At 36.9% G+C, this 115,343-nt stretch carries 120 protein-coding genes, 1 tRNA gene, 6 pseudogenes and 1 riboswitch (2 of these 128 cut by a window edge); of the genes and pseudogenes, 52 read left to right on the plus strand and 75 right to left on the minus strand.

Going from position 1 to position 115,343, the window contains the following annotated elements; all coding sequences use genetic code 11:
- The 10 genes from LDL57_RS11760 to LDL57_RS11805 form a co-directional block, all read right to left on the minus strand.
- A protein-coding gene (locus LDL57_RS11760; protein WP_225505734.1) for a phage major capsid protein crosses the window boundary here: on the minus strand, window positions 1-970 show its 5' end (the start). 983 nt of this gene lie to the left of the window's left edge; 970 of the gene's 1,953 nt are visible here — the first part of the coding sequence; it begins with the start codon at window positions 968-970; the stop codon falls past the left edge of the window.
- 56 nt (window positions 971-1,026) lie between these two features.
- On the minus strand, window positions 1,027-2,691 hold the full coding sequence (locus LDL57_RS11765; protein ID WP_225507522.1) for a terminase large subunit: 1,665 nt from the start codon (window positions 2,689-2,691) through the stop codon (window positions 1,027-1,029).
- Window positions 2,691-3,116: a terminase small subunit gene (locus LDL57_RS11770; RefSeq protein ID WP_225505736.1), complete on the minus strand. Its 426-nt coding sequence runs from the start codon at window positions 3,114-3,116 to the stop codon at window positions 2,691-2,693. Before LDL57_RS11770 ends, LDL57_RS11765 begins: the two co-directional genes overlap by 1 nt.
- Before the next feature lie 125 nt (window positions 3,117-3,241).
- Window positions 3,242-3,541, minus strand: coding sequence for an HNH endonuclease (locus tag LDL57_RS11775; protein ID WP_225505738.1), 300 nt, complete (start codon window positions 3,539-3,541; stop codon window positions 3,242-3,244).
- 10 nt (window positions 3,542-3,551) lie between these two features.
- Entirely contained in the window at window positions 3,552-4,007 is a 456-nt protein-coding gene (locus tag LDL57_RS11780) for a hypothetical protein (protein ID WP_225505740.1), read from the minus strand.
- Between the two features lie 17 nt (window positions 4,008-4,024).
- Window positions 4,025-4,228: a hypothetical protein gene (locus LDL57_RS11785; RefSeq protein WP_225505742.1), complete on the minus strand. Its 204-nt coding sequence runs from the start codon at window positions 4,226-4,228 to the stop codon at window positions 4,025-4,027.
- Window positions 4,225-4,788: a Rha family transcriptional regulator gene (locus LDL57_RS11790; protein ID WP_225505744.1), complete on the minus strand. Its 564-nt coding sequence runs from the start codon at window positions 4,786-4,788 to the stop codon at window positions 4,225-4,227. The genes LDL57_RS11785 and LDL57_RS11790 overlap by 4 nt, the downstream gene beginning before the upstream one ends.
- 397 nt (window positions 4,789-5,185) lie before the next feature.
- Window positions 5,186-5,635, minus strand: coding sequence for a lysis protein (locus LDL57_RS11795; RefSeq protein WP_225505746.1), 450 nt, complete (start codon window positions 5,633-5,635; stop codon window positions 5,186-5,188).
- Window positions 5,605-6,105, minus strand: coding sequence for a lysozyme (locus LDL57_RS11800; protein WP_225505748.1), 501 nt, complete (start codon window positions 6,103-6,105; stop codon window positions 5,605-5,607). Before LDL57_RS11800 ends, LDL57_RS11795 begins: the two co-directional genes overlap by 31 nt.
- Complete coding sequence (locus LDL57_RS11805) at window positions 6,065-6,283, minus strand: phage holin family protein (RefSeq protein WP_225505750.1); 219 nt, start codon at window positions 6,281-6,283, stop codon at window positions 6,065-6,067. Before LDL57_RS11805 ends, LDL57_RS11800 begins: the two co-directional genes overlap by 41 nt.
- Window positions 6,284-6,448: 165 nt before the next feature.
- Here LDL57_RS11805 and LDL57_RS11810 point away from each other — a divergent pair, with 165 nt between their 5' ends.
- Window positions 6,449-6,676, plus strand: coding sequence for a hypothetical protein (locus LDL57_RS11810; protein WP_225505752.1), 228 nt, complete (start codon window positions 6,449-6,451; stop codon window positions 6,674-6,676).
- On the opposite strand, the gene LDL57_RS11815 is transcribed toward LDL57_RS11810, so the two are convergent.
- The 4 genes from LDL57_RS11815 to LDL57_RS11830 all read right to left on the minus strand — a co-directional run bounded on the left by LDL57_RS11815 (window position 6,657) and on the right by LDL57_RS11830 (window position 8,746).
- Complete coding sequence (locus tag LDL57_RS11815; protein ID WP_225505754.1) at window positions 6,657-6,857, minus strand: hypothetical protein; 201 nt, start codon at window positions 6,855-6,857, stop codon at window positions 6,657-6,659. The two genes, LDL57_RS11810 and LDL57_RS11815, sit on opposite strands and share 20 nt — an antisense overlap.
- A gap of 520 nt (window positions 6,858-7,377) precedes the next feature.
- Complete coding sequence (locus LDL57_RS11820) at window positions 7,378-7,755, minus strand: antiterminator Q family protein (RefSeq protein ID WP_225505756.1); 378 nt, start codon at window positions 7,753-7,755, stop codon at window positions 7,378-7,380.
- Window positions 7,756-7,828: 73 nt separating this feature from the next.
- Window positions 7,829-8,302, minus strand: coding sequence for a hypothetical protein (locus LDL57_RS11825; protein WP_225505758.1), 474 nt, complete (start codon window positions 8,300-8,302; stop codon window positions 7,829-7,831).
- The gene (locus LDL57_RS11830; RefSeq protein ID WP_225507524.1) at window positions 8,303-8,746 is read right to left on the minus strand and encodes a recombination protein NinB; all 444 of its coding nucleotides are present in this window, start codon (window positions 8,744-8,746) and stop codon (window positions 8,303-8,305) included.
- On the opposite strand from LDL57_RS11830, the gene LDL57_RS11835 reads away from it, so the two are divergent.
- On the plus strand, window positions 8,674-8,958 hold the full coding sequence (locus LDL57_RS11835; RefSeq protein ID WP_225505767.1) for a hypothetical protein: 285 nt from the start codon (window positions 8,674-8,676) through the stop codon (window positions 8,956-8,958). The genes LDL57_RS11830 and LDL57_RS11835 overlap by 73 nt on opposite strands.
- A gap of 22 nt (window positions 8,959-8,980) precedes the next feature.
- Here the strand turns inward: LDL57_RS11835 and LDL57_RS11840 are convergent, their stop codons facing one another.
- The 7 genes from LDL57_RS11840 to LDL57_RS11870 form a co-directional block, all read right to left on the minus strand.
- Complete coding sequence (locus LDL57_RS11840; protein WP_225505427.1) at window positions 8,981-9,193, minus strand: DUF551 domain-containing protein; 213 nt, start codon at window positions 9,191-9,193, stop codon at window positions 8,981-8,983.
- Window positions 9,177-9,422, minus strand: a complete 246-nt coding sequence (locus tag LDL57_RS11845; RefSeq protein WP_225505769.1) for a DUF1187 family protein — start codon at window positions 9,420-9,422, stop codon at window positions 9,177-9,179. The genes LDL57_RS11840 and LDL57_RS11845 overlap by 17 nt, the downstream gene beginning before the upstream one ends.
- A gap of 39 nt (window positions 9,423-9,461) precedes the next feature.
- Window positions 9,462-11,351, minus strand: coding sequence for a bifunctional DNA primase/helicase (locus LDL57_RS11850; RefSeq protein WP_370520673.1), 1,890 nt, complete (start codon window positions 11,349-11,351; stop codon window positions 9,462-9,464).
- 114 nt (window positions 11,352-11,465) lie between these two features.
- On the minus strand, window positions 11,466-12,212 hold the full coding sequence (locus tag LDL57_RS11855) for a helix-turn-helix domain-containing protein (RefSeq protein ID WP_225505771.1): 747 nt from the start codon (window positions 12,210-12,212) through the stop codon (window positions 11,466-11,468).
- A complete protein-coding gene (locus LDL57_RS11860) occupies window positions 12,205-12,378 on the minus strand; it encodes a hypothetical protein (protein WP_225505773.1) in 174 nt (57 codons plus the stop codon). The genes LDL57_RS11855 and LDL57_RS11860 overlap by 8 nt, the downstream gene beginning before the upstream one ends.
- A 72-nt stretch (window positions 12,379-12,450) precedes the next feature.
- Window positions 12,451-12,789 (minus strand): CII family transcriptional regulator, encoded by a 339-nt coding sequence (locus tag LDL57_RS11865; RefSeq protein WP_225505775.1) that lies wholly within the window; start codon window positions 12,787-12,789, stop codon window positions 12,451-12,453.
- Between the two features lie 110 nt (window positions 12,790-12,899).
- Window positions 12,900-13,100 (minus strand): Cro/CI family transcriptional regulator, encoded by a 201-nt coding sequence (locus LDL57_RS11870; protein WP_225505778.1) that lies wholly within the window; start codon window positions 13,098-13,100, stop codon window positions 12,900-12,902.
- A 97-nt stretch (window positions 13,101-13,197) separates the two neighbouring features.
- On the opposite strand from LDL57_RS11870, the gene LDL57_RS11875 reads away from it, so the two are divergent.
- From LDL57_RS11875 to LDL57_RS11895, 5 genes are all read left to right on the plus strand, one after another.
- On the plus strand, window positions 13,198-13,677 hold the full coding sequence (locus LDL57_RS11875; protein ID WP_225505779.1) for a helix-turn-helix domain-containing protein: 480 nt from the start codon (window positions 13,198-13,200) through the stop codon (window positions 13,675-13,677).
- 78 nt (window positions 13,678-13,755) lie between these two features.
- Window positions 13,756-14,595: a RexA family antiphage protein gene (locus tag LDL57_RS11880; RefSeq protein WP_225505781.1), complete on the plus strand. Its 840-nt coding sequence runs from the start codon at window positions 13,756-13,758 to the stop codon at window positions 14,593-14,595.
- Between the two features lie 33 nt (window positions 14,596-14,628).
- Entirely contained in the window at window positions 14,629-15,069 is a 441-nt protein-coding gene (locus tag LDL57_RS11885) for a biopolymer transporter ExbB (protein ID WP_225505783.1), read from the plus strand.
- Between the two features lie 560 nt (window positions 15,070-15,629).
- Window positions 15,630-15,944, plus strand: coding sequence for a hypothetical protein (locus LDL57_RS11890; protein ID WP_225505791.1), 315 nt, complete (start codon window positions 15,630-15,632; stop codon window positions 15,942-15,944).
- A 34-nt stretch (window positions 15,945-15,978) separates the two neighbouring features.
- Entirely contained in the window at window positions 15,979-16,233 is a 255-nt protein-coding gene (locus tag LDL57_RS11895) for a hypothetical protein (RefSeq protein WP_225505793.1), read from the plus strand.
- 133 nt (window positions 16,234-16,366) lie between these two features.
- Here the strand turns inward: LDL57_RS11895 and LDL57_RS11900 are convergent, their stop codons facing one another.
- Window positions 16,367-16,570 carry a Cro/CI family transcriptional regulator gene (locus tag LDL57_RS11900; protein ID WP_225505795.1) on the minus strand — a complete coding sequence of 68 codons (204 nt, stop codon included), beginning with the start codon at window positions 16,568-16,570 and terminating at the stop codon, window positions 16,367-16,369.
- A gap of 101 nt (window positions 16,571-16,671) precedes the next feature.
- On the opposite strand from LDL57_RS11900, the pseudogene LDL57_RS11905 reads away from it, so the two are divergent.
- From LDL57_RS11905 to LDL57_RS11940, 9 genes and pseudogenes are all read left to right on the plus strand, one after another.
- A pseudogene (locus tag LDL57_RS11905) lies at window positions 16,672-16,947 on the plus strand (helix-turn-helix domain-containing protein); the annotation flags it as partial.
- A gap of 60 nt (window positions 16,948-17,007) precedes the next feature.
- Complete coding sequence (locus LDL57_RS18360) at window positions 17,008-17,130, plus strand: hypothetical protein (RefSeq protein ID WP_510516330.1); 123 nt, start codon at window positions 17,008-17,010, stop codon at window positions 17,128-17,130.
- 433 nt (window positions 17,131-17,563) lie between these two features.
- Window positions 17,564-17,905, plus strand: coding sequence for a hypothetical protein (locus LDL57_RS11910; protein WP_225505797.1), 342 nt, complete (start codon window positions 17,564-17,566; stop codon window positions 17,903-17,905).
- Window positions 17,906-17,915: 10 nt separating this feature from the next.
- Window positions 17,916-18,440: a beta clamp domain-containing protein gene (locus LDL57_RS11915; protein WP_225505799.1), complete on the plus strand. Its 525-nt coding sequence runs from the start codon at window positions 17,916-17,918 to the stop codon at window positions 18,438-18,440.
- A 50-nt stretch (window positions 18,441-18,490) separates the two neighbouring features.
- Window positions 18,491-18,778: a hypothetical protein gene (locus tag LDL57_RS11920; RefSeq protein ID WP_225505446.1), complete on the plus strand. Its 288-nt coding sequence runs from the start codon at window positions 18,491-18,493 to the stop codon at window positions 18,776-18,778.
- Window positions 18,779-18,886: 108 nt separating this feature from the next.
- Window positions 18,887-19,495, plus strand: a complete 609-nt coding sequence (locus tag LDL57_RS11925; RefSeq protein ID WP_225505801.1) for a DUF262 domain-containing protein — start codon at window positions 18,887-18,889, stop codon at window positions 19,493-19,495.
- Window positions 19,496-19,962: 467 nt separating this feature from the next.
- Window positions 19,963-20,511: an HNH endonuclease family protein gene (locus LDL57_RS11930; protein WP_225505802.1), complete on the plus strand. Its 549-nt coding sequence runs from the start codon at window positions 19,963-19,965 to the stop codon at window positions 20,509-20,511.
- Window positions 20,512-20,842: 331 nt separating this feature from the next.
- Window positions 20,843-21,289 (plus strand): pentapeptide repeat-containing protein, encoded by a 447-nt coding sequence (locus LDL57_RS11935; RefSeq protein WP_225505448.1) that lies wholly within the window; start codon window positions 20,843-20,845, stop codon window positions 21,287-21,289.
- Between the two features lie 15 nt (window positions 21,290-21,304).
- A complete protein-coding gene (locus tag LDL57_RS11940) occupies window positions 21,305-21,562 on the plus strand; it encodes a hypothetical protein (RefSeq protein ID WP_225505804.1) in 258 nt (85 codons plus the stop codon).
- Here LDL57_RS11940 and LDL57_RS11945 read toward each other — a convergent pair.
- Together LDL57_RS11945 and LDL57_RS11950 are read right to left on the minus strand one after the other, a co-directional pair.
- Window positions 21,541-21,615: transfer RNA gene (locus tag LDL57_RS11945), tRNA-OTHER, on the minus strand. The genes LDL57_RS11940 and LDL57_RS11945 overlap by 22 nt on opposite strands.
- A 6-nt stretch (window positions 21,616-21,621) precedes the next feature.
- Window positions 21,622-21,954, minus strand: coding sequence for a CCDC90 family protein (locus LDL57_RS11950; RefSeq protein ID WP_180558297.1), 333 nt, complete (start codon window positions 21,952-21,954; stop codon window positions 21,622-21,624).
- A gap of 314 nt (window positions 21,955-22,268) precedes the next feature.
- Between LDL57_RS11950 and LDL57_RS17980 the strand changes: the two genes are divergently transcribed.
- From LDL57_RS17980 to LDL57_RS12000, 11 genes are all read left to right on the plus strand, one after another.
- A complete protein-coding gene (locus tag LDL57_RS17980; protein WP_310740125.1) occupies window positions 22,269-22,802 on the plus strand; it encodes a Rha family transcriptional regulator in 534 nt (177 codons plus the stop codon).
- Between the two features lie 97 nt (window positions 22,803-22,899).
- A complete protein-coding gene (locus LDL57_RS11960; protein ID WP_202881793.1) occupies window positions 22,900-23,724 on the plus strand; it encodes an antA/AntB antirepressor family protein in 825 nt (274 codons plus the stop codon).
- A 44-nt stretch (window positions 23,725-23,768) separates the two neighbouring features.
- Window positions 23,769-23,903: a hypothetical protein gene (locus LDL57_RS17820; protein ID WP_255498959.1), complete on the plus strand. Its 135-nt coding sequence runs from the start codon at window positions 23,769-23,771 to the stop codon at window positions 23,901-23,903.
- Window positions 23,904-23,912: 9 nt separating this feature from the next.
- On the plus strand, window positions 23,913-24,062 hold the full coding sequence (locus tag LDL57_RS11965; protein ID WP_180558291.1) for a hypothetical protein: 150 nt from the start codon (window positions 23,913-23,915) through the stop codon (window positions 24,060-24,062).
- The gene (locus LDL57_RS11970; RefSeq protein ID WP_225505806.1) at window positions 24,059-24,358 is read left to right on the plus strand and encodes a hypothetical protein; all 300 of its coding nucleotides are present in this window, start codon (window positions 24,059-24,061) and stop codon (window positions 24,356-24,358) included. Before LDL57_RS11965 ends, LDL57_RS11970 begins: the two co-directional genes overlap by 4 nt.
- Before the next feature lie 2 nt (window positions 24,359-24,360).
- Window positions 24,361-25,041 carry a DEAD/DEAH box helicase family protein gene (locus tag LDL57_RS11975; protein WP_225505808.1) on the plus strand — a complete coding sequence of 227 codons (681 nt, stop codon included), beginning with the start codon at window positions 24,361-24,363 and terminating at the stop codon, window positions 25,039-25,041.
- Entirely contained in the window at window positions 25,038-25,598 is a 561-nt protein-coding gene (locus LDL57_RS11980) for a DUF669 domain-containing protein (RefSeq protein WP_225505810.1), read from the plus strand. The genes LDL57_RS11975 and LDL57_RS11980 overlap by 4 nt, the downstream gene beginning before the upstream one ends.
- A 137-nt stretch (window positions 25,599-25,735) precedes the next feature.
- On the plus strand, window positions 25,736-26,059 hold the full coding sequence (locus LDL57_RS11985) for a hypothetical protein (RefSeq protein ID WP_225505812.1): 324 nt from the start codon (window positions 25,736-25,738) through the stop codon (window positions 26,057-26,059).
- Between the two features lie 88 nt (window positions 26,060-26,147).
- A complete protein-coding gene (locus LDL57_RS11990) occupies window positions 26,148-26,870 on the plus strand; it encodes an antA/AntB antirepressor family protein (RefSeq protein ID WP_225505820.1) in 723 nt (240 codons plus the stop codon).
- 164 nt (window positions 26,871-27,034) lie between these two features.
- On the plus strand, window positions 27,035-27,277 hold the full coding sequence (locus LDL57_RS11995; RefSeq protein WP_225505456.1) for an excisionase: 243 nt from the start codon (window positions 27,035-27,037) through the stop codon (window positions 27,275-27,277).
- Window positions 27,234-28,277, plus strand: a complete 1,044-nt coding sequence (locus LDL57_RS12000; RefSeq protein WP_225505822.1) for a tyrosine-type recombinase/integrase — start codon at window positions 27,234-27,236, stop codon at window positions 28,275-28,277. Before LDL57_RS11995 ends, LDL57_RS12000 begins: the two co-directional genes overlap by 44 nt.
- A gap of 80 nt (window positions 28,278-28,357) precedes the next feature.
- Here LDL57_RS12000 and LDL57_RS12005 read toward each other — a convergent pair.
- The 6 genes and pseudogenes from LDL57_RS12005 to nadC form a co-directional block, all read right to left on the minus strand.
- Window positions 28,358-29,332 (minus strand): annotated as a pseudogene (locus tag LDL57_RS12005) (aconitate B); the annotation flags it as partial.
- A 450-nt stretch (window positions 29,333-29,782) separates the two neighbouring features.
- Window positions 29,783-31,207 (minus strand): dihydrolipoyl dehydrogenase, encoded by a 1,425-nt coding sequence (gene lpdA / locus LDL57_RS12010; RefSeq protein WP_180558840.1) that lies wholly within the window; start codon window positions 31,205-31,207, stop codon window positions 29,783-29,785.
- A 203-nt stretch (window positions 31,208-31,410) separates the two neighbouring features.
- Window positions 31,411-33,036 carry a pyruvate dehydrogenase complex dihydrolipoyllysine-residue acetyltransferase gene (gene aceF, locus LDL57_RS12015; protein ID WP_180558746.1) on the minus strand — a complete coding sequence of 542 codons (1,626 nt, stop codon included), beginning with the start codon at window positions 33,034-33,036 and terminating at the stop codon, window positions 31,411-31,413.
- Window positions 33,037-33,048: 12 nt separating this feature from the next.
- A complete protein-coding gene (gene aceE / locus LDL57_RS12020; protein ID WP_180558745.1) occupies window positions 33,049-35,712 on the minus strand; it encodes a pyruvate dehydrogenase (acetyl-transferring), homodimeric type in 2,664 nt (887 codons plus the stop codon).
- A 161-nt stretch (window positions 35,713-35,873) separates the two neighbouring features.
- Entirely contained in the window at window positions 35,874-36,647 is a 774-nt protein-coding gene (pdhR, locus tag LDL57_RS12025) for a pyruvate dehydrogenase complex transcriptional repressor PdhR (RefSeq protein ID WP_225505824.1), read from the minus strand.
- A gap of 551 nt (window positions 36,648-37,198) precedes the next feature.
- A pseudogene (gene nadC / locus LDL57_RS12030) lies at window positions 37,199-38,119 on the minus strand (carboxylating nicotinate-nucleotide diphosphorylase).
- Between the two features lie 491 nt (window positions 38,120-38,610).
- Here nadC and ppdD point away from each other — a divergent pair.
- The 7 genes from ppdD (at window position 38,611) to yacG (ending at window position 43,389) form a co-directional block, all read left to right on the plus strand.
- Window positions 38,611-39,036: a prepilin peptidase-dependent pilin gene (gene ppdD / locus LDL57_RS12035; RefSeq protein WP_225505826.1), complete on the plus strand. Its 426-nt coding sequence runs from the start codon at window positions 38,611-38,613 to the stop codon at window positions 39,034-39,036.
- Window positions 39,037-39,051: 15 nt separating this feature from the next.
- Window positions 39,052-40,491: an ATPase, T2SS/T4P/T4SS family gene (locus LDL57_RS12040; RefSeq protein ID WP_225505828.1), complete on the plus strand. Its 1,440-nt coding sequence runs from the start codon at window positions 39,052-39,054 to the stop codon at window positions 40,489-40,491.
- The gene (locus LDL57_RS12045) at window positions 40,488-41,186 is read left to right on the plus strand and encodes a type II secretion system F family protein (protein WP_180558743.1); all 699 of its coding nucleotides are present in this window, start codon (window positions 40,488-40,490) and stop codon (window positions 41,184-41,186) included. The genes LDL57_RS12040 and LDL57_RS12045 overlap by 4 nt, the downstream gene beginning before the upstream one ends.
- A 49-nt stretch (window positions 41,187-41,235) precedes the next feature.
- On the plus strand, window positions 41,236-41,679 hold the full coding sequence (locus tag LDL57_RS12050; RefSeq protein WP_180558742.1) for a type II secretion system F family protein: 444 nt from the start codon (window positions 41,236-41,238) through the stop codon (window positions 41,677-41,679).
- A 120-nt stretch (window positions 41,680-41,799) separates the two neighbouring features.
- The gene (gene coaE / locus LDL57_RS12055; RefSeq protein WP_180558741.1) at window positions 41,800-42,423 is read left to right on the plus strand and encodes a dephospho-CoA kinase; all 624 of its coding nucleotides are present in this window, start codon (window positions 41,800-41,802) and stop codon (window positions 42,421-42,423) included.
- On the plus strand, window positions 42,416-43,168 hold the full coding sequence (gene zapD / locus LDL57_RS12060) for a cell division protein ZapD (RefSeq protein ID WP_180558740.1): 753 nt from the start codon (window positions 42,416-42,418) through the stop codon (window positions 43,166-43,168). Before coaE ends, zapD begins: the two co-directional genes overlap by 8 nt.
- A gap of 8 nt (window positions 43,169-43,176) precedes the next feature.
- A complete protein-coding gene (yacG, locus tag LDL57_RS12065) occupies window positions 43,177-43,389 on the plus strand; it encodes a DNA gyrase inhibitor YacG (protein WP_180558739.1) in 213 nt (70 codons plus the stop codon).
- A 106-nt stretch (window positions 43,390-43,495) separates the two neighbouring features.
- On the opposite strand, the gene mutT is transcribed toward yacG, so the two are convergent.
- From mutT to secM, 3 genes are all read right to left on the minus strand, one after another.
- Window positions 43,496-43,897 (minus strand): 8-oxo-dGTP diphosphatase MutT, encoded by a 402-nt coding sequence (mutT, locus tag LDL57_RS12070; RefSeq protein ID WP_180558738.1) that lies wholly within the window; start codon window positions 43,895-43,897, stop codon window positions 43,496-43,498.
- An 87-nt stretch (window positions 43,898-43,984) separates the two neighbouring features.
- Complete coding sequence (gene secA, locus LDL57_RS12075) at window positions 43,985-46,696, minus strand: preprotein translocase subunit SecA (protein WP_180558737.1); 2,712 nt, start codon at window positions 46,694-46,696, stop codon at window positions 43,985-43,987.
- A gap of 133 nt (window positions 46,697-46,829) precedes the next feature.
- Entirely contained in the window at window positions 46,830-47,333 is a 504-nt protein-coding gene (gene secM / locus LDL57_RS12080) for a secA translation cis-regulator SecM (protein ID WP_180558736.1), read from the minus strand.
- A gap of 35 nt (window positions 47,334-47,368) precedes the next feature.
- On the opposite strand from secM, the gene LDL57_RS12085 reads away from it, so the two are divergent.
- Window positions 47,369-47,887: a DUF721 domain-containing protein gene (locus tag LDL57_RS12085; RefSeq protein ID WP_180558735.1), complete on the plus strand. Its 519-nt coding sequence runs from the start codon at window positions 47,369-47,371 to the stop codon at window positions 47,885-47,887.
- Window positions 47,888-47,980: 93 nt separating this feature from the next.
- Here the strand turns inward: LDL57_RS12085 and lpxC are convergent, their stop codons facing one another.
- From lpxC to leuO, 19 genes are all read right to left on the minus strand, one after another.
- The gene (gene lpxC / locus LDL57_RS12090) at window positions 47,981-48,898 is read right to left on the minus strand and encodes a UDP-3-O-acyl-N-acetylglucosamine deacetylase (RefSeq protein ID WP_180558734.1); all 918 of its coding nucleotides are present in this window, start codon (window positions 48,896-48,898) and stop codon (window positions 47,981-47,983) included.
- A gap of 96 nt (window positions 48,899-48,994) precedes the next feature.
- Window positions 48,995-50,161, minus strand: a complete 1,167-nt coding sequence (gene ftsZ, locus LDL57_RS12095; protein WP_180558733.1) for a cell division protein FtsZ — start codon at window positions 50,159-50,161, stop codon at window positions 48,995-48,997.
- A gap of 54 nt (window positions 50,162-50,215) precedes the next feature.
- Window positions 50,216-51,472, minus strand: coding sequence for a cell division protein FtsA (ftsA, locus tag LDL57_RS12100; RefSeq protein ID WP_180558732.1), 1,257 nt, complete (start codon window positions 51,470-51,472; stop codon window positions 50,216-50,218).
- Between the two features lie 49 nt (window positions 51,473-51,521).
- Window positions 51,522-52,319: a cell division protein FtsQ gene (gene ftsQ, locus LDL57_RS12105; protein ID WP_180558731.1), complete on the minus strand. Its 798-nt coding sequence runs from the start codon at window positions 52,317-52,319 to the stop codon at window positions 51,522-51,524.
- Window position 52,320: 1 nt separating this feature from the next.
- On the minus strand, window positions 52,321-53,241 hold the full coding sequence (locus tag LDL57_RS12110) for a D-alanine--D-alanine ligase (RefSeq protein ID WP_180558730.1): 921 nt from the start codon (window positions 53,239-53,241) through the stop codon (window positions 52,321-52,323).
- Window positions 53,234-54,712 (minus strand): UDP-N-acetylmuramate--L-alanine ligase, encoded by a 1,479-nt coding sequence (gene murC / locus LDL57_RS12115; protein ID WP_180558729.1) that lies wholly within the window; start codon window positions 54,710-54,712, stop codon window positions 53,234-53,236. The genes LDL57_RS12110 and murC overlap by 8 nt, the downstream gene beginning before the upstream one ends.
- A 59-nt stretch (window positions 54,713-54,771) precedes the next feature.
- Window positions 54,772-55,839, minus strand: a complete 1,068-nt coding sequence (murG, locus tag LDL57_RS12120) for an undecaprenyldiphospho-muramoylpentapeptide beta-N-acetylglucosaminyltransferase (protein WP_180558728.1) — start codon at window positions 55,837-55,839, stop codon at window positions 54,772-54,774.
- Window positions 55,836-57,029 (minus strand): cell division protein FtsW, encoded by a 1,194-nt coding sequence (ftsW, locus tag LDL57_RS12125; RefSeq protein ID WP_225505830.1) that lies wholly within the window; start codon window positions 57,027-57,029, stop codon window positions 55,836-55,838. The genes murG and ftsW overlap by 4 nt, the downstream gene beginning before the upstream one ends.
- Window positions 57,026-58,336 carry a UDP-N-acetylmuramoyl-L-alanine--D-glutamate ligase gene (gene murD / locus LDL57_RS12130; RefSeq protein WP_180558726.1) on the minus strand — a complete coding sequence of 437 codons (1,311 nt, stop codon included), beginning with the start codon at window positions 58,334-58,336 and terminating at the stop codon, window positions 57,026-57,028. The genes ftsW and murD overlap by 4 nt, the downstream gene beginning before the upstream one ends.
- 4 nt (window positions 58,337-58,340) lie before the next feature.
- A complete protein-coding gene (mraY, locus tag LDL57_RS12135; protein ID WP_180558725.1) occupies window positions 58,341-59,423 on the minus strand; it encodes a phospho-N-acetylmuramoyl-pentapeptide-transferase in 1,083 nt (360 codons plus the stop codon).
- Window positions 59,417-60,799 (minus strand): UDP-N-acetylmuramoyl-tripeptide--D-alanyl-D-alanine ligase, encoded by a 1,383-nt coding sequence (murF, locus tag LDL57_RS12140; protein ID WP_180558724.1) that lies wholly within the window; start codon window positions 60,797-60,799, stop codon window positions 59,417-59,419. The genes mraY and murF overlap by 7 nt, the downstream gene beginning before the upstream one ends.
- A complete protein-coding gene (murE, locus tag LDL57_RS12145) occupies window positions 60,796-62,283 on the minus strand; it encodes a UDP-N-acetylmuramoyl-L-alanyl-D-glutamate--2,6-diaminopimelate ligase (protein ID WP_180558723.1) in 1,488 nt (495 codons plus the stop codon). Before murE ends, murF begins: the two co-directional genes overlap by 4 nt.
- A complete protein-coding gene (gene ftsI, locus LDL57_RS12150; RefSeq protein WP_180558722.1) occupies window positions 62,270-64,039 on the minus strand; it encodes a peptidoglycan DD-transpeptidase PBP3 in 1,770 nt (589 codons plus the stop codon). Before ftsI ends, murE begins: the two co-directional genes overlap by 14 nt.
- A gap of 22 nt (window positions 64,040-64,061) precedes the next feature.
- A complete protein-coding gene (gene ftsL / locus LDL57_RS12155; protein ID WP_180558721.1) occupies window positions 64,062-64,379 on the minus strand; it encodes a cell division protein FtsL in 318 nt (105 codons plus the stop codon).
- Entirely contained in the window at window positions 64,379-65,335 is a 957-nt protein-coding gene (gene rsmH / locus LDL57_RS12160) for a 16S rRNA (cytosine(1402)-N(4))-methyltransferase RsmH (protein WP_180558838.1), read from the minus strand. Before rsmH ends, ftsL begins: the two co-directional genes overlap by 1 nt.
- A 1-nt stretch (window position 65,336) precedes the next feature.
- Window positions 65,337-65,795: a division/cell wall cluster transcriptional repressor MraZ gene (gene mraZ / locus LDL57_RS12165; RefSeq protein WP_180558720.1), complete on the minus strand. Its 459-nt coding sequence runs from the start codon at window positions 65,793-65,795 to the stop codon at window positions 65,337-65,339.
- Window positions 65,796-66,444: 649 nt separating this feature from the next.
- Complete coding sequence (gene cra / locus LDL57_RS12170) at window positions 66,445-67,452, minus strand: catabolite repressor/activator (RefSeq protein WP_180558719.1); 1,008 nt, start codon at window positions 67,450-67,452, stop codon at window positions 66,445-66,447.
- 132 nt (window positions 67,453-67,584) lie between these two features.
- Window positions 67,585-69,396: an AMP-dependent synthetase/ligase gene (locus LDL57_RS12175; RefSeq protein WP_180558837.1), complete on the minus strand. Its 1,812-nt coding sequence runs from the start codon at window positions 69,394-69,396 to the stop codon at window positions 67,585-67,587.
- 351 nt (window positions 69,397-69,747) lie between these two features.
- On the minus strand, window positions 69,748-70,689 hold the full coding sequence (leuO, locus tag LDL57_RS12180) for a transcriptional regulator LeuO (RefSeq protein WP_180558718.1): 942 nt from the start codon (window positions 70,687-70,689) through the stop codon (window positions 69,748-69,750).
- 923 nt (window positions 70,690-71,612) lie between these two features.
- Between leuO and leuA the strand changes: the two genes are divergently transcribed.
- The 5 genes from leuA (at window position 71,613) to mutH (ending at window position 77,704) form a co-directional block, all read left to right on the plus strand.
- Window positions 71,613-73,169, plus strand: coding sequence for a 2-isopropylmalate synthase (gene leuA / locus LDL57_RS12185; RefSeq protein WP_180558717.1), 1,557 nt, complete (start codon window positions 71,613-71,615; stop codon window positions 73,167-73,169).
- Window position 73,170: 1 nt separating this feature from the next.
- Window positions 73,171-74,262, plus strand: coding sequence for a 3-isopropylmalate dehydrogenase (leuB, locus tag LDL57_RS12190; protein ID WP_180558716.1), 1,092 nt, complete (start codon window positions 73,171-73,173; stop codon window positions 74,260-74,262).
- Between the two features lie 3 nt (window positions 74,263-74,265).
- On the plus strand, window positions 74,266-75,681 hold the full coding sequence (gene leuC / locus LDL57_RS12195; RefSeq protein ID WP_180558715.1) for a 3-isopropylmalate dehydratase large subunit: 1,416 nt from the start codon (window positions 74,266-74,268) through the stop codon (window positions 75,679-75,681).
- Between the two features lie 10 nt (window positions 75,682-75,691).
- Entirely contained in the window at window positions 75,692-76,294 is a 603-nt protein-coding gene (gene leuD / locus LDL57_RS12200) for a 3-isopropylmalate dehydratase small subunit (protein WP_180558714.1), read from the plus strand.
- 720 nt (window positions 76,295-77,014) lie between these two features.
- Window positions 77,015-77,704: a DNA mismatch repair endonuclease MutH gene (mutH, locus tag LDL57_RS12205; RefSeq protein WP_180558713.1), complete on the plus strand. Its 690-nt coding sequence runs from the start codon at window positions 77,015-77,017 to the stop codon at window positions 77,702-77,704.
- Between the two features lie 32 nt (window positions 77,705-77,736).
- Here the strand turns inward: mutH and LDL57_RS12210 are convergent, their stop codons facing one another.
- Window positions 77,737-78,192: a hypothetical protein gene (locus tag LDL57_RS12210; protein WP_225505832.1), complete on the minus strand. Its 456-nt coding sequence runs from the start codon at window positions 78,190-78,192 to the stop codon at window positions 77,737-77,739.
- Window positions 78,193-78,307: 115 nt separating this feature from the next.
- Window positions 78,308-79,457: pseudogene (locus tag LDL57_RS12215) on the minus strand (RNA-guided endonuclease InsQ/TnpB family protein); the annotation flags it as partial.
- A 72-nt stretch (window positions 79,458-79,529) separates the two neighbouring features.
- Between LDL57_RS12215 and tnpA (LDL57_RS12220) the strand changes: the two are divergent.
- Window positions 79,530-79,919 (plus strand): IS200/IS605 family transposase, encoded by a 390-nt coding sequence (gene tnpA, locus LDL57_RS12220; RefSeq protein WP_225507526.1) that lies wholly within the window; start codon window positions 79,530-79,532, stop codon window positions 79,917-79,919.
- 70 nt (window positions 79,920-79,989) lie between these two features.
- On the opposite strand, the gene LDL57_RS12225 is transcribed toward tnpA (LDL57_RS12220), so the two are convergent.
- The 3 genes from LDL57_RS12225 to speA all read right to left on the minus strand — a co-directional run bounded on the left by LDL57_RS12225 (window position 79,990) and on the right by speA (window position 83,798).
- Window positions 79,990-80,604, minus strand: a complete 615-nt coding sequence (locus tag LDL57_RS12225) for an anthrax toxin-like adenylyl cyclase domain-containing protein (RefSeq protein WP_225505834.1) — start codon at window positions 80,602-80,604, stop codon at window positions 79,990-79,992.
- 214 nt (window positions 80,605-80,818) lie between these two features.
- Complete coding sequence (speB, locus tag LDL57_RS12230) at window positions 80,819-81,742, minus strand: agmatinase (RefSeq protein ID WP_180558711.1); 924 nt, start codon at window positions 81,740-81,742, stop codon at window positions 80,819-80,821.
- A 148-nt stretch (window positions 81,743-81,890) separates the two neighbouring features.
- Window positions 81,891-83,798 carry a biosynthetic arginine decarboxylase gene (speA, locus tag LDL57_RS12235; protein WP_180558710.1) on the minus strand — a complete coding sequence of 636 codons (1,908 nt, stop codon included), beginning with the start codon at window positions 83,796-83,798 and terminating at the stop codon, window positions 81,891-81,893.
- A 655-nt stretch (window positions 83,799-84,453) separates the two neighbouring features.
- Between speA and metK the strand changes: the two genes are divergently transcribed.
- The gene (metK, locus tag LDL57_RS12240) at window positions 84,454-85,611 is read left to right on the plus strand and encodes a methionine adenosyltransferase (RefSeq protein ID WP_180558709.1); all 1,158 of its coding nucleotides are present in this window, start codon (window positions 84,454-84,456) and stop codon (window positions 85,609-85,611) included.
- A 185-nt stretch (window positions 85,612-85,796) separates the two neighbouring features.
- Complete coding sequence (locus LDL57_RS12245; RefSeq protein ID WP_180558708.1) at window positions 85,797-86,303, plus strand: SprT family zinc-dependent metalloprotease; 507 nt, start codon at window positions 85,797-85,799, stop codon at window positions 86,301-86,303.
- Between the two features lie 26 nt (window positions 86,304-86,329).
- Here LDL57_RS12245 and LDL57_RS12250 read toward each other — a convergent pair whose 3' ends face one another.
- The 5 genes from LDL57_RS12250 to LDL57_RS12270 form a co-directional block, all read right to left on the minus strand.
- Window positions 86,330-87,394, minus strand: coding sequence for a magnesium transporter (locus LDL57_RS12250; protein ID WP_180558707.1), 1,065 nt, complete (start codon window positions 87,392-87,394; stop codon window positions 86,330-86,332).
- Window positions 87,395-87,466: 72 nt separating this feature from the next.
- A riboswitch (M-box (ykoK) riboswitch) is annotated at window positions 87,467-87,639 on the minus strand.
- Window positions 87,640-87,812: 173 nt separating this feature from the next.
- Window positions 87,813-88,160: a DUF6694 family lipoprotein gene (locus LDL57_RS12255; protein ID WP_180558706.1), complete on the minus strand. Its 348-nt coding sequence runs from the start codon at window positions 88,158-88,160 to the stop codon at window positions 87,813-87,815.
- 298 nt (window positions 88,161-88,458) lie between these two features.
- The gene (locus LDL57_RS12260) at window positions 88,459-89,037 is read right to left on the minus strand and encodes a YceI family protein (protein ID WP_180558705.1); all 579 of its coding nucleotides are present in this window, start codon (window positions 89,035-89,037) and stop codon (window positions 88,459-88,461) included.
- Between the two features lie 16 nt (window positions 89,038-89,053).
- On the minus strand, window positions 89,054-89,611 hold the full coding sequence (locus LDL57_RS12265; protein ID WP_180558704.1) for a cytochrome b: 558 nt from the start codon (window positions 89,609-89,611) through the stop codon (window positions 89,054-89,056).
- Window positions 89,612-90,160: 549 nt separating this feature from the next.
- Complete coding sequence (locus LDL57_RS12270; protein WP_180558703.1) at window positions 90,161-90,382, minus strand: DUF1471 domain-containing protein; 222 nt, start codon at window positions 90,380-90,382, stop codon at window positions 90,161-90,163.
- Between the two features lie 671 nt (window positions 90,383-91,053).
- Between LDL57_RS12270 and LDL57_RS12275 the strand changes: the two are divergent.
- Window positions 91,054-92,135: pseudogene (locus tag LDL57_RS12275) on the plus strand (porin).
- Window positions 92,136-92,838: 703 nt separating this feature from the next.
- Here LDL57_RS12275 and LDL57_RS12280 read toward each other — a convergent pair.
- From LDL57_RS12280 to LDL57_RS12325, 10 genes are all read right to left on the minus strand, one after another.
- Entirely contained in the window at window positions 92,839-93,060 is a 222-nt protein-coding gene (locus LDL57_RS12280; RefSeq protein WP_180558701.1) for a hypothetical protein, read from the minus strand.
- Between the two features lie 381 nt (window positions 93,061-93,441).
- Window positions 93,442-94,284 carry an N-acetylmuramoyl-L-alanine amidase gene (locus LDL57_RS12285; protein WP_180558700.1) on the minus strand — a complete coding sequence of 281 codons (843 nt, stop codon included), beginning with the start codon at window positions 94,282-94,284 and terminating at the stop codon, window positions 93,442-93,444.
- Between the two features lie 1,115 nt (window positions 94,285-95,399).
- Window positions 95,400-95,801, minus strand: coding sequence for a structural protein (locus LDL57_RS12290; protein WP_180558699.1), 402 nt, complete (start codon window positions 95,799-95,801; stop codon window positions 95,400-95,402).
- 349 nt (window positions 95,802-96,150) lie between these two features.
- Window positions 96,151-96,525, minus strand: a complete 375-nt coding sequence (locus tag LDL57_RS12295; protein ID WP_225507528.1) for a lytic polysaccharide monooxygenase — start codon at window positions 96,523-96,525, stop codon at window positions 96,151-96,153.
- Between the two features lie 18 nt (window positions 96,526-96,543).
- Window positions 96,544-96,750 (minus strand): hypothetical protein, encoded by a 207-nt coding sequence (locus tag LDL57_RS12300; protein WP_225505836.1) that lies wholly within the window; start codon window positions 96,748-96,750, stop codon window positions 96,544-96,546.
- Between the two features lie 578 nt (window positions 96,751-97,328).
- On the minus strand, window positions 97,329-97,550 hold the full coding sequence (locus tag LDL57_RS12305) for a hypothetical protein (protein ID WP_180558698.1): 222 nt from the start codon (window positions 97,548-97,550) through the stop codon (window positions 97,329-97,331).
- A gap of 109 nt (window positions 97,551-97,659) precedes the next feature.
- Window positions 97,660-98,535, minus strand: a complete 876-nt coding sequence (gene tehB / locus LDL57_RS12310) for an SAM-dependent methyltransferase TehB (protein ID WP_225505838.1) — start codon at window positions 98,533-98,535, stop codon at window positions 97,660-97,662.
- Between the two features lie 326 nt (window positions 98,536-98,861).
- Entirely contained in the window at window positions 98,862-101,057 is a 2,196-nt protein-coding gene (locus LDL57_RS12315; RefSeq protein ID WP_180558697.1) for a TonB-dependent receptor, read from the minus strand.
- A 634-nt stretch (window positions 101,058-101,691) separates the two neighbouring features.
- Window positions 101,692-102,696 carry a DUF3472 domain-containing protein gene (locus tag LDL57_RS12320; protein ID WP_180558696.1) on the minus strand — a complete coding sequence of 335 codons (1,005 nt, stop codon included), beginning with the start codon at window positions 102,694-102,696 and terminating at the stop codon, window positions 101,692-101,694.
- 230 nt (window positions 102,697-102,926) lie between these two features.
- Window positions 102,927-103,766: a DNA/RNA non-specific endonuclease gene (locus LDL57_RS12325; RefSeq protein ID WP_225505840.1), complete on the minus strand. Its 840-nt coding sequence runs from the start codon at window positions 103,764-103,766 to the stop codon at window positions 102,927-102,929.
- Between the two features lie 243 nt (window positions 103,767-104,009).
- On the opposite strand from LDL57_RS12325, the gene LDL57_RS12330 reads away from it, so the two are divergent.
- Window positions 104,010-104,195, plus strand: a complete 186-nt coding sequence (locus LDL57_RS12330) for a hypothetical protein (protein ID WP_180558694.1) — start codon at window positions 104,010-104,012, stop codon at window positions 104,193-104,195.
- Window positions 104,196-104,856: 661 nt separating this feature from the next.
- Entirely contained in the window at window positions 104,857-105,150 is a 294-nt protein-coding gene (locus LDL57_RS12335; RefSeq protein WP_180558693.1) for a hypothetical protein, read from the plus strand.
- Between the two features lie 119 nt (window positions 105,151-105,269).
- Here LDL57_RS12335 and LDL57_RS12340 read toward each other — a convergent pair.
- Window positions 105,270-106,421: pseudogene (locus tag LDL57_RS12340) on the minus strand (RNA-guided endonuclease InsQ/TnpB family protein); the annotation flags it as partial.
- 58 nt (window positions 106,422-106,479) lie between these two features.
- Between LDL57_RS12340 and tnpA (LDL57_RS12345) the strand changes: the two are divergent.
- Window positions 106,480-106,884 carry an IS200/IS605 family transposase gene (gene tnpA, locus LDL57_RS12345; protein ID WP_225505529.1) on the plus strand — a complete coding sequence of 135 codons (405 nt, stop codon included), beginning with the start codon at window positions 106,480-106,482 and terminating at the stop codon, window positions 106,882-106,884.
- Window positions 106,885-107,356: 472 nt separating this feature from the next.
- Here the strand turns inward: tnpA (LDL57_RS12345) and LDL57_RS12350 are convergent, their stop codons facing one another.
- On the minus strand, window positions 107,357-108,115 hold the full coding sequence (locus LDL57_RS12350; protein ID WP_225505842.1) for a hypothetical protein: 759 nt from the start codon (window positions 108,113-108,115) through the stop codon (window positions 107,357-107,359).
- Between the two features lie 18 nt (window positions 108,116-108,133).
- Entirely contained in the window at window positions 108,134-110,224 is a 2,091-nt protein-coding gene (locus tag LDL57_RS12355; protein ID WP_225505844.1) for a TonB-dependent receptor, read from the minus strand.
- Between the two features lie 380 nt (window positions 110,225-110,604).
- Here LDL57_RS12355 and nikA point away from each other — a divergent pair, with 380 nt between their 5' ends.
- The 5 genes in view from nikA to nikE are tightly spaced (each overlapping or abutting the next) and all read left to right on the plus strand, a layout consistent with a single transcriptional unit that may run on beyond the window.
- Window positions 110,605-112,179 carry a nickel ABC transporter substrate-binding protein gene (gene nikA / locus LDL57_RS12360; protein ID WP_225507530.1) on the plus strand — a complete coding sequence of 525 codons (1,575 nt, stop codon included), beginning with the start codon at window positions 110,605-110,607 and terminating at the stop codon, window positions 112,177-112,179.
- The gene (gene nikB, locus LDL57_RS12365) at window positions 112,179-113,123 is read left to right on the plus strand and encodes a nickel ABC transporter permease subunit NikB (protein WP_180559710.1); all 945 of its coding nucleotides are present in this window, start codon (window positions 112,179-112,181) and stop codon (window positions 113,121-113,123) included. Before nikA ends, nikB begins: the two co-directional genes overlap by 1 nt.
- Window positions 113,120-113,953 (plus strand): nickel ABC transporter permease subunit NikC, encoded by an 834-nt coding sequence (nikC, locus tag LDL57_RS12370; RefSeq protein ID WP_180559709.1) that lies wholly within the window; start codon window positions 113,120-113,122, stop codon window positions 113,951-113,953. The genes nikB and nikC overlap by 4 nt, the downstream gene beginning before the upstream one ends.
- On the plus strand, window positions 113,953-114,717 hold the full coding sequence (locus LDL57_RS12375; protein WP_180559708.1) for a nickel import ATP-binding protein NikD: 765 nt from the start codon (window positions 113,953-113,955) through the stop codon (window positions 114,715-114,717). The genes nikC and LDL57_RS12375 overlap by 1 nt, the downstream gene beginning before the upstream one ends.
- Window positions 114,714-115,343: the 5' portion of a nickel import ATP-binding protein NikE gene (nikE, locus tag LDL57_RS12380; protein ID WP_180559707.1), read on the plus strand. The gene runs 162 nt beyond the window's last position; the window shows 630 of its 792 coding nt (coding positions 1-630); the start codon lies at window positions 114,714-114,716; its stop codon lies off the right edge, out of view. The genes LDL57_RS12375 and nikE overlap by 4 nt, the downstream gene beginning before the upstream one ends.

A 115,343-nucleotide genomic window follows, 5' to 3' on the forward strand; every position in this document is an offset into this window, starting at 1 on the left:
GAATCCTTGGTTGCTCTGGATATTGCGATTTTGCAATTTCAAGCGCTTGAACTACGTTACCTTTAGCAGAAGCTAAACATTTCACATAGCGGGCAAATTCAATACCTGGCGCGAGTTTTTCATCGGCTTTAACAATGCCGGAACGACTACGCGCGGCGTCTAAGATTGATTTTTGAGTATTATCAACTGGTTTTGCAGTTTTAATCTGCGTATCTTGCATTTCACGTAGTCTTGATAAATGTGCATCGACAGATTTAATTTCAGACGTTAAATTGTCGTAGTTTTCTGACTCTTCTTCGTCAAGTGTGCGGCCTTCTTCGGCTGCTTTATTCATAATATCTAAACGCGCTGCATCATTAGCTGCCCGTTTCGCTTCAAATGATTTTATTTGTTCAGCGATAGTCATCTGATTATCCTTTTTAGTTATTGATGCTGAAACGCCAGCTGTAAATGTTTTTGATTTGATTAAAGTTGTTTGCCTTTTGCCGAACGCGGCAGGCGATTTGAATAGTGATTTTACGGTTTGAATGCTACAGTCTGAATTGGCCGGAATTGTCACAGCAGAGAGTTCAAACCACCGCCATTTCGTGAAATGAACTCCGCCGTCGTCGATAAAAGCATATTCAAGTGGTTTAAATCCAATCGAAAGTCCTTTTACCAGACCTGATTTTATCGACTCCCAGGCTTCTTCAAGTCTTGCTGCTAACCGTGATGGTGATGACACTTTGATCAATTTTGCTTTGACTTCAATGCCATTTTTCGTAACTTTTGCCTCTATTACTTCGCCAATCGGTTCATCTTGATTGTGTTGCCACAGAAGAGGGATTGGCAGTGTAAATATTCCACCGTCTGGATTAACGATATCTCCATCAGAGTCAGTCGAGGGTGTAGTCGCTGTACCGTGAATTTCTCGCTTTTCTTCATTAACGGATTTGATCGTCAGCAAACTATAGGAACGTTTTTCTTGCATAACGACTCCATAAAAAAACCCGCTTATGCGGGGTTATTGATTGTGATAAGATGTAATTAGATAAAGTAAACTTTGTATTCTTTTTTGGCAGGTTCTGGATTCAATGCCATCAGTGAAACAGCATTAAACAGCGCCATTAGTGGGTCAATCTTCGATCTGCCACTGGCCTGTTTTGTGATTAATATTGCATTTCCTTTTGGTTCAATGCGGGCATTACTTACACACCAGTTCATAAGGGGTTGTTCAGCGTGAATAAGCACATTTTCCGCTAATTTTCGTTCTGTCGTCTGAATTGCACCACCTAAACGCCAACCTTGTGATATGCCGACAATACTTTCCTGATCAATTCCTCGCTGAACGATTTCATCAAGTAGTCCGCCAATTCCTGCTGGATCGACACCGATTTTATCTAGCAAGCCTAACTGATGAACATGTTCTACAATATTAGCTAGTGCGCGAGTATCATCACCAACGTGTTTTACTAACGTAAAATCACCATCTTTTTCGAAATCAAGCAGTTTAGATGCTTCACTTTTACGTCGTTCAATAACGGAAGTATGTCCCCAGGCATATGACCATGCCATCCATTTGCGGGTTTCTTTGCAACGACCTACAACTGACAATCCCAGCAAGTCATCTAGACCACCACCATCAATCCCAATGGTTACTACCTCAGATCGTTCTAGTAAAGTATCTAGTGTTAATACCCCGTCAGCCTGTTGTGCCCAAAAATCCGCCCCAGCCCAACGATCTGAACGTAATGCCAATCCAATTTCTACATTAGCATGTTTAGCCAAAAACCCACGAAATGATGCTTCGCCACTTTCTTTGGCTTTTCTAAATTCACGAAACAGAAACGATTCATCAACCGAATAACCCAGATTAGGATTAACCATTGCTAGATTTTCAGCTAGTAAATGTTCTCCACTTTTTACCATCTCAGGTGGATGTTCAAAGATGACAGGCAGAAAATGCGGATCGTCAATTTTTCCGTCTCTAACGTCACGCGCATACTGTAATTTCTGTTTAAATACACCTGATGGAGGTTCATTCGATTGTGTTGTAGTGTAAATCACAAATCCTTCAGGACGTGAAGCCAGCCCGCCTATCGCTTCTCGCAACATGTCTTCTGCATTAACTTGTTTACCAAACAACCACAATTCATCAATCAATGTTCCAACAGATTTTATACCTGAAACAGTATTAGGATCTGCGGCAACTACTTTTAGCGTAGTATTAGAGTTACGATGCGTAATCGTTCGAATATGAGTTTGAACTTGAAGTAAATCGTCCAGTTCATCTTCATGCCTAACCATATCTCTTGCAGGATTAAATGCATTATTAGCCACTTCAACTGTCGGCGCAATAATCGTATAACCAGCAGCCTGACGCCAGTTAAGAAGTAATGCTGTCATCATAATGCCAGCTGCTAGCGTTGATTTTGAATTTTTTTTCGGGATTAAAATGAATACTTCAGTTATATGACGACGACCTGTTTTAACATCGTAAGAGCCAAACAAAGCAGCAACCAGATCAAAAACCCACTGAGCGCAGGATTCACCAAATGTTGGACTACCGGGTGCATCAACAATCTTGAGTTGTTTAAAAATATTTAATGCCTGTTCAGCCTGATCAGGATAAATCGGGGGTGGAATAATAGATTGCCCACTCTTTATTCTATCTGCCCAATCATGACAAGCTGTTGACCAATTAACCATAATTATTTCTTATTATTTACAACTAACTTTGGAGTGGGTAAAGGTGAAAATCTGTTTGTATTCTTTGCTTTTTCTGATTTTTCCTGTTTTTTCCCTGACTCTCCCAATTTTTTATATAAATAAGGAGCTAATTTAGCAGCTGCATCTAATGCCAACTTTGGATCACTATTTATATTTTTTAGCATGATGGTTTTCATTACATAAATAGGATCTTCAATATTTTTATCTGTAGAAGTAGTAGTATCAGTTGGATTGATTGCGTCATCTTCTAGCATTCTTAGATATTTAAGTACGCATGGATCACTAGCTAATAAGCTACCTCTCGTTTTTGCAGCTTTTTCACTATAGCCAGCGCAAATTGCAGCTTCTTGCTGATTTTTGCCCGCATAGATTGCTTCAGCAAATTTCTTCTTTTTTGTTGTTAACATATTAATTTCACATAGTTTACATTTTTAATTATGAAATTTTTTCTGTGAATGAGTGGACGTGAGGTTTCGAAAAGTGGGGCGCTTTTCCTTTCTGCCTCCCCCCCTGCTTTGCATAAGGAAAGACGTTACTTAATGTCTTCTTTTGTTTTGTTTTTGTGACATCCATCCTCACCATTGCACAAAATTTGAACGTTATCTATTGTATCTGCGCCGCCTTTAAATAGCGGGATGACATGATCAAGTTCAAACCCTGATGGGTAATCTACAAGACGACCACACACTGCACAGTGTGGGTTATCTTTCCACACTTCAAATCGGCGTTTTTGTAATTGATAACCTGTAATGCGGCGATTACTTATGTGATGAGGTTTGATTGCTGTGGTATTTAATGTCATCACTCTTGGTTTTAACATATTAAGTTTCATATCGGTTCACTTAATCTGCTGACCGACAAATGTAATCTTTTAAATATATATCAGGAGCATCAATTATCATCTCATCGGTTACAATGAAAGATGCAGTAACGCGTGGAATTTGATGCGGTTTACTCTCTACAATCGTCGATTCCAGATTAGCGAGTATCTTTCCCTTAACGGTAAGCGCATAGCCTTTAAACACACCCCTAATAAACAGTTTTGATAATTTTATCGATGTCTCTTTTTCATCGTTTATTTGATTATCTCTCACTTTTTCAAGCGCTGCGCGAACGCCAATATTACTAGCCTCTTGTACTGCCATTTGCAAACTGGCTGGATATGTTTTCTCTTCGTTAATTGACCCCATTTGTTTCATCAAATTAGCAATACGTTCCAAGCGATCTGCTAATTTAATGAAATCACTCTCATCAGCCTTTATTCTTACTATAATTTCTGGTGCATTCTTTTCAGACATAGCTCACCTATTTCAAATTAATGTTTATGTTTAGCTGCACTCTTCGCCCATCGTTTAGCCTGATTGAGACAATCTTCTAGCATCTTGCCTCGTCTGCTTGCTGGCTGTTTGCGGTAGTACCGGATAGCTTCATTTGTTGCTGTTGCTGCTATCGATGAAGAAAAGCCGAGCTTCATTAACTCGGCCTTGACATTGATTTCGATGAATTGTTCGGGGGTCATCCTTCTATCCTCCTGCTACCCCCACCAATTAAATCAAGGGGTATTTGAGATAACTCCATTACTGTTTTTTCAGCTTTTTTAAGAATGGGTAAATCATCTTGACGCTTGCGTAATCTTCTCCCTGCATCAGACGAATCTTCATCAGACGCTTTTCGGGCGGTAGCCACAATGTTTTGTAATTGTTCAATAGTAAAAGCTAATCCTTTATTTTCTTCTAAATCGGTCATGTAGTCATAGACTTTGGCTTGTAACTCATAGCTATAGCTCATTGCCATCAGACAGGCTTCACGCTTAGGGAAGTGATAACAAGGAAGGTCACGACCCGTGCTGTCTTTGTACTGAGCAAAAAATTTTGCTGAGTACTCACCTAACACTTTCGGTACTTTTGTAAGAAAGCTTCGATGTTGTAATTGTCTGTATTTCTCACACGGAAAAGCCAAACCTTGACTTTTTGCTTTTGATTCACGTTCAGCATTAATGTAATCCACCATTTCCAGACTGGTCATTGTTGGCATTTCTGTTACTAAAAAATTGTCATTTTTAGTTGTTACTGCTTTCATCGTACTTTTCCTTATAGAAAATCGAACCTGCTCACACAGAAAAGCCGCCCACAGAAAAAGCACCATTTTTAAACGGCAATTCTCAGGCTCGACTTTCTGTAAGGTTCTGTGTTTGATTAATGCGCGGTGAGGGCGCGTTGAAATAAGAGGACTCCTTAGCGCCAAGGAGTCCCTAATGATTTAAAAAATTTGTTCAAGTATTAAGTTCGGGACAAAATTGTCCTGCGGTGGTTGTAAATAATGATGGATCTTCCCATGGTGTATCAGGGCCAGAACTTGTTGCTATTCATTAAGTCAGTTAACAGGCTATATAACAGAAATAAAAATGAGTTTAGTACTGAAATGACCCAGGTGGTCAACTTGACCTCTTGTAATAAAAACAATGAGTTAAATGGTTTTATTGACACTGTGTTTTGATGTACTGCTGTAAATATTTCGTCTGCTTTTCGTTCTCGACTATCATCTCTCTGAGATGGAAATAATCTTGTCGAGCTGCTGTGCTAAGTTGTGGGGTGGTTTCATCATATCGGCTCTGGGCGGTAGTGGTTTTGGGTGCACGACACACGGCGTTGACGCGCAACCGCTTAGCACCAGCACGAACAGCATCATGCAGCTTAGCAATTTCAGCTTTGGCATTATTGAGTTCCTCGGTGTGTTCAATATCGAGTTGGTGCAAGGCATCTATCTTCTGCTGCTGCAATTTCACGGCTTCGAGTTGAGCCTGATATTGCTGTTTTAGCGTTTGGTAGTTTTGCTTGACGGCTCGGTAACGGCTGTTGAGAAAAACGAGTGATAAAACCAATCCAACAATCATCACTACGATAAATGCGTAAGGTCGCCATAACATATTACACTCTCTATTTCTCGACGGGTCATTAAGCCCCGTGATTGCACTTTAATGTGTCGTTTTTCGCCTTTCACATAAACCCATCGCTTCATCTCATCACATGCGCCTTTTCGGTCATCGGCATTGAGCTTTTTGAGTAACGTCGATTTAGTAAAATTCCCCACACCCACGTTGTAAGCGAATGAGTAAAGGGCTGCCTGAGTCAGTGTATTGATATTGACCTTAATCAACGGGTCAACATAACGCTTAACCGCTTTCAAATCGTCATCAAGCCATTTGTCACATTCGGCTTTGGTGTACGTCCTATTACGCTCAATATCGTTACCCGTGTGCCCGTAGCAAACAGAAAGAATACCGCCACCGTCAAAATAGGGCTTAAGTCTCAACCCTTCGAAATGGGTTATCATGCTTGAGGCCAAAAACAACGCGCTACCGCCTGTCGCCATCAATATTTTTTTCGGTATCTTCATAGTGACGCTCTTTTAACTTGAGCTCCTTCCATTTGTAGTACCAGTTGACTAAGCAGGTCGCAACCGTACAGGTTATCCCTATCAGCGCCACCCATTGGTCAATACTAAAACCCATCAAAGTCGTTAGGATGCCGGACAAATAAGCATTGAGGGTTGAGTGTTTTTCAAACATACGCATATACCCTCCCATTGAGGGTTCCATTGCTTTGAATAATGATGAGATGAAAGATTTCTTTGTGCCGAGACCTAATTTTGCTCAGCATTTAGATTTTCAATTTGGTAAAATTTATCAGCTATTAATTTTGGTTAATGGCTTAGTCACTAAAACTATTGAGGAAACAGAATGTCAAAAATATCAAAAAACTTGCTTGTTGAAATGAACTATACAACTAACATCGCTTCTCCAGAAGCATTACTTAATGAGGTTAACGTGTTAAAGATGATTATTACTCATTTGTTTTATAAACTTCCAGAAACTCAACGTAAAGAAATAGTTAATGAAATATCTGCACATGTTGAAAATAGCGTAGTCAAAAATATGCTCGACAATTTTAAACTCGTTGATAAGTAACTTTACAATTTGTTTTAAAATTAGACGTTGCATTTTTTACATGCGTTAAATCTAAAGCATTTTGAAAAATAGCATCCACACTATCCTCTGATTTAGTACAGCAGTTCACATTATTCATCTTTGTGAACTGTTTTTCCAATTCACCAATTCTACTTTCTAATACTTCTATACGTTCGTTCATACTTTAACCTCATGTTTAACTATTGAACAGGAAACCAACCGCCTTACTCGTTTAGGCTATTGAACTGTCTTTTGCGGTGGCGGGAACGAAAAAACCCACCATCAACAAGGGGTGAAAATTCGTAAGTCGATCTTTTCGTTGATCTTTTTTTGCTCAAGAATATAATAACGACATATAGTATATATTTTGAATACTAAATACTATATATAGGAATCCCTGATAGCGACAACTATCAGGGATAGAAGATAAAACGACAAGGTTTTACATGTGATCACGTATTTAGTTTATTTCACTTTATGATCTGTGTAAAGCCCCACGCTTTCACATGGGGCTATGCACTACTGGCTTATTTACCGTATGGATCGTGCGAACTTACAAAAAGTAATGCGTTGATAAGATATTATTATTTGGTTAATAAGGCAACAAAAAACCCCGCAAATGCGAGGTTCATAAGTTAGCTGACGTTGTTGTCACTCTTATCACAATATCAGTATTTTTACGATCGTAAAGTATTTTTAGGCTATTTTTGCACATCAGGATCCATTTCCAGTTTTATATTCAACATCATCAACATTCCCTCAATCACACCTTCTGCTTTTTGTAATTTTTTCCCTATATGTGTATCTGAGCAATGGTGTTCATAAGCTAATTGGATAAATGTTTTTCCAAACACATAATATTCAAAGAGTAAATCGTGGATATCGCTATTTTTCTGGTTTAACTTAGCCATACAACTTGAAATAATCATGGCATCATCTTCGCAACATTGGGGTCTTGATTTTATTTTTAGCGGAATTAGTCCTTTAAATCCTGTTGCAACAGGTGACCAGTACACATCTTCTCTATTATCGGCGACCCATGCTCCCCAGCGAGCTAATACCTGCTGAATGTCCCGCATTAATTCCCCTCCGGCAGTAAAATATGAATAGAGGCATGGTCTCAATGCCCTGCGTTGAATGTTTAATGGTGGTTTAATGTGTGTGGGCTTTTTCTTCGCCCATCCGAAAGGTAATGCCTGCCTGATACCAATTCGGCAAGAAAAACTCAATGCGCCCTGTAAATCCATCAAGTCGCATCGTTTTCATTCTTTTTAGCTCACGTTTCATTTGACGGTAGATTTCATCCATTTCGCCCACCTTGAGCCTTACAGGGGTATTTGCTAGCATCGCTATTTTGGCAATGGTCATCTCACCATAAGTTATTTCTGCATGCGCGGTAAACTCGTAAGGGTCTTCGCCTAACTTACGATGACAGCCCAGGCAGTGCGAAAAACTATTACAGGGGTGATAACGGGTGGCTTTATGTCGCCTTGATTTGAAGTGTGAGCAGTGTAGTTTAGCGCGTTCATGCTGAAAATGTCGTCCGCAATAATCACATATCCAGTTTGTTCTTTCGCGGACTAATTCAGAGAACACGGCATCGTATTTATCCCTTTTTAGTGCCATTTAATTTTCTTGTTCCTGTTTTAATTTCATATACTCCGAGCTTTCCGGTACCGTCACAAAACAACCTATGCCAATCGCCCAGCATTCCACTTTTTGCATAAAGACATGCATCTCACCCGTATCAAGTTTTGATGTCCTCCTGAGCGCTCTGACACGCTCTGGCTGCTGTGTGGTTACATCAATACGCTCTACCACTTCATAGCCTAAGAATGTATGTTTCAGCATTTCCTTCACCTGCTCTGGAGTGTAATTAGCGTCATTTGCACACAGATATTTACTTATCTCAGATGTCCACAAATGAAAAAGTGCATTTTGCGATAGGCTTCGAGTCTGCTTGAAGGGCTTGATAATAAGTTGATGCGGTTGGTTTGTTGCAAGAACAGCTTTTAAGGTTTGCCAGACGGATTGTTTCGTTGATTCGTGTAAGAGTAATTTGTCTTCCAGATATACCTCCTGTTCTTTTTCATTTCAAGAAAACATGGTTAAACAAGAAAGAAAGGATATATACCATTGTGATAGCTAATGATGTGACTGCCACTATTGATAAGAGCCTCAAAGAAGCAATAAACCACGTACTGTTGTCAATTTTGATAGTCAACATTATCATTGATATCACAACACCTAAAAAACAAAAGATATTCATGCTAATTTTGTAAATAAAGTTAATTATTTCATGCATTACCAGTCTTCCTTAGGCGGCTCAGGTAATGGCATCCAATAATCCGGCTCGAAAGTTAATTTTTCATCTTTATTACAATGATAAATGAAAGTACTATTCTCATTCTCTCGCCAGCCAACTTCAATTTCAAAGTCATCATTACAACGCTTACAAATTAAAACCAGTTCGTCTACTAATGGCAATCGTTCTTCACATTTAATCCACTCCATCATTAATCTCCTTACAGATAAAATTTATCAACTTGATTTGAGCTTGCTTTCCAGCTTTTACATTGATAGCAGTCCAGTAGTAACCTATCTCGCTAAATTGCATTTTGAACATGGACGGCTGGGATAACATTTTCAGGCAATCTTTTTCTGATAGTGCTTTGTCGCTAAAGCGCTGCCAATGCACAGGTTCGCCGCCATCCTTAACAAGGGTTGCTTCAATTTGGTATTTCATTGGGGGTGTCCTGATTATTTGAAGATGTTAAAGCTGAGTTTAATCTCTAGATACATTGTTATTCATCCAAACCTGGTCATAATCACTGTTTGGCATGTTGGCGATGTAATTATAAGGGCTTGTATTTTCTTCTGCTAAAAATTGATGCGCCTGTTTATCCAGATACAATGAGATTTTTCCTTCCCACCCCTCACCATTGCGCTGTTTTTCTAAACACAATATGGAAGCTGGCTCTTTTAGATATTCCTGCTCTTTTTCAGTTAATAGTTGACTGGCTTCTAGCTTCTGTAGCGCTCGCTCTCTGCGTTTATTTCGCCAAATAATGAAAAGGTTATCGGCAAGGTCGGTGATTGAACCTGAGCCTTTTACGTCCATTTTCCCTGTGGGTTTCTCCTCACTTTCCGATTTACGGCTGTGTGTCACTAGAATAACGTGGCATGAGGTTTTGTTTTTAAAATCACATAGTGCATCCATGAAGGCTTTTTGCCCGTTGTAATCATCATCTGCAAGCCCACACTTCATCAGGCTGTCAATGATAAACAGGTTGATACCATATCGGCGGTTAGCATATTTAAATATTTCGAGTAATCGTGATGATTTCGCTGTCCCTGTTAAGCCAAATAACCAGAGCCTATCTTCATAAAACTTAAAAGCGGACTCAATTTCTAATTGTGAGGGTAATTTAGCACATGTCGCCTGACGGGTCAGACGCTTTAAAAACGTTGCGGGTTTTAACTCAAACGAAGCAACACAGGCTCTCATTCCCTGACGCATTGCTTCACACAGAACATGCCCCAAAATTTCACTCTTACCGTGCCCATTGACTCCATTAAGTAGCGTTAACTCAGATTCACGATAACTGAAATGCCGATTTAATGACTCCCAAGGTGTTTTGAACAAATATTCCTCTTTGCCGTAAAATGCATCAAGCGTGCTTTGATAAAAATCTCGCGCTGTGCAGAGTTCTTCTGGGTCAAAATAAGCTGCTGTTTCAAGGCAATGTACAATTTCCTGCTGCGTCATACCAGCCTGTAAACATTCGTTGATGTCCTTGTGGGGCAGTTTAACTAAACGACACCGATATTCTCCTAATCGACGGGCGATTTCCAGGGCTGCCTGTTGTCCCACTTCGTCATTGTCCATCGACAACCAGATTTCAGTAAAGCGGTCAAGGTTGTGAAATTCATATTCAATCCACTGTTGTTTGGCTCCGCAGCCACCGCCAAAAGGAACCGACAATGCACTCAACCCATATTGGTGATAACTCATGCAGTCAATTTCACCCTCGCACAATATGACTGCACGGGTTGCTTTGGGTAGCGCTTGCCAGCCGAACAAACACGGTTCACAATCCGCTTCAACTGAAATAACTTTCTTCCCATCAGGTCTTGCTGTGCTAATACGTTTAACCTGTATCAGCTCGCCATCTCGCTTGTAAGGGAACGCGATAGCGGGTAATTCCCTGTTATCTTCAGGTGACCAGACAATCCCATCACTGACCTGAAATTCTTTCGCCGTTTTTCGGCCTATGCCTCGTGATTGAAGATATTCGTAACAGTCTTGTGGTTTACGGACGGTTTTTTTTAGTGATGCGGGTTGTGGACGTTTAAACTGTTTTTTCCGTTTTGCTTCAAATGTACCCGATTCATCCGCTATCCCTAGAAACTGCTTTGCTTCCGCCATCGCCTGATGCAAACTACAGCCCCTGACCTGAACCCACAAATCGAGTAAATCGCCCCCTGTTCCCTCTGCAAAATCTGACCAGACCTTTTTGCCAGAGAGATTAACTTTTAAACTTTTTCCCTGCTCACCATGCACAGAGCCAGCCACCCACTCGTGCCCCTCTTTTTTGCCTTCAGGTAAAAGATATTTAGCCACTCTGACAACATCAAGCCACAACCTCTCAGATAATTCCGTAATGCTAATCATGCTTCCCTCAGATTAAATTTGTCAAACCCGTATTGTACAATGCCCGCGCTCAGCCAGCCGTGGTTGTACCCACGGATGAGTATTGATTTGATAATTGATTTCATGATGATTTTGTTAGAAAAATACCAAGCCGTTTTTAGCGATGGTCATTGTTGATTGATTGGGTATAGGTTGTCTTTGCTGCTTGCGTTTGCGTGCCGTCTCGTTTTGATAATTCAATTTTGCACTCAGTGCTGAAAACCAGTTTTTAGGTTTTTCTTTGCTGAATTCAACATCGAACCGTTTCAATTCCTGCAATAAATCAATATCTGAAAATATCGACGCCCATTGTTCAAAATCTTTTTGGTTGAGTCGAATCACTTCACCTTCAAACGCATAACGAGATATTTTTTCAATCGATTTTTTTTGAACAGTTTTTTGGGTGTTAAGATCTTTAGATTCTATGTTAGGTTCTACTGATAGATTCTGAGTACCGTTTTTGGGATCCTTCAAAGTACCGTTTTTGGTACTGTTCAAAGTACCGTTTTTGGGATCGTTACCAATTTCGGTACTGTTCCCATTTTGGTACTGTTTATCATCCCGTTTTTGGTACTCTTCTTCGGTTATATTTAACCGTAAAACTTTAACTTGTTTTGTTGCTCCTTTTCTCTCTCCAGTATCGATTATTAACCCTTCAGCTATCATTTGGTTAATTTGTCGGCAAATAGTTTTTCTATCTAACCCAGTATCATTTGATAGCCTCTGAATACTGGGATAGCAACAATGATGTTCATCAGCTCTGTCAGCTAGAGCTAGTAATAACAACTTCTGAGAAGCTTTTAAATTAATTTTCCATACCCAATTTGTTGCTATTCTACTCATACTGATTACCTCTAATGGATTCTTCGCGATGTTTAAGCCTTAAATTTGCATTTTCTAATGCGGCTTTTAGCTTCTTGGCGGCTAACTCTGTGAAAGAGCGATTGACTCTCTCTCTAATAATGTTTTTATGAATATTTGACTGGTAAAATCGGCGTTTATTTGCCATAATGACCTCGCTGAAATTGAAAGAAAAAAGGGAAAACTGGCGTTTCCCTTCTCCTTGAAAGGTAACCCAAACTTAAAGTTGGATATGATGTTTGCAGGCTCCATTGTTTTTTAACTCTGGAGCTTCTTTTTTTGGCAATCTCAAATGTTCCAGCATATCTATCAGCTTGCGTATCTCTTCACCTGAGATATTTGTTATGACTAAATCCTGCTTCGGTGAATCGTACCCTATGCAATCAAGCAGTCTTGCCATCTTAGGAATTATTCCATCCTCTGACTGCCATCTCGTGATTTGAGAAGGATTTATGCCAATAGCGTGAGCAATTCTTATTGCTGAATGTGCCTGAATGCCATTGCGTATTTTGGCTTCAATATTTTTTGCATTTGATTTGCGTGTAATTGTGGTTTCCATGTCTATAATTAATTCCATAAGTTTCAGATAATAGTATTCCCTCCCGATGGGCTGGGAATTTATAAATCTCCCAATTTCAGGGAGGCCAAGTTGTTAAAGAGCGGTGTAAATTAGTTCGATTTTTGCTTGTTACTATTTGATGGAAAAGGTTTTATTTCTATTGCCTCAATTCCATTCTTAGTGAAATTTAAAAAAATTTTCCGATGTTGCTTCAATGCTCTGCTAACGGCTCCTTGGGTAATACCAAGTTCCTTAGCAGTTGTTTCTTGTCCATGTCGGTTTACATAATCCTCAATAGTAATTTTGTTCATCCGAATCTCCTTTTAGATATATTATTACATTCGGTAATAACGCATGTCAATACCGAATGTATTTCTATAATATGATCAACGGTAATAAAATAAGAGCATGAATAAGAAAAAACCTTTGACAAAAGAACAGCTAGATGATGCAAAAAGATTGAAATCAATCTACATGCTAAAAAAAAATGAACTTTGCATCACTCAAGAAGATATAGCAGATCAATTAGGTATTGGTCAGGCTGCGGTTAGTCATTATCTAAATGGTGTAAATCCTTTAAATGCAAAAACTGTAGCTCTATTTGCAAAACTATTAAAAGTAAAACCAAATGAGATCAGCCCATCGATAGCTTTAGAGTTAGAAGAAATAGCAAAATTAATGCTACCAACAGATCATAGTTATATGATACCTGATAATTCATATACCAAATTAACAAAAACAGAAGAAAAGCTTTTAGATATGTTCAATGCATTAACAGAAGATGAACAAAGAAATTATCTAGAAGAAATTGCTGAGACTCGGGCTAATCTTGAACGAATCTATAAAGAAATGAAAGAAAAAGAGAAAAAATCCAAAAGAGCATCGTGATGCATTTTTTAGAAATACAACCATTAAACTTATCTAAACAGGCATGACTATTTAGATTTTTATACAAAAGGACACTCTATGAAGGTTAGTTTTTGGGCTTATTATGCAAAAAATGATATCACTGATATAACAAGTAGAATTAATTTAACTCAGGCGATCAATGACAAAATAATAAATAAAAATTCTCATTCGCTTGAGTCTGGTAGTGACTATATATACTTACATCCTATAAATGCACAAACCTTTTTGTTTACTAAAACAAATGATTCTGAGCTAATAAAAAAAATTAACCAAACAAATAATTCAATTAACGATATCCGCGAAAGTTTAGCTGATGATGAAATACTAGGGTTTTCTTCTTTTGTTTTTATTGAAAATAGCATTTTAGGTTTTGTATCGACAAATTGGAGCCCTAGAACGCGAGAATTTTGTGATTTTATAAAAAGTAAAGAATTGCTACAGCCTAACGAAAGCCTAATAGTTGAGCCTTTAATGCAAGGGATTACTAAAGTTGATGCATTAAATATGAATTTTATCGGCAGAACGACTTTGAGGATTGAATCAGAAAACTCATTAACTAACAACATCCTCAGAAGTATTGGAGCTAAAAATGTAAGTGATGTGCTATTGAATGAAATTGAAATAATCATCAAACCTAAATATCGTAAAAATATTCAAAAATTAACAAAAGAAATTCTAGCAGCTAGCTATGATAAAATTGATGACATAAAAATTAAAGGCAAAGAATCAGCAGCTGATAAACTCACAGAATATTACTTAGATGGTAAAGGTCACATTGGCGCTAAAATAATAAAGAAAAGTTCTAACGCTGACATTGCTGAAGAAATTTTAGCTACGTACATTAGACTTAAACCATCTATACTTGAGTCTTTTAGAAAGATAGAATGTGAATTATAGCCGTATAAATTATATCATAGTGGGAAATATTTAATGAACAAGTTGATAAAAATAGCATCAGCTATAATTCTATTTTCAATCCCATACTTAATTACATTCCCAATTTTTTGTTGGTTTAAATATTCATTAACACCAAATCTATCTTTCTCCCTACACAGGGATGTTCTTGGTGCCACAGTTAGTTCTTATTCAAGCGCTCTTATTGCGGTACTTATAGTTGGACTCACATTTCTATTAGGGATAAAAAATAATAACTTCATTAAATTGCAGCAATACGGATACATGTTACCAATAATAACACTCTATGCTCTTACCTTTGTAGAGTTGGGAATATTGTTTTTTGCGGGTATAATTCTAATATCGAATTTTAAAGAATTACCATTACCATCAATGGCTGCAATCATGGTTGTAACCTCATTTATGCACTTATGTTTATTGATACTTCAGCTGTATAATTTATCAAATAGAAAATAACCCTCCGCCCGAGGGTTTTTATCGCCCTCTCACCACCCTCTACCTCACATACACTCTAATATCAACATAACTAACCCATACCCTAATATTCTCCATAGCTTTACTCTTCTTATTTGTTTTAACCATCTCTTTATATCGCTGACAAAAATAATCCTTTTAAAATCATTCAATAAAAATGAAATAATGAATTTATAATATTTTCGGTATTGACTTTATTTATTACCGAATGTAATATCACCCCATCAACTCACTGCAACAGGCAAACGCCAGACAATACCACGAGTTATCTGAAACTTTGCCAAACGTTGCTAAGTAGCCAGCCCGAGGCATATGAACATGAAGGCAAGTGTAGTTCATCAGTACCTAAGTCATTCGCTCTTTAACATATTGGAATCACCGCTCTGAATAAGCGTTAGAGCAACCCCACCAAGTGAGTTTTGGGGTGTGTGAATATAACAGAACAGTCAAATCTCGTTTTTACATCAGGGAATAAACAGACTGTGAGTAAAAACCGTAAGCATCCCGGCACACACCACTAAAACTTATTTAGGAGAAACAAAATGGCAACCATTATCTTTAAACCTAAAAAAGACAATGCTAAATCCCGTCGCCTGGCAAAACAAATGGCATTCTGGGATAGAAAACGCGCTGAATACGAAGCGAAACCTAAGCCACGTTCTACAGAGCAAATCCTTGATTCCATATTCAACAAGCAGGATGACACCGTTAATACCATTGCATCACTCACTCTCAATCTAAAAGACAGAAAGCCTCAGCCTTCATTTGATAACTGTTGTTTACCGAATACTTATCTTTATCATACAAATAAGGCATCAAAAAACTTATTGAAAATACTCGCCGCACGTGCAAAATGAAATTTAAGTCATCGGAAAGCGGACGATAAAATCAATGAATTACATTGTAAAGTGTCCAATATGTGGAAAAAAGTTCAATGTTAAAAATCCATCAAAACATATCAATGCTTATCACCCTGATGCATCTGAGCAAGATTTAATAGCAATTAGAGATGCTCGTAGAAGTTTGCTAGGAAAACCGATTAAAACTCATCATAAGACTAAACATTATCTTTTAAAAAACATCACAAAGCATGATGGTAAAAAGCCTTTTAGTGGTGGACTTCCATCACTTGGAAAAAAAAGATGATTTGATAGTCTTTGCAGCAATCTTATCCTACACTTAATCCATAAGTTTTAGATAATAATATTCCCTCCCGATGGGCTGGGAATGTAAAATCTCCCAATTTCAGGGAGGCCAGGTTGTTAAAGAGCGGTGTAAATTAGTTCGTTTTTTGCTTGATATTGCTTGACGGAAAAGGTTTTACTTCCTCAGCTTCAATTTTCCCGTCATCATGGATAAGAACAGTAATTCTTCTTCTCATACGGAGCGCTTTACTTATACCACTTTGGTATAAACCTAGCGCTTTAGCTGTTTTTCCTTGTCCATGCAGTTTTACATATTCAAGTAAAGATAATCGTTTCATTAAAATCTCCCTTGGCTTGCTTTTATTATCACTTGAAGAGATTTTATTGTCAACACCGCTAAAGGTTTGAAGTTATTCCTCTAGGTGATAAAATTATTTACATGAAAAAGAAACCATTAAATCAAGAACAGCTAGCTGACGCTAAGCGATTAAAAGCGCTATTTAATGCGAAAAAGAAGGAATTAGGTTTATCTCAGGCCGTAGTTGCTGATCACCTTGGAATTGTACAAAGTGCAGTAAATTCTTTGCTAAATGGTGTTAATGCACTTAATGCACGCAACGCTGTTGCTCTTGCAAAATTATTAAGGGTGTCTGTAAATGACTTTAGTCCATCTATTGCAAAAGAAATAGCGATGATGTATCAAACTGTGGATGTAAATGATCCAAACATGAATTTAGTCCATGATTTATCGCAACAAGAAAAAAATTTATTGCAAATGTTTAATGAGTTACCACAAAAAGAAAAAGATAAATTTATAAGTCAAATTAATTCGAGAAAAAACGAACTTGATCAGCTTTATGAAGAAATGAAAGCCGTTAAAGAAAAGAAAGCTTGTTAATTTTTTATCCCTCCAATTTATATATTTTATTATCTTAAAATCAATAAATTAGGTTTCTTCTGCATAAATAAATCTCTTGCGGTGTTGACTTTTAAATCTTAAAAAGTGATACTTATCTCCATCAACTCACTGCAACAGGCAAAAGCCAGACAATACTCCGAGTTATCTGAAACTTTGCCAGACGTTGCTAAGTAGCCAGCCTGAGGCGTACGAACATGAAGGCAAGTGACGACAGTTAAGCAATACCGCTCTTTAACATCCTTTCGCTGAAAAAGCGAACCACAAAACACCCAAACAGTCGGTTTTGGGGTGTGTGAAATAACCAAAATAAAGTCATTCTTCTAATGCCAATACCAGGGTAATACCTGCATGATTGTAAATTTGACTGGTTAGCCCTATCACACACCACCAAAACTTATTGTCAGGAGGTAATATGTGTAACTTTCATGGTTATGATAATGCTCGTCGTCGTAGAAATGAGCGTAGAAGATCCAGGCAAGCAGCTTATGAATATAACAGAGCACTTAATATGGCACTGAAAGCAGCCTTAAATCGAAGCAAGCCCTCTCAGCAACAAACACCAACAAATACTAAACGCCCTATCCTTTCACTAAAAAGAAAAGTGATTAATCGTGTAGAAAAAGCAATATCAATTCGTCCTACTAAAGTTTATGACGCATTTAATAACTGCTGTTTGCCTATAGCAGCTTTGTATACTTCTAGACGTTTTCACAGTAAACCTAAATCCAACTTTGGAGTCACTGCTAACTGTTAAAGGTATAAAAATGATTTTGACGGTCGATAAAAAAGCACTTCTCAGTGCAATGATTTTTCAGGCTAAATGTGATATCAGATATTATCTAAACGGCATTTGTTTTGCCCCTGAAAAAAAGCTGTATGCTGCTGACGGTTATCGAGTTTTTATTGGTGAGCATGAGACTGAATCGCTACATGAAAGCGTGATAATTTCAATTAAAGGCGCAAAATTTACTCGCTTTGACAAGGCACAGATTGATACCCAATATGGAATTGTGACCTATCTTGATAAAGACGGGTTACGCGTTGGTGCAGCAATCTGTGAGGTTATTGAAGGGAAATATCCTGACATTAACAGAGTAATTCCTAAAGAAAGCAAGCCCGTTTCAGAGATTGGCTTCAATGCCAGCTATCTTGCGGATATCGAGAAAGTAGCAAAAATTTATAACCCGAAATATAAATCAATAAAAATTAAACCTAACGGTAATGACAGTGCCGCAATTGTCGAGTTAAACAAAAACACATCCGTAATCATCATGCCGATGAAGATCTAATTACCGTTTGACATCTTCCTCGCCCTGGACGACAGGATTTTACGGCATATATGATAAACCTGAATCACATTTTGGAGTCACCGCTAATGGATGAAAACAAAAAAATAATACAAGTTCAAATTGTTGCTGATGTTAGCGCAAAATGTAACTATATCGTAGATATGACCGAAGAAGATTATAGAAAATTTGAAAAAATTATTGATTCACAAATGACATCCAGAGAGATGAATAATGCAATTCTTGATATAGCCTGCAAATATGGAATTTATGACAATATCGACTTCAACGAACCTGAGGACACTGAATTCCATCGGATTGGCGCATCAACAATCTATTAATATTTTGGAGTAACATCAAAATTATAAATTTGAGCCATTGTTATTTTAGCTCATTGGTATTGATAAAAATTATTGCATGAGTGATTATTAATATTGTCAGGTGAAAAAATGAGTAAAAATATGCCAACAATGAATTTTGATACTAAAAATCAATCTTTTAATGAATTATTAAGTCCTTCATATAACTACATTGTCCCTCCTTTTCAACGTGATTATTCTTGGGAAGAGTCTGACTGGAATGAACTTTGGCAAGACATAGTAAGTTTACTAAACGATGAGCCATATTCTTTTCATTATATGGGTTACCTGGTACTACAAAGCGAAGATACAAAAAATTTTAAGATTGTTGATGGGCAACAAAGGATTACAACCATTAGTATAATAATTCTAGCTGCATGTTCCATATTTGATGATTTAATAAATAATAATATTGATACAGAACAAAACAAAACAAGGAAAGAAAAATTTATAAGTAGTTATATAGGTTATACAGATCCTGTTCTAATCTGTGAACATACTAAATTACAACTAAATAAAAATAATGATAATTACTATCAAACTTATTTAGCTACATTAGCAAAGTTACCACAAAGAAACTTAAATAACTCAGAGCATAAATTAAGGAAATCATTCTTTTTCTTCAAAAAAGAAATGGAAAATTATTTGTCTGAAATTCATGATAAAGGAACAGGATTAGCAAAATTAATTGTTTTATAACAGAAAAGCTTTGCTTTACAACAATTACGGTAAGTAATGAAATCAATGCATTTAAAGTTTTTGAAACTCTAAATGCCAGAGGAGTAAAATTATCATCTACTGATTTATTAAAAAATTATATATTTTCAATTATTACTAACGAAAGTACTCATAATAATGAACTACGCCACTTAGAAAATAGATGGGAAAGAATTGTATCTATATTAGGAAACGATGAACTTACAGAACTTGTTCGCATTTATTGGAATAGCAAAAATAAATTAGCAAGAAAAAAAGAATTATTTAAAACGATAAAATCAACAATCAAAACAAAAGAGGACGCCTTTAATTTATTAAAAGAAATAGATAATTGCGCAGAAGTATACTCTGCTTTAAAAGATACTAAAGACTCCAATTTTTGGGATGATGAAGAAAAACATTACCTTGAATTACTATTCAATATATTCAATGTCAAACAACCATTTTCAATGCTTATTGCCTGCTATAATGCATTTTATAACAATGACAGGAAAGGATTTAAAAAAATATTAAAATATATAACAATAATAACATTTAGATATAATATAATTTGTGGAATGCTTCCTCATGAACAAGAAAGATTATATAGTTCAATATCACAAGGAATTTCATTAGAAAGTTATGGTGTTTCAAAAGTATTGAAAAATTTAAAAATTAAATTATATCCATCAGATGATACATTCAAAAATGATTTTTCAAATAAAATAATAAAGACTGGTAATAATAGAAATACAAAACTTATAAAATATATACTTACTGAAATAGAAAAAAGTATAACAAATAGTACATCATACTATGATTTAAATACGGTAACTGTAGAGCATATTTTACCAAAATCTCCATCTGATGAATGGAATATTGGAAACGATTATCATTTTGATAACCTAGTACATAGGATAGGTAATATGTGTTTATTAGCTAGCAATGACAATAAAAAGATAGGAAATAAATCCTTTGAGTATAAAAACCATCCTATATCAATAGTAAATTTGATATAACAAAATACATTGGGAGTAATTATGAAGAATGGAATGAAAATTCAATAATAGAACGCCAAAAATTCTTAGCAAAAAAAAGCATTAAATATCTGGTCACTGAATGACGAATAAAATAAATCATCCTTGTACTCAGTTAACACAAAACGCCGCCGCCCTATTCTGTTCTGGGGACAGTCAAGACTATAAATTATCTTTCAAATAGCTAAATATAGTTTGATTGCGTTTACCCGTCCGTGATGACTGTAATCGGACACCAAGAGGCACTTGGGCACACGTCCTAACTCATGCATAAGACCTAATTAGGTCTTTTTTTTCACCTGAAGGTAATTAAATGAATAACGATGAATTAAGAAAAATTCTTGATGAGCATAAATTTTGGGTAGATTCGATGGGCAAGAATGGTCGTAAAGCCAATCTAAGTGGTGCCAACTTAATTAGAGCAGACCTACAGGGAGCAGACCTATGGGGAGCCAATCTACGTGGAGCAGACCTATATGAAGCCAATCTACGTGGAGCAAACCTATGTGGAGCTGACTTACCCCATGATACATTCGTTATTATGGGTGAACCCTATCCAATAATGATTACAAATGGAGAAAATCTTCGTGCAGGATGTCAACATCATTCGGTAGAAAAGTGGCGACAATTTAGCAAAGAAGACATCGTGAACATGGATGGCAGAAAAGCGCTTGAGTTCTACCCTCGCTTACTGGATATGCTGGATTTTTACCTGGGAAAAGGTGAGCGCCCTGACTGGTTAAACCAAACGGCACAATAAGAAGGATTAAACACGATGAGATTGGACAATCCACGCATTGTAACAGCAAAACACCCTAATATGGGTAATCTGGTTGGGGTGACTAATGGCAGTCGCCATTTGAGCGATTCAATATACTTAAGCAGTATTGATATTAGTGATGATGATGACAGAGAAGTACGCTCTTTTAAGACAATCATACAGTGCTTAACAAATGAAAATGATCGTCTTAAGAAAGAGAACCGAAGACTCATGAAGATATACCGTGGAATTGGCGGGCTGTGCAGGATTTGAACCTGCAATAAGTAAACTTCATTTACTGCTTTACCATTCAGCTAACAGTTCACTGACAATCATAAGGCAGGCATCAAAAAGGCTTTTACCACAAGAGAAAGGATACCTAAAATACCCGCCCCCAACATCCAGCGTATTAATTTTTGTTCAGCACGAATTCCTGACATCTCTAGCTGTAGGTCTTTGCGGACTATTTCCATGTCTTTACGAACATCAGATATTTGCGCGCTTAAATCTTTGCGGACATCATCTAAATCTCTCTTTGTTGCTACATCAACCGCTTCGTGTGACTCACGCACAGCAATAGAAATCGCTTTCGCCTGTTCTGTTGGTAATCCAGCGCTTTCAAGCGTTTCAACAAATTTTAGTGTATCAAATGCAACCTGACCCATAGGTAATCCTCCTTTTTGGTAAGTATAACCTAACAATAACCATTGACGAAAGAACAAATCATGCGCTATAGTTTATTTGCATCTGCAAAATCAGATGTCGGGATTCGAAACCCGTCAGTGTGTACCGGCCAATAACACGCCGAATGCGTGTTTTTTATTGGTCATAACCTAGTCACATATCAATGGTGGCTCAGGTAGGGGAACCGTAAGGTTCGCCGGAGGTACACCGGTATTTCGAACCCTGTCTGGGCTACCACCACGAGATTCGAAACTCCAGTGGTAGCATTTATCTAAATGTACCATTGGAGGTCAATATGACCACTCACTCATCCCTTGTTATTCCTAAAGTTAGTATTCACAAAGGTAAAGCGATTACCACCTCACAAGATGTAGCCGAATACTTCAACAAGCGCCATGACAACGTTCTACGTGCTATCGGCAGTCTTGAGTGTTCATCTGAGTTTCGTCTCCTCAATTTTGAGGAGACGTTCTACATACGAGAAAATCCCAACGGTGGAGATGGGATCTCAACAAAGTGCTACGAAATGACTAAAGACGGCTTCGTATTCTTGGTGATGGGATTTACCGGAAAGAAAGCCGCTCAATTCAAGGAAGCCTACATTGCTGAATTTAATCGCATGGAAGCACAATTACACAATGCTGTTACCGTAACAGGTAATACAAACAAAATTCTTCTCACTTTACTTCCCAATGGCAAAGTAGATAGCGCAAGAGTAATTCATGATAATGAATATGTCGCTTCACTAGAGTCACTCTTCGAAATTGGTCGTCGTGCTGGTTACATGATCATTCACAAAGATGAATTAATCAAAAAATTATCAGAATAGCTTACTTTTCCTTAGCACGTCTCCGTTTCAAACGGAAGCGTGCCGCAAATTAATAATACCAATATTCAATCATCAATTAACTTTGAGGAATTTCTATATGCAAAATTTAATCAATATAGAAACAAAAAACATCAGTGGTGAATTAATCCAAACGGTTAATGCCCGTGATTTACATGCGTTTTTAGAAATTACTACGCGATTTAATGATTGGATAAATAGGCGTATAGCAGAATATAGTTTTGAAGAGAACATTGACTATATTATTGCTGAAAATTTGAGCTACTCAAATTTGAGTAGTGCAAAATCTCGCCAACGTATGATGAAAGACTACTATATCGCCATCGATATGGCGAAAGAGCTATCCATGGTTGAACGCAATGAAAAAGGGAAACAGGCAAGGCAGTATTTTATTGAATGCGAAAGACGTGTTTTACAACCTCAACTTCACATTCAAACATTACTACCAACAAAAAAAGAACTCGCTCTCATGGTTGTTCGTGCTGAAGAAGAGAAAGAACAGTTATTACTGGAAAATAAAAGTCTCTCAACCGAAAACGATTGTCTTAAAAATCTCTTTAAGGAAGGTATGACCCCTACCCAATTTAGCAAAATGCTTAATGGCGTAAACAGTCAGCAGATAAATCATTTTCTGGCAGAGAGGAAGTGGCTCTACAACGAAAGTAAATCCGGCATACGCTGGCGTGTTGCTTCTTATGCACGGGATAAATATTTAACCGAAAAACAAAGCGAAATAAGCCCACACGGTGCTGACAGATTCATTAGTTATCAACCTGTATTACTCAAAAAAGGGGCGCGACGTCTCTATGATTTGTATCTGGATTACAAGCTGCCCATGAAACTGACGTGGAATGGTTCACATACTCATGACAAGTCCATCCAGGGTATTCACCTGAAGCACTGATTACTTTTCTTTTTTAAATCTTCAATTAACCAGGAGCTAAAAACATGAACCAGCTTAAACAGCAGGAGCTGCGCTACGTCTTAAATAGTGACAGCTTCGCCCAAAAAGACAGCTTAAAAATTATCCCCACCGTGCTAATCATTGCGTTGGCAAGCCTCGTTTTATTGTTAGCAAGATAGGAATAACTCATGACTTTATTTGAATTAACTCAGTTGGTTAAGAAGCAAAGAAAAAGCAATGAGCTTAAGGAACATTACAAATATGAACATCAACGTGAGGTACTGGGGCAACAAAATGTTCCTGTTAGCTGGCAGGATTTTCGAGGAGATTTTACATGAAAATGCCGAGGCTAACGGATAAAAGGAGATGCCAATCAAAAGAAGACGCTATTGCCTATGCAATACAACAGATGGAGGCAACCAGGCAAGGAAAAGAACCATTGTCGCCATCGATGAAAGAAAAGCGTCAAGCAATGGAAATGTATGACAAAGAAGCAAAAGAGATTGAAAAACTAATAATTCAATCCTCGCCAAATACTTACAATCCTATATATGTTCAAAATAAAGAATACAATCCTTTCATTGATCAAGAACTAAGAGATGGACCGTTAGGTGGAAAAATAAGAGGTGATTAGATATGGCGACCGCAACACTAATACTGGGTGAGTCAGGGACAGGAAAATCCGCTAGCCTTAGACATCTAAGCCCTGAAGAAACTTTATTAATCCAAACGTTAAAAAAACCTTTGCCGTTTAAATCAACTCAATGGCGAAATTGGGATCAAAAAGATGCCACAACCTCAATATTTGTCAGTGACTGTTGGCAATACATCATGAAAGCTATCGAAAAAGCCTCAAGTTACGAAAAAAAGATAGTTGTTATTGATGATTTTCAATATCTGATGGCAAATGAATTCATGCGCAGATCAGATGAAAAATCTTTCGATAAATTTACAGAAATAGGCGCTCACACATGGAATGTGATCAATGCGGCAGTAAAATCATCATCAGATGATCTAAGGATATATTTTCTCTCGCATACCGAAGAAACACCATTAGGTAAAGTCAAGATGAAAACAATTGGCAAAATGCTTGATGAAAAAATAACCGTTGAGGGCATGTTTACTATTGTACTGAAAACGGTAGTTAAGGATGGTCAATACTTATTTTCAACACAAAACAGCGGTTATGATACCGTCAAATCCCCAATAGGAATGTTTGAAACACCCGAAATTGAAAACGACATAAACGCAGTTGATACAGCGATTTGTGACTATTACAGCTTAAAAAAAACTAACATAACGGAGAAAACAGCATGAACCACAACATTATCTTTACCTACAGCGAGGAGTCAGCCTTATTAACCTATCAAGGGGGGTTCATTAATGAATCAGGCGCGTATGTGATCACAATTGCAGAGGCAAAATTAAGCAAAAGTGATAAAGGCGCTGAGTTTATTGAATTCTCAGGTGAATCGGAGGATGGCAGAAAAGTTAACTATCTGAGTATTTGTTGTAAGAAAAATGACGGCACGGTAAACCCTTTCGGTCAAAATATGGTCAATGCCATGATGGGATGCATTGGAATTCAGCGAGTAACCTCGGTTGCCCACAACAATAACCTGGTTGCGCCAGAATTCCATGGCAAAAAAGTAGGACTTGTTTTGCAAAAAGTTCTAAGAACGAAGAAAAATGGCGATGAAAGTTACAGCTTTGATATCCGTATGCCATTTGTAGCAAACACTGGACAAACGCTTTTAGAAAAAGTTGAAAACAAACCCGCACAAGCAGTTAAAAACTTGTTGCGCACTCTAAAAGATAGAGACGAGCGTAGACCAACCCATACGCCAGTAAATAATGAGTTTAATCCTTTCTAGACAAGGAGTTCCTACCATGTGGGTTTTAATCCTATCCATGTAAGCCAGCCCTTACGCGTCAAATGACTTTGCAAGTGTTCATACTCAGGAATTTGACACTGAGAATATGTGCCAATTCGCCGCTAAACAGTTTGAGCGTGAATTTGAAACTTTCAAGGATATCAACGCAAAAGCAATTTGCATTAAGAAATAATCCAATGTTAAAAGGTTCAATCATGAAACTTAACATCATTAAATTACTAATCACAACATTTTTGTTTATCGGTGCAGCGTTTGCCTTTGAACTCATTGTTGGACATCTCGCGCACGCCGATGCCGTCATTGACCCGCAAATCAGGTTTAAACGTGGTGAATTAGGCAATATTCATTTAGGCGGACAAGAGCTACTGGTTATTGGTGTCATGCTGGTGCCAGCACTTATGATCTATTCGGGGGTGTTCCTTGATACCTTGAAGAAGTAGTTGCAACACAAGAAATCTTTACCCACCTAACCTATTCCACTTAATCAACTAAGTATGCATTCATCAATTAACTTTGAGGAATCATTATATGCAAAATTTAATCAACATCGAAACAAAAAATATCAATGGTGAATTAATACAGACGGTTAATGCGCGAGATTTACATTCATTTTTGGAGATAAAAAACCATTTTAAAGATTGGATAAAAGACCGCATTGAAAAGTATGGATTCATTGAAAACGAAGACTTTGTGACTTTTGCGGAAAAAACCGCAAAAGGTAGACCTTCGATAGAATACGCAATCTCTATCAATATGGCGAAAGAGCTATCCATGGTTGAGCGCAACGAAAAAGGGAAACAGGCCAGACAGTATTTTATTGAATGCGAAAGAAAAGCATTGGAAGCTGTCAACCCTGTTGAAATACTAAATAATCCATCAGCAATGCGAGGGCTGCTACTCAATTACACAGAAAAAGTTATTGCACTAGAACACAAAATCGATGAAATGAAACCGCAAGTCGAAGCACTAAAACGAATCAGTTATTCAGAAGGATCGCTTTGTATCACTGATGCGGCAAAATCACTCCAAATGAAACCCAAGGCACTTTTTTCATGGTTACAAGGACATGATTGGATTTATCGGCGTGTTGGTGGAAAAAGTTTGGTTGGCTATCAGGATAAAATCAAGCAGGATTTAATTGAGCACAAAGTGACTGTCGTTGCTAGAAATGACGGTTCGGAAAAGTTAACTGAACAGGTAAGAATTACGCCAAAAGGACTTGGAAAATTATCCATTCTTATTAGTGAATAATGCTACTAAAAAAGACACGCGCAAGGCGAGCCAACACCAGGGAAAATGTTGTGGATACAAACACAACAGCAACAATCTTACCACAGATAATTCATAACTGATCATATTTCAACACATAACAATGTGTGCTTAGGCTATCTGTTTTTGAATGAGGATAAATAAACATGATTACTTTAGCGGAATGGAATGCAAGGAGGGATAGACCAAGAAGAATGGACACAGTCAGGGGTTGGGTTAGAAATGGGCTAATTCAACCTCCCCCCATCAAGGATGGAAGAGAATATTTAGTTGAAGAGTGTGCAATCAAAGTTAACAGCATTAACGAAGTTAGTCATAAAAGTATGTTGCTGCAAAGGATAGGCCATGACCAGAATCAGAAAAACAAAAAATCGGGATTTGCCCCCTAACCTGTACAAAAGAAACGGGTATTATTCCTATAGGGACCCACGTACACGTAAGGAATACGGTTTGGGTAGAAACAAAGCCTATGCAATTAACGAGGCTATTAGTGCAAATCAGTTATTGATGAAAGCAGAGAAAGTAAAGCCACTAACAGAAAGGATCGACGGACAGGGAACTGTCTATTTTCATGAGTTTTTAGATAGATATGAAGAAATATTGAAAACAAGAGGATTAAGAGAGAAAACATTAAAAGACTATAAGCAAAGAATAGGTGTGATCAGAAAAGGATTTGTTAATGCGCCGATTCAAAACATAACCACGAAACAGATTGCGGATTTTCTTCAGTTATCAATTAATGAAGAAAGAATAACAACTGCGAAACTAATGCGCAGTTTATTAAATGATTGTTTTAGAGAAGCAATATCATTAGGACTAATAGAAATAAATCCAGTGACATCAACAAAGACGCCAAAAATAAAAATTCAAAGAGCAAGATTATCTTTAGAAGATTTTAATACTATTTTAGGTTTAATAAATAATGACCATCATTGGTTAACTCATGCTATGAAATTAGCGCTAGTTACAGGGCAAAGAGTATCTGATGTCTCTAAAATAAAATATAAAGATATTCATGATGGGAAATTATGGATAATCCAACAAAAAACAGGAGCAAAAATAGCAATCCCTCTTGATATTGAACTTTACGGAATTAAATTATCAAAGACTATTGCAGATTGTGTGAATAATTCAGAGTTTGTCATTAACAATAATGGAAATAAAATTACAGTAGAAAGAATATCAAAAGAATTTAGAAGGTTCAGAGATATTTCTCAATTAAATTGGGTAGGTGAGCCACCCTCTTTTCATGAAATTAGAAGCTTATCTGCTAGACTCTACACTGAAACAATGGGTAGCAATTTTGCGCAAAAGCTGCTAGGACATAAGTCGGCCACAATGACAGCAAAATATCAAGATGATAGAAATAATAGTTGGATTGAGATTTAAATTTTAATGGATGAATAGTGACTTATAGTGATAATTTTGTTTTATCATATTGATTTTTAAGGATAATTAATAATAGCAACTAATAACGCATTAGTGGTATGACAGCGAATTTCTCCTTTATAGGGATAAATATCAATTACATCTCCCATATTTAGTGAAGTCACATCAACTTCAATCGGCAGAGCACCCGCATCTTGCATGGTATTAAAAAATATTGGTGCAATTTTTCCTCCCAAAACAACGCCGCCATTACGTTTATTAGGTACAAAAGGAATATCTTTGCCCATAAACCATATTACTGAGTTGGCTGCTGATTTTCGCGAAGATCCTGTACCGACAACGTCACCAACATAAGCTAATGGAAAACCTTTTTTGCTCAATGTTTCAATCTGTTTGATAGGCCCAACGACGCCAAGCTCATCAGGTGTAATTCCCTCACGGGCATTTTTGAGCATGGCTTGTGCGTGTAGTGGAATATCTGGTCGTGACCAGGCATCAGGTGCCGGTGATAAATCATCAGTATTCGTTTCCCCCGTTACCTTAAAAACAGTTACAGTCAATTTCTCTGCTAATGCGGGTCGCTCAAGAAACCATTCGGCATTTGCCCATGAGCCTATAACTTGACGCGCATATGGATTGCCCATGTTTGCTTTTTCTTCTACATCATAGAAGTTATCAAACATTAATAAAGTATGGGATAAGGCTGTGGCTGCTATTGGAGCCAATTGTTTATCATCCAATGCATCAATTAATGGGTGAATATTATAACCACCCTGCATAGTACCTAATAATTCTATCGCTTTTGTTGGCGTCAGTAAGGGGGAATATATTTTTCCTTTGGCGATAGCAGTTAAGAAGTCAGCTTTAACATAAGCAGCTTCATCAACACCAGGAGGAATACGATTACTTAACAGATCTAATAGAAAAATTTTTTCAGTTTCAGGCGGGTTTTTTATTAATTCAACTAATTTAGCGACTTGGGTAGCATTCAGGGGCTTAGGTATTATTCCTTGTGCCGCACGTTCTGCTACGTGCTCACGGTACTCTTTTAGCACGACGTTCTCCTCAATTGATTCTAATTTATATACCTGGCTATCTACATTCCAAATAAAAAATGAAGTACCTGGTCAGAGGAATTGGCTTAACATAATTTTACTTTTATCAATTATGCCCAGTATGGAACATCCAGAATAACAGAATTTAATTATACTGTTAATTTATTTACATAACTCCAACATTCATCAGGATCAATATATTGATGCCGTTTTATCCTAATTTATCACTATTTTATGTAAAAAAATTTATCCATTAATAGCAAAAATAGTTTATTTTTTTAGTAATTTGTAATAACAAGTGAATGATTAAATAACAGACATTTCAATTAAACAAATTATTATTCTTACTTTTCCATTAAAAAATAGCTCCCGTATTTAAAACAAATAAAGGAGCTAGTAACAAGTCGAGGGATCCTTATAACAAATTTATTTTATTAGAATAAAAATAAATTATTTTTTCTTCGCTTTAGGATTAGGTAAATCAGTAATACTTCCTTCAAATACTTCGGCTGCCATACCAATTGACTCATATAATGTAGGGTGAGCATGAATGGTCAAAGCAATATCTTCTGCATCACAACCCATTTCAATCGCTAGACCAATTTCACCGAGTAATTCGCCTCCATTAACACCGACAACCGCTCCACCAATAACACGGTGAGTTTCTTTATCAAAAATAAGCTTGGTCATACCCTCTGAACAATCAGATGCGATAGCACGACCAGAAGCAGCCCATGGGAAAGAGGCCACTTCATAACTAATACCTTTTTCTTTAGCTTCTTTTTCCGTCAAACCAACCCAGGCAACCTCAGGCTCAGTATAAGCAATTGAAGGGATAACTTTTGGATCAAAATAGTGTTTCAAACCAGAGATCACCTCAGCCGCCACATGACCTTCATGGACACCTTTATGAGCCAACATTGGTTGGCCAACAATGTCACCAATCGCATAAATATGGGGCACATTAGTACGCATCTGTTTGTCTGTGGGGATAAAACCGCGATCATCCACTTCTACTCCCGCTTTACCCGCATCAATTAATTTGCCATTGGGTACACGACCAATTGCCACTAAAACAGCATCATAACGTTGTGGTTTCGCCGGCGCCTTCTTGCCTTCCATTGTGACATAAATACCATCTTTTTTAGCTTCAACCGCAGTCACTTTAGTCTCAAGCATTAAATTAAACTTCTTACTTATCTGTTTAGTAAAAAGCTTAACAATATCTTTATCTGCAGCAGGGATAACCTGATCGAACATTTCCACAACATCAATTTCCGATCCTAATGCATGATAAACAGTAGCCATTTCTAAACCAATGATACCGCCGCCCATAACTAACATACGTTTGGGCACTTTTTTTAGTTGCAGAGCATCAGTAGAGTCCCACACTCGCGGATCATCATGTGGAATAAATGGAAGCTGGATCGGACGTGAACCTGCTGCAATAATGGCAATGTCAAAGTTTATTGTCGTTACTTCTTTTTCACCTTCAACGACCAAGGTATTAGCGCCGGTAAATTTACCTAAGCCATTAACAACTTTAACTTTACGGCCTTTTGCCATTCCTGCTAGACCCGTTGTTAATTGACCAATCACTTTTTCTTTCCACAACCTTACTTTATCGATATCGGTTTTCGGTTCACCAAATACGATCCCATGTGCCGCCAAGGCCTTGGCTTCTTCAATAACTTTTGCAACATGTAATAATGCTTTAGAAGGAATACAACCAACATTGAGACAAACACCGCCTAATGTTGCATAACGCTCGACTAAAACTGTTTCTAAACCCAGATCTGCACAGCGAAAAGCTGCTGAATAACCCGCAGGGCCCGCACCTAGAACCACTACTTGGGTTTTAATTTCAGTACTCATCATGACCTCTTACTTTTGTTGTCCGGCGGGTCAGACGAAAAAATTTATAACCACCGAGACGTGTGTACTACAGGCAGTTTACAGAATTGTTAACATTCTTGAAAGCACTCGAACGTGACAGAACTCTCAACCTATAGGATGAAATAGAAAAAATTCTGTAACTACTAATAATAAAATAGACCGACATTCTGCCGGTCTATAAATCACATAACCAAACGGCGAATATCACTCATTAACTGTGCAATACGAGTGACGAAACGCGCGCCGTCTGCACCATCAATAACACGATGATCAAAAGAGAGTGACATAGGTAATATCAGACGTGAAATAAATTCACTACCATTCCATACTGGTTTCATTGATGAGCGAGATAGCCCCATAATAGCCACTTCTGGCGCATTAATAATGGGTGTAAAACTCGTCGTCCCGATACCACCTAAACTAGAAATGGTAAAGCTGCCACCTTGCATATCAGACGCAGTCAACTTGCCGGCACGTGCTTTCTTCGATACTTCCATCAATTCTTTTGAAAGCTCGATAATGCCTTTCTTATTGACATCGCGAATTACAGGAACAACTAAACCATTTGGTGTATCAACGGCGATACCAATATGAACATATTTTTTCAATGTTAATCGCTGGGCATCCTCAGAAATGGAACTATTAAAACGAGGCATTTCTTCTAATGCTCGAGCAACCGCTTTCATGACAAAAACTAATGGTGTAATTTTTATCCCCGTTTGCAACTTTTCCATCTCTTTATTCTGCTGCTTACGGAAAGCTTCTACTTCTGTAATATCAGCATCTTCCATAACGGTCACATGCGGGATCATTACCCAGTTACGACTCAAATTAGCACTAGATATCTTTTGAATGCGACCGAGTTCAACTTCTTCAACTTCACCAAATTTACTAAAATCAACTTTTGGCCATGGTAGCATGCCAGGCAAACCACCCGCCGTTGTCGCTCCGGCCTCAGAATGTTTTACCGCTTCTTTCACATAAGCCTGAACGTCTTCACGCAAAATACGGCCTTTACGTCCAGTTCCGTTTACCTTAGCCAGATTGACCCCAAATTCACGCGCTAAACGGCGAATAACCGGCGTTGCATGCACATACGCATCATTTTCAATAAATTCATTCTTGGTCGCAGAAACATCACTTACCTTAGCCGCGGATGAGACTCGAGATGGCTCAGAAGATGGAGCCGCTGATTTGGTTGCTATTTCAGCGCTGCTCGTTTCCGCACTAGCAATTGGCGAAGCTGCGGTAGCATCAACTGCAAAAATCATAATAAGTGAACCAGTTTTAACTTTATCACCTTTTGCAATTTTGATCTCTTTGACTTCACCAGCAAACGGTGCAGGCACTTCCATCGATGCCTTTTCGCCTTCCACAGTAATGAGTGATTGCTCAGTGGAAATTTTATCACCAACGTTAACCATTACATCAGTAACTTCAACTTCATCATTACCAATATCCGGTACAATAACTTCCTTTAATTCACTTTTTACTCGTTCTGCATCTTTGCTATCTGCTTTATCCGAGTTTGGGCTTGCATCTGTGGCTATTTTAGCACTAGCTTCCGGCGCTTTTTCCGCTGTATCAAAAACCATGATCAATTTGCCAGTTGCCACTTTGTCACCAACAGCGACTTTAATTTCTTTAACAACCCCAGCCTGTGGTGACGGAACTTCCATTGACGCCTTTTCACCTTCTACGGTAATTAATGACTGCTCAACATCAACTTTATCGCCCACTTTTACCATAATTTCGGTAACTTCAACTTCATCTGCACCAATATCAGGAACGTTAATTTGAATAGACATTGATTTTACCTCTTATGCCAGACGCGGGTTAATTTTTTCTGGGTTGATGTTGTATTTTTTGATGGCTTCATCCACCAATTTTACATCTATTTCACCACGTTTTGCTAATTCACCCAACGCCGCTACTACTACATAGGAAGTATCAACCTCAAAATGATGACGGAGGTTTTCACGGCTATCTGAACGACCAAAACCATCAGTACCCAAAACACGATAATCACTTGCCGGAATGTAGGAACGAATTTGTTCTGCAAATAATTTCATATAATCTGTTGATGCAACTGCAGGCGCATCATTCATAATTTGAGCAACATAAGGTTCACGAGGTTTATCAGATGGGTGTAACATATTCCAGCGTTCACAATCTTGTCCTTCACGAGCTAATTCGGTAAATGACGTTACACTATAAACATCAGAACCAATACCGTACTCACTAGACAAAATTTTTGCCGCTTCGCGAACGTGACGCATCATCGAACCCGATCCCAATAATTGGACTTTGCCTTTTTTGCCATTTAGTGATTCAAATTTATAAATACCTTTACGAATACCTTCCTCAACACCAGCAGGCATCGCTGGCATATGATAATTTTCGTTCAAGGTAGTAATATAGTAGTAAACATTTTCTTGTTTCTCACCATACATACGAACTAAACCATCATGCATAATAACAGCAACTTCATAAGCATAAGCTGGATCATAAGAGATACAGTTAGGTATGGTTAGTGACTGGATATGGCTATGGCCATCTTCATGCTGCAAACCTTCACCATTCAATGTAGTACGCCCCGAAGTTCCGCCAATCAGGAAGCCACGCGCTTGCTGGTCTCCCGCAGCCCATAACAGATCACCAATACGCTGGAAGCCAAACATGGAATAATAAATATAAAATGGGATCATTGGCAGGTTATTTGTGCTATATGATGTAGCCGCAGCTAACCAAGAGGCACCAGCACCCAATTCATTAATACCTTCTTGAAGAATTTGACCTTTTTCATCTTCTTTGTAATAAGCAACTTGTTCGCGATCCTGAGGAGTGTACTGTTGTCCATTTGGACTATAGATCCCAATCTGACGGAATAAACCTTCCATACCAAAAGTACGTGCTTCATCAGCTATAATTGGCACTAGACGATCTTTAATTGAGTTATTTTTTAACATTACGTTCAAAGCACGTACAAATGCGATCGTAGTAGAGATTTCTTTATTTTGTTCGGCCAATAATTGGTTAAAATCTTCTAGACTAGGAATATCTAATTTTTCATCAAAGGTCGGATTTCGGGCTGGTAAATATCCGCCTAATGCCTGACGACGCTCATGCAGATATTTATATTCATCTGAATCTTCTTTAAAAGTAATAAAAGGCAATTTTTCTATTTGATCATCCGCTACCGGCACATTAAAGCGATCACGGAAATAACGAACTCCTTCCAGGTTCATTTTTTTCACCTGGTGGGCAATATTTTTACCTTCGGCAGTATCGCCCATGCCATAGCCTTTAACCGTTTGAGCTAAAATGACAGTTGGCTTACCTTTAGTGTCTTGCGCTTGCTTAAAAGCGGCATAGACTTTTTTCGGATCATGACCACCACGATTTAACGACCATATTTCATCATCGGTCATATCCTTGACGAGTGCACTTGTCTCAGGATAACGATTGAAGAAGTGTTCACGAACATAAGCGCCATCTTTAGATTTAAATGTTTGATAGTCACCATCTAAAGTTTCATTCATCAACTGAATAAGTTTACCTGAAGTATCTTTGCGCAATAATTCATCCCAGCGGCCACCCCACAGGACTTTAATGACCTGCCATCCTGCACCGCTAAAGATACCTTCTAATTCATTAACAATCTTACCATTACCAGTAACTGGCCCATCAAGGCGTTGTAAGTTACAGTTGATTACAAAAACAAGGTTATCTAACTTTTCACGAGTCGCAATTGTGATAGCGCCTTTCGATTCAGGCTCATCCATTTCACCGTCACCAAGGAAAGCATAAACTGTCTGATCTGCAGTATCCTTTAAACCTCGGTGTTGTAAGTATTTTAAGAATTTTGCTTGATAAATAGCACCAATTGGGCCTAATCCCATCGACACTGTCGGAAATTGCCAAAACTCTGGCATCAATTTAGGATGAGGGTAAGAGGAAAGACCTTTGCCACCAATTTCTTGCCGGAAATTGTCCATTTGCTCTTCAGTGAGACGGCCTTCCAAAAATGCACGTGCATAGATACCAGGCGAAATATGTCCTTGGCAATAAACTAAATCTCCACCATTTTTATTGTTTTTTGCCTTGAAGAAGTGATTAAAACAGACTTCATATAAAGTTGCAGAAGACTGGAAGGAAGCCATATGACCACCTAACTCCAGATCTTTTTTAGAAGCTCGTAAAACCGCCATTACAGCATTCCAACGAATCGCAGAGCGAATACGACGCTCTAAATCCATGTTGCCTGGATAATCAGGCTCATCCTCTACGGAAATAGTGTTGATATAATCACAGTTTCCAGAACCCGCTGCGATATTAACGCCGCCCTTACGTGCTTGTTGTAATACTTGATCAATAAGATACTGAGCACGATCAACACCTTCTTCACGGATGACCGATTCGATCGCCTGTAACCAGTCGCGAGTTTCGATCGGATCCACGTCATTCTTCGACATATCTGACATGGTCTATTCCTTATCTATTATCTGTTTCTAATATAGTTACTGAGCCATCTTTTGAACATATTTACTAAACCAGAAAGAAGAACAAAAGATAGTTCCTATTGCCGCAACTTTGTCTCTAAAAAATCAGAGCAGTAATGCAGACGCAGCAACAAAAATCTGCACTACTCAATTAAATTTTGGGATTGATGTACTCGACGTAAAGAACGCTCACGACGTGTATGCTCACGACTGATGTCCAGCAAAATCTCCTCAATAAAGGCTAAATGACGATGTGAAGCTTCCTGTGCTTTTTCAGGTTCACGTGCGATAATTGCTTCAAAAATTTGAGTTCTATGTTTACTTACTGCTGCATGCATTTCTTTACGTGTATATAAACACTCAAAATTTTGTCTAATATTCTGCTCTAACATTGGAAGCATACAACGAAGTATATGGATTAATACCACATTATGCGCCGCTTCAGTAACAACCAACTGATATTGCAAAACAGCCTCGACTTCAGCATTAACATCCCCACGCTCTTGGATATCTTGAATTTGTAGATGACTTATCTTAATTCGGGCCAGATCCTCATCTGTTCCTCTTAAAGCAGCATAATAAGCCGCAATACCTTCAAGTGCGTGACGCGTTTCCAAAAGATCAAATTGTGATTCCATATGCCCAGATAATAACTGGGTAAGCGGATCACTAAAGCTTTGCCATAGATTTGTTTGGACGAATGTACCGCCACCTTGTCGGCGAAGAAGAAAACCTTTTGCTTCTAGCTTTTGAATCGCCTCACGCAAAGAAGGACGAGAGACATCAAATTGCTTTGCCAACTCGCGTTCAGGTAGCAATTTTTCTCCGGGGCGCAATATTCCTTCAAGAATTAAATGCTCAAGTCGCTGTTCAATGACATCAGATAATTTAGGTTGGCGAATTTTGCTATAAACCATATTTACAATAAGCCACTTATATTTTGCGTAAATATTTATTTAACACTACCAAAGTCAATTGGTAATACCAATTTATCCTAGATGTACATAAAGTAACAAAGTATTCACCAGCTGTCCATAAAAGCTTAAATTTAACCTTAAAAAACTTGTACTTTTTGATAAGGATTTTTAAAAAATCAAAAAAATTATATTTTCAGTCTGTTTTTAAGCAGTAATATTAAATTTCCTATATATATAATTAATCAGCTGAAACGTTAATATTTGCACTTAATTAAATAATAAATCAATTTAAGTGAATAAAAATTTAATATAGCAACTAAAAACTCAACAAATTTTTATAATTGATATTAATGTTTTTCAGTGAAAATGATTGATCGAATTGATGTTAAAGAATACTTAATTCGAAAATAGATAAAGTAATTAAAAAAGTTTAACTAATGTCAGTATATTATCTTGGTATTTTTACAAGTTAACGTATTGAAATACTTAACCACATAATATTGACTTAAGCAAAACTCATTGCTATATCATTATTTTGCCTGAATAAATAGCTAAGATATTTTAGCAATATCATCCAATGGCTGATTAAGTCTCATAGAAAGATCTATAGCTGTTATATTTTTTGTTAATGCGCCAACAGAGATATAATCTACACCTGTCTTAGCATACTCTTTTAATGTTTTTAGCGTGATATTACCAGATACTTCGAGAGCCACCCTTCCCTTAGCAATCATTACCGCTTCTTTCATCATAGGAATAGTAAAGTTATCCAACATAACGATATCGGCTTTTGCTTCTACAGCTTCAATCAATTAATTTATATTTTCAACTTCAACTTCAATAGGAACACTTGTATGCGCTAAACGCGCTTTTTTAATTGCCGAAGTAATATTACCTGCCGCAATAATATGATTTTCTTTAATTAAATAAGCATCAAATAAGCCTAACCTATGATTAAAACCACCGCCACAAAGTACTGCATATTTGAGCGCAGCCCTTAAACCAGGAATGGTCTTACGCGTATCTAACAACTTTACATCTGTGCCTTGTAATATCTCAACATAACTAGCTGTTTTGCTAGCAACACCTGATAAAGTTTGAAGGAAATTAAGCGCAACCCTTTCAGCGATTAACAGTATATGGGCATCGCCTTCGATAGTACAAAGCATCTGACCAGATTTAATTTTATCGCCATCACTGACCTGCCATCTAAGCTGAACAGATTGATCAAGTTGTTTAAATATTTCCTCTACCCAACGCATTCCACAAAAAATACCATCTTCCCGAGTAATTATTTTAGCAATAGCCAACTGATTTTTTGCAAGCAGCTGTCCACTAATATCACTCTCTATATTTATACTCCCGCCTAAATCCTCCTGTAATGCGAAAGTAACATTGGCAGGAATATCTTGATGTAAACGTTCTAATAATTGTTCCTTACGTCGCTCCATATCATGATTGATAAGTACCATTACAACTCCTCAATATTTACAGTAATAAAATATTACTAACTTGTACTCCACACTATCGTATAAATATTTCTAGTAAATTTTTGATTAATTTACTTCAATCTAATAAGTTACTACAACATAGAAAATCTAAATAGAGATTTTTACTGTACAATTAATATAAATACCTTACTAATAAAAATTCTTTATCTTAAAAGAAAACAAATAATATATTTTACAAAATATATGACAAACATATATATTCAAAATTAGCTAGCATGAATTGTTATTTACTCCTGTCATAAGCAAACTTACAAATGATGACTAATATTAAAAAATTTATTCCATTAAAAAATAACCAAACTAATTATTTGTGAATTTGCTCGAATTTATTTTTTTTATTTTCAACATAAAAAAATAATATTTAGAACAATATTCTAATATTTCATTTTCTCATTGTTATTTTTTCCTACCATTGCGCATCATCACATTACCTTCAATCGATAATGGAAAATATGATGAAACAACAAGGATTTTCTCTAATGGAAATAATGGTTGCAATTGCAATTATTGCAGTTCTTAGTGCAATTAGTATTCCAAGCTACAAAAGTTATATGCAAAAAGCCTCTCTAACTGACATGTTGCAATTTATTGTGCCTTATAAAATGCATACCGAACTGTGTGGATTTGAAAATGGACATTTTACAGGTTGCCACAATGGCGTATCTTCAATTCCAACAAATAAGACCGGAAAATATGTTAGTGATATTGAAGTGAAAGATGGAACAATTAAAGTTGTGGGTACAAAATCACTGAAAGATTTAACAATAACGTTAGATCCGACATTATCTACAACAGAAAATCAAGTGAGCTGGAAAGTTTCTTGTGAAAGTACAGATTCCGGATTAAAAAAACATTGTGCAAACACTTTCAGATTCTAAATAATGGGCTCTATTATGACTTACATAACAGCTATTCCCAAAGATTTTAATATTATCGAAAATGAATTAAAAAAACTTTGTTATCGTCACGATATTGTAATGATCGAATTCAATTCAAAAAAACTTTCCATTGCCAGTTATAAAAAACCTAATGACGAACTATTAACAGCATTACGTTTTATTTCTAGTGTTCCTGTTTGTTATGATATTTGGCCAAAAGAAAAAATTGAGCATTATTTTAATCGTTGTAATCATGAAGTTGAAATACAAGAAGAACCTATACGTTATGATCCTGCAATCAATAATGAAGACAAACCTAATTCACCAGCAGTAAATTTTGTCGATTATCTTATTGCATCTGCCATTGAAAAACGAGCATCAGATATTCATATAGAGCCATTTAAGACCGGTACCAAAATCCGTATTAGAGTTGATGGTAAATTATTTTATGTTCCTTCTCCACCAGTCGAAAATTGTGCAGAAATATTTGCTCGATTAAAAATATTAGCAAAATTGAATATTGCAGAAATGCGCCTACCTCAAGATGGGCAACTTGAATGGATAAGCCATGATATCCACTATGCTATCCGTATTTCAACCTTACCAACACTTTATGGTGAAAAAATAGTTTTAAGGATATTAAATACTAAAAACCATTATTCGTTAGAACAATTAGGTATAAAAAATAATTTCCTTTCTATTTTAAAACAAAAACTTTCTCTGCCACAAGGAATGATTCTTGTTACCGGTCCAACAGGAAGTGGCAAAACCGTAACACTTTATAGCTGTCTTGAATACCTTAATCACAGTGAATTAAATATTTCAACGATTGAAGATCCCGTTGAAATCCCGATAAAAGGGGTTAATCAAATTCCTGTAAACGAAAAAATAGGTTTAAATTTTTCAACTATCTTAAGAGCATTACTTCGCCAAGATCCTGATATTATTATGGTAGGTGAAATACGAGATCAAAAAACAGCCGAAATTGCTATAAAAGCCGCTCAAACTGGGCATTTAGTATTATCAACACTCCATACAAATTCAACCAAAAGCACATTAGAACGACTAGAAAATTTAAGCATATCACCACATTTGATAAATTCTTGCGTAAAGTTGATTATTGCTCAGAGACTTGTTAGAAAATTATGCCCTAGTTGTAAACGTCATGAAAAAAATCCTATTACTATTCAATATGATAATATTCAAACTGAAATTACTACCTGGCAGGCTATTGGGTGCGACCATTGTTTCGGTGGCTATTTAGGTCGAACCGCAATTTATGAATTTTTAGAGCTTAAAGAAGAAACTCTAGCTACACAATTTTATCAGCTACCAGTAAAAACAGAAAAAATACCTTTCGTTAGTTTATTTGCGTCTGGGTTACTTCTAGTTAAAGCCGGCATAACAACACTAAAAGAAGTGTATGAAGTAACAGGACAGGAGATAATTCAGTGAATTTTATCTATATATATCGAGCAATTAACACACAGGGAATATTAATAGAAAATTATAAAATATCTCATTCTAAACAGGAGGTTTTTGAATATATTCTTAGAAATAATTTAATACCTATTTCAATTAAAATCAGAGAAATAGCACTATATACCACAAAAATTCTTAGCTATCGCTTGCATTTTATGTATCAACTTAGTGTATTACTTAAATCCAATATTTCTTTAATTCAAAGTCTAAATATTATTCAAAAAGAATGTAATATGCCCGTCTGGAAATGTATATTAGCAGAAATCATTAAACGTATTAAACAAGGAGAAACATTCTCTTCGACTTTAAAACGTTATCCTAAACTTTTTCCAGAAATAATTTATCGCCTAGTAGAAATAGGTGAGCATACCAATAATCTCGAAAAAAATTGCCAACTTATTTACCAACAATTTCAACAACAACAAATATTGAAACAAAAAATAACTAAAGCACTACAGTATCCTTGTATCATTTTAATTATTGCTTCAGTAGTGGTTTCATTAATGTTTTTTTTCGTTTTACCTGAATTTAAAGCAATATATCAAACATTTGATGCGGAGCTCCCCATAACAACTAGATTGCTTATTACCATTTCTGATAAAATTGCTGACAATTTTTTGTATATCGTTGTTATCATAGTTTTTATTTTTAGGTTATTTTATATATAGGCAACATTCGCCAAATTTAATTAAACGAGAACAAAAGTTTATCCTACATTTGCCATTACTCAACAAAGTTATTGCTTGGCAACAACTTTACTATTTTTTTCAAACTCTCCATATTACACAAAAATCAGGATTAACATTATTAGAAGGATTCGAGTATGTATTAAAAACACTAAAACATCCCGTTTATCATGATGCTATTCATTCTGTATATCAAAAAATTCAGCGAGGTATTTCTTTTAGCGAAAGTATAAAAAGAGAAAAACTATTTCCATATCTATGCTTGCAATTTATTACTGCCGGAGAATTATCAGGCAATTTAACATTATTTTTAGAAAAACTAGCTAACTGGTATCAAGATAATCTGCTTAACTATGTTAATAATAAGATAAAATTAATTGAACCAATGCTAATACTAATACTCGCAGTTGTAATTACTGGATTATTATTCACTATGTATTTGCCGATTTTTAATTTAGGTAATATTATTTCTTAAGTAAACAATGTAACAATAAAATAAAAATATTATTATGTTCAAACCCGTTATGATAAAGCTAAAAAAATTAACGGCCTTTACTTGGAATTTGCCCTTTAAATTTATTGAAAGAGAGGATGCATGAGCTATATTGTTGCTCTGACGGGCGGGATCGGAAGCGGAAAAAGCACCGTTTCAGATAAATTTGCATCCTTAGGAGTGCCTATTATTGATGCAGACGTCATTTCAAGGCAAATTGTTATGCCTAATACTTATGCCTTAAACATGATAAAACAACATTTTGGTCCAACTTTTCTCAATAACGATGGCTCTTTAAATCGCGCTAAGTTAAGAAAAAAAATATTTAGCGATTCGATAGAAAAAAACTGGTTAAATGATTTGCTTCATCCGTTAATACAGCAAGAAACACAACGTCAGTTAACTTTACTTGACTCCCCTTATGTAGTTTGGGTTGTTCCGTTATTAATTGAAAATAATTTAGCACACCTTGCTAACCGAGTGTTAGTCATAGACGTAACACCAGAAGAACAGATAGCTCGTATAATAAAGCGTGACAGAATTAGTCAGCAAGAAGCAAAAAATATTTTATCTAACCAAGTTAGCCGAACAAGGCGCTTACAAAAAGCCGATGATATAATTAATAATCACGATAACAACTTAACACTTGATGAAACTATAGCGAAATTACATCAAAAATACTTGCAATTAGCTATGAATGCTTCTCAGGAAACACATAATGAGTAATACTATTTCTACCATTATTTATGAACATCCATTAAATGAGAAAATGCGCTCTTGGCTGCGCATGGAGTGTTTACTTCAGCAGCTTATTGACTTGAAAAACATCAACTCATTAGCTACGGGATTAGCTTTTTTTCGTGCCGTTTCCGAATTAATCGAAGTATTAGATCGTAGCGATATACGTGCAGACATTATTAAAGAATTAGATAAACAAAAAAATAAACTTAATCAATGGTGCAGTGATCCTAATGCAGATAAAACATTGATTAAAAATCTTCTAAGAGAATTGCAAGAAAATCTCACATTATTAAGAGAAGCGCCACGTATTGGTCAGCACTTACGGCAAGATAAAGTTATTAGTATTGCTCGCCAGCGTTTAAGTATACCCGGAGGTTGTTGTAGCTTTGATTTACCGGCCTTACATTTATGGTTAAATACTCATAAAAAAGAAATTGAGACTAGAATTAACTTTTGGATTGATGGCATCCTTCCATTACGTTCTGCTTTAAATATGCTATTAAATTTGATCCGTAAGTCTAATACATTCACCAATCAAAAAAGTTATAATGGCTTCTATCAAGGTAGTGTAGAAAATGCTGATCTGATCCGAATAAAATTACCGATAAATTTATCGTTATATCCTCAGATTTCTGGACATAAAACACGTTTTGCAATCCGCTTCTTACATGAAGACAGTGAAAATGGTATTGTACCCGATGAATTACCATTTAAATTAGCCTGTTGTTAGGAGCCATTATGCCAGATAAGCTCACGGTAAAATGTCCAACTTGTCATAAAATTGTTATTTGGCAAGAGAGTAGTCCTTATCGTCCTTTTTGCAGTAAACGTTGTCGATTAATCGATCTTGGTGAATGGGCTGGTGAAGAAAAAAGGATCTCAAGTCAACGAAATATTTCTGAAATAGATGATTGGAGTGAAATCTCCGATGATCCTCACATTAAAAAATAAATTTAAAAATTAAAAACACTATGCGCTTATCTACATCATTACATCACTCTTACGTACAATGATTTGATGAACTTATTTATTTTAACTTATCTGTGAGATAAGCATCTCAAATCACATTATTGATTAACATATCAACAATTACTTGGTTAGCAGGTGGAAATTCTTCAGCTACCAGTAATTTTTGTAAAAGCCAACGTGAAGATTGGCCTTCTTTTCCATAAGGCTGGCAATCCCATTGATCCACAAGAAAAAAATGCAACGTTATTTTACGATCTGGAAATTCATGTTCAACAACCTGCAACAATTGACTGTTAATAACATCTATCCCAATTTCTTCTTTAAGCTCACGCAACAAAGCTTCTACCGGTGTTTCACCAACTTCTAATTTACCACCAGGAAATTCCCAAAAACCACCCATATGTGAATTAGCTGCCCGTTGGGTAATAAATATTTCTTGTTGTGCATTTCTAATAATACCAACAGCGATCTGTAATTGTTTTTTTTCCATAAAATAATTTAATTACTTTTTAAGTTGTACAGTAAAAGAGCGGATAGATTCTCCGCTCTTATTTTTAATTGTTTAAACAACTGAAATCTAACCTAAGCTACCATGACAATGCTTATATTTTTTACCTGAGCCACATGGACAAGGTTCATTGCGACCAATTTTTTGGCCTTGAGCCGCCATTTGGGCTTCCGTTTTTGACATCAATGATTCATTTTCAATTTCATGGCTAAGGCGCTGCTTTTTCATAAGACGTTCAGCCTCGTCACGTCTTTGCTGATCAAGTAAAGCAACTTCTTCTGGTAATCGAACTTCTACTTTGCTTAATGTACTAATTACTTCATATTTTAGAGTTTCTAACATATTTGCAAACATACCAAAAGATTCACGCTTATATTCCTGTTTTGGATCTCTTTGGGCATAACCTCGTAAATGAATACCCTGGCGCAAATAATCCATTGCAGCCAAATGCTCTTTCCATAATGTATCAAGAGTTTGTAGCATGATGCCCTTCTCAAAATTACGCATCATTTCGCTCCCAACAATTTCCTCTTTTTCCTTATAAGCTGCAATCGTTTTTTCTAGAATACGTTCACGCAAGGTTTCTTCATGTAATTCCGGTTCTTTATCCAACCACTCCTGAATAGGTAATTCTAAACTAAAATCACTGCTTAACCGCTTTTGCAGACCATCAATATCCCACATTTCTTCCAAAGATTGGGGAGAAATGTAAGCATTAATAGTTGCGGTTATAATATCTTCACGAATACTATCAATTGTTTCACTAACATCACCACCGTCTAATAGATCATTGCGCTGTGAATAGATAGCTCGACGCTGATCGTTAGCAACATCATCATATTCTAAAAGTTGTTTTCGAATATCAAAGTTACGGCTTTCAACCTTACGCTGTGCATTGGCAATGGCTTTTGTTACCCAAGGATGTTCAATCGCTTCACCTGGTTTCATACCCAATTTACGCATCATGCCTGCCACTCGATCAGAGGCAAAAATACGCATCAACGAATCTTCCATTGAAAGATAAAAACGGGATGAACCGGGATCACCTTGGCGTCCAGAGCGTCCGCGTAATTGGTTATCAATACGGCGAGATTCATGGCGTTCAGTACCAATGATATGCAAACCCCCAGCAGCAATTACCGCCTCATGACGCTTTTGCCATGCTGTCTTGATTTTATCAATTTGCTCCTGGCTAGCATCCTCAAGTTTATTGATTTCTGCCTGCCAACTGCCTCCTAATACAATATCTGTACCTCGGCCTGCCATATTAGTGGCAATAGTCACTGAACCTGCCTGCCCTGCTTCAGCAATAATATCTGCTTCCATCTCATGAAACTTAGCATTTAAAACATTATGCGCAATTTTAGCTTTAGTGAGTTCCCGAGAAATTAGCTCTGATTTTTCTATTGAAATAGTACCTACTAATACGGGTTGGCCTCTGCTAGTGCATTCTCGAATATCATCGATAATGGCAGCAAATTTGTCCGCTTCAGTCATATAAACTAAATCAGGTAAATCATTACGTATCATCGGACGATTAGTTGGAATAACAATGGTATCCAATTTATAGATAGATCTAAATTCAAAAGCTTCGGTATCAGCGGTACCGGTCATACCCGCGAGTTTTTCATATAGCCGAAAATAATTTTGGAAGGTAATTGATGCTAATGTCTGATTCTCATTTTGGATTTCAACACCTTCTTTTGCCTCAACGGCTTGATGCAATCCATCTGACCAACGACGTCCTTCCATTGTGCGTCCAGTATGTTCATCAACAATAATAATCTGGCCATCTTTAACAATATAATCTACGTCTCGGCTGAAAAGTGCATGAGCACGAAGGGCTGCCATAACATGATGCATAAGCATAATATTAGCTGGAGAATAAAGTGACTCGCCCTCTTCCATTAAATTGGCTTTTGCTAATAATTGTTCAATTAATTCTAAACCGCGTTCTGTCAAGGTAACTTGACGCGATTTCTCATCAACAGAAAAATGCCCTTCACCTTGAAAAGTATCTGAATCTTCTTTTTCTTGCTGCTTAAGATGAGGAATTAATTTATCCACTTTCTTATAAAGATCTGAACTATCTTCCGCTGGTCCTGAGATAATCAATGGGGTACGAGCTTCATCAATTAAAATAGAATCAACCTCATCGACTAATGCATAATGCAGTTTACGCTGCACACGCTCTTCTGGACTAAAAGCCATATTGTCACGCAGATAATCAAAACCATATTCATTGTTAGTCCCATAGGTAATATCCGCGGCGTAGGCTTCACGCTTCATTGTCGCAGGCATACCTGGTAAATTAATGCCAACGGTCATACAAAGAAATTCAAACAGTAGTCGATTATTTTCTGCGTCACGCTTAGCCAAATAGTCGTTTACAGTTACAATATGAACACCCTTACCCGATAAAGCATTTAAATATGCAGGTAATGTGGATGTTAATGTCTTACCTTCACCAGTACGCATCTCTGCAATACAGCGCTCATTAAGTACCATACCACCTAGCAACTGAACATCAAAATGCCGCATATTAAACACACGTTTACTGGCTTCGCGAACGGTTGCAAACGCCTCAGGGATCAAATCATCTAATGTTGCTCCTGATTTAAGGCGCTGCCGAAATTCATCAGTCTTGGCTTTAAGTTCTTGGTCGGAAAATTTTTCAAATTCAGGCTCTAACTTATTAATAATATCAACAAATTTACCTAAACGACGTAAAGTACGATCATTACGACTACCAAAAATTTTTGTTAGTAACTTAGTTAACATAAATATTTTTTCTCAATTAAGGCGGTGCTCTTATTAAAATCCGCCTATATTATTTGGTTTCAACCAATATAATTAATATATTTAGTTGAACAACGGTTGCTATAAAAATCAACAAAAGTCTATGAAATTCGTGTTAAGGTCCAGCCCGAATACCCTGACCCCAGGCAACCCATAGCGCAGTTTGGTAGGCAATGTGATAAGAAGATTGTGTTAATGAATTGGTGAAATTTTGCTCATTAGGATAAAAAACACTCAAATTAACCATAGAATAAAGAGTGTCGAGCATATTATAAAGTGAGATTGGTTTGTTACGCGCACTTAAATTGGCATCCAATTGCTTTTTGGTCTCATGAGCTGAGAAAACAAAAGTTAGTTGGCGGATCATATTTCGTAAAGCATGCTGATGCCAATAATTTGCACCGCAATTATAAAAAATACGATACTTACTGACTGCCAGTAGATGATCTAATGCTAAATTTTGCTGATAATGTGGTAATAATTGGCTAGTATATGACATATTTTCAGTCACTTTTGCCAAAGTTGTGGGTATGCCAATACTGGCCGTTACAATACCTAATAGCAAATGCGGCCAAAAATATCGTTTACCAAAATGTCGCCAAAGATCTAATATATTCATTGAATATCATATAATATAAGACTTGGAGTAAAAAAATGCGCGATAGTTATCCCCAATCTCTAAATATTTTGTTAAAAGAAAACAACTTTGATTCAAATACCTTACAAACTATTCAACAGCGCGCACAGGCATTAATTAAACTCAATAATACTGTTATCAGCCTACTTCCTGTTGAATTAAAAGCTTGGTGTCGAGTCGCTAATTATCGTCAACATATTCTCATTCTAGAAGTTACCAATGCTAGCCGAAAAACACGATTAAGCTATGAACTTCCTACGCTACTTTCAACATTACGTAACACTATTTTACCATCTTTATCTTCAATCAACATAATGATTAATCCATCATTATCATCTAAAAATTCAGAAAATTGCTTATCAATTCAGCAAATAGCTATAAAACCATCAAAACAGATAATAAGTAAACTAAGCAAGGAGAGTGCAAAGACAATTCGTAACCTGGCAAAAAGAAGTCCAAAAAAACTAAAGGAAAAATTAGAGCAGCTAGCTGCATTGGCCGGAGAGAGTACCAAAGCAACTAGCAATAAAGATTAATTTTGAGTAAAAAACATCAACGAAAGTAATGTAAGAGAGACAATAGTCCATTGATGTATCATTGATAGAATATCCTGCTTAAAATAATATATCTCAGATTATTATTGTCGAAGGTGTTTTAAATGCAACAGGCATTTCAGATTCATCTTCGAACGTTACCATATCCCAAGCAGATTCAGCTGCTAAAACAGCTTGCAATAATTTATTATTCAATGCATGGCCTGATTTATACGCGGTAAAAGCACCAATGATATTATGACCACACATAAATAAATCACCAATAGCATCTAGCATTTTATGACGCACAAATTCATCCTCAAAACGCAAGCCATCTTCATTTAATACGCGATAATCATCAACAACAATCGCACAATCAAAGCTACCACCTAAACATAACCCTTTAGATTGTAAGTATTCAATATCGCGCATGAAGCCAAAGGTACGCGCACGACTAATATCTCTAACAAAAGATTTTGCCGAAAAATCTAGTTTATAACGTTGAGTACTACTATTAATAGCAGGATGATTGAAATCGATAGTGAAATCTAAGCTAAATCCGTTATAAGGCGCTAGCTCAGCCCATTTATCACCATCTGTAACTCGGACATTTTCTTTAATACGAAGAAATTTCTTGGCACTGTTTAACTCTTCAATACCTGCATCTAACAATAAAAATACAAAAGGTGCAGCACTACCATCCATTATCGGGATTTCTGGTGCATCTACCTCAATGATAATATTGTCAATTCCTAGCCCTGCTAATGCAGCATTCAGATGTTCTACCGTTGAAATACGTACATCATCTTCATTGACCAAGCAGGTACATAGCATGGTATCACGTACTGATTTTGCCTCAGCCGGGAAATCAACCGGTGGATTTAAATCTGTACGGCGGTAGATGACCCCGGTATTTGCCGGTGCTGGACGCAATGCTAAAGTGACTTTCTTGCCAGTATGTAAACCGACGCCCGTCGCTTGAACAATACGTTTTAGTGTCCTTTGTTTGATCATCGTTTTTTCTCACATCGTTAACTGTCTTGCTAACCCTCACTCCAGGATTAGCAAGATATTCTAGCACAAAAAGCAGAGAAACCAATCAATTGTTAACTAATCAGCCTGTTTTCTTAAAAAAGCTGGAATATCGAGATAGTCCGGCTCCTTGTTTGACGGCATATTTTGTTCATTCACCACTTTAGCCGCAGTTTTTTCCTCCGTTAACGGAGTCATACCTGGCATTGTGCCTTGCATCTGTTGATAACGCTGCTCTAGCGATGATTTTTGGGCTGTTTTATTAGTCACCAATGTGATTTCTGGCCGCTTATCCATACCAATTCCTGTGGCAACCACGGTCACACGTAACTCATCATTCATTTCAGGATCCAGTGAAGTACCGATAACAACCGTTGCATTATCCGAAGCAAAGGCACGAATGGTATTACCCACTGTTTCAAATTCATCAAGCCGTAAATCAAAACCTGCAGTAATATTAACTAATACACCACGAGCGCCTGATAAATCGATATCTTCCAATAAAGGACTAGAAATTGCCATTTCTGCCGCTTCTTCAGCGCGATCTTCACCGCGTGCCACGCCAGAGCCCATCATGGCATAACCCATTTCAGACATGACGGTACGAACATCCGCAAAATCCACATTCATTAAACCAGGACGAGTAATAAGCTCAGCAATACCTTGAACCGCACCTTTTAGCACATCATTTGCCGCACCGAATGCATCAAGCAAAGAAATACCACGTCCTAGCACTTTTAATAATTTATCATTCGGAATAGTAATCAACGAATCAACATGCTTAGACAGCTCTGAGATCCCTGTTTCAGCAAATGCCATGCGTTTTTTACCTTCAAAATTAAAAGGTTTGGTCACAACCGCTACCGTCAGGATACCAAGCTCTTTAGCAACTTCGGCCACAACAGGGGCTGCACCGGTGCCCGTACCACCACCCATACCAGCAGCAATAAAGACCATATCTGCCCCATCAAGCGCATTGCGCAAGGCTTCACGATCTTCTTCAGCGGCATTACGGCCAACTTCAGGATTTGCTCCTGCTCCCAAGCCTTTTGTAATACCATTGCCGATCTGAATAGTTTGTCCTACTGCTGTTTTACGTAATGCCTGAGCATCCGTATTAACAGCAAAGAATTCAACACCTTCGATGCGTTCACGCACCATGTGTTCAACGGCATTGCCACCGCCACCGCCAACGCCGATGACTTTAATCACCGCGTCATTGGTTAATTCCATTGGTTCAAACATAATCTCTCTCCGTTTTGTGCCTTATATAGAAGCGAAGATTTGCTTCTTACAAAATTAAAATTCTTTTCTCAGCCAGCTAGTGATTTTATGAAACCAACTACTCACTGATGTACGCTTATCCATTTCGGCTTCATTCCCAAGATGAGTCTGTTTGCCGTAATGCAGGAGCCCGACAGCTGTGGAGTAATAAGGCTCCTGTGCATAGTCCGTTAAACCAGTTATATTTAATGGCTTACCGATGCGTACCTGAGTATGAAATACTCTTTGGGCACATTCGACTAGACCATCAATTTGAGCACCGCCTCCTGTTAAGACAATACCCGCCGCCAGATGATGTTTAACACCTTGCTGACGTAATTGTTCTTGCAATTTCAAAATCTCGTCATTTACTAAGTTTAGCAACTCTGTGTAACGTGGCTCGATAACTTCCGCTAATGTTTGACGTTGTAAACTTCTTGGCGGCCGACCACCTACACTGGGTACCTCAACATTTTCGTCTTTACTAACAATAGTACCTAATGCGCAACCATGGCGAACTTTTATTGTTTCCGCATCGCTGGGGGGAGTACCAAATGCATACGCAATATCACTAGTGACGACATTACCTGCATAGGGGATAACCTTGGTATGACGCAGTGCACCACCAGTATAAACAGCTATATCCATGGTTCCACCACCAATATCGACGACACATACCCCCAATTCACGCTCATCTTCCGTTAAAACGGAATAACTTGATGCTAAACCAGCAAATATCAATTGATCTACTTTTAAACCACAGCGTTCAACTGCTTTGACAATATTTTTGGCCATATCATTATGGCAAGTAATCAGATGTACCTTGGCTTGCATACGTACACCTGAAAGTCCGACCGGATTTTTAATACCTTCTTGATAATCAATAGCATACTCTTGTGGAATAACGTGTAAAATTCTATGTTCATCACGAACCCGGACAGATTTAGCTGTATGAACAACGCTATCTACGTCATCTTGAGTAACTTCATCCTCAGAAATAGGCACCATACCTATTTCATTCTGGCAACTAACATGCTTACCAGAAAGCGCCAGATATACCGATGATATTTGGCAATCAGCCATCAATTCAGCTTGATCAATAGCTCGCTGCACACATTTAACGACAGATTCCAAATCATTTACGCCACCTTTATCCATCCCTCGAGATGGACAATTGCCGACACCAATAATATTTACCATTCCATCAGGCAGAATTTCACCAACTAGCGCAGAAACCTTGGAAGTTCCAATTTCAAGACCAACTACTAATTTTCTGTCCGTCGTTTTAATCATCGTTAATTTGCCTGTATCTGATCAATCAGCAGTCTCAAACTCTTTCAACTCAGTGTGTGGTAGATTCGGCTAAAAGTGGTAACCAACCTACTGCTGCACCGCTACCATATCGCAAATCTATATATCCAATACGTTTATCTGTCACTTGTTTTAATAGTGGATAAAGTTCAACAAAACGGTTTAATCGCTCTTTAATATCCTGTTTACCAATATTCAATCGAATATCATTGGCTAAAACTAATTGCCACGCGCGTCGTGCCGTCATCGATACTGATTTAATACTAAAATTATGTGGCGCCAGTTGCTGTTGCATTACTCGATACATCTCTAATACCTCATGCTGGCTAGCTTGTGGACCATATAACATCAGGAAATTACCTTTAACATTTAGTAATGCTGGTAAGCTAAAAACTGAGCCTTCTGCATTGATAAAAAAAGTATCATTCCATTTGGCATAAGGTTTATATTCTACTAGATGAATTTTTAGTTCATCCGGCCATTGTTTACGTACCGTAACTTGTCTTATCCACGGCATGGTTTTTATTTGATTCTGGATCGCATTCACATCTATAGTCATAAATGTACCCGGCATACCCAGTGCCAATATTGCTTTTCTAACATTATCATCACGGGTGTAATGGCGTTCGCCAGTGATCACCAGCTTGGAAATCGGTAATCGATTGACATCTTTCATCCAATTTAACACCATCCACCCACTCCATATAATAGTACCCAATACTATCAAGAAGAAAATAACGCCTGCCAAATAAGAACCATTACTTCGGCCACCATCGTTCCGATGCTCTTTAGACTCTTTATTCCGAACGTTCAGTGATGCCTGCGGCATATCAGTCCGCCAATTCCAAAATCTTTTTAACTAGCTGTGAAAAAGTCATTCCGGCTTGTTTCGCAGCCATGGGTACCAAACTATGACCGGTCATTCCCGGTGAGGTATTAATTTCTAGTAAATAAAAAATACCATTATTATCTCTCATGACATCAACACGCCCCCAACCAGTACAACCAACCGCCTTATAAGCTGCTAACGCTAATTCATTCAATTGCTCTTCTTCTTCAGCTTTTAACCCACTAGGACAGAAATATTGTGTCTCATTAGAGAGATATTTTGCATCATAATCATAAAAAACGCCTACTGGTTGAATACGAATTGAAGGCAGTACCTGCTCGCCGACAATTGCCACCGTATATTCGGGCCCATTTAGCAATTTCTCAATCAGCACCTGTTTGTCATAACGAAAAGCAAACTCTAGCGCTATTCTTAATTCAGACAAAGTGGTTACTTTACTCATACCAACGCTTGAACCTTCAAGGCTTGGTTTTACAATAAGCGGTAAACCCAAATGACAAACTGACTCAAAAAGCATTTCATCTGACAAGATGGCTAACTGTTGTTTGTCTAGTGCAATATAGGGTGCAATCGGCAAACCTATACCCGCCCATAACTGTTTAGTACGTAACTTATCCATTGAAAGTGATGAAGCTAGAACACCACTGCCGGTATAGGGTAAGCCTAAAAATTCTAACACCCCTTGCACCGTCCCATCTTCACCACCGCGACCATGTAAGGCAATAAAAACTTTATTATAACCGGCTTCTTTTAATTTGATGACAGCAAAATCTTTAATATCAACTGGATACGCATCTATTCCAGCATCACGTAGGCCATTCACTACTGCTTCACCCGATTGCAGTGACACCTCTCTTTCGGCCGAATTTCCGCCCAAAAGCACGGCAACTTTATCAGCCATGATACTTTTCCTCACTGGTTGATAGTGGCCGTAAATTTGTATCAGCCAAATTACGTGCTATTTTGCCGATATTCCCAGCTCCCTGTATAAGTATCAGGTCGTTATCTTCTATAATTTTTGCTAATGTTTCACTAATTTGGTCATGCTCTGCGACAAAAATAGGATCTAATTTGCCTCGATTGCGAATTGTCCGACATAATGATCGACTATCAGCACCAAGGATAGGTTCCTCTCCTGCCGGATAGACATCTAACATGACCAATACATCTACCTGTTCTAAAATATTGGCAAAATCATCATACAAATCACGCGTACGCGTATATCTGTGAGGTTGAAAAACCATCACGATACGTTTATCTGGCCATCCTTCTTTTGCTGCTTTAATAGTAGCATCAACTTCTGTTGGATGATGACCATAATCATCCACCAGCATAACGCTACCTTTTTTACCATTAACATCAGTTAAAGGAAAATTGCCTAACAAATCAAAACGGCGCCCCGTTCCTTGAAATTTTTTTAATGCCGTTAAAATAGCTCTATCATCAATACCTTCTTCGGTTGCTACCGCAATAGCCGCAGTCGCATTTAATGCATTATGACGCCCTGGTGCATTCAAGATGAAAGCTAAATCTGCTCGATTTTCGCGCGCTACCGTAAAGAAACCTTGATTGCCTCGTTGCCTATAAGATGTAATGCGGACATCTGCGTCATCACTAAAGCCGTAAGTAGTTATATAACGACCTATTTGCGGTAGCAGCGAACGCACCACCGGATCATCAATACATAATACTACCCGACCATAAAATGGCAGATTATGGAGGAAACTGATGAAAGTCTGTTTTAATTTTTCAAAATCACCATCATAAGTTTCCATGTGATCTGCTTCAATATTTGTTATAACAGCGACTAGCGGTTGCAAATGTAAGAAAGAGGCATCACTCTCATCGGCTTCTGCAATCAAATAGCGGCTAGTACCTAAGCGCGCATGTACCCCTGCCGCTTTCACCAGTCCACCATTGATAAACGTCGGATCTAACCCTGCCTGGGCATAAATACTGGCAATCATCGCGGTGGTAGTCGTTTTGCCATGAGTTCCTGCGATAGCAATTCCATGACGAAAACGCATCAATTCCGCCAACATTTCAGCGCGTCGAATGACTGGAATACGAGCTTCCCGTGCTGCAATAATTTCTGGATTATCCGCTGCTATTGCGGTAGAGACGACAACAACGCAAGCATTTGCTACATTTTCTGGCCGGTGATTAAAATAAATTTTTGCCCCAAGCTCTATTAATTGCTCAGTAACCGTGTTAGGCAACAAATCAGAACCGCTAATTTCATAACCCTCGTTAGCCAATACTTCAGCAATACCACCCATGCCAGCACCACCAATGCCAACAAAATGGATATGCTTAACCCGACGCATTTCGGGCACTGTTGCTCTTAATTTGGCTAATTGTTGTGTATTCACTATATTCTCTTCACTATTTTCTATCGCTGATTTCAACATTCTTCAATGTAAAATCGATTTCATTTAGCAACTTCAATTAAGGTTGCCGCTACACGTTTCGTTGCATCAGTAATCGATGCCGCTCGAGCTTTTTTGGCCATGTCTAATAACTGTGGGCGCGACCATTGATTTAATAGCGTTACCAACGCATCGGTTGAAAACTGCGCCTGCTCAACAATTTTCGCGGCACCCGCCTTCTCTAACGGTAATGCATTCCAGTACTGCTGCCGATCTTTATGCTGGAAAGGAACAAAAATTGCCGGTAAGCCGGCAACAGCAACTTCACTAACCGTTAAAGCACCTGCGCGGCAAATGATGATATCAGCCCAAGCATAAGCCGCAGCCATATCATCAATAAATTCAGTTACTTTATAATTATCTGATTTACCACATAAATTTTTATATAAAGTTTCCGTCATTTGTTGAGCACCTTTACCCGCTTGATGCCAAATGGTCACTTTTCCATCTAATTGAGCAGCCACTTCGGGTAATGTCTGGTTTAAAATTTTTGCTCCTTGACTACCACCTATCACTAGTATTCGAATAGCACCATCACGATCAATTAAACGTTCTTCAGGCTCAGGTAATGCTAATACCGCTTCACGAACTGGGTTTCCTACGACCGTAGCATTAGGGAACGCACTTGGAAATGCCTGTAAAACACGCTTGGCAATTTTCGCTAACCAACGATTGGTTAAGCCTGCTACCCCATTTTGCTCATGCAGTACAATTGGAATATTACATAGCCAAGCAGCAACACCGCCCGGGCTAGAAACATATCCCCCCATACCTAATACGACATCAGGTTGATAACGCTGCATAATCACTTTTGCCTGCTTTATAGCTTTAATAATTTTAAACGGCGCTAGCAGCAATGCTTTAAAACCTTTACCACGTAAACCTGAAATGTTTATAAATTCAATCTCAATGCCGTGCTTAGGAACTAAATCTGCCTCCATTCGGTCAGCAGTGCCTAACCAGCGTATATCCCAGCCTTGTTGCTTTAGATAATCAGCCACCGCTAGTCCCGGAAAAACATGTCCTCCGGTACCCCCTGCCATCACCATGAGGCGTTTTGGTTGGCTCATTTCGTTCTCCTTACAAATGCTTGCGCTCTCTTAAGGCGTGTTTCAAAGTCGATACGTAACAAGATAGCAATGGCAATAAACATAATTAATAGACTAGAGCCACCATAGCTAATTAGCGGTAATGTCAATCCTTTAGTTGGTAACATTCCTGCTGCCGCGCCAACATTAACCAGCGCTTGGAAAGTGAACCAGATACCAATTGAACAAGCTAAATAACCCGAAAAATGTTGCTTTGCATCTAACGCCCGTTTGCCAATCATCATACTGCGAAAAGCAACGAAAAATAACATTAATAGCACTAATACAACACCGATATAACCGAGTTCTTCCGCTAAAACCGAGAAAATAAAATCAGTATGGGCTTCAGGCAAATATTCTAATTTTTGAATAGAATTACCTAAACCTTGGCCCCATAATTCACCACGACCAAATGCCATCAAAGATTGTGTTAATTGATAGCCGCTACCAAAAGGATCTGCCCATGGATTGAGGAAAGAGGTTATTCGACGCAAGCGATAAGGTTCAAAATAAATTAAGCCAATAACACCTACCGCACAAATAACAATACCAATAATAAACGGCGCTAATCTCGCCCCCGCAAGGAATAGCAATGCTAAAGTTGTCACAACCAATACAATTACTGTACCTAAATCCGGTTGCAATAGCAGCAGAATAGCCATCAATATTAGAATGCACATCGGCTTAATAAAGCCCAAAAAACGTGTTCGTACCTCATCGGTTTTTCTGACTAAATAACTGGACACATAGCAGAATAAGGCTAGTTTAGCGATCTCAGCTGGCTGTATACGGACAATACCAGTATTAATCCAGCGAGATGCCCCATTAACTGAACTTCCGGCAACCAGTACCACTAATAACAGCATTAAGGCGATGATTAATAATAAAAAGTTATATTTTTCCCACCAGATCATTGGCATATTTAAGACTGATAAAGCTAAAACAAATGATAAAGCTAGATAGATAACATCGCGTTTGGCAAAGAAAAAAGGATCTTGCGTTAGACGCTGTCCAACCGGCATTGAAGCAGATGTCACCATAATAAAACCAATTATAGCTAGACCTATTGTTAGCCAAACCAAAGTACGATCATAAAGGATCGTGTCTAGAACATCATTATCAGGCTCACCGTTAGCCCAATTTTTCAGCTGTTTGAAGTTAAATTTCATCATTGACCTAACTCCTTCGCTAATTGGCTAAATCGTTCACCCCGTTGCTCAAAGTTACGAAATTGATCGAAGCTGGCACAAGCCGGTGAAAGTAGCACCATATCACCGTCTTTCAATTCAGCTGCGATGGCGCGTAGGCATTGTTCCATTGTATCTAGTAGCAAACTATTTGGTTTTAACTGTGCTAATTGATAACCATCACGGCCAAAACAGCATAATTTAATATTTTTTGCTGCGATATAGGGTTTTAATGGTGAAAAATCTGCCGATTTTCCCTCTCCACCCAATAATAAATAAAGTGTACCAGCGACTTGTAAACCTTTTAAAGCGGCTTCAGTACTGCCAACGTTGGTTGCTTTAGAATCATTTACCCATTGAATACCTTGATGCTGATGAACTAATTGGCAACGATGAGGTAAGCCGGCATATTGAGTTAATGCCGCTAAACTAGCTTTACGCGGAATCTTTACTGCATCCGCTAAAGCCAGTGCAGCCGCTCCATTAAGATAGTTATGCTGCCCTACTAACCGTATTTCAGCGGTATTAATAATAGGCTGCCCTTTTATATGTAATTCTTGGCAACGGGTATTTAATTGATAATCGCCGCTATTAATGCCAAAACTTATACAACGAGCATCACGTCCGAGTGATGGCCAGGTTTGTGGATCTTGTTCATTAATAATACAAACTTTAGCACCAGTATAAATTCGTAACTTGGCCGCACGGTATTGTTGAACACCGAACGGATACCTATCCATATGATCTTCTGTCACATTTAATATAGTTGCTACCGCAGCCTGTAAACTGGATGTTGTTTCCAGTTGAAAACTAGAAAGCTCTAATACATATAGATCATAATCTTTGGCTAATAATGCCAGCGCCGGTGTCCCGATGTTACCACCAACTGCCACTCGCCAATTAGCTGCTTTTGCCATTTCACCAACCAATGCTGTAACCGTACTTTTACCATTAGAGCCAGTGATAGCAATGATAGGTTTATGCGTTTCACGACAAAAAAGCTCAATATCACCAATAATTTCAATACCCTTATCTGCTGCTATTTTTAATTCTGGGGTAGCAAGCGAAATACCCGGACTAGCAACAATCAAATCAGCTGCCATTAGCCATTCACTATTCCAACTGCCACAGTGGCAGTCGACTTCGGCAGGCAATTTATCTTTACCTGGCGGTGTTATTCGGGTATCAATGACGCGTGGCACAACCTGGCGAGAGAGAAAAAAGTCGACACAAGATAGACCTGTCTGGCCTAACCCGATTATAACGACTTTTTTGCCCTGATAATTAGCCATTTTATTAACGTACCTTTAATGTTACTAACCCAATCAATACCAACATTAATGAGATGATCCAAAAACGCACAATAACTCGGGGTTCAGGCCAGCCTTTTAATTCGTAATGATGATGGATCGGTGCCATGCGAAAAATGCGTTGCCCACGCAGTTTAAATGATCCTACTTGTAAAATTACCGATAAAGTTTCAACGACAAACACACCACCCATAATCAATAATAAAAATTCTTGCCTTAGTAAAACTGCTATTGTCCCCAATGCACCACCTAATGCCAACGAGCCAACATCCCCCATAAAAACTTGCGCAGGATAGGTGTTAAACCATAAAAATCCCAAACCGGCACCCACAATTGTCGTACAAACCACGACTAATTCACCTGCATGGTTGATATAAGGAATTTTTAAATAGTTAGCAAAATTAAAATTACCCGTAGCCCAAGCCACTAGTGCAAAGCCGGCCGAAATAAAAACCGTTGGCATAATAGCTAAACCGTCTAATCCATCAGTTAAATTAACTGCATTACTTGTGCCGACAATCACAAAATAAGTCAGTAAAATATAAAACAGGCCAAGTTGTGGCATGACATCTTTAAAAAAGGGTACAACCAATTGAGTGACTGCCGTATCCTTACCGATGCTATATAAAGCAAATGCGACACCCAAAGCCAACACGGATTGCCAGAAATATTTCCAACGAGCGATCAATCCTCGGGAATTTTTACGCACCACTTTACGATAATCATCAATAAAGCCAATAACACCATATCCCAACAAAACGACTAATACGCACCAAACATAGGGATTATTTAATCGCGCCCATAACATGACTGAAATTACAATAGAAGATAAAATCAACACACCTCCCATGGTAGGTGTGCCGCGTTTACTAAAATGCGATTCGGGACCTTCATCACGTACAACTTGACCTATTTGCAATTTTTGCAAAAAGGAAATCAAATGAGGTCCCATCCATAACGCAATCACCAAAGCCGTTAACAAACTGGTAATAGCCCGAAATGTCAAATAGGAGAAAAGATTAAAGCCAGAAAAATATTTAACTAAATATTCGGCTAACCAGACTAACATAAAAAGCACTCCTGTAAGGCGTGTACAACTTCTTCCATTGCTGTACTGCGCGAACCTTTAACTAAAACTGATACGGTTTCGTGTTCTTTTATTAATGGGATCAGTTTCGCAATTAACTCTTTTTTAGTAGCAAAATGCTCACCACAACCGCTGTGCTGGCTAATAATGACACTTTGTTGACCGACACTTAACACTCGATCAAGTTTCATTTGGCGAGTCGCCTCACCGACCTCCTGATGACATTTTTCAGTCTTATCGCCTAATTCCCCCATATCACCAACAACCAAAATACGGTAGCCGGGCATTTGGGATAAAACATCGGCGGCAGCAATCATAGAGCCGGTATTAGCATTGTAAGTGTCATCTAAAATAAGTTTACCGGGCGCTAGATGAATCGGATATAAACGCCCTGTTACTGGCCGAACATGTGCCAAACCAAGACTAACCTGCTTAAGCGTTGCCCCCACTGACATTGCTAACGCGCTCGCCGCTAATGCATTGGCAATATTATGTGTACCTGGCAAGGGTAAAAATATTGAGATCACACCAGTTGGTGTATGCAGCTCAAATTCGCTACCTGTTGATTTGGTGGTAATATTTTCCGCATAAAAATCAGCCTGTTGCTGTTTTGTTAGCGAAAAACGCCAAATGGTTTGTTGTTGCTTAAAATACGATTGCCAATTTTTCCAATCATGGCTAGCCAAATTAATAACCGCTGTTCCTTGTTCTGCTAATCCCTGAAAAATCTCGCCCTTTGCTATAGCAACACCGGCAAGTGAACCAAAACCTTCAAGATGGGCAGCAAATAAATTATTGACTAATACGCTATCCGGTCTAACCATATTAGTTGTATAGGCAATTTCACCAATATGATTGGCTCCCATTTCAATCACTGCATACTGGTGCTCTGCCGTCAAACGAAATAACGTTAAGGGCACACCAATATCATTATTCAAATTACCTTCAGTAAAAAGTGTCCCGCCGCATTGAGAGAGAATGGCGGCCACCATCTCTTTAACCGAGGTTTTGCCAGAAGAACCCGTTAGCCCAATAACCTTAGCTTTACTATGCGATCGAACCCAAGCGGCTAACTTTCCCATTGCTAAGCGCGTATCTTCAACAACAACTTGCGGACAATGAATAGGTAATGGCCGCTCAACTAATAATGCGCTAGCACCCGCCTCAGTAGCCTCTTTAGCAAAATGATGACCATCAAAATGCTCACCCTTTAAAGCAATAAACAGACCATCAATGGGTCGCTGACGACTATTTGTTGTTACCGCATTAAGCCACAAACTGGCTGCCTGTCGATCATTTATTTGCTGCAGGGCACCTTGTGTCACAGTAGCCAAATGCTTCAATGAAATAGGGATCATGCCATCACCCCCAATAACCGTGCTACCGTCAAGCGATCGGAATAATCGAGCCGACGATCACCAATAATTTGATAATCTTCATGCCCTTTACCGGCGATTAATATGACATCATCAGCATTTGCCTGCATAATGGCACTAGTAACTGCTTCCACTCGCCCGACAATCGGCATTGCCCGCCCAGCGTCAAGAAAACCGCTTAAAATATCATTAATGATGGCTTTTGGCTCTTCACTACGTGGATTATCATCGGTTACTACCACAATATCAGCATACTGTTCAGCCACACTCCCCATCAATGCACGTTTACCCTTGTCGCGATCACCACCACAACCAAATACACACCAAAGTCTGCCACGACAATGAAGACGGAGCGCACTTAATGCTTTTTCGAGCGCATCAGGAGTATGAGCATAATCGACCACAACAGTTGGCCGTCCTGGTGAAGTGAAGACTTCCATTCGCCCACAAACTGGTTGTAAGGCATGCGATGATTTTATTACCGCATTAAATGGATATCCCATCATTAACAGTGTCGCCATGGCCAGCATGACATTATTGACATTAAAAGCCCCCATTAATGGGCTTTCTAGCGATCCTTTTCCCCAAGTTGAATTAAAATGAATAGTCGCCCCACTATCATGATACTCAACCTGTTCTACTAATACCCAAGACCCTTGCCAATCAGTAGGTATACGCTTCTCCATCGAAACAGCACATGCCTGTGGCAATCTTTCAAGCCACTGCAAACCCGTATCATCATCCACATTGATAATCTGTTTATCAGATTTATGGGTTGAAAATAATAACCATTTTGCCGCTGCATAATTTTGCATATCACCATGATAATCAAGGTGATCACGACTTAAATTAGTAAATACAGCAGCGGTAAAAGGAATAGCGGCAACACGACTTTGCACTAAACCATGTGAGGAGACTTCCATCGCAACTAAAGTAGCCTGCTTATCAACCAACAACTGCAATTCAGCCTGAATATCAACCGCTGAGCCGGTGGTGTTTTCACTAGGTACAATCTGTCCTAACATTCCGTTACCCACCGTGCCCATTACAGCACTGACTTCGCCCAGCCCTTTTGCCCACTGAGCAATAAGCTGAGTTGTGGTTGTTTTACCATTGGTTCCTGTTACACCAATCAATCGCAACTTTGTGGCTGGATGTTGATAAAATTCGCCTGCTAACAGTGATAATTGCTTATTCAGTTCATTAATATAAATGACTGGAACACCATGCAGATATCGAATCGTTCCAGCTTCTGTTTCTCCTTGTGCTTCAGCAATGATTGCGGCGACACCTTGCGCTATCGCTTGAGAAATATATTGCCGTCCATCTGTTTGATGGCCTTTAACTGCTAAAAATAGGTCTCCTGCCGCTACCTTACGGCTATCAAGCGTCATTTCTCGTAGCACCTTATCTGGCGCGTTAACACCCAGTGGTGCAAGTAAATCGCGTAGATTACGATCTGCCACCTGTATCCTCTTTTATCTTGTTGATTACTAATTCATTATCATCTGAGGTCAATGCATCAGGCTCTACATTCATTAAACGTAAAACGCCGCCCATAATGGTTCCAAATACGGGTGCAGAAACAGCACCTCCGTAATATTTACCGGCTGTGGGCTCATTGATAATCACAACCAGGGCATAGCGAGGGTTACTTGCTGGTGCCACTCCAGCCGTATAAGCAATATATTGATTAATATAGTGACCATCATTGCCAACTTTTTTTGCTGTACCAGTCTTAATTGCTATTCGATAACCCTTCACTGCGGCGCGGACACCACCACCACCAGGCAATGCGACACTTTCCATCATGTGAACCACTGTCCGCATAATCCCCTCAGGAAAAATACGAGCACCTGATACCGGCGGATCAACTTTTGTAATTGATAGCGGACGAAAAATACCAAAACTACCAATTGTTGCATAAACTCGCGCTAACTGTAATGGAGTGACCATTAACCCATAACCAAAAGAAAAGGTGGCCCTTTCAAATTCAGACCACCGCGTTTTTTTATTAGGAAAGATGCCACTACTTTCCCCAATTAATCCTAAATTTGTTGGTTTACCTAAGCCAAAGCGGGCATAAACATCCACCAGCTCATCCGCAGGCATGGCTAATGCTAACTTTGAAACACCCACATTACTTGATTTTTGTAAAATACCGGTAACTGATAATTCACTATACCTTGCTACATCTTTAATTTCATGACCACTTATCATATAGGGTTGAGTATTTAACACACTATTGGCTTTAATAATTCCATTATTTAAAGCACTGACAATCACCATTGGTTTGACCGTTGAGCCGGGTTCAAATACATCGGTGATCGCTCGGTTACGCATAACTTCAGTTGGGGTACCAGCAAGATTATTCGGGTTATAGGATGGACTATTGGCCATCGCCAAAACCTCACCCGTGTGAACATCTACCAAAATAGCAGTACCTGACTCAGCTTTATTTTCCATTACACTGTGCGTTAATTCTCGATAAACCAACGACTGTATGCGTTCATCAATACTTAATACCAAGTCGTGAGCAACTTGTTTATCAATGGAAGAAATATCTTCGATAACGCGCCCATAACGATCTTTACGTACTATCCTTTCGCCTGGCGCTCCCGTTAGCAGATAGTTAAAGCTTTTTTCAATCCCTTCAATTCCCTGCCCATCAATATCTGTCACCCCAATTAAATGAGCAGCTACTGGACCCGAAGGATAATAACGACGCGACTCTTTACGCAGATAAATACCTGCTATTTTTAATTTGCCAATATATTCACCAACCGATGGATTCACTTGACGAGCTAAATAGACAAACCGACTGTTAGCGTTAAGACTAAGTTTATGGTTGACTTGTTCTAGCGGTATCCTTAACTCATCCGCTAATGCTTGCCAACGTTCATCATTGGTTAATCCACCATTTTCATAAATTATTTTCGGATCAGCCCAAATAGCATAAACCGGAACACTTACTGCCAGTTGGCGTCCCTCACGATCACTTATCATGCCGCGTGCAGCCGTCACTTTCTGAACGCGAAGCGAACGCATATCACCTTCTCTAACCAGCTCTTCCTGATTAATAACTTGCAAATAAGTAACACGAACAATCAGACCAATTAATGCTAATCCTATACCCGCGCACAATAGCAAGAAGCGCCAGCTGACATAGCTGACTTTTTCTTCGTACCGTCGTCTATACTTCACTGAGCGCGCAGGCTTCATGTTGTTTACCTATCTACTAAAGCTATTTTGCAATCACAATATGTTCTTGCGTCGGATCTACATGGATCATTTGTAGCTTTTCTACCGAAAGGCGCTCAACTCGACTATGATTTCCTAATGAGTTCTCTTCCAAAATCAAATTGCGCCATTCTATATCTAAAGATTCTTTTTCTTCTGTCATCAAATCCTTTTGTGCCGTTAATAACCGTGTTTGGTGACTGACGGTAACAATTGAAATTGCTGATACAATAATCACTATCAATAGAATCAATGGGACAGCTCCGTGCCGAAAAATATCATAAGCAATGATCCTAATTAAGCTATATTTTTCCGCTGTCATTATCGTTCCAACATTTCAGCAAAACGCACAACTGAGCTTCTTGCTCGTGGGTTTTCGATAACTTCTCTTGCTGTCGGTTTCATTTTGCCTAGTACCTTCAATATCGGTTTACCAATCGCTTTTAATTGCACATCGGTTAATGGTAATCCGACTGGGACTTTTGGTCCTCTGCTATGCTCTCGGATAAAACGCTTAACCAGCCTATCTTCCAATGAGTGAAAACTAATTATCGATAGCCGTCCCTGTGGTGCCAATATATTTAATGAATCCTCTAGCGCTTTTGCTATTTCTTCCAATTCGCTATTGATATATATGCGAATTGCCTGGAACGATCGTGTTGCTGGATGCTTATGTTTTTCCTTAAAGGGACTAACTTGCGCTATCAATTCTGCCAGTTGTTTTGTCCGTGTTAATGGTTCCTCTGCTGAATGATGGTTGCGAGCCACAATCGCTTTTGCAATTCTTTTGGCAAATCTTTCTTCACCATAAGTTTTCAATACCCAGGCTATATCTGATTCTTCCGCCTTCATCAACCATTGTGCAGCAGATTGACCTGTTGTCGGATCCATTCGCATATCTAATGGTCCATCACGCATAAAAGAAAAACCTCGCTCTGGATCATCTAATTGCGGTGATGAAACACCTAAATCAAGCAATACGCCATCAATCTTGCCCACTAATCCCTCTTCTACAATAAATGTTTGCAACTGAGAAAAAGAACCATGTTTAATTGAAAATCTGTTATCAGTAATCATTTTTTCAGCGGCTGCCACTGCATCGGGATCACGATCTAACGCTATCAAACGCCCTTCACTACCTAACCGAGAGAGAATTAATTGAGAGTGCCCTCCCCGGCCAAATGTACCGTCAACATAAATGCCATTTGCTTTTATATTCAATCCATTGACTGCTTCATCAAGAAGCACACTGATATGTTTAAATCGACTGTCTGCCATATTAAAGAGATAGATCCTGTAGCCGCGTTGATAATGGTTCATTTGCGCTCTGCTCAGCTTCAATATCTGCCTGTATTTGCTGATACCAAGTCTGCTCATCCCATAACTCAAATTTATTAATTTGGCCAACCAGCATGACTGCCTTTTTGAGCCCTGCCTGTTGACGCAGGGTATTAGCGAGCAAAAGACGACCTGCACTATCCATCTGGCATTCACTAGCGTGTCCAAGTAATAAACGCTGAACACGGCGTTCAACCGGATTCATCGTAGAAAGTTGTGACAGTTTTTTTTCGATAATTTCCCATTCAGGTAATGTATAAAGTAATAGGCATGGCTGATGAAGGTCGATAGTAAACACCATCTGCCCTTCCGACTCCTCGTTCAGCATACCGCGATAGCGCGTGGGCACGGTTAATCGCCCTTTGCTGTCGAGATTGACGAGTGTTGCGCCACGAAACATATCTCTTCAACCCTTATATTACAAAAATCACCACATTACACCACAATTTCCCACTTACTATAGAGTTTACGAAGGGTATGAAAATCTTGTCAAGCAAGAGCCACTGTGCTTTAGTTTTATTTACAGAATAATGTTGGAAAATGATTGGGTGGGTTTTCTGACGAGTAAAAAATTAAAAACAATTAACATTATGATAAAATTGCATAAATTGATTTTTTATACTTATATTCACTGTCGAAACTTATTTATTTCGCAAAAAAAGAAATAAAAACTAAAATACACAACCAATGCTTTATTTTAAATCAACCTTCAGATAACACTTTATCCATATAAATAACAATTAATCAAACTTCCCAAAAATTATTTGCCGCAAAATTTTAAAATTTACATTATTTATCAGTATATTACACATACTGATAAATATACAGTAATTTTTTATATCGCTAATCGTATAAAATCTATACGTTAAATAGAAAAATATTCTATATCTGTCGGTGACTATTTTATGTGTAAATCTTAATATTCGAAACAATTTTATTAAGAATTGTCTGAATTATTACCATTTGTGGTTATTTATTTATAAATTTTTTAAAAATACACAATTTGAATAGTGCATTTTTAAAATTTTATTAGATATTTTCAACTTAAGTTAAATTGTACGGCTTAAGCTACCTCTTCGACATAAATCACGCTGGATACGTGTTATACCAATGCCAGGCTTCTCATTTTCACTTAAGCTCGCTAATACCAGCTCTATTACTTTATCAGCAATAACTTGGTGACGTTGCACAACCGATAATACTGGACAGGTAAAAAAATCTAACAATTCATTATCACCAAAAGTTGCAATCACAATATCACTTGCTAATCGTCCATCACGCTTTAACATCACGTCCATTACTCCCTGTAACAGAGAAAATGATGTTGTAAAAAATGCTTCCGGCATTTCATTATGATCTAGCCACTGCGCAAAAATTTCTTCAGCAGCATGACGTTCATAACTGCTAGCATATAAATACTTGACTGAATTGGATTTATCTTGCCAAGATTCTCTAAATCCCTGTTCACGTAATAAGCTAACAGAAAGCTCAGGTAATGCCCCTAAATAGAGAACTTTTTTTACCGGAAATTTATGTAATTCAGTTGCTAACATTTTGGCATCTTGTAAATCATCGCCAACCACACTAATAAAATGCTGCGGTTCTAATGCGCGATCTAAAGCAATAATGGGTAATGAACGATTAGCCCAGCGTTGATAAAACGGATGTTCCGGTGCTAAAGCGGTTGAAACAATGATTGCATCCACCTGACGCTTCAATAAGTGCTCTATACACTGAGTTTCGTTATCTGGTTGATCTTCAGAGCAGGCAATAAGTAACTGATAACCGCATTGACGTGCTTTACGTTCAAGATAATTGGCAATCCGAGTATAACTGCTATTTTCTAAATCCGGGATCACCAGGCCAATTGAATGGGTACGGCCAGCTCGCAGTCCAGCAGCGACCGCATTTGGATAATAGTTATGTTCCTTAACAACAGACATCACTCTTTCAACCGTCTTATCACTGACTCGATACTGTTTAGCTTTGCCATTGATAACATAACTGGCGGTTGTACGGGAAACGCCGGCCAGACGGGCAATTTCATCCAATTTCACGTTGATGACCCCTTTTGCAAACAGAAAAAGTCCCAAAAACTTGAGACAATAAAAGTTGTTCTATTTTAACTTGCTGAAGAGATATTTTCACCGCAAAATTTGCTTTTTCCACCATGAAAAAACTCGCAGAATTTAGTCTTGATACATGGATTCAATTTCACGCTGATATCGTTGAGCGATGACTTTACTCCTTAATTTTAAGGTTGGGGTTAACTCACCATTTTCCATAGAAAAACCAATAGGTAACAGAGTAAAACGTTTTACTTGATGAAAATTAGCAAAATTCTTTTGCATTTCTTTCAGACGTAAATCAAAAAGTTCAACAATGCGACTATTACGTAATAGTTCTAATCGACAGTGATATTTCAAATTAATTGAATGAGCATACTCTTCCAGTGAATCAAAACAAGGAACAATCAGTGCGGAAACAAATTTACGCGCATCTGCGATTACTGCAATATGTTCAATAAAACGATCTTGACATAATGCACCTTCAATCAGTTGTGGAGCAATATATTTACCATTAGAGGTTTTCATTAAATCCTTTAACCGTTCGGTAATAAACAAGTTGCCGACTGCATCAAGCCTACCCGCATCTCCCGTTTTGAACCAACCATCGTGGGTGAAAGCCTGTGCTGTTTCAGTTGGTTTATTGAAATAGCCCCTCATCACAATGGGCCCTTTAACCTGGATCTCATTTTCCTGCCCAATACGCACCTGAATATCAGATAATGGTGTACCAATCGAGCCTAAGCAATAATTTTTCTCTTCCCAACAAGAAATCGTTGCACAGGTTTCAGTCATACCATAGCCATATTTGATATTAATCCCGGCAGCTAAAAAGAAACGAATAACCTCATCATCAAGATGAGCCCCTGCGGCAGGTAAAAAACACAATCGGCCACCTAAAATCATTTTTAATTTAGTTAATACCCATTTATCTGCATTACGATAAAAAAAACGATGTAACCAACCGCCTTTTTTTCCTTGTTGAACCAGAGCTACTTGACGTTTACCTTGACGAAGCGCCCAATTGAAAAGCTGTCTACGTAGCCAAGATGCTTTGGAAACTTTCTGATTTATGGCAGCATAAACTTTTTCATAGAAACGGGGCACTGCGCACATTACTGTAGGTTTTACCGCAACCATAGCTTCTCTAACACTGTGGGCATCGGTTAAATAGATGTTTTGTGCGCCAATATGCATAACATAAAAACTCCACGCTCGCTCAAAAACATGAGAAAGCGGTAAAAAACAGAGTGAAATATCTGACTCAGTTAATGTTAAACGCTCATCATGTAAATAAAGTTGAGCTGCCATATTAGCATAATCAAGCATCACCCCTTTCGGTTCACCTGTTGTGCCGGAAGTATAAATTAATGTAAATAAATCACTTAATTGATGTTGTGCAATTCGTTGTTTCAATTGGGTCAAAAATTGGGATGAAGAGTTCTGCATTAATACCGATAGAGGATAAGCTTTTGGGCAAGCAGAAATATCAATATCTTCATTAAAAACAATGATGTTAGTCAATTTAGGGCATAATTTAAATAGCGATTTAGCTATATCATATTGAAGCTGATCGCCAACAAATAGGATGCGAATATTAGCATCATTTAAGATATAAGCAGCCTGATTGACATTACTGGTTGAATAGAGAGGCACTGTCACGGCGCGGATTTGTAAAATAGCCAGATCAGTTAAAGACCAATTCATACTATTATCGGCGAAAATAGCGACATTTTCTTGTATATTCACACCTAATTCAAGTAATGCTAAAGAAATAGATTCTGTTTTTTGTCCAATTTCTTGCCACGTTAATTGGCTTTGATGAGTTGCTGACCATTGCCTAAAAGCAACTCGGTTAGCCAAAGTCGGCGAATTAATCTTTTGTTGAAACTGGTTAACTAAATGATAAGAATGCAAATTCTCACTAGTCAAAATATCTTCCCTTAGTGAACTTTTATTTACCAAATATAATTATTTAATGGCAACAGGTCATGTAGGCTAAAGTTATAAAAAATAATTTCAGCGTACAGTTGTTAGCTAATAGTGGCATTATACATAATTGTTAGATAAAAAAAGAGGCTTTAATGGAATTAAAAAACACGTTCACGCCAAATCCATACTAACGTAACAATGACTTGGCATAAAAGTGCTTTTATAAAAGAAAAATATTTTATATATCAATTTGATAATTGTAATAGAATAATTTACAAGCTATCTTTAATGCAAACTTTATTATCTGTTCCTGTCCACTTTCTTTGCTGATTATACGAAAAAGTGCGCTATTGATTAGTTACTCAGTTGCCCTAATTGCGTTTTCATCCACTTATGTCCTTTGTCTCGAGTTGTAGATTCATGCCAAATCAAATAACAGGGACGTGTCGTTTTTTCCCAGGGTAATTCAACTGATCTTAAATTTAACTGACTTGAATAATATTCAACAAGCCATTTTGGTGCAATAGCGACAAAATGAGTTTGAGAAACAATATTTAATACGCTATTTAAATCTGTTCCTTGGTAAATAATAGAATGAAAAAGATCGCTATTATGATAATAAGGTTTACTAAAAGAACCCATATTATCCATGGAGACAACCGCATGTTTTTCACCCTGTAATATATCATCAGAGATTGTATTTTTAATATTGGGATGATTATTAGACACTGCTAAAACTAATTCATCATTAAATAATGGATGGTGATGATATTCAGGTTTATCAAATTCGTTATAGCTGATAACAAATTCTGTTTCTTGATATTTCAATTGATGGGCAATATTATCATCAAGGTATGATTGAATAATTACGTCAATATTTGGTGCATTTTGCTTAACTCGTGCAACGATACTAGCCGCTAAACGAATATCTAGTGGACTACATATTGATAATTTAAATACCCGTTCACTCTGCTCTGGCTCAAATCCTGCACCCGGTAATTCGTTATGTACTAGTTGTAATGCCTGTCTAACGGGACCAAATAGTTGCTTAGCACGTGAAGTCGGCTGAATACCTCGGCCATAACGAACAAAAAGCTCATCATTGAACATCACTTTCAAACGCGATACTGCATTACTAACAGCAGGCTGTGACATTCCTAAAATCTGTGCTGCACGGGTAACATTCTGCATCTGCATAACTACATCAAAAACCGTTAATAAATTTGAATCAACATTTCGCAAATGAATATCGCTTGGCTCTTTTTTCGTTGCTGAAACTGTGTTGTAGTCAGTCATTATTTTACCCTACTTGATATATATGTATATTTAATAAATAAAAATAAAAAATTAACCTAATTAATTATTAACTTAGGTATATTGTTTTATTCTTAAATTCATTAAAATAAATTAAGCGAACCATTTAACTTTTTAAATGATTTTAGCTTCCATGCCTTAACATTAACGGATCAGTTTAAAAATCATTTCTACCAAAGCCCTAATTATAAAATTATTATCCTTCAATATTCACATAATCAATAAATAATAAAATTAAATATCCATCTATTAATCCTTCAATTAGATGATAAAACAAAGCATGGTAGAATTCATAATAAAATTATTCAATTCTTATTATTCATTACAAATTATCAGATTCATCACAGAATAAATTATTGCTTATTCAATATTTCCTTTACTCATTTTTATAACAAACACTTCCTAATATATTTTTATTAAACTAATTTTACATTTTACAATTAAGAAACATTATTGAAATAAATTAAATGCAACTAAATTAATTTTTAGCTAAATTTTATCAGTTTTTTGAATTAAAAGAATAGATAAAAACAGTGTTAAAAATATAAAAATTAGCCATGTATCCTAGTAAAAACATTCTTTATATTAACAAAATCAATTTTTATTTTAATATTGACATAATGATAAAGATAAGGTATTTATAAAAAATATGATGATATTTTTGATATTAATAAGGTCAATATTTTATGTCTTTTTTTATTCACCTACTAAGCCTGCTACTTCTCGCATTTTCTGTGCGCGGTATGCTTATGGGTGAACGAAGTTATTAATATCTACCCACATAAAAAAACCCGCGCAGAAGCGCGGGTTTTTTTATGCTCGCAATCTTACTAAATAGCTCTTTCTATAAACTTACTAACAAAAAAACCGATCACAACCAAGAATCCGATATAGGAACAAACAGTATGAGCAATAATATTATTATCTTTGATACAACATTACGTGATGGCGAACAAGCTTTACAAGCAAGTTTAAGCATCAAAGAAAAACTACAAATTGCTTATGCTCTGGAACGTTTAGGCGTTGATGTTATTGAGGCTGGCTTTCCTGTCTCTTCACCAGGAGATTTTAAATCTGTTCAAGCCATCGCCAAAGAAATTAAAAATAGCCGTATATGTGGTTTGGCACGTTGTGTTGATAACGACATTGATATTGCCGCTGAAGCATTAAAAGTTGCTAATAGTTTCCGGTTACATCTTTTTTTAGCAACGTCGTCATTGCATATTGAACATAAATTAAAGCGTTCTTTTAATGATATTTTAGCCCTCGCTAACCACTCAATTAAGCATGCCAAGCGCTATACAGATGATATAGAATTTTCCTGTGAAGATGCCGGCCGCACTGATGCTGATGATTTATGCCGGATCGTGGAAATGGCGATCGATGCAGGTGCCACAACGATTAATATCCCTGATACTGTTGGTTATACTATCCCTTGTCAATTTGGCAATATTATTAAAGATCTTTTTAATCGGGTACCAAACATCGATAAAGCCATTATTTCTGTCCACTGTCATGATGATTTAGGTATGTCGGTAGCCAATTCTCTCACTGCAATTCAAGCCGGAGCTCGACAAGTAGAAGGAACGATTAATGGTTTAGGAGAACGCGCTGGCAACTGTGCCTTAGAAGAAATTATTATGGCAATTAAAGTGCGCCAAAAAACGTTAGCCGTCACGACAAACATTAATCATAAAGAAATTTATCGTACCAGCCAATTAGTCAGCAAGTTATGCAATGCCCCTATTCCTGCTAATAAAGCGATCGTCGGCAGTAATGCTTTTTCACATTCTTCAGGTATCCATCAAGATGGTGTACTTAAGAATCGAGAAACTTACGAAATTATGACACCAGCAGCAATTGGTTTAAAAGAGACACAATTAAATCTGACGTCTCGTTCAGGCCGAGCTGCGGTAATGCATCGCATGACCGAAATGGGATATCAAGATACAGATTACAATTTAGAACAGTTATATGCAGCATTTTTGCGCTTAGCAGATAAAAAAGGTCAGATCTTCGACTATGACTTGGAAGCTTTAGCTTTTATTAATCAACAACAACAAGAGCCTGAATTTTTCCGTTTAGCCTATTTTAGTATCCAATCAGGCTCAAATCTGGTTGCCACTGCCACGATAAAAATAATCTGTGGAGATCAGGAAAAATCTGACGCAGCAACAGGCAATGGCCCAGTTGATGCGATTTATCAGGCAATTAATAAAATAGCAAATTATTCTATTCAACTAATTTCCTACCAGTTATCCGCTAAAGGTCAAGGTAATGAAGCGTTAGGTCAAGTTGATATCGTGGCTGAATGTTTTGGCCGACGTTTTCATGGTATCGGATTAGAAACCGATATTATTGGATCATCCGCCATGGCAATGATCCACGTGTTAAATAATATCTGGCGAGCAGAATTAGTCAAAAAACAAAAAAATCACTGCAATACAGAGGTAACTCAATAAAATGGCTAGTAATTATAATGTTGCTGTTTTACCAGGTGATGGTATTGGCCCGGAAGTTATGGCACAAGCCTATAAGGTGTTAGCTGCTATCGGCCAACAGTTTAATTTGGCTATCGTAACCCATGAATATGATGTTGGTGGAATTGCTATTGACCACTATGGCCAACCATTGCCAGCTGAAACACTTTCAGGTTGCCAACAAGCAGATGCAATACTCTTTGGTTCAGTCGGTGGACCGCAATGGGAACACCTGCCTCCTGATAGTCAGCCTGAACGCGGTGCATTGTTACCCTTACGTAAGCATTTTCAGTTATTTAGTAATCTACGACCGGCCCGTCTTTATCCTAGTTTAAATAACTTTTGTCCATTACGGGCAGACACTGCAGCGAATGGTTTTGATATTCTTTGTGTGCGTGAATTAACAGGAGGGATCTATTTCGGTCAACCTAAAGGACGTGTCGGATCAGGTATTGATGAAAAAGCCTTTGATACCGAAATTTATCATCGCTATGAAATTGAACGCATTGCGCATATCGCTTTTCAGGCGGCTCGTAAGCGAAGCTATAAAGTAACATCAATAGACAAAGCTAATGTATTGCAAAGTTCGATTTTGTGGCGAGAGGTGGTTAATGATATTGCCACAATTTACCCCGATGTCGAAATCAACCACATGTATATCGACAATGCCACTATGCAGTTGATCAAAGATCCGGCGCAATTTGATGTTATGCTCTGCTCAAATATTTTTGGCGATATTATTTCCGATGAATGTGCAATGATTACCGGTTCAATGGGAATGTTACCTTCTGCCAGTTTAAATCAACAAAATTTTGGCTTATACGAACCAGCTGGCGGCTCAGCACCAGATATCGCCGGTAAAAATGTGGCTAATCCAATTGCGCAAATCTTATCAGTAGCGCTCATGCTGCGTTATAGCCTGCATCAACCACATATTGCCGATGCGATAGAAAATGCCGTCAATAAAACCTTATTACAAGGTTATCGAACTCAGGATTTGGCATTAGATCAGCAATTTGTCAGTACCGATGAAATGGGCAGTATTATTGCTAGCTATATTATGCAAGAGGCTTAGATTATGGCGAGAACTTTATATCAAAAATTGTACGATGCACACATTGTCCATGCATCGGAAAATGAAACACCATTAATTTATATCGATCGCCACCTACTGCATGAAGTTACTTCTCCCCAAGCATTTGATGGTTTGAGGGCTCATAACCGTTCAGTCAGGCAACCCAATAAAACCTTTGCCACCATGGATCACAATGTCTCTACCCAAACTAAAGATATTAATGCAAGTGGTGAGATGGCTGGCATTCAAATGCAAACCTTGATAAAAAATTGTCAACAATTTGCTATCACACTTTACGATTTAGAACATCCTTTCCAAGGTATTGTCCACGTTATGGGGCCGGAACAAGGCATAACTTTACCCGGCATGACTATTGTTTGTGGTGATTCCCATACTGCAAACCATGGTGCATTTGGTGCATTAGCTTTTGGTATTGGTACATCGGAAGTTGAGCATGTCTTGGCTACCCAAACCTTGAAACAAGCTCGCGCTAAAACGATGAAAATTGAAGTTATCGGTGAATTAGCAAATGGCATCACAGCAAAGGATATGGTATTGGCAATGATTGGCAAAATCGGTAGTGCCGGTGGTACGGGTTATGTTATTGAATTCTGCGGTAAGGCAATTGAAAACTTAACCATGGAAGGCCGAATGACTATCTGTAATATGGCAATTGAAATGGGAGCTAAAGCGGGAATTATTGCACCTGATGATACAACATTTAATTATATTAAAGGCCGTCGATTTGCACCAACCGGAGAACAATGGCAGCAAGCCGTTAACTATTGGAAAACTCTAAAGTCTGATCCGAATGCCAATTATGATGCCATTAAAATTATTGATGCAGCGGAAATTGCGCCTCAGGTTACTTGGGGTACCAATCCAGGGCAAGTGATTGCCATTGATGATGTTATACCTTTACCTAGTTCATTACCTGATGCGATTGAATGCGCATCCGCGGAAAAAGCATTGAATTATATGGGGTTACAAGCTGGCAGCAAATTGACTGACATTAAAATTGATAAAGTGTTTATCGGTTCTTGCACTAATTCACGTATTGAAGATTTGCGTTCTGCTGCCGCTATTGCCAAAGGCAATAAAGTGGCCATTAATGTACAAGCTATTGTTGTTCCCGGTTCAGAGCCAGTAAAAGCACAAGCAGAGCACGAAGGTTTGGACAAAATATTTATCGATGCCGGATTTGAATGGCGTTTACCAGGTTGTTCAATGTGTCTGGCAATGAATAGTGATCGCCTTGCCCCTGGTGAACGTTGTGCCTCCACCAGTAACCGTAATTTTGAAGGGCGTCAGGGGCGTGGTGGTCGAACCCACTTAGTCAGTCCCGCTATGGCGGCAGCGGCCGCTATTTACGGCCATTTTGTCGATGTGCGTAAGATCAACAATGACCAAACAAAATAGGAATTGGTAAATGAAAAAATTTATCCAACATACTGGCTTAGTGGCGACTTTAGATATAGCCAATATTGATACTGATGTGATCATCCCAAAACAATTTTTACAAAAAGTCACTCGAGTCGGTTTTGGTCAACACCTTTTCCACGATTGGCGTTTTCTGGATGATAACGGTCAACAACCTGATCCAGATTTTGTGCTTAACAAATCTCGTTATCAAGGCGCTACTATTTTATTAACTCGGGAAAATTTCGGATGTGGATCATCGCGCGAACATGCGCCTTGGGCATTAACAGATTATGGCTTTTGCGCCATTATTGCGCCGAGTTTTGCCGATATTTTCTATAACAATGCCTTTAACAACCAATTATTACCCATTAAGTTAAATGAAACAGAAATTAATCAACTATTTAACTATGTTGAACACCATGAAGGTTGTCAATTCACTATTGATTTGACGACTCAAACGGTTATAACTGAGGATAAAACTTATTTTTTTACTATTGATAATTTTCATCGTTATTGCTTGATGAATGGTTTAGATAGTATTGGACTGACTTTACAACATGAAGCAGAAATTAGCCGCTATGAAGAGCAGCAACCACTATTTTTGCAATAACCATTCACAATGACAGGCTCGGCCTCTGTATGCTGGCAGAGCCTGGCAATTTTTTTATTTTAATTAATTTTAAGCTTAGAAAATGGCATATCATGCGATTAAATTGCATGACTAAATCTTACATTTCGTTTTATTTACTAAAAAATAATTTAATTTATCTATTAATAATGAAAAATTATCCACATAGAGAGCTATATTTATTAATTTATTCACCTTTTCTGTGGATATCCATGTGATAAAAGCAAGAGTAAACAGGGTATAATTTCATGAATTTTTTAATCGATAGATATCTAAATATAAAATTAATAGTTTTTTTTCATAGAGATAAATGGATTTAATCGATTAAATAGAGAGCAAACTAGCGCGGATAGCTCACAACCAAAACGGGATGAACAAAGATCCAACAATATCTATTTTATCCACATGATACGCTGTTTTGTTAAGCAAGCTAACTGGTCTTTTTAGCAAAAACCAGCCTGTCAAGACTGTAAATTAAACCAGTAGAGGCCTTTTATTAGAGTTATCCAGTAAAATTGTGGATAACTATAGCTAAGATCCTGTTTATTACCTCTTCGATTAAACTCCTAACAGAAAAAAAATTTGCCGACTTTAGATAAAATGATTTGATTATCAATGCATTGTTCTTATTTATTCGATCTATGTTAAAATTTTCACTGTGTGTACAAATTTAATTGTCCATTTTTTATACAGGTCTGATTTATGCGATTTTCTCCCCAGCTTCCTGATGATGAACAAAGTTTACTTAATAAAGCTAAAAATCTCGCGGGCTATACAATGGCTGAACTGGCTTACCATGCAGGTATTGCTATCCCCCACGATCTTAGACGCGCCAAAGGTTGGGTAGGTCAGTTATTAGAATATTGTTTAGGTGCAAATGCCGGCAGCAAAGCAGAACAAGATTTTGCCCATCTTGGTATTGAACTTAAGACCATCCCTATTAACCGCTATGGGGAACCATTAGAAACAACCTTCGTTTGTGTGGCACCTTTAACCGGTAATAGTGGAGTGACCTGGCTTTCTAGCCATGTACGTCACAAGCTGTCACGGGTTTTATGGATACCAATTGAAGGTGAACGCCAAATCCCATTAGCAAAACGAAGAGTTGCTTCGCCACTATTGTGGAGTCCAAATTCAATTGAAGAGCAACTACTTAAAAAAGATTGGGAAGAGCTGATGGATATGATCGTGTTAGGTCAGGTGGAAAACATCACCGCCCACCATGGCCAGGTTTTACAAATTCGTCCCAAAGCCGCTAACAATAAAGCATTAACAGCAGGGATAGGTAAATACGGGCAACCAATAATGACCCTACCACGTGGATTTTATCTTAAGAAAAATTTTACTGCTCCAATACTAGCACGTCATTTTGAGCTGCCCACTCATAAATAATAACTTATCACTGCTAGCAGCCAAGTGTTATCTTATAAGGACAATTTACGATAATACTGCGCAATCTTACCACGGGTCTGTTCATAAGAAGCTCGGCGAATATTCTGCATTCCTTGCCAACGTTCATTGATCGGTACATGATAACCTTCATTTTTAGCAGCTTGAATAAATTCAGCAAGTGCCTCTGCTGAATCCAACACAGCTATCGTGTTATATTTCCCGATTATTTTAGGCAAAAATAGCGTTACCGGAAAATTGTCTGTCAATTGCGATGACTCATTATTCACATCTGATCCATGATGAATAAGTTTATGCTGTTCATCGCGATCTAAAGCACGATGAATATCATCGGCTAATTTCAGCAAACGATGGTTTGCAGTTCCTAATTTGGTATCATTACGTTCACTCGGTACCACGGTATCAAGCGTGCCATAATCACCAATATGAGGAGCGACTAATAATAAATCATAATCAGGGACAATTGACATCCTCCCCACCTTCACACTTCGTGACTCAGGAGGGGGATTCCCGTTAGTCGGAGACTATCTGATCGCTCAGAAGCCTGGTTCCTGCTGCTGACGGCATTACTGCACCGTTCACTTCACAGGCTAACACGGCATGTCCTGCCGCTAAAATGTTACGAGCTCCGTTGATATCTGCGTTCTCTGTATACCCGCACTCAAGGCACTCGAATCTACTTTGTGATTGACGATTTTCTTTCGCTGTATGACCACAACATGCACACCGTTGACTTGTATATGCCGGAGGCATAGCTAATACCTGACCACCGCGCCATAGCTGCTTGTACTCAAGCTGACGGCGCATTTCATACCAACCCTGATCCAGTATCGAACGGTTAAGTCCTGATTTTGCCCTGACATTCCGTCCGTGCTGCTCTTGTGTACCTTTTGCCGATTTCGACATGTTACTGACCTTTAAGTCCTCAATGACGATCATCGCGTGGTTTTGCTGATTTCACTGGTGACTTTGTGAAGGTAGTCTTTGCGGATATTGGTTATATGCGAGTGGAGACGTTGGATTTTTCGCTTCTGTTTTTTCCAGTTATTGCTGAATTTAACTTTACAGCTTAACTGACGCTGGAATTTCGCCAGCTTTTTTTGGTTGGTTTTAAAACTGTTTACAGGTTCAAACACTGTGCCGTCTGACAGCGTGGCGAGTCTGGTTACACCTGCATCCAAACCAATCATTGTTGCTGACGAATGAGGCTGAATGTCCATTTCCAGTTCGACCTGAAACGATATATACCAGTGTCCCGCATGTTGGCTAACGGTTGCGTTTTAATCTTACCGTACAGCTTTTGCGACTGCCGGAACTTTACCCATACCAAACCTGACGGTAATCTCACTCTGCCATTATCGAGCTGACAATATTTATCAAAATTAACAAAACGAACTGAATCACGCCCGTCATTTTTCCTTTTAAATACAGGAGCTTTTGCTGCCAGTTTTTTATCAAAGCAGCGTTTCCATGCCCCGTGCAGATCTTTGAGTTTCTGCTGAAGATTATCCGTGTAGGCTTCTTGCAAAAGGAATGTTCCGGCTTTTTTTCCATTCTGTGAGCATCCGATTTAGTTCAAACGCTGACGGTAGTTTACCGCCGGATTCAATAATGCGTTGCGTCTCTGCTAGCCCGTAATTCCAGATAAAACGAGCGCATCCGCACAACTGCCGCAAACGTTGCGACTGTTTTCGGTTGGTTCGAGTCTGAATTTGTAGGCTTTTAGAATTAGCATTATTACTCAGTGTGTAGTAAATTATCTCACTATCTTACCGTATATCCGGTTAATTTCAATGCAAAATATAAAATCAACCGTTCAAGACATGCAGCGTTTCTTTTACATGTTCACCTTGTCTTTGTGACTAAGTACCGAAAGAAAGTACTCAGTGGCTTGCACTACAAAGCATTTCATCAGTATGCAGGTGAAGTGTGTCGCGACTTTGGGGCTGATTTAAAGGAAAGTAACGGAGAGTCCGATCACGTTCATATGCTGATCGAGTACCCGCCCACAGTGCAGTTGTCAGTACTAGTAAACTCGCTGAAAGCGGTAACGTCTCGTCGTCTGCGTAATGAGTTTCTAGACTTGCGTGGGGCTTACGGCAAGCCAGTGTTGTGGTCTCGATCATACTTTGCAGGTTCGTGCGGGGGAGCACCGCTGGAAGTTGTTAAGCAATACATTCAAAATCAGCGTGGCTGATCATTCTTCGGGCTTTTCAAGCCCGACCAAGTCCCTCCCACCTTATGTCGGTGGGAGTACCCTTTGGAGGTTAAGATGGTTCGTGTATTTCCGGTTGACTCAAGACATAAATAGGTTTCCCAGCTATTTCTATTCGATAGTAATTATTACTATTAGATTGATAAATAGCTTCAAATTGATATTCCTGTCCAGTTGGTGATCGCGCTAACAAAACCATTTTGTCACCATGCGGTTGAGATAATTCGAGGCAAGTTAACTTGATCAATTCATTGATCCTGTCACGGGGTATAGTTAAAGGCACACTTACTGCGTCGCCATTTTCTAGGTTTTTTCGGATCAAGGCATTATACTTTTTCACTCGCTCTGGCTGTCCGACAAGCTTGCTAAAATTTTGATCAACACAAATAAATCCGGCTTGTGGCCCCCAATCGGCGCTCTTTCCTTTGATGCTAAGCGGCTTAGTCGGATAACCGGCTTCTATTAAAGATGTCGCTAAGGGACTAATCGGTCTAATACCATAAATGAGATTTTTTTGAATGGCATAATTAGAAAGAGTTTTTAAATGTGTTGCTGGAATGCCAGTTATTGGCTGACTTACCTGATAACTAGCAGAATCAGCAGATTCGACTGCCATTTGTTGATGATAGGCAGTATTTAAGATTAAATTATTTGATATGCGATGCATTTATACTTTACTTTTATTATAAAAGAGTAACGGTTTACCTATTTTATTACAAAAAATATAACCAAATAACTAAGTTTAATAAATAAAAAATAAATTTAGATTGATTGCATGACTTAAATAATATTGTTTCAATTTAACAGATAATTAGTTGACTTAAGCACAAACAAAAATGTGCCAAAAATGGCACATTTTGTTGTAAAATTATGTAGTTCAGTTAGGATTTTTTAGTCGCCTGAATATAAAGCATATCTAATGCGATGGTGGCTGCCGCTAAGGCAGTAATTTGTGATTGATCATAAGCCGGAGCCACTTCCACAATATCCATACCAACAATATTTAATGGCTGCAAGCCCCGCAATAACTTTAAGGCACGATCGCTGGTTAATCCACCAACAACGGGGGTTCCGGTACCCGGCGCAAAAGCCGGATCTAGACAATCAATATCAAAGGTTAAATATATAGGTAATTCACCCACTGTGGACTTTATCTGGTCAATAATATCTTCCGGCCGGGCGTCATTCACATAAGCCGCATCCAATACCGTAAAACCATTGTCTTTATCATATTCAGTCCGAATACCAATCTGAATGGAGTGAGTCGCATCAATAAGCCCTTCACTAGGCGCATGATAAAACATAGTACCATGATCAAATTTACTACCATTGCTATAGGTATCGGTATGTGCGTCAAAATGAACCAACGCCATTTTACCAAAATGCTTAGCATGAGCACGTAATAAAGGTAAAGTAACGAAGTGATCGCCACCAAAGGTTAAACATCTTTTGCCAGATGCCAATAACTTTTCGATATGGGCTTGCAACTTATCACTCATATCTTGTGCATCGCCAAAAGCAAAAACGAGATCACCACAATCAACTATTTTTAACTGCTCTTTGAGATCAAACTGCCATGGCCAACGTTTACCTTCCCATGCCAGGTTTGCTGATACTTGCCGAATAGCAGCCGGCCCATGCCGGCTGCCAGCACGGCCTGATGTCGCCATATCGAAAGGGACACCGGTGATAACCCACTGTGCATCACTATTATAAGGTGAAAAATGGAGTGGAAAACGCATGAAACCAAAGGCATTAGAAACCAAAGAATTATCTTCCTGATTATTTAATGTATTATTAATCATATAATTTATCTCAAACTGTTTATTAATGAATAACCTTCACTATTAAGATCACTGCTCTTCTGCTTGGCATCCAGCTAGCGCTAAAGAACAAGCTTTTACAGCGCACCAGATAAGATTATTCCATTATTGCTCAATAACCTTGGCTAACTTATATTGTCTCACCTTCCAGATAGGTGTAACCATATAATCCTGTTTCAAATTCAGCCAGAAACTGCTCCTTTAAACTTTTCGTCAAATCTTTACTATTGACTTGATCACGAAAAAGCGTCAATAGCATTTTAGGATCTAACTTGACGTAATGGAGCATATCCGCCACTGAATCCCCCTCTTCACTTTGTAAATACCTGACTTCACCTGAATTATCAATATAGACATCAATCGCCGCTGTATCGCCAAACAAATTATGCATATTACCTAATATTTCTTGATAAGCTCCTACCATAAAAAATCCTATCATTGGCGGCTCTTCCGGATCATAATTAGGCATTGGCATAGTAGCAGCAATACCATCACCATCGATATAATGGTCAATAATACCATCTGAATCACAGGTAATATCTAATAACACCGCTCGACGCTCTAATGGCGCATTTAATCCTTGAATTGGCAGTACGGGGAAAAGTTGGTCAATACCCCATGCATCCGGCATAGATTGAAATAGTGAAAAGTTCACATATAGCTTATCAGCCATCCGCTCTTGTAACTCATCGATGATAGGACGATGAGCGCGATTACTGGGATCTAAATCCTGCTGAATACGACGACAAATATTAAGATAGAGCTCTTCAGCCCAAGCACGCTCTGTTAAATTCAACATGCCATGGGCATATTGGGTATGCACATCATATAAGGAAAGTTGACTATCATGCAGCCATTCACGTAATGAACGGCTATTTCCCTGTTGCATTTCATTCCAAGTTTCCCACAGAGAAATAAGTGATAATTCGGTATCTTTCGGTGGTGGTGTGATCTTAGTAAATTCATTACGTTCAACACCAATGACATTAGAAACTAATACGGTATGATGAGCGGTTAGCGCTCGACCTGATTCCGTGATCACCGTTGGATGCCCTAGCCCATGTTCATCACAGGCTTCCCCTATTGCCCAGATAACATTATTGGCATATTCATTTAAACCATAGTTGACAGAACAATCCGACTGTGAACGCGTACCTTCATAATCAACGCCAAGACCACCACCTACATCAAAACACTCAATCTTGACACCTAACTTATGTAACTCAACATAAAAACGAGCTGACTCTCTCGCGCCTGTCGCAATATCACGGATATTAGACATCTGAGAACCTAAATGGAAATGTAATAATTGTAAACTTTCCAACCGCCCAACACTTCTTAATGTATCAACCAACTGTAAAACCTGAGCAGCGGCCAAACCAAATTTTGATTTTTCACCGCCACTTGCTTGCCATTTACCCGAACCTTGTGATGCCAAACGCGCTCTTACTCCTAAACGAGGAATAACATCTAATCTTTTCGCTTCATCTAGAACTAGATCAATTTCAGTCATTTTTTCAATCACTAAGTAGACCTTATGGCCAAGTTTTTCGCCGATCAACGCTAAACGAATATATTCCCGATCTTTATAACCATTACAAACAATCACCGATTTCGTCATACCTGCATGGGCTAATACAGCCATTAATTCTGCTTTGGAGCCGGCTTCTAAACCTAAAGGTTCACCTGATCTCACTAAAGTTTCAATCACTCGCCGCTGCTGATTTACTTTAATTGGGTAGACAAGAAAGTAGTCACCTTGGTAGCCATAATCGCGACGCGCCCGTTCAAATGCAGCATTAATTGAGCGCAATCGATGTTGCAAAATTTGCGGAAAACAAAATAGTGCCGGCAAACGTAAATGTTGTTGTTCTTCCTGTACTTGTTCAACTAATGCGGCTAAATCAATCTTTGCTTCTGGTTGGTCAAGATTTGGACAAACACTAATATTACCTTGTTCATTAACTTGGTAATAGCCACCTCCCCAATATGCAATATTGTAGGTTTGTTGCATTTTACGCGCGATATTATTCTTCATAGTTATCTCCTGAAATGGAGTATGAGTTTCACTTCTTTCCTATTTTATCATATCTAACAAGATAATATTCTGTGCAAATTTTAAAACTGCAGGAAACAGCAATAACTCTATCTAATTAAAAAAAGGATTAATGACAATTCAATAATCATTCTGTTATTTAAAGTTGCAAAATAACTTATCAATAAATGATTTTAGTCTGTCTCGAGTACGACCTATAATTTCGACTAGCAGTCGTAATATAGAGAAAGGAAAAAGAAGCGGGTACACAGACATTAAGCTGTGATGATTGGTAATTTGCTATTTGCTGATAATGGAACATTACCCATTCACCTCAAAACATGGTTTTATAAATTCAATTTCAGAACATAACCATTTTAAATTGAGAAGTAGCATCAATATCGATACTACCGCATAACGCCTGATGAGAAAAAAGGTTCATCAGTTATCGCGCTGTTTATACCTTTATTAGAAGAAAAATGCAAAATCAAATTGAATAAAACATCAACAAATTTATCTCTATTTAGCAAATCCGTTTTTAACAATAAACAAATATAAAAAACCGCTAGCCATAGTGCTAAATTAACATTAAAATGGACGTCTGGATGGTAATACATCTAATTCAGTTTCTACGAATTTTTAAGGTAACAAAACATCTATGACCACACATCTTTTTACTTCTGAATCAGTCTCAGAAGGTCATCCTGATAAAATCGCTGACCAAATTTCAGACGCGGTTCTTGATGCAATTCTTGAGCAAGATCCAAAAGCACGCGTTGCCTGTGAAACCTACGTAAAAACAGGTATGGTAATGGTTGGCGGTGAAATTACGACCAGCGCTTGGGTAGATATTGAAGAAATTACGCGGCGTACAATACGCGAAATTGGCTATACCAGCTCCGATATGGGCTTTGATGCCAACTCCTGTGCTGTTATCAGTGCAATTGGCAAACAATCTCCTGATATTAATCAAGGCGTCGATCGCGCAAATCCCTTAGAACAAGGAGCTGGTGATCAAGGGATCATGTTTGGTTATGCTAATAACGAAACCGATGTTCTTATGCCAGCGCCAATTACTTATGCCCACCGCTTAGTCGAACGCCAAGCTGAAGTGCGAAAAAATGGTACCTTGCCCTGGTTACGTCCAGATGCTAAAAGCCAAATCACTTTCCAATATGAAAATAATAAAATAGTAGGCATTGATACCATTGTTTTATCTACGCAGCATGCTGAGGAAATTAAACAAGAGACCTTATCAGAAGCTGTAATAGACGAAATTATTAAGCCAGTATTACCGACAGAATGGCTACATAAAAATACCAAATATTTTATTAATCCAACTGGGCGTTTTGTTATCGGCGGCCCAATGGGCGATTGTGGCTTAACCGGCCGTAAAATTATCGTCGATACATACGGTGGCATGGCCCGCCATGGTGGTGGGGCTTTTTCTGGAAAAGATCCCTCTAAAGTCGATCGTTCTGCTGCCTATGCTGCGCGCTATGTAGCAAAGAATATTGTTGCCGCAGGACTGGCTGATCGCTGTGAAATTCAAATTTCATATGCAATTGGCATCGCTGAGCCTACCTCTATCATGCTCGAAACTTTTGGTACAGAAAAAATAGCCAATGAAACTCTGGTTCATTTAGTGCATGAAATTTTTGACCTACGTCCTTATGGTCTAGTTAAAATGCTCAATTTATTACAACCTATTTACCATCAAACTGCAGCATATGGACATTTTGGCCGTTCTCAATTTCCATGGGAAAAAACAGATAAAATTGCTGAACTCCGTGCAGCCGCAGGTTTAACTAACTAGTCGTCGATTTTATCTTGTTAAAACAGCAAAGGGACAGTTAGATAACTCTCCCTTTTGCTATTTTAGAGCTAGCCAAAAATAGCAATTAATTATTGAATTTTTCCAACATTTAATTAATAAAGACCATAATAAATTAATTTCTTTTATTCTGAGCTCACTCTTTGCCATTTAACTAGATTAATAATATGAAATCACAGCGAATACCGATCGCTTTACAACAGATTGTCATGCACGTATTACGCAACAAACTGGCTACCGCGAGTACTAAATTGGGAAAAAACTTTACAGCACCGTTGATTAATTACCGACAGCGAGGAACCATTGCCGGTAGTGCCCATCTACAAGCATGGGAAATTCGTCTTAACCCCATTTTACTAATTGAAAATGGTGAGATTTTTGTTAATCAAGTTATTCCTCATGAGTTAGCCCACTTGTTGGTTTATCACTGTTTTGGCAAAACAGCCCCTCATGGTAAAGAATGGAAATGGATGATGGCAGTGATCCTCGAAGTCCCACCACAGACAACGCATCAGTTTGCATTAAACTCAATTCGTAAGCAGATCTTTCATTACCATTGCCAGTGCGACCTATCACATCAATTGACTCTACGCCGGCACAACAAAATCCAACACGGGAAAGGGGAGTATATTTGCAAAAAATGTGGTCAATATCTTATTTGGCAGAATCAATAGGAGAGCAATTCACTCTCCCCTGTTGATCACGCTAAATCAGTCATAATCATCTTAGCAATTTCAAAGTAAATGATTAATCCTGTGCCATCTATAAACGTAGCAATAAAAGGCGCAGAAACAATTGCAGGATCAATATTCAATCGTTTAAGTACCATTGGAATAATAGAAGAAACGATCGCACTCCACACAGTAATTGCCATCATAGTCAAACGAACAACCAGGGTAACTTGATAGCCAACGTCCAGGATCCAAGCACGAAATATGCCGACACAACCTATTGTTAATGCCACTAAAAATGATGTAGATATCTCTTTTTTAAGCACAACACCTAAATTACGTAAACTCACTTCTCCTAGCGCCATTGCCCTAACCAAAGTAGAAGTTATCTGAGTACCACTGTTACCGCCTGTGCCTATTAATAAAGGAATAAAAAAAGCTAATGAAATGGCAGATTCCAGCTGATCGGAAAAGGCTTTCAATACTGTACCTGTATAGGCTTCAGCCACAAACAACATCAATAACCAAACAACGCGTTTACGCCATAATGTTATTGGGCTGGTCGACATATAAGGCTCTTCTAAAGGTAATGTTGCCCCTTGCAAGTGGGCATCTTGGGTATTCTCATCCTCAATTAATTCAGCGATATCTTGAGCGCGTAATACTCCTTTTAATTTAGAAAACTCTACAACCGGAATAGAATCAATATCACAATGATTAAGCAGGGCAAAAACCTCTTCACGTGATTGTTCCGGTGAAACAGAAAAAAAATCACGTCGCATAATATCTGAGACAAGGAGTTCATTTGATGAGGTTAATAATGTTTTCATCAATAACAGGCCATTTAGATATTTATCTTTATCAATGACATAAAGATAAGTCGGGATCTGATCGCCGGTAATTATATTAGCCAGATTATTTTTAATAGCAGCAACAGAATCATTCATCGAAACAGCGATATAAGATTGACTCATATAAGCACTAACTTTTACTTCATCAAAATTATTATGATGTTGCTCATTGAAATTTTCTGCATGACTATTGGCCGGACACACCACGCTGGGAGCCGTTTTTTGTAGGGATGTTAACTTCATTTTCGAAACCCTATCACTGTTATATACTGCAAACAGTTCTCAAATAGGGGCAAAACCAGATGCGAGAATATTAAGCTATCTCAACGTCTCAGTTTTAGCACTATACAACGTATCCTGCAACCAGCAGGAAGTTACATGGGGATACACCTTGACTCGATATATCCTGTCCTGATCTTGGGCGTCTCTCGACGTCGTCAGATCAGTAACCTATGTTTGTATAGGAGCCTCGCCTAACGAGATACTGCACCGTGCTTAATATTAAAAATTAATATTAACTCGAGCAGATTATAATGAAGCTAAATAGCTTTTCCAATTATCGTGTTACTTATGGTTTAGTTTTTGTTTAAGTTGGTAAATAATAGAATCAAGCCGCTAAGTTAATAAACGAAAATAATAATTAAAATCGTAAGTTATTTAATTAAAAAAGCAAATTTTCATCAAATGCTAGGCGATCTATTTTTATCTTTTTTGCATCATTAATAACTTGTTCTGCTGTTTTACCATCTAATGTTCGACAAATCCGTTTTTCCAATGCTCTGGAAGCAGCTCTTTCACCAAGTTGGCGATATTCATCAAAATTAATACTATTAAACATAGTAATATCAATAGCTTCGTCAAATTGTTGCTGTTTTTCAAAAGAGAGAGAATCTCGTACTTCAGTAATAGAAGAACGTAATAATTGCTTATTTTCACCATTTAGTTTTAATTGTTGCTCACAACCCAATAACAAAAAACTGATGAAGAAAATTAATAGATTAAATCTCATATATATAACGCCCTTCTCACTGCTTTAATTATCAGCATAGCAAAATTAAAAATAATAAACTTGAATATAATGAAAATTTAAAGAGAATAATTGTAAAAAAAAATTTTCATATTGCTGGCAAAAATTAACAGTAATACTTGATTGCTTATTAGTTGTTACAGAGTAAAAATAAAATTTAAATACAATCAAATTGCTATTCATTAAATAGCCATAAATTAAAATAGCTTGCTTAATATACTGCTATTTTTCCAACATAATCGAAAGAGCCTATACAGGCTCTTTCAATATTACTTTTATTTTATGGTAATTTAACACCTTCAAGAGAAATAATCAGCTCAGCTTCTTGCGATTTAGGGCCAAGATCTTTTTTAAAGTTAAAATCTTTCAATTTAATCTTTCCAGTTGCCTCAAAACCAACACGATAACCTCCCCATGGATCGTCACCTTCACCAATTAAGATAGCATTAAGTACTAACGGTTTTGTTACACCATTTAGTGTCAGTTGCCCATCGATATGATAAGCCCCCTTGACTTGACTAACCTTAGTTGAAATAAAAGTTGCCTGCGGATATTTTTTTACATTAAAAAAATCGGCACTGCGCAAATGCTTATCGCGTTCTGCATGGTTAGTATCAATGCTGGCAGTATTGATCACCACCTTAACTTGATCATTTTGTGGATTTTTTTCATCAAAGGTAAAACTACCAGTAAAATTCTTAAAACTACCATAAATCCAACTGTAACCTAAATGTTGAATGCGAAACTGAACAAAAGCATGTTGACCTTCATTATCAATTTTATAATTAGCGGCTATTGCTGTATTAATGCTCGATAGCAAAATTGCGGTTACTATAGCTAAAAAAAATTTTTTCAACATAACTATCTCCAATAAATTATTTTCTTGCAGGGATGCCAAGTATGCGTTTTAGGGTAATATCACGATCAATAAAATGATGTTTTAATGCTGCAATCGCATGAAGAATAGAAAGAATAATTAGTGTCCATGCCAAATAAAGATGTACAACACCGGCACTATCAGCCTGCACGCCTTCATCTGACCATATTGCCGGGATCTCGAAATAGCCAAATATTGAAATAGGCTGGCCATCCGCAGTAGAAATTAAATAACCGCTAAGAAATATGCCAAATAAAAGTAAATAAAGTGAAATTTGGACGAGAGTAGAACTTATTTTTACTAAGTTGCTATAGCTATCTAATGGTTTAGGCGGCGGTGATATGAAGCGCCATAGAACACGAAACATCATCAGCAAAAACAAAATAAAACCGATGCTCTTATGAATTTCTGGCGCTTTGTGATACCAAGCGTCATAGTAATTTAAAGAGACCATCCAAAGCCCCAACGCAAACATTCCATAAACAGTAATCGCAACCAACCAGTGAATTAAAATTGATATATGACCAAACTGGGTGGAAGTATTCTTCCAAAGCATATCAATATTCCTTTCGTTAAAGAGTAAGAATAATAATAGTCAATTTTGATGCAATATTAATAATAAACGAATTTTTAGGTGATTAATTGCCAAACAAGAAGAAATAATTTGTTAAAGATAATCAAAAAAAATCATTAAGTTACTCTATGAAATAGTTTCATCTTTAAAATAAAAAAGAATATTTAAAAAGTAAAAAATTTATAATATATTTTATTTTAATATTTTGTTTAAATGAAAAATCTGTGCAATTGTATTTAATTGCACTATATCAGAATAAAATTTTATATATTAAAAATAAGTTAAAAGCATTAACTAAACTGTAACTACAAGTAATTGCACGGTAAGCACCATAGCTTAGTTGTATATGTTAAATTTAAGTTAATTAATATGATGGGGATTTTTAAATATTAATAATAGGTTAACTTTGTTATCTTATATATCTAAGTCTACTGTGATAATTGTCATTAAAATAAATTAAATAAAAAATAGCATCCTCTATAATAGAGGATGCTAAGAAACGAAGGGTAAATAATAGGCACACAAAACTAATTATTTATTTTTCTCTATAATTGCACTTGCTCTTATGTAATTTTTTCCTCCCGCAGAAGTTATTTTCACAATAGTAGAATCTTTCTCTTTCGCTTTGTTCTCTAAATTTTCAATGGCTTCATTAAGACTAATTGCTGAGGCAGTAATAACCTCTTGAGATAAAACACCAAATGAAATTACAAAAAGAAAAACCATTATTATGAGATTCTTCATTTTTATCATAAACCATCTCCTAAAATTAATATCTGAGACTAATTTAGAACCATAACCCAACACAAAAAAATATTTTAATAAAATAAGCAATGTGAAAATTTTAAAAAACCATCTATCTAATTAAATATCTATAAAACTTTCGACAAATAAATAATTCATTAACTTTATTTATAAATAATATTAGAGTTATAAAAATAAAGTCCATTTTAAATTATAACCAAAGTTTCATTATTGATACTTTATAGCAAAATATTGTCCAACAAATAATATGAAAAATAGAAATATATTTTATTGTAAAGAAGCAAAAACAAAACAAAAAAACATTGAAAAAATAACTGACATATTTATCCTTTTGTCAATTTATACATGATAAAACTTTTTTAATAATAAATAAAAAATAGATTGTAATTAAAGAAGAGTATATAAAATTAATTCATATAAAATAAAAAATCGTAGGCAAAATAATCCAATGTAAAAACCAATCTATCATAATATTAACAAGTTATTTTGTTGTTTCTTTATTTAATAAATCATACTAATTAGCTGCAAATTTTGCGCCTGATCATAAATATATATATTTTTATTGTCTTTATATGAAACAAAAACATAAAATATTTACAACAAACCACAGTGTTTAAAATTAACAAAAACAAAACAAACAAGAGAAGAGGATGAATAGAATGAAAATAAGGCGTATTGCATTGTTAACGTTAGTATTTTCCATAAATAATATTGCTAATGGCGCTGAAATATATAATCAAGATGGAAATAAGTTAGATTTGTATGGAAAAGTTGATGTACGAAATCATATAGGTAAGAGCAAAAGTAGTGGAGATGATTCAAGAGTTCGTGTTGGAATCAAAGGTAGCACCGAAATTTCCGCTAACCTCACTGGATTTGGTCAATTTGAATGGGAAACAATGGCTAATAAAACTGAGGATAACCATATAGATAAAAATCGATTAGCCTATGTTGGAATTAATCATAAATATTTAGGCTCGATAGATTATGGCCGTAACTATGGTGTACTATATCACATTGACGGCTGGATTGATGTTTTGCCTATTTTTTGGGATGATGGCATTTCAATGGCTGACAATTATATGAATGGTAGAAATAGAAACCTACTTACCTATCGCAACAACAATTTATTTGGCTATGTTGATGGATTAAACATTGCATTACAATACCAAGGAAAAAATACTACTAATAATAAATCAGGTGTAAATACAGCCAAGCAAAATAACGGTGATGGCTACGGTTTATCAATAATTTATAATACTGATTTTGGCCTAAGTTTTGGTGGAAGTTACAGCAATTCACATAATGTCAATAATAACATAGCTTATTACTATGCTAATGGAAAACGTGCAGAAGCTTGGAGCATTGGTGCCAAATATAATGCTAATAACGTCTATTTAGCATCAACTTATATTGAAACACGTAACATGACGCCTTTTGGTTCAATTAACACCAATATTGCACCTAAAAAGAAACTTTCGAAATTGTCGCTCAATATACATTCGATTATGGTTTGAAACCATCATTAGCTTATATTCAAGCGAAAGGAAAAGATCTTGGCGAATATGGCGATAATTACTTAAACAAATTCATATCGCTGGGCTCATTCTACTATTTTAATAAGAATTTTGCTGCGCTGTTAGATTATAAAATTAATTTATTAGATAAAAATAAATTTACTGAAAATTATGGCATCAGTACTGACAATGTTTTAGGTTTAGGTTTAGTCTATTATTTTTAATAATATTTAATATATAATCCCAGATAAAATTATCTGGGATATCCTTATAAAATATATTACACTCAATAACCAAACTACTCTGTTAAACCTGCTAAGATAGCATTTATAATATTCTGCTAAATCATACAAACTTTTCTAACCGATAATAAAAATATAATAACATTTACACTCTGGAAAATTTTTCTATTCTCATTTATTTTTAATATCGAATTATTAGAACGTCTGTCAAATAATTTACAACCAAAAAATATCTTCTAACGCACTGAGCTATTGACTGCTCGTTGATTTGGATTTATTAAACGAAGCCGGCCTATAAAAACTTGCTGATTCAACATCTAGCATAAAAGCTGATATCAATTTCATATCAAAATATAGTTTATATTTTTCTCATTAAATTATTTTTATATAATAATTTAAGATATATATTTATTCTATTATAATAAAAAAATAGCTAATGTTTTTTTATTTATAGCTGTTTGATTCTAAATAACAAAATGATAATTATTTTCATGTAAGATAAATTTATTATTCTTTTATATTTCCAGAGATAGAAATTTTCTTATATGCATCAATAACTTTTCCAAATAACAGCATTAGTCAATATCATCATCAATAACTTTTAATTTGTTAATACCAATAAATATAAAATAGCGACCACTATTATATGCGGCCGCTATTTTAATTTATAGCTAGTACGACAAAATTAATTTGCTTTAGTCATAGCTTTGTCTGCTGTCTTTTTAGCTCCAGATTTAATATGAGAAGCTTTTTTCGCTTTTACTTTGCCAGTATGAGATATTTGTTTAGTTTTGACTTGTTGCTGTCCAGCATTAGTTTGACCACTTGCATTCATTGGAGTAGAAGCAGCCATACTACCAAATGAAATTAATGCCATTGATAAAAGTGCATATTTTACAAATTTCATTATTACTACCTTCAAGTTAGTTTAAATACGTTATCATTATAATAAATGTAAAATAAATTACTGTTATGAATAATTATTTTATCCATAAAATTTATTATCTATGTTAGTTAATATTTGGAATATGTAGACTTTGAAAAAATTTGTAAATATAAGAAAATATTGAAACTATTTTTGACACAATTCAAGGCAAAATTAATATTAACAATTATAAATACACTTTTAATCACTAATCAACTAAATAACAACATAATATTAAGTGAATAAAAACAGCTAATATCTCTATTGGCTATAAAAAACCCCTTTCAATGAATATTCAATTGTCAGGGGCTTAGTTTATAAAATACAATTATGTTATCTCAAACCGTTAGTCATTGTTAACCACTAACTACTCTGATTTCTATATTTTTCAACTAATGCGCGGGCAATAGCTTCTGTTTCAGCATCCGCATTACCACTTATATTAGCTGGGCGGAAATGTAGCTGAAATGCACTAATTGTTCTGCGTGTTTCCTCATCAAGTTCACCGGATTGTGGAATTTTATCATAACCATATTTCTGCAAATATTTTTGGATAACCGATATACTAGCTGGTGCATAGGGTGATCGACCTGCCAAATATTTCTTAACCGTCATTTCTTCTGGCCAAGCTCCAATACCAAGCTCAGCTAAACGTTTCCATGGAAAATTTTTACCAGGATCATACTTTCTCAATGGTGCAATATCACTATGTGCTAAAACATTATCTGGAGTTATGTTATATCTTTTTATGATATCTTGAGCTAAAACAATGATAGCGGAAATTTGCTGTTCATTAAAAGAATACCAAACCTTATTGCCAAGCATGTCTTCAGTAAACCCTTTATTAACTATTTCTATACCAATAGAACTATCATTAAGATTAAGTCTACCATTCCAATTACTTAAACCTGCATGCCATGCTCTTTTATCTTCTGGAACAAGGTTAAATATAACTGGCTTTCCACTTTTTGTTTTCGGTATTTCTGGAATAAGATAATGAGCACTGACTTTAGCTTGAGTTAAAATCTGTAATGAACGAGCATCATTTACTGCCGTATAATGAAATATTAAAAATTTCACTCGATCATCTTGGCTTATCGATGAAAAAGATTTATCGATATAATAATTACCTCTATCAACGATAGGGGTTTTAGACGAACAACCCACTATCATTAGCACCAATAACATCATAAACAACTTTCGCATATCATCTCCATATAAGTGTTTGATACCTACCCTTACAACAGCATTACTTCTCATACACTCGACTTCTTACACCTAAATAATTTAGGTCAAAACTTTTGACTATACGCTTAGTTTTCATTAGCAGCTTATTTATAGCTACATTTTTATAATTTAGCAGAATAAACTATAATCTCTCTGCTTATTTACATAAACTATTATTTTTATTATCACCATAAATAATAGCAATAATCTTAATAACAAAGAGGTACAACATTACAATTATATATAATTAATAATAAATTCACAATTAATTGTAATTGTTAATTTTTTTAATCAATTGTAATCCAATTAACGCAATAGGCTTGTAGTTAATCTATACTTTAACCATAAGTTAATAAAATTATTAATTAATAGTATAACAACTGTTTTTATAAATTGTTTAAAATTTCAAGTCAATTACATAATCACATAGTAAGGGATAGCACTTAAAAAATGATTTTTACAACTATATCTATTAAAAGTAAATTTAGCGCAAATTTTATCCTCTTTTATTATAATTATACCATTTCAATTCATACTATCTTTGATAAATAATAGTTACCGCAAACTTATTAAAAATTAATCTATAAAAAGAACAAACTCACTATTAGTTTTACGTAACTTACAATATTATTCATTTTTATATTTTGTTATATCACTGTCGCTTTTTATAATAACCAAGCCGAACCTGACGTTTATAGCCTGGTTAGCAATAGTTGAAATTTTATCTGTATAAAATTAGCAAGTTATTAAGATGGATATTTTTGTGTTGGCAATAAATAGTAAGCACAAACTTAACATTTTGTTAATGCTCAAAATAAAATTGAAAGTTTGCAGTAATAAAGCTAAGAAACCTATTCGATGATTAAAGAATTTTACTAAATATAATTAACAAAAAAATGTATTATCTGTATTTTTGTTAATTATAAAGCTTTTTTCAATCTATAATTTTCTTTTAGTTACCGGTAATTATTTTTATTAAAAAACCATACTAGAAAAAAACAAAAAATTATATCTAGCTATAATGTTAAAGTTAACGAGTTTTTATTTATAGAATAAAATTTATTTTGTTATACAATAGGATTAATAACATTTAGTTATATTAATTTATACGCTTTATCAAATATAGCATCATTATAAGGCTGTTGACCATTTTCATAAAATATTATAGCTTTTAATGTTGCTTTATCTTTTACATTAACAACTGTTTTAGGTGATAAGTTCATTCTATTGGATACGCTTATAATATATGCGTTTGTATTATTTTCATTATTTGGCGCCCATCGATTAATTAAATCGGATATAGTTTTTAAACCATACTTTTGTTGATATGTGCTTAGTAATACCATTATAGCGCGAATACCACATTCCGGAGATTCAAACCGACAAAATCGTTTTTCAATTGATGGATCATGAGGTAATGCACCCTGCCATTTATTAATAGGGTTATAGTCTATATTCCCTGGATTATTATTACGTATACCACGTTGAATGGTCATAATTTATTTACTCCATATTTATTTTTGAATAATATCAATATTTAATTAAGAGTATCTTTAAATTTATTTTTTAAAAAAGGAATAATAACACGACAAAAAAATCAATAAATTACCAAATTTAAGGCTTTTTTAAAAAATATTATTTATATACTAAGTATGTTACATACAATAACTACTCAAAAATATATTTATTCACTTTTTATTTAATATAACCTCTTTAAAAAAACACATATGATACCAACAGTAAAGAAAAAAATAGATATTTTACATCCGATAATATATTAACGAATAAGCACTAATTTTTATCTTTTATCCAAATTGAAAAAATTTTTTACTAACTATTTAACTATTATTTATCTGATATATTCACATCTATTACTTGATAAAACGCTGAATCCGTATCAGCTATTGTCCATAAACCTAAAATAATTTGATAGCCACTACGTTTTGGCACATCGCATTCAATTTTCACCTCATCAACAGTTAATCTTTTTCCATCATTAGATCGTAAACAAAATGGTTTTGATTCAAACGAATTGCGTGTTAATGGAGCATTTGGATCCCAGTTTTGCTTGGTAATATAAAACTCCCAACTAACTGTATGATTTGGCTGCGTTAAAAACCATTCAAATATATTCTTACCTACTTTAATATTATTTTTTTGCCAGCGATCGATATTTTGCTGATCTAATTGGCTAAACCAAAAATTATCACCGCTAGCTATTCTACCATCTTTGGCGCCTCATTTCGGAAAACCACGTGCACCTTCAATCGACATTGGGTCGCTACTAGCACTACCGCAATCATTATTCTGCTCTATCCAGCATAAAACCGAACGGCTTTTAGGTGTATATATAAATCCATGCATTGATTCACGATTAGAACTTACACTTGAAAATGCAGTTACAACAATTAATATAAATAGTATTAATAAGAAATTATTTTTCATCTTATAAATCTCTTAATTAATCATGTAATTTAATAAAGCGTCTGTTAGAAAAATATTTCATTAACAAAATAAATATAAGTAATTAGAATACCATTGAGATTATTAAATTAATAACGACATTTGATCAAGTAAAATTAAATAATTTTTTTTATTGAGATCTTTTTTATTTTCATATAATGCATTAATTTACAACCAACTAAAATCATGTAATTTTTAATTTGAAAAATTTTACTTAAAAAAAATTAAATATCATTAAAAGTGTTTACTTTTAAATTAAAAAATAATTTTTTGATGAATGAGGTTAATATTGTTTAATTAATGACATTATATTAAATAAAAAAATTACTTATATAAAAAATAATTTAATATAATAGCAAAACAGCAAAATTTTATCTCTTAATAAAAAATTTAGTTGAGTGTATTATTTTTATAATTAAATATAAAACATTACCAACAATAAGTTATAATAATTAAACATTTTATATAGTCAGTAAAATATTATTTACTGTGCATCAAAATATTATTTTCAATGCACAACAGACAAGAGAAATATTTAAAATTAATTATTTATAATTTATTTAATTTTCTTTAGATACTCGAGATTCTGGTAATTCTGACCAATCAGGCTTTTCACCTGACATGATAGCTCTTCGTTGACTGTCGGTTCTTACTACACCGACACCCATTTGATACTCTTCACGCTTCTTTTTATAATACTGTTGTTGATAATCATCTGAGCTGACACAACCAGCCAGTAAGAAAAAAAGAATTAGTGCGAAAAAATAATTTTTCATTGTCATATTCTCCTCAGTACAAAAATAAAGTTTAATATAAAAGCTTTTTGCAGAACATAGTTTATATCAGAACTATTAGAGAAATAATTAGAAAAATATTTTTTGCTTAGTTCAATTAAACTTTCTTTAACCACAGTTTACGAGCAATTAATGTGGCGAAATTCAATTTAATGCGATTGCCAAATTTATCAGTTTTATGTAAATGCCCAGATTCTTCATTGTATTTTATGATCTCCCATTCTTTATAATAATTTATTAATTCACCAGGTGCTAAGAAACTATCAAAAGGTAAAATTTCATTAGGAATATTATCTGTTTCAACTGCACAAACAATTAAATTGTAACCACCATCATTAGTATAATTTTGCATGTCCTCAATAATCTTAGCGATTTTATTTCTCTGCAAAAACATCAAGACTACAGTTGAAATAATTATATCGTAATTTTCTGTTAAAGCATGATCATTAATGTCATAGATTGCTGTTTTTATCTGCTTTAAATCAACTGATTTTTTTACCATTTCAATGGCATTAATATGTTGAGGATTGATATCCATTGCTGTCACTGCATAACCTTGTAATGCAAAAAAAAAGCTGTTTCGGCCCCGGCCTGATCCCAAATCTAATACTTTACATGGCTTGGTAATTAGGGAAAGAGCACAAACTTCTGAATGTGGAAGTGTAAGACCATTTTTTTTATAAAAAAACACTTCTTCACGGCAATAAAAAGAGAGTTGACACTCAATATCATCACTAACAGATTCTATTTTATGCCACATTTGAGGCTGAATTTGAATTGGTTTACACTTTACATTAAAATGATACTGCTGCTCATTACCATTTTCATCAAATATCACAAACAGTAGACCGCCTCGATATATTGTCAATTGGGCCCATGTACCTTCTTGCGTATTATGACGTTCCATTAATGCTGAAGGGATAGTATTCTTATTCCAGATAGCAAATTTTTTGTAACAAATAAGCTTGCACATAATCATTTCTCAATAAGTTGCATTTTAAATGCATTTTAATTTTTTTTTCGGTTTTGGTAAATTATGCTGACAAATAAAATTGAATAAATTTGTTCTTAATTATTTTTGCAAAACAATCAGTTTGTTATCATCTCATAGAGAAAATTACGAGATATGAAGCTAATTATCATTAGGAATGTAAATTTACGAGTTAGTAGACGACAAAAGAAACGGCTACCATTGTAGCCGCTTTAGATCATATATCATTAACGAAATAACTTTTAACACTAAACAAATTCAAGTTTTAAGCAAATACAGTATCATTCGGTAATAAAATTGTAGGTAAATCAAAAATCATAACTGACAGAAACCTTAAAAATACGCGGTGTACCCTGGAAAATATAGGTGCCATAATCTTCAACTCCAGACCAATATTTTTCATTAGTTAAGTTATCAATACCAACCCGCCAAACCATCTCATTTTGATTATGATTAACTTGCATATTGTAACGCATAGCCAAATCAAAAGTGGTATAGCTATCAAGTTTTCTGCTATTTTCTACATTTACATATTGGGAGCCAGAATGATTTATCCGCATTATTGCCGTTAAACCGTCTATTGATTGAATATCATATTCAGCGCCTATAACCATGTTAAAACGCGGTACTCCAATCACATCATGACCATCATTGGCTCTATATTGTGACTTTGTTAACACTGGAGCTAACCAGGTTGCGCTAGTATTCAATCGCAAACCTAATACCGGTTCACCAAATATGTTTAATTCCATACCTCGATTACGTTGTTGACCAGTAAGGCTATAACGTTTTGTGACACTATCCAAAAGCGCAGACGGTTTTTTAATTTCAAATAATGCTAATGTACCACCGATCCGGCCAAAATCCATTTTCATCCCTATCTCATTCTGTTGGGAGTAGACAATACCTGTACTTTGACCATAATTTGATGCACCCTTTGGTGCTATGCTGCCCGGTTGTAAGGCTTCAGTATGATTGGCATATAAAGCAACCTGTTGCCATGGTTTGTAAACTACACCATAGGTAGGCATCCAGTGGCTCTTGTTATACCGTGCATCACGCTCTTCAGCACCCGTTACATTATTATAATTGCGAATCTCCACTTTCTGATGACGTGCAGCGATTAATAATTGTAATTTATCATCAAACGCACTTAATGTATCACTTAATAACCAACCCTGAGTAAAGGTGCGCCCTGTTGTTAAAGGATCAGAATAATTGCCACCAAAAATAGCATTATCCGGCATAGCAACGTCACCAGTGTGATAAATATTGGTAATAGGATCATTAGTAGACATTCGCCATGCCATTCTATTACGTTTATTCTGTGCAGAATATCCCATATTCAAGCGATGAGTGATAAAACCAGTTACAAGTTGTCCCCTTACTCCCGCCATTGCACTAAATGCATCAGTAAAAAGTTTGGTATCAAGCCGGCTTACTGTAGCATCACCTTTACGATTTAGTATTTTTGGTGAACTATAGATACCTATTTCTTGGCTATGTTGACCACCTGCTCCAGCATATATTATCCAGTTATCAGCTAGATCATATTCAGCTCGTGCCAGACCAAATTGATTTTCTATATTACTATAGCCCCACTTTTGACTATAATTATGTCTGTTATTGGGTACTAGTGGAATAAAATCGACGCCACTAATATTTACTCCCATGGTACCACCGTGAAAAGTTTTCTTTTGATAACCGAAATCCAATGAACTTCTAACCCGATCGCCATGATAATCCAAAGCAAGACTGGCCAACGTGGTTCGGCGCTTATCATTTTTTACTGCAGTTTCTCCCTCGCGGTGAACTAAATTGAAACGCGTACCAAACTGATTATTTTCACCAAAACGGCGCCCAACATCTAATGTTCCACCTACTTGCGATAGTGAAGTGTAGTCTAAACCTAAGCGGGTAATGGGTATATTTTCTGCTCGTTTGGGCTCAAGGTTAATAATACCGCCGACGCCAGAAGAAGCTGCACCATTAACTAATGCGTTAGCACCCTTGAAAATTTCCACCCGCTCGATCATTGCGGTATCCACCATCTGACGAGGTAGAATCCCAGGCAATCCACCGAGTGTCATATCATCACCATCTAACTTAAAGCCTCTAATACGATAAGTTTCGGCAAAATTACCAAATCCTTGTACACTCTGAACTCCAGCATCGTTATTGACGACCTCAGCAACAGTTTTTGCCTGTTGATCGCTGACCATTTTCTCCGTATAACCAATGACATTAAATGGAACATCCATCGCATGTTGCTCGCCCAACATACCAAGACGGCCACCATGTGCAATATGGCCATCTAAATAGGCGGGCACAAGTGAATCTCCGCCAGGTTGAAAGTCATTTTGCGACTTTGCATGCACGACAATCGTATCTTGTTGGTTCTTTTTATTACTGATTTCAGCAGTTGCTGTTTGCGCTGTAGTACTCATTGTCAGCATCAATAACGAGCTACAAAATGGTACCTTCATATATTTGATATTTTTCATATTTTATTCAAATAAAAGACTGGTGTTGTAAATAATGACCACTAGAAAGTTATTTTCTATAAATCAAGCAAAACTGAACTGAGCGAAAAAGCAGTTAATACCCATTTCATACCATGATTAATTGGAAATAACTTGCCATTATTGGGTCATGATAAAAAAACAGAACCCTATATAATAGAAAATATATTGTTTTATCATATAGTTATTTATGCGAACTCTTTACGTTTAGCATTTTTCCTAAACCAATATTTATTCCCTATCAAATATAGAAAAGCTATTTCTGAAATAGGAATTTCTGCAAACGCAAATGAGAATTATACTCATTTGATTGAGGTAATCAAGAATACATATAAAATATTAATAACGAAATAAATGTATATTTTAGTGTAAGCTATTAGCTAAAAATAATTTTTATTTATAAAATTCAATCTATTAAAACATTATCTGTTTAATAAAAATTAATTGATATAGGATGTGATGATATATTTTAATTACAAACTATTTTAAGATTAAATAAAAGAAAAAAACCAAGACAAAAAATTATATAAAAACTTAACCAATATAAAATAGGTTTAATAAAAAACCACCAGCGTTAACCAGTGGCTTATTAATAAAAACGCTTTTCAATGAAAAATTATTGTCTAATCCACTGATTACCATCAGAAACAAACATTAATTTTTCAGATTTATTTATTCTAAGCTGTTTATTATCAAAATAGAGGAAGGAAGTATAACTAGCGTCAGATTTAATATATATTGATTTAAATTTATGTTTTCTTGCATCCGGAAAATAAATTTTAGGCGCCCAACTTCCATCATAAGTTCTTATCGCAATTAAAGCATTATAATTTAAAGCTGTGGCTATTTGTTCTAGCAAAATATTTTGACTATTTCTTATAGCAACTTTATGAATGTTAGGAGGAATAGAGCCATTAAGATTACTAATGGTGTTAATACATTCTCCATCATTACATGCTGCATGAACGACAAATATATTATTACAATTACCACTAGTGTAAGTAAGTTGTTTAGCTAGAATGCGATTATCACCTAAAGGATTGCGAAACATAGAAGCTTGAGCACCGATATCATAACAAGACTTTAATTGATTATTACCATGAGAATATTCGTCTACAAATCCTCTTGAATTATTTAATTTGCCATAATTATTTGGTACTTCAATAATACCAATGGTTGTTGATGTTCCATCCATTAAATCTGTAACAAAACCAGTAACTAAATTTCCTTCTTTGCTAACATCCAATCGATATAAATGCCCTGCTTTCCATTGAATAACAATATCACACTGTACACTTGTGCCAGTATCATAAAAATAGCGACAGTTACCACTTCGCCACCCTTTAGCTTGTTTAATTGAATAATGAAATGCATGAATGCCATTTTGTCTATTTTGTAATCCAATATAACCCGTATCTCCATTTATAAAATTAAATTGATTAGCCCAATAGTAATTTGATCTAGACCCGCCATCATTATCAACTTGTAGGAAAAAAGATATTTTATTGAATGCTGTATTGTCAGGCCATTTATGTTGAATTGTTACAATATCACCGACTACAATTGCATTAGATAAGCTGTTCCATAAAAATAAGAAAAATAATAAATAAATTTTCTTCATATAATAATTCCTATTTATTTTATATTATTTATTCAATGATAAAATATTGAGGCTTATTTAATTATTATCAATAAAAAAATATTTTCTAATTTATTAAAGTATCGAAATAATATATTATTACTATTAGTGATAAAATCAAAATGATATTGGATTTATATTTAAAATCAACTTAAAATTTATTAACTAATTAATACTAATTTTAGCAAAATGTAATTATGATTTAGTTACAATTAATATCTAGGTTGAATTATACTACAACCCATTTTTTCAACTAATTTTCCTGGTTTTGATTTTATTGCTTGTTGAATATTTTCTGGTAATCCACTCCAAATAATTAACCCCGTTCTCTGTTCAATTTCTTTTACTGTGACTTGATATTGACAAAAATTTCCACTCTGTGGTGTATTTTGTTCCATAATAAATGCAGCATAAGAAGATTTTTCAGGACTCTCATTTATATATGTTACTTTCCAGTATCCACTAGGGATAAAATGGTTTTTGTCGCTATTAGGTAGCTTACCAATATTTTTTTCATATAAAGGACCTGTTACTGAAAATACTTTATTACCCGCTCTGGCTAAAGCTCTTTCCTGATCTTCTAAACGCGCCCATACGCCTTGATTAAGTTCTGCAACCTGTGGGGTAATATTAGATAAATAATTAAGTGCCGGCCAGTCCACCAAACCTGCCAAAGAAGCTAATGGCGCCTGATGTCCTCTATCCACTTTTAAAGCTTTATTGGCACCAATATAATCTGCTGGAGACAAAGTTTCATCATTACTTAAATCAGGATCTTTTTTCCAATTTCTATCCTTACCACTGCCTATACTATCTTTCGTTATTAAGTAAGCAACCCAGTTGGCAAATTTAGTATTACTATTATTATTTAGTGTATAAACTACACGTTGTATCGTGGTATTACTTCCTCCTAATGGACAACCTATTCCACAATTTTGTCTAACTCCAGGCGTAATTTTTTCAATAGACTTAATAGATTCTGGTTCATGTTGAACAATACTACAGCCAGAAATAAGTAAAGATAAAAAAATAAAGGGTAAAAATATTTTCATATGATAATTTCTCATCTTAATAATCAATTTTCTTTAAATAAATTTTACTATAATATTTAAACCAGCAAACAAGTTATTTGACAACAAAATAAAACAGTAAAAAAGAATATAAAATACAATAAATACTCTTATATAAATAAAATTTACAGTATTTCACAAATATTATTGCAATGTTGAAAAAGATAGCGCACAATTAATCGTCATTTTCACTTATCATTGGAGGATAATTTTATTACAGGGTTATTGAAAACTTTAGCTATTATCATCTCTATTTTTAGCATTAATTGTGGCTATGCTGCAACTGATATATTAAATGACGATATAAAAGGCACAGAGATATCTACCATTATAGGTTTAAACCCACCGGTTGAAGAAATAATTACAACTATCATTGATGCCACGATAGAAATCAAAAAAAACGTTCCTTAGTTATCTAACTAAATAGACATACCTCTTCAGTAAGAAGAGGTATATTATCTCATATTTAATAATTACGATTATTTGTTAGCGATCGCAAGATTATATGTTGAATAACATTAATAAGATTTGGCAATAACATAATTTATTAATATAAATAATTTATTAAAATAATTTAAACATAACAATATTTATTAATAATAATTTTAAATAAAATATTTATATTAGTTTTTATATTATAGAAATATTACTCTGTCAGTTAGGTATTATTCCAATATATTATAAAGTTATTCTAAAATGTTTTATTACTTATTGAGTTATAATTATCAACTTTTAGTCAATAATAATCTATTTTTATACCTGTGAATGATAAATGAACGCTACAATTAACCTAGTAAATTGAAAATGATACAGATTGTCAGCTAATGGTAACTGTAATTATAGATATCTCAACATTCTTTTTCTGATGAGTTCGTATCTATTATTACAAATTAAAACAAATATGATTGATTAATATCATCATTAATAACAATATTCCTTAGGCATGGCTATCAATAACAAAATAATTTAAAAAACTCTACATAAGAAGCAAAATTTCAGATTAATATACTATGTTAAATATTGTTATTTAATTTATAATCGATAGTGAATTTCACATAAATAAAGGTTAAAAATGAATAGATTAAAATTAACGATTGCTCTTTCTTGCTGTTTATTATTAGCTGCTTGTGATAAGCAAACAGAAACAACTATGTCAGATAATGAAAATAAACCCATTCCACTAGCAATTAAAATGATGGGAAATAGTTTCCAGCCTGATGTTAGTAATGTTGTTATTACTCAACGGACTAATCGTATTGAATCTCCTGATTCAGTTGAAGTGAGTATTGTTGAGTCCGGCCTTTTAGACGATTCTGTCGAAGCAATCAAAACTATTTTTACTTTTATTCTTAAAGATGACAATTGACATCCTCCCCCACCTTCACACTTCGTGACTCAGGAGGGGGATTCCCGTTAGTCGGAGACTATCTGATCGCTCAGAAGCCTGGTTCCTGCTGCTGACGGCATTACTGCACCGTTCACTTCACAGGCTAACACGGCATGTCCTGCCGCTAAAATGTTACGAGCTCCGTTGATATCTGCGTTCTCTGTATACCCGCACTCAAGGCACTCGAATCTACTTTGTGATTGACGATTTTCTTTCGCTGTATGACCACAACATGCACACCGTTGACTTGTATATGCCGGAGGCACAGCTAATACCTGACCACCGCGCCATAGCTGCTTGTACTCAAGCTGACGGCGCATTTCATACCAACCCTGATCCAGTATCGAACGGTTAAGTCCTGATTTTGCCCTGACATTCCGTCCGTGCTGCTCTTGTGTACCTTTTGCCGATTTCGACATGTTACTGACCTTTAAGTCCTCAATGACGATCATCGCGTGGTTTTGCTGATTTCACTGGTGACTTTGTGAAGGTAGTCTTTGCGGATATTGGTTATATGCGAGTGGAGACGTTGGATTTTTCGCTTCTGTTTTTTCCAGTTATTGCTGAATTTAACTTTACAGCTTAACTGACGCTGGAATTTCGCCAGCTTTTTTTGGTTGGTTTTAAAACTGTTTACAGGTTCAAACACTGTGCCGTCTGACAGCGTGGCGAGTCTGGTTACACCTGCATCCAAACCAATCATTGTTGCTGACGAATGAGGCTGAATGTCCATTTCCAGTTCGACCTGAAACGATATATACCAGTGTCCCGCATGTTGGCTAACGGTTGCGTTTTAATCTTACCGTACAGCTTTTGCGACTGCCGGAACTTTACCCATACCAAACCTGACGGTAATCTCACTCTGCCATTATCGAGCTGACAATATTTATCAAAATTAACAAAACGAACTGAATCACGCCCGTCATTTTTCCTTTTAAATACAGGAGCTTTTGCTGCCAGTTTTTTATCAAAGCAGCGTTTCCATGCCCCGTGCAGATCTTTGAGTTTCTGCTGAAGATTATCCGTGTAGGCTTCTTGCAAAAGGAATGTTCCGGCTTTTTTTTCCATTCTGTGAGCATCCGATTTAGTTCAAACGCTGACGGTAGTTTACCGCCGGATTCAATAATGCGTTGCGTCTCTGCTAGCCCGTAATTCCAGATAAAACGAGCGCATCCGCACAACTGCCGCAAACGTTGCGACTGTTTTTCGGTTGGTTCGAGTCTGAATTTGTAGGCTTTTAGAATTAGCATTATTACTCAGTGTGTAGTAAATTATCTCACTATCTTACCGTATATCCGGTTAATTTCAATGCAAAAATATAAAATCAACCGTTCAAGACATGCAGCGTTTCTTTTACATGTTCACCTTGTCTTTGTGACTAAGTACCGAAAGAAAGTACTCAGTGGCTTGCACTACAAAGCATTTCATCAGTATGCAGGTGAAGTGTGTCGCGACTTTGGGGCTGATTTAAAGGAAAGTAACGGAGAGTCCGATCACGTTCATATGCTGATCGAGTACCCGCCCACAGTGCAGTTGTCAGTACTAGTAAACTCGCTGAAAGCGGTAACGTCTCGTCGTCTGCGTAATGAGTTTCTAGACTTGCGTGGGGCTTACGGCAAGCCAGTGTTGTGGTCTCGATCATACTTTGCAGGTTCGTGCGGGGGAGCACCGCTGGAAGTTGTTAAGCAATACATTCAAAATCAGCGTGGCTGATCATTCTTCGGGCTTTTCAAGCCCGACCAAATTCCCCTCCCACCTTATGTCGGTGGGAGTACCCTTTGGAGGTTAAGATGGATCTTAGAAAAACCGCAAGATGTACTAATTAAATGCTATGAAGGTAGAGGACATAAAGATTTTTCACCTGAAACATGTGGCTAATTTATAGTTATAAACATTAAGCCAAAATAAGATAAAGTTCTCAAGGTACCGTGACCCATTACGGTACCTTATGCAGCCTGATTAAGAATATGAAATTATTAGCAAATAAAATTAATGTTTATAGCAACTATTAGTAAATGACAATATTTTAACCCTGGTTAATTTTATCTATCTTATTTTATTCAATATGAGATGATAAATAGGATATAAATATTTTATAATAAAAATTAAATATTAGATTAATGACTATTTTCTTAATATAAACAGCTTCCAATTTTCATTTATTAGCATATTATGCTAATAAATTTTATTTTGCTAATTGAGCGGAAATAACATAATCCGCACCATGTTTTAAACTTCCTTGTTGGGCAATACATAGAAGCGCTTGTTGTTCTAATTGACTTATATGCTCAAGCATAGATATCGCTAATTGTCGATCAACAAATCTATTGATCCGCTGGCGGCACATTTCTATTTGGCCTGTCAACCAATTGTGACCATAATTAATTGGATAATGTTTTAGATCTACTATCTCAAATCCCATTTGTTGTAAATGATAGATCACCCAATCGGCCGGATATTCTCCATACGGGCGTTCGCCAGCAAGTAATAAACACGCATCACGCAAACGGCCAATATTTACCACAAGTTGCCCCGCTTGGCTATTTGCATTGTAAGGTACATAAGGCTCTAAACCAGTAAAATAGAGCCGATTAAGGGTTAATGCTTTTAAACGATATAATAGAGGTATTTGCCAGTAAGGCACAAAGCCGTCTACCTCGCCTAATAAATAATCAGCAATTACAGTATCAAATTGTTCATTAACCATGAAATCACTATCAGCCCAATTGCCCAATAATAGACGATCTTGAGGTCTTTGCTGAGCTGAAATAATTTGCTGAATATCGGCTTTCATATTAATTGCACAAGTTACTGCCGTCCAACTTTCACTCTTAAGCTGGCTGATCCAGCTCAGTGAATTAATGCCTGTACCCTCATCTAATATCTTGCCCCAAGGGTTATTACCATGGATCATTTCAATATGACTAAATAGTGTTGATACCAAATCAATTCCCCTAGAAATTTAGAAAGATAAACTTGCTCCGATGACAAAATTACGACCAGGTAAATACATTTCATTTTTAATATACGAGGTATGATCCCGGGCTGCACCATTAAATAGATTCTCAATGCGCCCATACAGCATATAATCTAAGTCATTAAAATGATTTTGCCAGGTCAGGCCAATATCAACTCGATTATAACCGGCTGTTGATGTTTCATATTGCGCTGTTTTATATTGACTACCAATATGAGTAAGTCGCAATCGTCCGGTTAAGGACTCAAACCATTGATGTTCAATGGTAGCTGAAACACGATAAGCCGGGATACGTGGCAAATAACCGCCACTACGAAGCTTAGCTTTAACAATATCACCCTGAACAGAGAACTTGGTATTATCAGTGAGTTGATATGATGCTTCAGCTTCGACTCCATTAAAAACAGCATCTTGCTGCACATAGTGTAGATGGCGATAACCCGCGCCGGGGGAATAACCTGCATCTTGGCCATAAATATAGCCATCAATATGGTTATAATAAGTATTTAAGCCAAATTGGAAATCACCGGCAAATTTGGTAAAACCAATGTCAAGATTGGTTGCTGATTCAGCTTTAAGATGCTCATTACCTGTTTCAATCGTTCTTGTTGCGGCATGGATCCCATTAGCATAAAGTTCTTCAGCAATAGGTAAACGTTTAGAATGGGATAACGAAGCTGTCAATGCATATTCAGGTGCTAATGTCCATGTTACACCTGCTGATCCAGAAGTACTACTATGTTGGCTAGAACGACTACCTTTTGTTACGTCAATTTTTTGCCACTTATGACGAACACCTAATTCATAACGCAAAGGGCCGGCTTCAAATTCCTCAATTAAAAAAAGCGCCTGATTACGTGTCAAAGTAGCAGGAACATACGCTTCTAAACCTTCAGCTGAGAAATTGCGCTGAGTAAACTGTCCACCCATTACCCCACGCCAACCCAAAATAGGTGCATGGGTTAATTCTAACCTTCCTTCTGTTGCTTTATTATTAAAGGTAGTTTCAACTGTCTGACCTTCAATCTCATCATGACTGTAATCGGTGTGTGCCGCGCGTAGTCGGATACGCTCAAAACCGCTAAAAGGATCCGCATATTCGCCACGGATTTCCCAACGTTGCTGTTTCATATCCACAAAAGGAACACCATGGCTATGATGGTGTTGATGATTGTGCGCATGAGTATGACCATGGTGCGTATGGCCATGATGATGCATATGATCATCTTTCTCACAATGCCAATTTCCTGAAGAGCTATGTTCATGGCAATGTGCATGGCTGTGACCCGGTAAACCATATTCATTATGTTGAATACCGTACGCCAAGCCAAAATAGCCTTTTTCTCCAATCAAACTGGCACCAATATTAAAATTATTAGTTCGATTATAGGAACCCTGTAAGCGATAAGAATCTAGCTCACCAACTCGCTTTGGCATACGATAATCTTGCGCATGACGTTTTAACCCTTCCAATCGCAGCGCAAAATTTTCTTTACCTAATGTTAATCCGACTGCCCCCGTATTTTCATTAGCGACACTATTCGTCCGTAGATCAATTTGTCCTGCATAACCTTTTTCTGGTACTGAAGTCGGGATCCGATCATCTAGCACATTAATAACACCACCAATTGCACCACCGCCATAAAGTAATGTTGCTGGCCCTTTTAAAACTTCAATTCGATTAGCTAAGAAAGGTTCGCTGGTGATCGCGTGATCAGGTCCAGCAATCGAAGCATCCAGTACATCAATACCATCATTCAGTACTTTAACACGTGCGCCCGACATACCACGAATAATCGGTTTTATTGCACCTGCACCAAAATGACTACCACTAATACCTGGTATTTCCTCTAATGTTTCGGCAATAGAAGCTTTACGTTGCTGCGTTAACTCTTCACCAGACAAAACCTTGGTTGGTGTTGTCATCAATAAAGAAGAACGATTTAATGGATCAGTTTTTACAACGATAACATCCTTGTTCTTTTTTTCCGTTGTGAGTTTTGGATCTGCCATAACGCCAGATGAAATAGCCATCCCAATTGCTGTTGCCAAACTGGACAATAAAATTTTCTTCATTTTGTTTACATTTCCTATAAACGAAATCTATTTAACCCCATTGATTATGTTATGTTATAATGTAACATTAATTTTAGTGAAAAAATAGCCCATTTTTTAACAAATAAAATGAGTATTAACAATCCCTGTAATTGAAAACTTTCTTAAAGAGATTGCAATTAAGCAAATTAGAATATTAATTTGTTAATGGATATTTATAGAATTTTATATAAGCAATTTGGAGAGCAACCACATATCATATTAAAAGTACTAACATCACGACCAATGACCCGTTTTAACCGCGCCGATTAGTCGTCCCCATTGATCCAGCTCAAGCCAGAAGTATGACGAATTATTAAAATCTGCCTACCTTCATTAGCCATTTACCCATTAAGGAAAAAATTTTGTCTATCGTACGCCGCACGTTAATTGTCTTACTTAGTTGCACCTCGCTCTATATATATGCGGCTTCCAATAAAGAATTAAATATTGCCTGGCCAGTGAATGTTAGGCCACTTAATCCCCATCTCTACACCCCAAACCAAATTTTTGCCCAAAGTATGATTTATGAGCCCTTGGTTAAATATCAAGCGAATGGTCAAGTAAAACCTTGGCTAGCAAAAAGTTGGCAACATTCTGAAGATGGAAGAGTGTGGATTTTTACCTTACGCGATGATGTTACTTTTTCTAACGGTGAACCGTTTAATGCCCAAGCCGCTGAAAAAAATTTTCGTGCTATACTCAATAATCGCCGGCGTCATGCTTGGCTAGAATTGACTAATCAGATAACCAATGTTAAAGCGTTAAGTAACAGCCAGTTACAAATTACACTTAAAAGCGCTTATTACCCTTTCCTACAGGAACTCTCTTTACCCCGTCCTTTCCGTTTTATCGCACCTTCACAGTTTAAAAAAAATGAAACTATGGATGGTATTATTGCCCCAATTGGTACTGGGCCGTGGAAGTTACAAACCTCAAAACTTAATCAATATGATGTCTTGCTACGTAATGATCATTACTGGGGCAAAAAACCTATACTAGAAAAAATAACTATCAAAGTGATCCCCGATCCAATCAGCCGTGCTGTTGCATTTGAAGCTGGCGATATCGATCTACTATATGGTAATGACGGACTCTTACCGCCCGAGACTTTCGCTTACTTAAGCCGTAATCCACACTACCATACCCAACTTTCTGCCCCAATTGAAACGGTAATGTTAGCCTTAAATTCTGCGCGAACACCAACTAAAGAGTTAGCAGTACGCGAAGCACTTAATCATGCGGTTGATAAAAAAAAGCTGATTGCCAATACGTTTTATGCTACCCAAAAAGTGGCTAATACCCTATTTGCACCAACGGTACCTTATGCCAATATCAAACTGGTTGCACGAGAGTATGATCCGCAGAAAGCTAAAGCATTATTGGATAGCGCTGGCTGGATATTACCAACAGGTAAAACAATCCGTGAAAAGGCGGGCGAACCATTAAGAATAGAACTAGCTTTTATTGCCACCGACGCTGTCAATAAATCAATGGCTGAAGTTATTCAAGCTAACCTACAGCAAATTGGTGTAGACACAAAACTAATAGGCGAAGAAGAAAGCAGTTTTTATGCCCGACAACGAGATGGCCGATTTAGCATGATTTTTAATCGCACCTGGGGAGCGCCTTACGATCCACACGCTTTTATGAGCTCAATGCGGGTACCTTCACATGCTGATTATCAAGCACAATTAGGCTTACCGGACAAAAAGATCATTGATAATGAAATAACCCAGATTTTGACAACAACCGATGAGCAACAACGCAAAATGTTATACGCTGATGTACTAACTCGATTACATCGTTCAGCGGTTTATCTGCCAATTAGTTACATATCACTCATGACCATCTCTCGTCCACAATTGGGTTATATCCCGTTTGCACCAATATCGACAGAAATTGCATTTGAACAAATCAAGCCGGAGAAATCATAATGTTGCGCTATATTTTGCGGCGTATTCTACTATTAATACCGTTGCTATTAGCCGCCTCAGTTATTGTTTTCTTGCTGCTGCGTTATGGCTCTGGCGATCCGGCCATGGACTATTTACGGCTGTCAAATCTGCCACCTACAGCAGAGATGTTGGCATCAACACGAATAATGCTTGGTCTTGATCAACTGCTCACTGTGCAATATGGAACATGGTTGTGGAAAGCACTGCATTTAGACTTTGGCACTTCCTATGCAACTCAACGTCCGGTGCTAAATGACCTTTTACAATTTTTGCCAGCAACTTTGCAACTAGCTGGAGCGGCATTACTCATAATTTTATTTACCTCGATACCTTTAGGGATCTGGGCAGCGCGTCATCGTAATCGCTTACCCGATTTTGTCGTACGTATTATCGCATTTTTAGGTGTTTCCATGCCAAATTTCTGGCTCGCCTTTCTATTAATCATGTTATTTTCAGTTTGGCTAAAGTGGTTACCTGCTTTAGGTTATGGTAGCTGGCAACATTTGATCCTACCAGCCATATCTATTGCTTTGATGTCACTAGCAATTAATGCCAGACTGCTGCGAGCCAGTATGTTAGAGGTTGCTGGACAACGACATGTTAGCTGGGCAAGGCTACGAGGACTTAACGACAAGCAAACTGAAAGACGGCATATTTTACGTAATGCGTTACTACCAATAGTAACCGCCCTTGGCATGCACATTGGTGAACTAATCGGTGGTACCATGATTATTGAAAGCATATTTGCCTGGCCCGGTATAGGTCGCTATGCTGTATCGGCAATTTTTAATCGAGACTATCCGGTGATCCAATGTTTCACCTTAATGATGGTGGTGGTTTATGTGCTATGCAATCTGTTAGTTGATCTCCTTAATGCCGTTCTTGACCCACGGATCCGACATCATGAAAGGGGGAATGCATGAATTTTTACCTTTCAACTCGTTGGTCGGTACGCCTAGCGATCATCATCATTGTGTTACTGATTATAACAGCTCTTACCAGCCATTGGTGGCTACCTTACGATCCACAAGCAATCGAGCTAACACAACGACTACTAACGCCAAATCTGCAACACTGGCTTGGCACTGACCATTTAGGCCGCGATATTTTCTCGCGTTTATTAGCAGCAACTCGCGTCTCACTTGGCTCAGTCATACTATGTCTTATCTTGATCCTGGCACTGGGATTAACTATTGGTGGAAGCGCTGGATTATTGGGGGGCAAAATAGATCAAATTCTGATGCGTCTCACTGAACTGTTTATGACGTTTCCTACTTCAATTCTATCATTTTTTATGGTCGGCGTTTTAGGAACAGGGCTAACAAATGTTATCATTGCTATCGCTTTATCACACTGGGCTTGGTATGCACGTATGGTGAGCAGTATTGTAATTTCTCTGCGTCAACGCGAATTTATTCTCATAGCAAGAATGTATGGCGCCAGTAGCGGACGTTTATTCATCGATCATCTGGCTGGTGCAATCCTTCCATCGTTATTAGTTTTGGCAACCTTAGATCTTAGCCATATGATGCTACATGTGGCAGGTATGTCTTTTCTTGGACTAGGAGTTACTGCTCCAACGGCTGAATGGGGAGTCATGATTTATGATGCTCGCCAATATATCTGGACTCAACCTCTACAAATGTTGTGGCCAGGTTTAGCTCTATTCCTAACAGTGATGGCTTTTAATCTACTTGGGGATGCCCTACGCGATCACCTCGACCCTTATCTGGTAGCGGAGCGTAACGATTAATGTCACAGAAAATTGAGTTGCAAAATATAACACTTAAAGCCCAACGACCACTGGTACAAGGTATATCGCTAACGATCAATAAAGGCAAAGTGCTAGCATTAGTCGGTAGTAGTGGCTGTGGCAAATCATTAACTTGTGCAGCCATGCTCGGTATATTACCTGCGGGTGTAAATCAAACAGCCGGAAACTTACTGTTGGATGGACAAATTACCTCTTCTCAACAGTTACGTGGCTCACATATCGCAACTATCATGCAAAATCCACGTAGTGCTTTCAATCCGCTTAATACAATGTTTAGCCATATTCAAGAAACCTGCCAAGCTCTTGGCAAACCTGTCAATATTGCAATGATTAAAGCAACATTACAGTCAGTTGGATTAGAAAATGCTGGCCATATACTTTCACTTTATCCTTTTGAAATGAGCGGTGGAATGTTACAACGAATGATGATAGCAATAGCGATACTCAGTGGTGCGCCATTTATCATAGCTGATGAACCAACGACCGACCTTGATACAGTTGGCCAAACACATATTTTTGATCTACTTGAAAATATTATCCAAATTCGTGCTATTGGCATGTTATTGGTCACCCATGATATGGGGGTAGTTGCTCGTTTGGCTGATGACGTCGCCGTTATGCATGATGGTAAAATTGTCGAATACAGTAATGTTAACGCCATCTTTAATAGACCTAAGCATCAAATTACACGTAATTTACTGACGGCACATCTGGCATTATATGATCTGGGGTTATCTGTATGACATTACTTGATATTGATAAAGTCACTTTTGGCTATCCCCATCAACCCCAGCTTTTTAATCAAATAACGCTAACACTAAGGGCTGGAAAAAACGTTGCTTTATTGGGGCGCAGTGGTTGTGGAAAAAGCACGTTAGCCCGTTTATTGATAGGTCTTGTCTCTCCTAGTTCTGGTGAGATCCGCTGGTGCGGAACGTCTCTAACCAAACTGAAAGGAAAAGCAATGAAGCAGTTTCGTAAAGATGTTCAAATCGTATTTCAAGATCCAATAACTGCCGTTAATCCACGTAAAACCATTGACGAAATTATTCGGGAGCCCATTAGGCACCTTTTATCGCTAACTAAAAAGGAAGAACAGGCGCGCATAGCTAAAATGCTAGATGCAGTTGAATTGGATAGTTTTCTACTCAATCAACGCCCACCTCAACTAAGTGGTGGTCAGTTACAGCGTGTATGCCTGGCACGTGCCATGGTTGTCGAACCTAAATTATTGATCCTTGATGAGGCCGTTTCTAATCTCGATCTGATACTACAAGCTGAAATTATTCAGTTACTTAAAAATCTTCAGCAACAATTTTACACTGCCTGTTTATTCATTACCCATGACTTACGATTAGTTGAACGCCTC

It is taken from the genome of Arsenophonus apicola (assembly GCF_020268605.1).
Classification (GTDB): Bacteria; Pseudomonadota; Gammaproteobacteria; order Enterobacterales; family Enterobacteriaceae; genus Arsenophonus; species Arsenophonus apicola.

What these genes read in the sequence shown, in the direction of transcription:
- LDL57_RS11770 (WP_225505736.1), bottom strand. Translation starts at nt 3,116, where the DNA reads ATGTTAACAACAAAAAAGAAGAAATTTGCTGAAGCAATCTATGCGGGC.
- LDL57_RS11775 (WP_225505738.1), bottom strand. Translation starts at nt 3,541, where the DNA reads ATGAAACTTAATATGTTAAAACCAAGAGTGATGACATTAAATACCACA.
- LDL57_RS11780 (WP_225505740.1), bottom strand. Translation starts at nt 4,007, where the DNA reads ATGTCTGAAAAGAATGCACCAGAAATTATAGTAAGAATAAAGGCTGAT.
- LDL57_RS11785 (WP_225505742.1), bottom strand. Translation starts at nt 4,228, where the DNA reads ATGACCCCCGAACAATTCATCGAAATCAATGTCAAGGCCGAGTTAATG.
- LDL57_RS11790 (WP_225505744.1), bottom strand. Translation starts at nt 4,788, where the DNA reads ATGAAAGCAGTAACAACTAAAAATGACAATTTTTTAGTAACAGAAATG.
- LDL57_RS11795 (WP_225505746.1), bottom strand. Translation starts at nt 5,635, where the DNA reads ATGTTATGGCGACCTTACGCATTTATCGTAGTGATGATTGTTGGATTG.
- LDL57_RS11800 (WP_225505748.1), bottom strand. Translation starts at nt 6,105, where the DNA reads ATGAAGATACCGAAAAAAATATTGATGGCGACAGGCGGTAGCGCGTTG.
- LDL57_RS11805 (WP_225505750.1), bottom strand. Translation starts at nt 6,283, where the DNA reads ATGCGTATGTTTGAAAAACACTCAACCCTCAATGCTTATTTGTCCGGC.
- LDL57_RS11810 (WP_225505752.1), top strand. Translation starts at nt 6,449, where the DNA reads ATGTCAAAAATATCAAAAAACTTGCTTGTTGAAATGAACTATACAACT.
- LDL57_RS11815 (WP_225505754.1), bottom strand. Translation starts at nt 6,857, where the DNA reads ATGAACGAACGTATAGAAGTATTAGAAAGTAGAATTGGTGAATTGGAA.
- LDL57_RS11820 (WP_225505756.1), bottom strand. Translation starts at nt 7,755, where the DNA reads ATGCGGGACATTCAGCAGGTATTAGCTCGCTGGGGAGCATGGGTCGCC.
- LDL57_RS11825 (WP_225505758.1), bottom strand. Translation starts at nt 8,302, where the DNA reads ATGGCACTAAAAAGGGATAAATACGATGCCGTGTTCTCTGAATTAGTC.
- LDL57_RS11840 (WP_225505427.1), bottom strand. Translation starts at nt 9,193, where the DNA reads ATGATGGAGTGGATTAAATGTGAAGAACGATTGCCATTAGTAGACGAA.
- LDL57_RS11845 (WP_225505769.1), bottom strand. Translation starts at nt 9,422, where the DNA reads ATGAAATACCAAATTGAAGCAACCCTTGTTAAGGATGGCGGCGAACCT.
- LDL57_RS11850 (WP_370520673.1), bottom strand. Translation starts at nt 11,351, where the DNA reads ATGATTAGCATTACGGAATTATCTGAGAGGTTGTGGCTTGATGTTGTC.
- LDL57_RS11855 (WP_225505771.1), bottom strand. Translation starts at nt 12,212, where the DNA reads ATGAGTAGAATAGCAACAAATTGGGTATGGAAAATTAATTTAAAAGCT.
- LDL57_RS11860 (WP_225505773.1), bottom strand. Translation starts at nt 12,378, where the DNA reads ATGGCAAATAAACGCCGATTTTACCAGTCAAATATTCATAAAAACATT.
- LDL57_RS11865 (WP_225505775.1), bottom strand. Translation starts at nt 12,789, where the DNA reads ATGGAAACCACAATTACACGCAAATCAAATGCAAAAAATATTGAAGCC.
- LDL57_RS11870 (WP_225505778.1), bottom strand. Translation starts at nt 13,100, where the DNA reads ATGAACAAAATTACTATTGAGGATTATGTAAACCGACATGGACAAGAA.
- LDL57_RS11875 (WP_225505779.1), top strand. Translation starts at nt 13,198, where the DNA reads ATGAATAAGAAAAAACCTTTGACAAAAGAACAGCTAGATGATGCAAAA.
- LDL57_RS11880 (WP_225505781.1), top strand. Translation starts at nt 13,756, where the DNA reads ATGAAGGTTAGTTTTTGGGCTTATTATGCAAAAAATGATATCACTGAT.
- LDL57_RS11885 (WP_225505783.1), top strand. Translation starts at nt 14,629, where the DNA reads ATGAACAAGTTGATAAAAATAGCATCAGCTATAATTCTATTTTCAATC.
- LDL57_RS11890 (WP_225505791.1), top strand. Translation starts at nt 15,630, where the DNA reads ATGGCAACCATTATCTTTAAACCTAAAAAAGACAATGCTAAATCCCGT.
- LDL57_RS11895 (WP_225505793.1), top strand. Translation starts at nt 15,979, where the DNA reads ATGAATTACATTGTAAAGTGTCCAATATGTGGAAAAAAGTTCAATGTT.
- LDL57_RS11900 (WP_225505795.1), bottom strand. Translation starts at nt 16,570, where the DNA reads ATGAAACGATTATCTTTACTTGAATATGTAAAACTGCATGGACAAGGA.
- LDL57_RS18360 (WP_510516330.1), top strand. Translation starts at nt 17,008, where the DNA reads ATGTTTAATGAGTTACCACAAAAAGAAAAAGATAAATTTATAAGTCAA.
- LDL57_RS11910 (WP_225505797.1), top strand. Translation starts at nt 17,564, where the DNA reads ATGTGTAACTTTCATGGTTATGATAATGCTCGTCGTCGTAGAAATGAG.
- LDL57_RS11915 (WP_225505799.1), top strand. Translation starts at nt 17,916, where the DNA reads ATGATTTTGACGGTCGATAAAAAAGCACTTCTCAGTGCAATGATTTTT.
- LDL57_RS11920 (WP_225505446.1), top strand. Translation starts at nt 18,491, where the DNA reads ATGATAAACCTGAATCACATTTTGGAGTCACCGCTAATGGATGAAAAC.
- LDL57_RS11925 (WP_225505801.1), top strand. Translation starts at nt 18,887, where the DNA reads ATGAGTAAAAATATGCCAACAATGAATTTTGATACTAAAAATCAATCT.
- LDL57_RS11930 (WP_225505802.1), top strand. Translation starts at nt 19,963, where the DNA reads ATGCTTATTGCCTGCTATAATGCATTTTATAACAATGACAGGAAAGGA.
- LDL57_RS11935 (WP_225505448.1), top strand. Translation starts at nt 20,843, where the DNA reads ATGAATAACGATGAATTAAGAAAAATTCTTGATGAGCATAAATTTTGG.
- LDL57_RS11940 (WP_225505804.1), top strand. Translation starts at nt 21,305, where the DNA reads ATGAGATTGGACAATCCACGCATTGTAACAGCAAAACACCCTAATATG.
- LDL57_RS11950 (WP_180558297.1), bottom strand. Translation starts at nt 21,954, where the DNA reads ATGGGTCAGGTTGCATTTGATACACTAAAATTTGTTGAAACGCTTGAA.
- LDL57_RS17980 (WP_310740125.1), top strand. Translation starts at nt 22,269, where the DNA reads ATGACCACTCACTCATCCCTTGTTATTCCTAAAGTTAGTATTCACAAA.
- LDL57_RS11960 (WP_202881793.1), top strand. Translation starts at nt 22,900, where the DNA reads ATGCAAAATTTAATCAATATAGAAACAAAAAACATCAGTGGTGAATTA.
- LDL57_RS17820 (WP_255498959.1), top strand. Translation starts at nt 23,769, where the DNA reads ATGAACCAGCTTAAACAGCAGGAGCTGCGCTACGTCTTAAATAGTGAC.
- LDL57_RS11965 (WP_180558291.1), top strand. Translation starts at nt 23,913, where the DNA reads ATGACTTTATTTGAATTAACTCAGTTGGTTAAGAAGCAAAGAAAAAGC.
- LDL57_RS11970 (WP_225505806.1), top strand. Translation starts at nt 24,059, where the DNA reads ATGAAAATGCCGAGGCTAACGGATAAAAGGAGATGCCAATCAAAAGAA.
- LDL57_RS11975 (WP_225505808.1), top strand. Translation starts at nt 24,361, where the DNA reads ATGGCGACCGCAACACTAATACTGGGTGAGTCAGGGACAGGAAAATCC.
- LDL57_RS11980 (WP_225505810.1), top strand. Translation starts at nt 25,038, where the DNA reads ATGAACCACAACATTATCTTTACCTACAGCGAGGAGTCAGCCTTATTA.
- LDL57_RS11990 (WP_225505820.1), top strand. Translation starts at nt 26,148, where the DNA reads ATGCAAAATTTAATCAACATCGAAACAAAAAATATCAATGGTGAATTA.
- LDL57_RS11995 (WP_225505456.1), top strand. Translation starts at nt 27,035, where the DNA reads ATGATTACTTTAGCGGAATGGAATGCAAGGAGGGATAGACCAAGAAGA.
- LDL57_RS12000 (WP_225505822.1), top strand. Translation starts at nt 27,234, where the DNA reads ATGACCAGAATCAGAAAAACAAAAAATCGGGATTTGCCCCCTAACCTG.
- lpdA (WP_180558840.1), bottom strand. Translation starts at nt 31,207, where the DNA reads ATGAGTACTGAAATTAAAACCCAAGTAGTGGTTCTAGGTGCGGGCCCT.
- aceF (WP_180558746.1), bottom strand. Translation starts at nt 33,036, where the DNA reads ATGTCTATTCAAATTAACGTTCCTGATATTGGTGCAGATGAAGTTGAA.
- aceE (WP_180558745.1), bottom strand. Translation starts at nt 35,712, where the DNA reads ATGTCAGATATGTCGAAGAATGACGTGGATCCGATCGAAACTCGCGAC.
- pdhR (WP_225505824.1), bottom strand. Translation starts at nt 36,647, where the DNA reads ATGGTTTATAGCAAAATTCGCCAACCTAAATTATCTGATGTCATTGAA.
- ppdD (WP_225505826.1), top strand. Translation starts at nt 38,611, where the DNA reads ATGATGAAACAACAAGGATTTTCTCTAATGGAAATAATGGTTGCAATT.
- LDL57_RS12040 (WP_225505828.1), top strand. Translation starts at nt 39,052, where the DNA reads ATGACTTACATAACAGCTATTCCCAAAGATTTTAATATTATCGAAAAT.
- coaE (WP_180558741.1), top strand. Translation starts at nt 41,800, where the DNA reads ATGAGCTATATTGTTGCTCTGACGGGCGGGATCGGAAGCGGAAAAAGC.
- zapD (WP_180558740.1), top strand. Translation starts at nt 42,416, where the DNA reads ATGAGTAATACTATTTCTACCATTATTTATGAACATCCATTAAATGAG.
- yacG (WP_180558739.1), top strand. Translation starts at nt 43,177, where the DNA reads ATGCCAGATAAGCTCACGGTAAAATGTCCAACTTGTCATAAAATTGTT.
- mutT (WP_180558738.1), bottom strand. Translation starts at nt 43,897, where the DNA reads ATGGAAAAAAAACAATTACAGATCGCTGTTGGTATTATTAGAAATGCA.
- secA (WP_180558737.1), bottom strand. Translation starts at nt 46,696, where the DNA reads ATGTTAACTAAGTTACTAACAAAAATTTTTGGTAGTCGTAATGATCGT.
- secM (WP_180558736.1), bottom strand. Translation starts at nt 47,333, where the DNA reads ATGAATATATTAGATCTTTGGCGACATTTTGGTAAACGATATTTTTGG.
- LDL57_RS12085 (WP_180558735.1), top strand. Translation starts at nt 47,369, where the DNA reads ATGCGCGATAGTTATCCCCAATCTCTAAATATTTTGTTAAAAGAAAAC.
- lpxC (WP_180558734.1), bottom strand. Translation starts at nt 48,898, where the DNA reads ATGATCAAACAAAGGACACTAAAACGTATTGTTCAAGCGACGGGCGTC.
- ftsZ (WP_180558733.1), bottom strand. Translation starts at nt 50,161, where the DNA reads ATGTTTGAACCAATGGAATTAACCAATGACGCGGTGATTAAAGTCATC.
- ftsA (WP_180558732.1), bottom strand. Translation starts at nt 51,472, where the DNA reads ATGATTAAAACGACGGACAGAAAATTAGTAGTTGGTCTTGAAATTGGA.
- ftsQ (WP_180558731.1), bottom strand. Translation starts at nt 52,319, where the DNA reads ATGCCGCAGGCATCACTGAACGTTCGGAATAAAGAGTCTAAAGAGCAT.
- LDL57_RS12110 (WP_180558730.1), bottom strand. Translation starts at nt 53,241, where the DNA reads ATGGCTGATAAAGTTGCCGTGCTTTTGGGCGGAAATTCGGCCGAAAGA.
- murG (WP_180558728.1), bottom strand. Translation starts at nt 55,839, where the DNA reads ATGAGCCAACCAAAACGCCTCATGGTGATGGCAGGGGGTACCGGAGGA.
- ftsW (WP_225505830.1), bottom strand. Translation starts at nt 57,029, where the DNA reads ATGATGAAATTTAACTTCAAACAGCTGAAAAATTGGGCTAACGGTGAG.
- murD (WP_180558726.1), bottom strand. Translation starts at nt 58,336, where the DNA reads ATGGCTAATTATCAGGGCAAAAAAGTCGTTATAATCGGGTTAGGCCAG.
- mraY (WP_180558725.1), bottom strand. Translation starts at nt 59,423, where the DNA reads ATGTTAGTCTGGTTAGCCGAATATTTAGTTAAATATTTTTCTGGCTTT.
- murF (WP_180558724.1), bottom strand. Translation starts at nt 60,799, where the DNA reads ATGATCCCTATTTCATTGAAGCATTTGGCTACTGTGACACAAGGTGCC.
- ftsI (WP_180558722.1), bottom strand. Translation starts at nt 64,039, where the DNA reads ATGAAGCCTGCGCGCTCAGTGAAGTATAGACGACGGTACGAAGAAAAA.
- ftsL (WP_180558721.1), bottom strand. Translation starts at nt 64,379, where the DNA reads ATGACAGCGGAAAAATATAGCTTAATTAGGATCATTGCTTATGATATT.
- rsmH (WP_180558838.1), bottom strand. Translation starts at nt 65,335, where the DNA reads ATGGCAGACAGTCGATTTAAACATATCAGTGTGCTTCTTGATGAAGCA.
- mraZ (WP_180558720.1), bottom strand. Translation starts at nt 65,795, where the DNA reads ATGTTTCGTGGCGCAACACTCGTCAATCTCGACAGCAAAGGGCGATTA.
- leuO (WP_180558718.1), bottom strand. Translation starts at nt 70,689, where the DNA reads ATGACTGACTACAACACAGTTTCAGCAACGAAAAAAGAGCCAAGCGAT.
- leuA (WP_180558717.1), top strand. Translation starts at nt 71,613, where the DNA reads ATGAGCAATAATATTATTATCTTTGATACAACATTACGTGATGGCGAA.
- leuB (WP_180558716.1), top strand. Translation starts at nt 73,171, where the DNA reads ATGGCTAGTAATTATAATGTTGCTGTTTTACCAGGTGATGGTATTGGC.
- leuC (WP_180558715.1), top strand. Translation starts at nt 74,266, where the DNA reads ATGGCGAGAACTTTATATCAAAAATTGTACGATGCACACATTGTCCAT.
- leuD (WP_180558714.1), top strand. Translation starts at nt 75,692, where the DNA reads ATGAAAAAATTTATCCAACATACTGGCTTAGTGGCGACTTTAGATATA.
- mutH (WP_180558713.1), top strand. Translation starts at nt 77,015, where the DNA reads ATGCGATTTTCTCCCCAGCTTCCTGATGATGAACAAAGTTTACTTAAT.
- LDL57_RS12210 (WP_225505832.1), bottom strand. Translation starts at nt 78,192, where the DNA reads ATGTCAATTGTCCCTGATTATGATTTATTATTAGTCGCTCCTCATATT.
- LDL57_RS12225 (WP_225505834.1), bottom strand. Translation starts at nt 80,604, where the DNA reads ATGCATCGCATATCAAATAATTTAATCTTAAATACTGCCTATCATCAA.
- speB (WP_180558711.1), bottom strand. Translation starts at nt 81,742, where the DNA reads ATGATTAATAATACATTAAATAATCAGGAAGATAATTCTTTGGTTTCT.
- speA (WP_180558710.1), bottom strand. Translation starts at nt 83,798, where the DNA reads ATGAAGAATAATATCGCGCGTAAAATGCAACAAACCTACAATATTGCA.
- metK (WP_180558709.1), top strand. Translation starts at nt 84,454, where the DNA reads ATGACCACACATCTTTTTACTTCTGAATCAGTCTCAGAAGGTCATCCT.
- LDL57_RS12245 (WP_180558708.1), top strand. Translation starts at nt 85,797, where the DNA reads ATGAAATCACAGCGAATACCGATCGCTTTACAACAGATTGTCATGCAC.
- LDL57_RS12250 (WP_180558707.1), bottom strand. Translation starts at nt 87,394, where the DNA reads ATGAAGTTAACATCCCTACAAAAAACGGCTCCCAGCGTGGTGTGTCCG.
- LDL57_RS12255 (WP_180558706.1), bottom strand. Translation starts at nt 88,160, where the DNA reads ATGAGATTTAATCTATTAATTTTCTTCATCAGTTTTTTGTTATTGGGT.
- LDL57_RS12260 (WP_180558705.1), bottom strand. Translation starts at nt 89,037, where the DNA reads ATGTTGAAAAAATTTTTTTTAGCTATAGTAACCGCAATTTTGCTATCG.
- LDL57_RS12265 (WP_180558704.1), bottom strand. Translation starts at nt 89,611, where the DNA reads ATGCTTTGGAAGAATACTTCCACCCAGTTTGGTCATATATCAATTTTA.
- LDL57_RS12270 (WP_180558703.1), bottom strand. Translation starts at nt 90,382, where the DNA reads ATGATAAAAATGAAGAATCTCATAATAATGGTTTTTCTTTTTGTAATT.
- LDL57_RS12280 (WP_180558701.1), bottom strand. Translation starts at nt 93,060, where the DNA reads ATGAAATTTGTAAAATATGCACTTTTATCAATGGCATTAATTTCATTT.
- LDL57_RS12285 (WP_180558700.1), bottom strand. Translation starts at nt 94,284, where the DNA reads ATGCGAAAGTTGTTTATGATGTTATTGGTGCTAATGATAGTGGGTTGT.
- LDL57_RS12290 (WP_180558699.1), bottom strand. Translation starts at nt 95,801, where the DNA reads ATGACCATTCAACGTGGTATACGTAATAATAATCCAGGGAATATAGAC.
- LDL57_RS12300 (WP_225505836.1), bottom strand. Translation starts at nt 96,750, where the DNA reads ATGAAAAATAATTTCTTATTAATACTATTTATATTAATTGTTGTAACT.
- LDL57_RS12305 (WP_180558698.1), bottom strand. Translation starts at nt 97,550, where the DNA reads ATGACAATGAAAAATTATTTTTTCGCACTAATTCTTTTTTTCTTACTG.
- tehB (WP_225505838.1), bottom strand. Translation starts at nt 98,535, where the DNA reads ATGTGCAAGCTTATTTGTTACAAAAAATTTGCTATCTGGAATAAGAAT.
- LDL57_RS12315 (WP_180558697.1), bottom strand. Translation starts at nt 101,057, where the DNA reads ATGAAAAATATCAAATATATGAAGGTACCATTTTGTAGCTCGTTATTG.
- LDL57_RS12320 (WP_180558696.1), bottom strand. Translation starts at nt 102,696, where the DNA reads ATGAAGAAAATTTATTTATTATTTTTCTTATTTTTATGGAACAGCTTA.
- LDL57_RS12325 (WP_225505840.1), bottom strand. Translation starts at nt 103,766, where the DNA reads ATGAAAATATTTTTACCCTTTATTTTTTTATCTTTACTTATTTCTGGC.
- LDL57_RS12335 (WP_180558693.1), top strand. Translation starts at nt 104,857, where the DNA reads ATGAATAGATTAAAATTAACGATTGCTCTTTCTTGCTGTTTATTATTA.
- tnpA (WP_225505529.1), top strand. Translation starts at nt 106,480, where the DNA reads ATGCAAAAATATAAAATCAACCGTTCAAGACATGCAGCGTTTCTTTTA.
- LDL57_RS12355 (WP_225505844.1), bottom strand. Translation starts at nt 110,224, where the DNA reads ATGAAGAAAATTTTATTGTCCAGTTTGGCAACAGCAATTGGGATGGCT.
- nikB (WP_180559710.1), top strand. Translation starts at nt 112,179, where the DNA reads ATGTTGCGCTATATTTTGCGGCGTATTCTACTATTAATACCGTTGCTA.
- nikC (WP_180559709.1), top strand. Translation starts at nt 113,120, where the DNA reads ATGAATTTTTACCTTTCAACTCGTTGGTCGGTACGCCTAGCGATCATC.
- LDL57_RS12375 (WP_180559708.1), top strand. Translation starts at nt 113,953, where the DNA reads ATGTCACAGAAAATTGAGTTGCAAAATATAACACTTAAAGCCCAACGA.